The following is a 111,698-nucleotide window of genomic DNA, read 5'->3' on the forward strand; positions in this document are numbered from 1 at the left end:
CTTCGCCGGCAAGCCGGCTCCTACAAGGTGGGGTCAGTAGTCCTGGCGCTTGCGGAATGCCCAGCGCCCGGCGATCACGGTGAAGGTGGCCACCAGCGCTACCAGGATCCAGAAGCCCTCCGGGTCGCCGGAGAACGGAATGCCACCGACGTTCATGCCAAAGAAACCGGCGATGATGTTGATCGGCAACGCCAGCACCGTGACCACCGTCAGGGTGAACAGGGTGCGGTTGGTCTGTTCGTTGAGGTTGGCGGCGATCTCTTCCTGCAGCAGCTTGATCCGCTCCCCCAGGGCGGTGAGGTCGTTGATGATCAGGGCGAACTCTTCGGTGGACTTGCGCAGCTCCTTGACGTCTTCCTTTTGCAACCATTGCGGCGGGCGGTTGAGCAGGCGCAGCAGCGAGCCCGGCTCCAGGGCCAGCAGCCGTTGCAGGCGCACCAGCACCCGGCGCATGGCCCCCAGTTCGGCACGGTTGGTGGAGACCCGGGCTGCCAGCAACTGGTCCTCGATCTGATCCACGCTGAGGCTGGTCCGGCGCACGATCTGGGTCAGCACTTCGCCCTGGTCCCTTAGCAGGTGCACCAGCAGTTCCAGGGGCGAGCGAAAGCGTTCTCCGGCCTTGACCGAGGAGCGCAGCTTGTCCACCGAGTGCAGCGGCTGCAGGCGGGCGCTGACGATCAGGCGGCTGCGGGCGCAGACCCAGAGGGTGGAGATGTCCGAGGAAACCATGCTGCCGAAGTTGAACACCACGTCGTTGACCACCGCCAGCAGGGCCGAATCCACCTGTTCGATGCGGGTCGAGCGCGAGCCTTCGTGCAGGGCCTCGAAGAATTCGTCGGGCAATTGCAGGTGGGACTTCATCCAGCGCTCGCACGCGGCGTGAGCCAGGTTCAGGTGCAGCCAGAGGAACTCCTCGCTGTCCTCGGGGTGTTGCAGGGCTTGCAGGGCTTTGGCCGAGTCCAGTTCGCGGCCCCGTTCGCCGGGGCGGAAGCTGAAACCGTAGAGCAGGCCGAACAGATCGGAATCACGGTGACTCTGGTCGATGCTGTGGTTCATGGAGTCTCGCAGGAGGGACAGTGCCTGGCGCGGGTTTCTCAGGTTCACTTGAGCCCCATCATGGCAAGGCTTTTTGACATTTTTGTGACGTTTTGAAGTGCATGATGGAGCCCGTCATACCGATGGTCGGCGGCACTCAAGATTGTCTTGCGCAGGCCGATCACACTCCTACGCTGCACTCATTCGACCCCTCTCGAATGCGCCTTACAGGGATGTTCGGCACTACGCATGCCTTCATCGGGCCTGCTCTATCCCTGCCATGAGATCTCCTCGATGTTTTTGCAAAAATCCCTGAGAGCGCAAATCCTTGCCCTGCTGAGCGGTAGCCTGCTGGCGATGTTGTTGATCGCCCTGGCGAGTTTTCATTTGCTGTCCGGTGGCGTGCAGAGCTACCGCGAGCTGATTGAAGGTCCGCTGCGCAGTTCGCAGTTGATCGACGAGGCCAACCTGCAGTTCAAGAGCCAGGTACAGGAGTGGAAGAACGTATTGTTGCGGGGCAAGCAGCCCCAGGAGTTGAACAAGTACTGGCAGCAGTTCGAAGACCGCCAGCGCGATGTGCAGAGCATCCTCGGCCAGCTGGTGCAGACCCCCGGGCTGGACGCCTCCCTCAAGAGCCGGGTGCAGCGCCTGGCGGATGAGCACCGGCAGTTGGGTTCGGCCTACCAGAAGGGCCGCGATGCCTATGTGGCCGGCGGTGCCGATCCGAGTGCCGGCGATGCCGCGGTCAAGGGCGTGGACCGGGCCACCAGCGAGCAGATGAGCGAGCTGGTGACCGAGCTGCGCCAGCACGGCGACCGGCAGTCCGCCGAGATCAGTGCGGCGGCCGACCGCACGGTGTGGCTGGGTATTCTGGTGATGCTGGCGTCCGGTTTGCTGATCGGCCTGCTCAGCCTGTGGCTGGTCAATCGCAGCCTGGTGCAGCCGATCCGTCAGTTGATCGACTATGTCGCCCAGCTCAGCCGCGGCCAACTGGCCCAGCGGGTGGCCAGCGAGCGTCAGGATGAACTGGGCAAGCTGGCGATGGCCGCCAACACCCTGCGGGATTTCCTGGCCCAGACCTTCGCCAGCTTGCAGCGCAGTGCCTCGGACCTGGACAGTTCCAGCGGCGAGCTCAACTCCATCGCCACCCTGATGTCCCAGGGCACCAACGAGCAGTTCAACCGCACGGACCAGGTGGCCACGGCGATGAACGAGATGTCCGCCACCGCCCAGGAAGTGGCGCGCCACGCCGCCGACGCGGCCCGTGCCGCAGACGATGCCGACCAGTCGGCGCAGCAGGGCGAACAGGTGATGCAGCAGACCATCCACAGCATCACCCAGATGCGTGGCGAGATTGCCAACACCGCCACCGTGATCCGCCGGCTGGAGGCCGACAGCGGGCGCATCGGCAAGGTCCTGGAAGTGATCCAGGGCATTGCCGAACAGACCAACCTGCTGGCTCTCAACGCGGCCATCGAAGCGGCCCGGGCCGGTGAGGCCGGGCGCGGTTTTGCCGTGGTCGCCGATGAAGTGCGCAGCCTGGCGCAGCGCACCGCGGCCTCGATCACCGAGATCAACCAGATCATCCAGAGCGTGCAGACCGGGGCCGTGGATGCGGCCCAGGCCATCGAGAGTGGCCAGTCCCGCAGCGAGCAGAGCGTGCAGCAGGTGACCGAAGCCGGGGCCATGCTCGAGCGCATCACCGAAGCGGTGGAAGCGATTCGCGACATGAACCGGCAGATCGCGACCGCCGCCGAGGAGCAGACGTCGGTGGCCGAGGACATTTCCCGCAACCTCACCGAGATCACGTCCATCGCCAGTACCAATCTGGACAACGTGCAGCGCACCGAGGCGGCGAGCCGCAATCTGCACGGCCTGTCGGGGCAGTTGAGCGAGGTCACGGCGCGCTTGAGCGCCTGAGGCCGGCCGGGGTGTATCGGCCTGCTTACCAGGCCGATACACGATCACTCTCAAGTGGCCGGGGCGGGTGTCGATGACCGGGTATCTTCACACCCGACAGGACTCACACCATGGTCAGCATCACTTCCATCGCGATCAACCAGACCCAGGTCAGCCCGAGCAAGACCCGCATCGCCGGCAGTTCGGACAGCGACACTTCAGCGACCTCCACCGCCAGTACCACTGCTGCCAGCGACGCGACCAAGGCGCCGGCCACGGGTGCTGGCGTGGCCGGCGGCAGTTCCAGCAGCGATGATTCCAGCAGCGATTCGGTCAAGCAGTTGCGCAAGCAGATCGCTGAACTGCAAAAGCAATTGCAGGAGCAACAGCAGCAGTTGCAGGCCGCGCAGAGCCAGCAGGAAAGTGCCGATGCCAAGGCCGCGCAAGTAGCGGCAGCCCAGGCTCAGGTGGCCAGCACCAGCGCTTCGTTGCAGACCGCCACCGCGGCCTTGTTCCAGGCCCTGCAGCAATCCCAGAGCAGTACTTCAGGCTCCCTGGTCAGCACCAGTGCCTGACTGATCCGCACGCCCCAACGCACAAGGCCGCGCTCCCGAAGCGGGGCGCGGCCTTGTAGGGGCGGGGGGGTTACTTGTCTTGCTTGTTGCTCAGGACCTTGCCGGTCTTGGCATCCAGGTCCACGTCCCACTCGATGCCTTTGCTGTCGCGCAGTTCCACCTGGTAGACGTAGGCGCCAGTGGCGGTCTGCTCGAGCTCGGTGTCGGTGATGCTGGCGGCGGTGGTGCCCGGGTGCTGGGCGAGGGCGGCCTGGTTGAGTTTTTCCAGGTCCATGATGGCGCCGGACTTGAGCAGACCGGGGATCAGGTCCGGGCGCACATCGGCCTGGGCCAGGCCAGCGGTCAGGGTCAGGGCGGCGGCTGCGAACAGGGCGGAGAACTTGGTCATGGGTTGATTCCTTGGGGTGATGGGTTTCGATGGGCACAGGTTAGCCAACGCAACTTAATTCACCCTTAATTCAGGTCACTCTTTGCGTCGTTTGTTCAAGCCGCGCCCCGGCATCGGGTCGCAAGCTGCGGTTTTCCCTACAGGAGCTGCAGCAAATGAAACGAATGCTTGCATGGTTGTACGCACCCTTGGTGTTTGCCGGGTTCATCGGCGCCGGGGTGTGGTGGATGAGTGCTGGGCCGGCGTCTGCCAGCGGGTTGTTGGGGGTGTTCGGGGCTGCGCTGGGGGTGTCGTTCCTGGCGGAATGGTGCTTGCCCTATGAGCCTGGCTGGAACCGTTCCCAAGGCGACCGGCTGCGCGACAGCCTGCATGCCCTGGTCAATGAAAGCCTCAATGCGCTGGGGCTGCTGGCGTTGCCCGGGCTGGTGGCGCTGCTGGCCCATGATGGGCTCTGGCCCCGGGGCTGGCCGCTCTGGGGGCAGTTGCTGCTGGCCATCGTGATCGCTGATTGCGGCATTACCCTGGCCCACTACGCCAGCCACCGCCTGGCCTGGCTCTGGCGTTTGCATGCGGTGCATCACAGTGTGCAGCGCATGTACGGTTTCAATGGCTTGCTCAAGCATCCCCTGCACCAGTTGATCGAAGCTTCGGCCGGGCTGCTGCCGCTGGTGTTGCTGGGCATCCCGCTGACGGTGGCGCAGTTGCTGGCCCTGGCCATTGCCGTCCAGCTGCTGTTGCAGCATTCCAATGTCGACATGCGCCTGGGGCCTTTGCGCTGGATCTTCGCCTGGGCGCCGGTGCATCGCTTTCACCACATGAAGTACGGACGCGCCGGGGATGTGAACTTCGGGCTGTTCTTCAATCTCTGGGACTGGCTGCTGGGCACCGCGTTTTATCGCGATGACTATTGCATGCGCCAGGGCGACCTGGGGATTGGCAGCCGTGCCGACTACCCGGTGGATTACTGGCCGCAGTTGCTGGAGCCGTTCAAGGCACAGCGCTATGGGGCAGAACCCGTGGTGCCCGAGCAGTTGCGCCGGCGCGTCAGACCAGCAAGCGAGGCTTGAGGTGCTTGAGGGCCTGGCTGGCGGTGACGCCGAACAGGCTTTTCAGGGTGCGGGAGAAGTGCGCGCTGTCGGCGAACCCGGCGCCGTGTGCCGCGCCAGTGTGGGTCTGGCCCTCCAGCACCAGGGCCATGGCCAGGCGCAGGCGGCGCCAGAGCACCAGGCGCCTTACCGGCAGGCCGACGTCACGGGCGAACAGACGCTCCAGCTGGCTCAGGGATACATGGGCCCGGGCCGCCAGTTGCGCGGCGGCCACCTTGCCCTCCAGGGCGGCATCCACGGCGTGCAGTGCCCGCGCTACACGTGGGTCGGCAACGGGCTGGCGCGGGCAACGGCGCAGCGCCGCTTCCAGGCCGGGCAGTGAGGGTTCGGCGCCACTGACGCATGCTTGCAGGTCTTCGACGGCGATCAGCAGCGGCTCGGCGTACACCGTGAAGGCCTGCTCGGGAGCCTGAACGATGGCGTGGCGCTGCAAGGCCGGGATCAACAGGTAATGAGCACTCTGCAGCCCGCCCGCGAGCGCCACCGTGACCGGTTGCCCGGGGGCGATGATCAGCTGATGGGCATAGTGGGCATGGGGCTCGGTTGGCCCCATCGCCCCGTGGATCAGGCCGAAATCCCGGCCCAGCCAGAGCTCGCCGTGCCAGTGCGAAACCGCCATTCAGTAACCGCTGGCGTCCAGCAATTGCGCCACGCTGGCACTGGCCGGCCGCTTGAAGTACTTGAGCAGTTCGGCACTGCGGTTGGTGAAGATGCCATCGACCCCGGCATCCATGACCTTCTTGAAGTCCACCGGCTCGTCGATGGTGTAGACGTGCACCAGCAGGCCCTGGTCGTGGGTGTACTGGTTCATCCAGGGTTGCACCAGGTCCGAGTAGCTCTGCTCGCCACCGCCGGTCAGGGCCGCGGAAGGGCCGGTGCCGATGGCACCCTGGGCCTTGGCGAAATCCACCCAGCGTTTGAACTCGGCCTGGTCCTTGGGCTGCTGCCGGGCATAGAACGCGGCCTTGTCGGTTTCGCCGCTGCTGGCGAAGCTCTGGCCGGACGCGGGTTCGATACTGCCGGGCGCGACCCACAGCAACAGTACTTTCGGCACGTTGGGCATTGCCTGGTGCAGCAGTTCCAGGCTGTGCTTGTCGAAGGTCTGCAGCACCACCTTGCCCTTGCCCTGGCCCACCGCCAGTTCGCTTTTCGCCAGCTTGGAACCGGCCGGGCTCAGCCAGCCACGGTCCTGGAGTTTTTCCTTGAGGTCGTGCTCGATACCGGGGAACAGCTGGGGTTCCTTGGTCTCGATATACAGCCCGGGCTTGTGCTGCGCATTGCCCTGGGCGATGTCGATGATTTCATCCAGGGTGAGGATCTTCAGCCCGGCAAAGCCCGGCCGCGCCCGCTCCGGGTGGGCCTGGTTGAACCAGCTGCCGGCGTCGAGGGTTTTCAGTTCCGCCATGGTGAAGGCGTTGGCCGGGCTGTCCTTGCGTTCGGGGAATTTCTGCGCCACGTCGGTGGTGCGCTGCAGGTTGTTGTCGTGCAGGGCGAAGAGCACGCCATCCTTGCTGCGTTGCAGGTCCATTTCCAGGTAGTCGGCGCCCAGGTCCCGGGCCAGCGTGTAGGAAGCCGCGGTGGATTCGGGGGCATCGAAAGAGGCGCCGCGGTGGGCGATCACCGCTGGTTGTGGAATCCCCTGGCGAGCGGCCAGGGCGTCCGGGCCAGGCTGTTCAGAGGCCTGGGCCAGTCCGCAAGCGAGCATCAGGCCCAGCATCAGGGCACAAGGGGTGAAGGTCGCGGGCATGCTCGAAATCCTTTCGTGGGGGCGTGTGCAAGGGGATATCTTTTAACAACTCGATGACGCTTGTGCTATCTCCAGAGCGACATAAATCCCTCTCATTTGCATTTTTCAGCGCTTTTTTCCGGCGCTTTGCAGTACTCTTGGGCGCTGCAGTTTCCCCATCAGAGGGAGGCCCTGAAAACTCCGCTGTCCCTTGCCTCGCGTGTAGACCATTGATCACCTGTCCTGCGGGACTCTAGTGAGGTTTACCATGAGCATCACCTCCGAACTCATCTGTCAGGCTGCCGACCAGCTCAAGGGCTTTGTCGGCTTCAATCGCAAGACCGGTCGCTATATCGTGCGCTTCAGCGAAGACTCCTTTGGCATGGACGTGGCCGACGACGCCATAGTGCCGGCCCACGAGTTTGTCTGGGCGCCGGTGTCGGACCAGGCCATGAGCCTCAAGCGCGAGCAGATCCAACTGCTGCTGGATCAGAACATCGACGACCGGATCAATATCAGCGAGCCGCTGCGGGTATACATGCGCCGCAGCGACTTGCCGGAAATCCAGGCGGTGCGCAGCCTGCTGTCGACCACGCAGGGCTGATGCGTGCCCCCGAGCCGTCCCCCGGGCGGCTCGGGAATCCGTGCCTGAAGCGGGCTCAGCCTGGAAAGCCGTAAGCCCGTTGGACCTTGCTCACCCGGGTGCTGAACTGGCGATACCACTGTGCCCGACCGCGCTCGCGGATCGCGCTGTGTTCGGGGTGCTGCTTCCAGGCCAGGATCGCCGCTTCGCTGCTCCAGTACGACACGGTGATGCCGAAGCCGTCCTCACCTCGTGCCGATTCGACCCCGAGAAACCCCGGCTGCTGGCGCGCCAGTTCGAGCATGCGTTCGGCTGCCTGTTCATAGGCGGGGTCGGCCTCACCGCGCTGGGAACTGAAAATCACGGCGTAGTAGGGCGGTGCGGGAGTCCGGTCAGTCATGCTTGGCACTCCCGGCAGGCCGTGAGCAAGGCCCTGACCAGAGGCGGTGTGCGGTCCTGGAGGGCCGCGCGCTCGGGTTGGAACAGGGTGGCGACGAAGAACGGATGCTCGTCCAGTTCCAGGCTGCGCAGGTCGCCGGCGCTGTCATGGCCAGTGGGGATCAAGGTGCCGCTGAGCAGGGCGCCAGCGAAGTCCGGATTGACGCCATAGCGGCAGCGATAACCTTCCTCGATGCAGGTTGTGCCGTAGGCCCTGGCGATGCGGCTGTTGGCGCGCAACTGAATCGAGTCCCGGGCTTCCACCAGGGCGCAACTCAAGGGCGTGAGCAGCACGCGCTCGGCTTCGGGCGCGGTTTCACCGTGTTCAGCATCGGCCCAGCCCAGCACATTGCGGGCGTATTCCAGGACCGCGTGCTGAAAGCCGCCACAGGTACCGAGAAATGGCCGCTGCTGTTCACGCGCCACGCGGATCGCCAGCAGGGCACCCTCGATGTTGCGGTAGGGGCTGCCGGGGACACACCAGATACCGTGGAAGCCCTCCAGGTCTTTCTCCTGGTGCAGATCGGCGGTTGCCAGCCACTGGTATTCCATTGGGCCGGCACCCTCCTGCGCTGCCCGCTCCATGGCTAGGGGGATGGCCTGGTGTGCGGTGATCTGTGGGTCGTAATCCCCCACCAGGGCGATACGAATGGTCGGTGCTGGTACCTGTGGATGCATGGAACTCTCCGGTTGTGACCCTGACTTGTCGATGGCCTGGGCCCACTATAAATTGGCGCCTACGCAATCAATATTGGCGTTTACCCAAATGATCATTGCACCAGCGCACTATCAGTTGGACTATCCCGATCTCTCATTGATCCTGGCCCTGGTTCGCGGCGGCTCCCTGGCGCGTGCTGCGGCCCTGCTCAAGGTCGATGTCTCGACGGTGTTTCGCGCCGTGCGCCGGCTGGAGGCCGGGCTGGGCCAGCAGTTGTTCGACAAGAGCCGCGCCGGCTACTTGCCCACCAGCCTGGCCCAGGCCCTGGCGCAGCAGGCCGAACACGCGGAACAGGCCCTGGAAGCGGCGCGTATCGGCGTGGCCCGGGGCGGCGAAGTGGTCAGCGGCACGGTACGCCTGACTTGTACCGATTCGGTGTTGCAAGGCCTGTTGCTGCCGGCCCTGGCGCAGTTCATGGCGAACTACCCGGCACTGGTCATCGAGCTGTGCACGTCCAATGATTTCGCCAATCTCAACCGGCGTGATGCGGATATTGCCGTGCGCCTGACCGCCAGGCCTCCAGAGCACCTGGTGGGGCGCTGCCTGGGGGCGGTGTCCTACCGGGTATGCGCCAGCCCGGCCTATCGGCAACGGGTCGACTGCACTGATCTGTCGCGGCTGGCCTGGATCGCCCCGGACGATTTCCTGCCCGATCACCCCACCGTGGTCTGGCGTCGCCAGCAATGGCCCGGCGTACAGCCCAGTTACCGCTGCAACAGCATGCTTTCGGTTACCGAGCTGGTGCGCGCTGGCCTGGGCGTGGCCGCGCTGCCGGATTTCCTGGTGGGCAGCGCCGGGCTGGAAGCGTTGAGTGAACCCCTGGGCCAGGAAACCGCCCTGTGGCTGCTGACCCGCCCGGACTGTCGGGCCTTGCGTTCGGTGGTGACACTGTTCGACGAGTTGGCGCGACACCTGCGCTGGCCCTGAGGCCTTCAGGCCTTGGGTTGATCCTTGCGCACGAAATGCTCATGCATCTCACTGGTGAGATTCTCGATGCGCTCGGTCAGTTGCTTGGTCATTTCGGTCAGGCGGGTGTTCTGTTCCAGCAGCTCCATCAGTTGCGTGGTGGTCTGTGCGGCCTGGGCCTGGCGCTCGCTGTTGGCAACGGCCAGGGCTTCGCGGTGCTGCGCATCGGCATCCGCCTGGGCCTTGTCCCGCGCGGCCTGGCGGGTCTGTGCGAGGAGAATCAGCGGGGCGGCATAGGCCGATTGCAGGCTGAAGGCCAGGTTCAGCAGGATGAAGGGATAGACGTCGAAATGGGTGACGCCGGTCAGGTTCAGGGCCACCCAGACCAGCACCACCAGGGTTTGTGCGCCGAGGAAGGTCGGGGTGCCGAAGAACCGGGCGAAGGCTTCGGCCTTCAAGGCGAAGTTATCGGTGCCGAAGGTCGGCGCCAGGTGGGCATGGGCGCGATGAAAGCGCAGGTGGTCGATGACCGGAGTGGGTTTCTTCGGGGTGTCGCTGGAACTCATGATGGCCTCCGCCAGGCACTGGGACGTCAGGCCACTATAGCCTCCCGGGCCAGGCCCGACGTCGCTCTCGACGCCGGGAAAGCCTGCCCTCAGGGGGCGCCGCGTTCGTTGGCGAACATGCTCACGGCCTCTACCGCCTCGCTGGCACCGTCGCGAATCTGCAGGATCACCGTGCCCGCCTGATCCGCCAGTTGCACGCCCTTGGCCGCCCGCTCCCGGGTACCGTCCATGCTCTTGATGGCTTGCTGCGTTTCGTTCTGGATCATGTCGATCATGCTGGAGATTTCCGCCGTCGAGCCGCTGGTGCGCGCCGCCAATTGCCGGACTTCATCGGCCACCACGGCAAAACCACGGCCCTGGTCCCCGGCCCTGGCCGCTTCGATGGCGGCGTTCAGAGCCAGCAGGTTGGTCTGGTCGGCAATGGCGCGGATGGTGTTGACGATGGCGGTGATCTGCTCGGAGCGTTCGCCCAGGCGCGCGATCAGCGATGAAGATCCCTCGATGTTCTCGGCGATCTGGCGCATTTCGCTGGCGGCTTGCTGGATCACTCCGGTGCCTTGTTCGGCGACTTTTCGGGTCTGCACCGAGATGTGATAAGCCTGGCTCGCGCTCTGGGCATCCTGTTCGTGTTTTTCCACCTGCTGGGTGACGTCGGCGGCGTACTTGACCACTTTGCACAGGCGCCCGCTGGCGTCGTAGACCGGGTTGTAGTTGGCTTCCAGCCACAGCGTACGTCCGTGCCTGTCGATCCGCTCGAACTGACCGTTGAAGAACTCACCCCGGTTCAGGCGGTTCCAGAAGTCCTGGTAGGCGCTGCTGTTGATCAGCTCGGGTTTGCAGAACATGCGGTGATGCTTGCCCTTGATCTCGGCCAGGCTGTAGCCCATGCGGCTGAGGAAATTGCTGTTGGCACCGATGATGCTGCCGTCGAGGTTGAACTCGATCACCGCCATGGCCCGGTCGATGGCGTCCAGCTTGTTTCGCGCCTCCACCTCTTCCTGCACTCGGGCGGTGACATCCAGGGCGTACTTGACCACTTTGTACACTGCGCCGGATGCGTCGCGGATGGGGTTGTAGCTGGCTTCCAGCCACAGGCTCTGGCCGTTGCTGGCCACCCGTTCGAAGGTTCCGGATTCGAACTGGCCGCTTCTGAGGCGGTTCCACAATTGCTGGTAGTCGCTGCTGCGAACGTACTCCGGGGTGCAGAACAGGCGGTGCGGCTGGCCTGTCACCTGGTCTTCGCGATAGCCCAGGATCTGGAGAAAGTTGGCGTTGGCTCGCAGGACGTTGCCCTGCAGGTCGAATTCGATCACCGCCATGGAGCGATCGATGGCTTCCAGCAGTCGGGATTGTTCGGCAATGGTTTGCTGCAGGGAATCGATGGTCTTGTTGTGGCGGTTGAATAGCATGGTAGCTGGTGCTCTGTGGGAGAAACGTCGCGTCGATCCCTATTGAGTTCGCCGGTATGCCGAATGCTCCCCAGCGTTCGGCATTATCTGCTCAATGCCAGCGTTCCATGACTGACAGATAAATTCGCAGCGATGACGCGGGCGACGTTGCTGGCGTGCATCGTTGGCCGCATCAAGAGGAGACGTAGTGGCTGCGAATCGATTTAGTTGGATTGATGGGCTACGGCATTTGTCCCCGAATGGAGGTCCTGTGCGGTAGCGAAGTGGCGGCATTATGATGGCAATTGCCGGGATAAATCCAAATAAAGTTGTACAAAAATGTTTTTTACTTCTTTTTTGTATAAGTTTTTTGGGTTTTTATGCCATTTGTGTTTGCCGGGAATGAGCCTCGTCGTCATTGCTGGCAATTCGATTGCGACCACTGTTTTTCGCCAGGTACAGGGCCTTGTCGGCGGCGTTGAGCCAACTTGAAGGGTCCTGGAAATCGCGGTCGAAGGCGGCTAGGCCGATGCTCAGGCTGACTTTCAGTTCAGCCACTTGCGGATGCCGGTACTGGCTGAAGACCTGGCGCAGGCGTTCCATGACCTCCAGTGCCTGCTGGCGGTCCATGCGCGGCAGGATCACGCAGAACTCGTCACCGCCGTAGCGGCCGGCGAGGTCGTCGTGACGCAGGTTGCGCCGCAGTTCGTTGCTCAGATGGCGCAGCACCGTATCGCCGATGATGTGTCCGTAGGTGTCGTTGATCGCCTTGAAGTGGTCGATGTCGATCAGGGCGATGCTGGCATTGATCTGTTGCTGCTGGCACTTGTGGAACTTGATATGCAGCAGGTCTTTCCAGGAGCCGTGGTTGAGCAGACCGGTGAGGCTGTCGGTGCGGCTCAGGGCGCTCAGGGCGCGCTTGTGCTCGGACAGCTTGATCGCCAGCCGGTAGCAGACCATGCCCACGGCCAGCGGATAGAGCGTGAGCATCGGCAGGCAGGCATAGATCTGCAGCGGGCTGGTCCGGGTATTGAAGCTGGCGCCGAACAGCGACCAGGACAACAGGACCCCGATGCCCTGGGCCAGAGCGCCACGGATGAACAGACGCACCCCCCCGGCGGCCACATTGTTCATGGCCATCATCGACAGGATGGTGACGGCGGGCAGGGGATTGAACTGCATGGTGGCAGCCCAGAAACCGCCCAGCATCGAGTCGTACAGCAGGTTGCGACGTTCTGCCTGGTAGGGAAAGGCAGAGCGGGTGGAGAGTTGATAGGCCAGGTGAGGCCAGAGCAGGCCGTGGAACAGGAGCAGGGCCCAGATCCAACCGGGCAGTGCAAGGGGGTAGAGGGTGGCGAATACACTGATACCGCCGATACCCAGGCCGATGATCCTTGGCCGATAGATGCGCCGGGCAAATGACAGCCCCTTGCCGCGTTGGTTTTCCATAAATTCCTGCACCAGGTTCTGTACTGAAACACCTTGTGGTGTTTTTTCGGCTTAGCCGTTTATCGGATCAGTCTGGTGAATATTGTCATTTATTCCAGTGAGAATAATCAGTGTCCTTCCAAGCCATTTCACAGTGGAGGCGACCGCCGGCTGCGGTTCGGTGAGCATAAGTGCCCCGGGAACTCAGGCCTGGTAGTGGCCCAGGAACATGTCCAGCGCCGACTCGACGACCTGATTTTGCATGCCTGTTGCCAGTGGCGCCTGGCCCATGGTGATCTGCGGCCAGAAGGCGAAGCTCTTGAGCAGGCCGTGCATCTGGGTCGCGGCGAATTCCGGGTCTACCGGCTTGAGGCGACCATCGGCCAGAGCGCCGCGAATCCACAGGGTCAGGCCTTCTTCCCGTTCGCCAAGCCGCGCCACCATGTTCTGCGCCCGTTCCGGCGAGTGAATGGCTGCGGCGATGGCCACCCGGGCCAGATCGAGAAAGTTGTCGTCCGCCAGCAGTTGCAGCTTGGCCCGCACGACCTTTTCCAACTGCTCGCGCAGGGGCAGGTCGCTGCGGTAGATGATTTCCGATTGCGCGCTGATGCTGGCCCAGAGCTGGTGCAGGATCTCGGCGAACAGTTCCTCCTTGCTGGGGAAGTGGTTGTACACCGTGCGCTTGGACACCCCAGCCGTAGCGGCAATCTTGTCCATGCTGGTGATCTCGAAACCGCTGGTGCGAAATTCACTGATCGCCGCCTGGACGATGGCACTGCGTTTGAGGTCGGTGAGGCGCTTCGGGGCTGTCATAAGTTGGGTTCGGTCAGGGTGGTCGGTAAAAACACTCGGCAGTCTACTTCGTCTGTTTCCTGTTGCAATGTAGAAACTACACTGTGTAGTGTAGTTTGTCTTTAAAACGATGATTGGCGGCTGATGCTTGCGTGCCTTGGCCAGTAGATCGTCCCGCAATACCACGTCGCAACCTTGCTGCGTTCCATGGAGTCATTTCAATCATGGCCACTGTCTCGTCAAGCATCACCCGTGCTCCCCGCGAGGAAACCTCGCGCCAGGAGCAGGGGGCTTTTCGCAACCTTGCGCCGGTGCGTCGTGCCGGCTTTGGCAAGACCCTGCAGATCTTCTGGAACATGTTGTTCCACAAGCCGCGCAATACCCGCCCGGCCGGAGCCATTCCGGTGCAGCCGCTGACCCGCGAGCAGTTGCTGGCGGCGCCCGATCACAGCGTCTACCGCCTGGGGCATTCCACCGTGCTGCTGAAGATGCGCGGCAAGTTCTGGATCACCGATCCGGTGTTTGCCGAGCGCGCGTCACCCGTGCAATGGGCCGGGCCGAAGCGCTTTCACCAGCCGCCGATCAGCCTGGAGCAATTGCCCGATATCGAGGCGGTGATCCTGTCTCATGATCATTACGATCACCTTGATCACAAGACCGTGCTGGTCCTGGCGGACAAGACTCGGCATTTCCTCACCCCGCTGGGGGTGGGCGATACCTTGATCAAGTGGGGCGTGCCGGCGGCCAAGGTCCGGCAACTGGACTGGTGGCAGGGCTGTGAGGTCGCTGGCGTCCGTTTCGTTGCCACCCCATCGCAGCACTTTTCCGGGCGTGGTCTGTTCGATGGCAACCGGACCTTGTGGGCCTCCTGGGTGATGATCGATGGCCCCACGCGGATCTTCTTCAGCGGCGATACCGGTTATTTCGACGGTTTCAAGCGTATCGGCCAGCAGTACGGCCCATTCGACCTGACACTGATGGAAACCGGGGCCTACAACGTCGAATGGCCCCATGTGCACATGCAGCCCGAGCAGACTCTGCAGGCCCACATCGACCTGCAAGGTCGTTGGCTGCTACCGATCCACAACGGCACCTTCGACCTGGCGATGCACGCCTGGCACGAACCCTTCGACCGCATCCTGGCCCTGGCCTGGGAGCGCAGTACCAACATCACCACGCCGCAAATGGGCGAAGCCTTCAACCTGGCGCAGCCGCAGCGGGGAGCCGCCTGGTGGCTGGAGGTGGAAGGTGCACTGGAGCAGGCGGGCGTCGAATCCGCCTGACCCAGGCCTTCTTCGCCCGGGCGGCGGGTTATGAGGATGGTGACCATGGCATCCGCCGTTTGCGGCGCCATGAGGCTCGGATCAAAACCCTGGGCTGCCCGCCGGTTCGTCCGGGCTCGACCCCTCTGCCAGTACCGGCCTTGTGCGAGCACTTGCCCAGGCGGCTGGATCATTCGATCAGGGCGTAGTCGGGCCGCTCCATCGGGTTGGGAGTGGCTCCCTTGATGTTCATACCGCGGCCAGGGGTGAAGCCCGGGAAGAACACCAGGCCCTGGGCCTCAAGGCAGAACGCCAGGGCCAGGCGGGTTACGTCACGGACCTCGTAGCCCGCTTCGAAGCGCTGGATGGCTTGCACCGAGACCGCGGACTTGCGGGACAGCTGATCCATGTCCCAGCCCAGCATGTCCCGGGCCTGGGCACAGTGTTGCGGGGTGAATTGATAGAGAGCGATACGTTCCAGGGTGATTTTCATCGCGAGAGAGGCCATGGTTTTCTCCGGGAGGTTAGGCAGTGCGTTGGCTTTGTGCTGGATATTTGTACAGTTGTTTTGCGTCCGGATCAAACTCAATTTCTGCCACTGCGCCAGCCTTTGGTCACAAGGCTTTTCCAGGGGCTGGATGCTCTTGATTCAGGTAGGTGCTGGGGGATTGCCCCAGCACCCGACGGAACATGGTGGAGAACGCGCCAGGGCTGTCATAACCCAGGTCCAGGGCGATTCGGGTTACCGGCTCCGCGGCCGCCAGCCGGGCCAGGGCCTGGATCACGCAGGCCCGTTGCCGCCACTGCACGAAGCTCATATCGGTCTCCTGGCGAAACCAGCGATTGAAGGTACGCAGGCTGACATGCAGTCGGTCTGCCCAGTGCAGGGGGGATTGATGGACATCGGGCCGGGCGAGAAAAGCCCGGCACAGCTCCAGCAGTGGGCCGCCGGCCGGCAAGGGAATGTGCAGCGGCAGGCCAGGGCAACGCTGGATTTCGTGCAGCAGCAGGTTGATCAGCAGCCCGTCGCGCCTGTCCAGGTCGTATTCCAGGGGCATGTCCACTGCTTCCAGCAGTAGCTGGCGCAGCAGTGGCGAGATGCCGATGACCCGGCAGCCGCTGCTGTCCAGTGGCGCCGCGGCCGGCTCGATATACAGGCTGCGAGTGCTGACCCCAAGCATCAGCACCTCATGTTCCACCCCCGGTGGAATCCACACCGCCCGCTGCGGTGGCACCACCCAGTTGCCCTGATCGGTACTGACCTGCATCACTCCGGTGGCGCCATAGAGCAGTTGCGCCCGCCGATGCCGATGGCGCGGCAGGCGTTGCCCGTCTGGGTAGTCGGTGCCAATGGCGAGCACGGGGCGCGGGGTCTGATCCAGTTGGTCGATGGAGATATTGCGCATGCCGACACAGTCCCGTATTTGGCGTAAACGCAAACATTATTGGCCAATTTGCTGAAGCCGGCCAAGCGCTGGGGTTCTATCTTCCAGGGCGTCTACCTGAATGGAAACGCCTTGATGTTCTATCTACTGTTGGCACTTTTTGGTTGCATGACTGGCATCAGCGCCGTGCTGTTCGGCTTTGGTGGCGGGTTTGTGGTGGTGCCGCTGCTGTACTGGATGTTGCTCGGCAGCCAGGGCGCCGATTCGGCGGTGGGGCAGGCGGCGATGCATGTCGCGGTAGCCACTTCGACCTGCGTGATGATCGTCAACGCCCTGGTTGCCACCGGCAGGCACCAGCGCGCAGGCAATCTTGTCCGCCGCTATCTGTGGCCCCTGGGTGGCTATATCGGGCTGGGGGCGATAGTTGGCGCGGCGGGGGCCATGTGGGTGAGTGGCGAGGTGATCCGCTATGCCTTTATTGCCTACCTGGGCCTGACCATTGCCGACTGCCTGCTGCGCCGGGGGTTTCTTGAACAGTCGGTAGGGCAGAAAACCCGTGACCTGGGATCAGGCGAAACGCTCTTTGGCGGTGTAGGAATAGGCGTCATTGCTACCTTCCTCGGAGTGGGCGGCAGTGTCATGACAGTTCCCCTGCTACGTCGCTGCGGCCTGAGCATGACCCAGGCCACCTCCATGGCCAATCCGCTGAGTGTCCCCGTGGCGCTGGCGGGTACTGCGACCTATATGGCGCTGGCAGGCTATAGCCGCTTCGATCTGGGCCCCTGGTTTGTCGGTTACGTCGACCTGCTGGCGTTTTTTGTCCTCACCATCGGTTCGTTGCTGGGTATTCGTCTGGCCGCGCCCTGGATCGGCAGGATCCCTGACCGGGTACATGCGAGGGTTTACATCGGTCTGTTGTTTCTGGTGCTGCTGAGCATGTGCCTGAAGTGATAGAAGCGTCACGCTTGGCCGCTCGATTGTCCTGGGGCGCCGGTCCATAATTGCTTGTCGCTTACCCCAGGCCCAGGCGCTGCTGACGACGCTTGCGGCCTTTTCATGCAAGGGAGTTTCCATGTTCAACGGATTGATGCGCCAGATCCTCGGTGCCCTGTTGCTGTGTATCTACCTTCAGGGCCTGCAGGCCTCGCCCTCTCGACAGGTTCTCAGCGGCACTCTGGGCAAGATGCCGATTGTGCTGGAAATCAATACCGGCGATCCCAAGGACGTCACAGGACGATATTTCTATCAGAAGTATCACCATGATCTGGCACTCAACGGCACGCTTGTCGGGCAGGCGCTGGAGCTGCGGGAGGGAGGAGGCCGCCCTGACGATGAGCAGGCGGCCCTGCCCACCTTCAAGTTGCAGCAAACTGCCGATGGCTGGCAGGGGCAGTGGCAGGACTCCAAGGGCAAGACTCTCGATGTGCAGTTGTCCACGGCCAAGGCTGAGGCGCCCAAGCCGGATGCGTTGCCCTATCTGGCGCAGCTTTATCCGAATGATCTGTACGAATACCTGCGCCTGCAGGGCCTGGCCCTCAAGCAGGGCAAGCAGCAGAGCTTCATGGGTTACACCCTGCAATGGTGGAGCGAGCCAGGGTCGAAGCTGTCGATGTTCAAGGTGGTCGGCGGTTACCCGGAAGCTCAGCAACAGCGTCTCAATCAGTTGTTGATGGAGCGTCTGTGGCGCGAGGTGAGCGCCTACCACGAGTGCCTGCTGGGAGCCGGCTCCCAGGAGGGCGAATTCATGCAGACGGTAAAACCACAGTTCTTCTCACCGGCGGTACTGAGCGTGAATATCTCCACCAGCTATTCCTGCGGCGGTGCTCACCCGGACTTTGGCGACTCCCCCATGAATATCGACGTGAACAGTGGCCACCCGTTGTCACTGTCCGATGTGCTCTGGGTGGGGCAAGGCAAACCGCTATTGCACAGCGACCGCAATGGCAAAGGGGACACTCGTCTCACCGAAGCTGAGCGCACAGGCCTCTACGAATACACCCAGGAAAAACTGGCACCCTGGCTGGTCCAGCAGTTTCGCGCCTTGTACCCCGCCAAGATGCGCGAGCCGACCGACCCCGACGAGGGCTGCAACTACAGCGATGAGAGCGTCTGGGGCGATAACAGTTGGTACTTCACTCCCAAGGGGCTGTTCCTCAAGGCCTACTTTCCTCGGGTAGCGCGGGCCTGTGACGGGCCTGAGTGGGCGGTGTTGCCGTATGCGTTGGTCAGGAAGCACCCCGGGGCCGTCGCTCTGGAGCTGCCCAAGCATTGAAACCGAAGGAGGTTATTTTGCTTCCAGCCCCGGCGCCTCACGGATCACGAAGTGATCCAGGTTCTCGATATTGGCGCTGAAGACCCCGAAGGTCGACTCGGGGTCTTTCTTGCTCGGCACCTGCTTGAGTGCCGGCGTCACGCCATAGAAGAAACAGTACAGCTCCCGCTGGCTGTCGGCGGCGCCCTTGATCTCCTCGAGGAAGGCTTTGCGCTTGCGGTAGCTGTCGATCAGCTTCTTGCTCAGGTAGACATTGACCGAGTAGGGCTTCTTCTTGGTTTCGCCCTCGGCCTTGAACCAGACTTTCTGCTCGAAATCGATGCGATAGCTTTGGGTGTAGTCCTTGATCTCCTTGATCTTGCCCCAGTAGATAAGCCCCTTGTTGTCCAGCAGGTACTCGATCCTCTTGAAGAATGAGGCGTAGCTGGCCGTGTGTTCGCCGACCTTCAGCGGCATGCGCTTGAGCAGTTCCTTGTCGTCGATGTTCGACACAAAGCACTCCACCGGGTGGGCGAAGACGCTGGTCTTGTCCGGGGTAGTGTCGCGCCCGGGATGGGGCTTGTGCGAACTGGCCGTAGCGGCTGGCGGAGTGTCCCGTGGGGCATCCACTGCCGCTTGGGGGCTGGCCGGCTTGCGCACGTATTCACGGCGGCTTAAGAGCAGCTCCGAGGGGAAATGCTCCTCGCGTTCCTCTTCGGTCGCGGTGCCTTCCACGCTACCGGCGCTTTTGCTGACCCCATAAGGGCATCCTTCCATATGAAGCGTGGCGGGCAGGTTCTTGAAATGCGGCGTGCGGATGTAGTTGACGTTCTTGGCGTTGAAAGTGCCCAGTTGATTAGTGCTATCGAACGCTGCGCGGCATTCATCGTTGGGGCACTGGAAACTTTCCCTGGCCGAATCGAAGACCAGGGTTTCATCGAAATTCAGATCACGCACGTCATAGATCGACAACTTGTCGTCGAGGCTGATGCAGTACGCGGTATCGAATTTCATGGGCGCTTTGATCCTTAAGCGGAAGAGGGTTCTTTATAGCGGCAGGTCATGCAGCCTGCACGTACTTTGATGAACCAGTCCCTGTGTACATTGGTGCGGCCAATAAAAAAGCCCTGACCAGGTCAGGGCTTCTTGTTTGTGTCATTGATCCGGGAATCAATCCCAGCTCAAGGCGCCGCCAGTCTGATACTCGATCACGCGGGTCTCGAAGAAGTTCTTCTCTTTCTTCAAGTCCATGATCTCGCTCATCCATGGGAACGGGTTGGTGGTACCTGGGTACTCTTCCTTCAGGCCGATCTGCGACAGGCGACGGTTGGCGATGAACTTGAGGTAGTCCTCCATCATCGCGGCGTTCATGCCCAGTACACCGCGCGGCATGGTGTCGCGAGCGTATTCGATCTCCAGTTGGGTGCCCTGGAGGATCATCTGGGTCGCTTCTTCCTTCATCTCGGCATCCCACAGGTGCGGGTTTTCGATCTTGATCTGGTTGATCACGTCGATGCCGAAGTTCAGGTGCATGGATTCGTCGCGCAGGATGTACTGGAACTGCTCGGCGACACCGGTCATTTTGTTGCGACGGCCCATGGACAGGATCTGGGTGAAGCCGCAATAGAAGAAGATGCCTTCCAGAACGCAGTAGTAGGCGATCAGGTTGCGCAGCAGTTCCTTGTCGGTGTCGACGGTGCCGGTTTCGAACTTCGGATCGGAGATCGAACGGGTGTACTTCAGGCCCCAGGCGGCTTTCTTCGCGACCGATGGAATCTCGTGGTACATGTTGAAGATCTCGCCTTCATCCATGGCCAGCGATTCGATGCAGTACTGGTAGGCGTGGGTGTGGATCGCCTCTTCGAACGCCTGGCGCAGGATGTACTGGCGGCATTCCGGGTTGGTGATCAGGCGGTACACGGCCAGTACCAGGTTGTTGGCAACCAGGGAGTCGGCGGTGGAGAAGAAGCCCAGGTTGCGCATGACGATGCGACGCTCGTCGTCGGTCAGGCCTTCCGGGTTTTTCCACAGGGCGATGTCGGCGGTCATGTTGACCTCTTGCGGCATCCAGTGGTTGGCGCAGCCGTCGAGGTACTTCTGCCAGGCCCAGTCATACTTGAACGGCACCAGCTGGTTGAGGTCGGCGCGGCAGTTGATCATGCGCTTCTCGTCAACCGCGACACGGGCGGAAGAGCCTTCCAGCTCGGCCAGGCCTTCGGCGATGTCGAGCTGATCCAGAGACGCCTTGGCGCGGGCTACGGCAGCGGAGTCGCTGGCAGTCACGGCACGGGCTTCGAGAGCGGCGGCGCCACCGGCGCTGTCGAGGCGGTCCATGTTGGCTTCAGTAGCGTGGCCGGCGTTGGCGCCTTTGACCGCAACTTCACCTTCTTCTTTGTCGAATTCGTCCCAGCTCAGCATGACGTGTCGTCTCCTGCTCGAGGGCCAGATGCCCGTGTGAAAACAAAAGGGGTGGTTTTTCACACGGCACGCTGGCCGCGTTAAATCATTGGAAATCGTTTGTTGCAGCAGTGAACGCAGGCAATAAACAGAAATACGTGTCCGGGTGCCTGGTGACCGCTGTCGGGCGGAGCTTGGCGTGCCAGCTCCTGCGCAGGATTCAGCAGGTCGTTTTCATCCGGTAAGGGAATGTTGCAGGCCCGTTTTGAGGACGCATTATAAGGATATTTTCGGGGGCGTGGGGCGACCGATGGGCGCAGGCGAGCCCGAGAAGGGGGGGGACTTGGAGCAGAGCGCGGGTTTACAAGGCTTTGGCGGTTGAAGATTTTTTTTCACGCTTGAAAAAAACAGCCGGAAATGGCCAAAAAATAGCCAATTTTACTAGATGTTGTGTTTTTGCAAGCCTTTTTGAGGTTTTGAACACAACTCGAATCGCTCGGTCTTGCCTTGGGAAATCTCTTGGAGCAGGTCTTCAGGGGGTGGCCGGATTTCCTCCGTCGAAGCCGTCGCTGGAGTTGCTCGCAAGGTCGTGGCGGTGCCATGAGGAGGCCATCAACCTCAGGAGGAAAGGTGCGTGCGATTGCCGGGCTCGCACGTCGTCAGGCTGAGGCCTTTTACTGCCCATGGGTGGGTAGTCACCAGGCATCTGTGCCGCAAGAGGGATTTCTTGCGGCCGGCAGTCATCAAGGTATGTGCAATGAACTTTGCTATTAGCCGTTAGAGCAACCGTTGCCCATTACGCGATATTGAAGAATATGCCGCTGGCCGTGGGAGTCTTCATATTCCATGCGCGCTGGTACAACTTCGCATACTTCTGGAACTTCGCTCATGGAGATAACTTTGGCGATATCCAGATCAGTCGAGTAAGTGTATTCCTCTACCGGTACTTGCTGGTTGGCGACATCAGTCGGGATCTCATCAGCCATCGCGGTTACGCACAGACTGCTGAGGGCCAGAACTAATAAAGCTTTCATTTGCGTTTTACCTTTCTAAGGTCGTGTGAGGTCACGCAGCCTTTATGGGGCTGCGTGTGGAACTTGAGTAGAAGTTTGATTAACTGCCTTCGTGGGGGCTGCAACTTGGTTAATCAGATTGCCTGTTGGGCGAGGCAGATTTTAGGCGCGGGGGCCGCAGTCATATAGGCGTACTTTTGATAAACACCTTTGACAGTTTTTGTAACAATCGCCGAAAAAGGGCTGTTTGGCAGCTGGCTGGAACTTTTTTGGGTAGGGTGGATATCGCTGTAAGGCGCATTCTTGAAGGGGTTTGGCAAATGAAGGGGTATTTCGCAGGGGGTTGTTACTACCATCGTCGAATGGTTCTATAGACGCCCCCCGGCTACAACGGGGTCATACAAAAACAACTATGTCACCGAGGTAAGAAAGATGAGTGCGGCTTCTCTGTATCCCGTTCGTCCCGAGGTTTTGGCCAATACGCTGACTGACGAGGCGACCTACAAGGCCATGTACCAGCAGTCGGTCGTGAACCCGGACGGTTTCTGGCGCGAACAGGCCAAGCGTCTCGACTGGATCAAGCCTTTTACCACGGTGAAGCAGACCTCCTTCGACGATCACCATGTCGATATCAAGTGGTTCGCCGACGGCACCCTGAACGTCTCCTACAACTGCCTGGATCGCCATCTCGCCGAGCGCGGTGATCAGATCGCGATCATCTGGGAAGGCGACGATCCTTCCGAAAGCCGCAACATCACCTACCGCGAACTGCATGAGGAAGTCTGCAAGTTCGCCAACGCCCTGCGTGGCCAGGACGTGCACCGCGGCGACGTGGTGACTATCTATATGCCGATGATTCCCGAGGCGGTGGTGGCCATGCTGGCCTGTACCCGCATTGGCGCGATCCACTCGGTGGTGTTCGGCGGCTTCTCCCCTGAAGCCTTGGCCGGGCGCATCATCGACTGCCGCTCCAAGGTGGTGATCACTGCCGACGAGGGTATTCGTGCCGGCAAGAAAGTGCCGCTCAAGGCCAATGTCGACGATGCCCTGACCAACCCGGAAACCAGCAGCATTCAGAAGGTCATCGTGTGCAAGCGCACCGGTGGCAACATCAAGTGGAACCAGCACCGCGACATCTGGTACGAAGACTTGATGAAAGTCGCCGGCAGCGTCTGCGCGCCGAAAGAGATGGGCGCCGAAGAAGCGCTGTTCATCCTCTATACCTCCGGTTCCACCGGCAAGCCCAAGGGCGTGCAGCACACCACCGGCGGCTACCTGCTGTATGCGTCGCTGACCCATGAGCGGGTGTTCGACTACCGCCCGGGCGAAGTCTACTGGTGCACCGCCGACGTCGGCTGGGTCACCGGCCACACCTATATTGTCTACGGCCCGCTGGCCAACGGCGCCACCACCGTGCTGTTCGAGGGTGTGCCGAACTACCCGGATGTCACTCGGGTGGCGAAGATCGTCGACAAGCACAAGGTCAACATCCTCTACACCGCACCGACCGCAATCCGCGCCATGATGGCTTCGGGCACCGCTGCCTGCGAAGGCGCCGATGGCAGCAGCCTGCGCCTGCTGGGTTCGGTGGGCGAGCCGATCAACCCGGAAGCCTGGGACTGGTACTACAAGAACGTCGGTCAGTCCCGCTGCCCGATCGTCGACACCTGGTGGCAGACCGAAACCGGCGCCACCCTCATGAGCCCGCTGCCGGGGGCGCATGCCTTGAAGCCGGGTTCCGCAGCGCGTCCGTTCTTCGGCGTGGTGCCGGCCCTGGTGGATAACCTGGGCAACATCATCGAGGGCGCGGCCGAGGGCAACCTGGTGATTCTCGACTCGTGGCCAGGCCAGGCACGGACCCTGTACCGCGACCACGATCGTTTCGTCGATACCTACTTCAAGACGTTCCGTGGCATGTACTTCACCGGTGACGGCGCCCGTCGCGACGAGGATGGCTACTACTGGATCACCGGTCGGGTGGACGATGTGCTCAACGTCTCCGGGCACCGCATGGGTACCGCCGAAATCGAAAGTGCCATGGTTGCGCACCCGAAGGTCGCCGAAGCGGCGGTGGTGGGTGTGCCTCACGACATCAAGGGACAGGGCATCTACGTCTATGTGACCCTCAATGGTGGCGAAGAGCCGAACGAAGCCCTGCGCCTGGAATTGAAGAACTGGGTGCGCAAGGAAATCGGGCCGATCGCCTCGCCGGACGTCATCCAATGGGCGCCGGGCCTGCCGAAAACTCGTTCCGGGAAGATCATGCGGCGGATTCTGCGCAAGATCGCCACGGCGGAGTACGACGGTCTGGGCGATATCTCGACCCTGGCTGACCCGAGTGTGGTGCAGCACCTGATCGATACCCACAAGACCATGAACGTCGCCTGAGGCGGTTTTCGAGTCACCCAGCCCCGCCCGGCCCTGTGCCGGGCGGGGCTTTTTTGTGCGGTGGCGATGGGCCGCAAAGCCCTCTGCGGGGCTGTTGCAGGTGCCGGCTTGCCCGCGAAGAAGGGGCGAATAAATATCGGATTTATCCGTTCGGTGTATCCGAATGTTACCGGTACGGCCGAAGATGTAACCTTGCGCCTACTTTCGGGGCAATGGGAAACGCCGGGCCCCATTTCAGGGCCTTTTATACCCTTATAAAAAATAAGTCATCACGCTGCGCTTGCCGGAATAGAAGGCTTTGCCAATAATAGGCCCGCAATTTGCAGCATAGATCGGTTCCCCGTCTTTCGCTCTTGCATAGAATTGAAGAGCTGTCAATGCGCTGGCCAGGCATTCTCGATGCTTCTGTAATTTGTTGTCGCATTGAGGAAATATCGGCTTCCAGCCTGTCGTTAGAATGCCGGTCACTCGCTCGTCGTTGCCTGTGTGTGAGCCCCTTGCGGGCTGCCCGGGCCGCAGCGCCGCTATTTGCTGTTTCACCCATTCGCATATTGGGCTGTCGCTCACTCTGCCGTTTTCGCCCTTTACCGATGGAGTTCTAAGATGAAGAAACTCGTGCTTCTTGGCGCCCTGGCACTGTCCGTGCTCTCCCTGCCGACTTTTGCCGATGAAAAGCCCCTGAAAATTGGTATCGAAGCGGCTTACCCTCCGTTTGCCTCCAAGGCGCCGGACGGCAGCATCGTCGGTTTCGACTACGACATCGGCAACGCCCTGTGCGAAGAGATGAAGGTCAAGTGTGTCTGGGTCGAGCAAGAGTTCGACGGCCTGATCCCGGCACTGAAGGTTCGCAAGATCGACGCCATCCTCTCGTCCATGTCGATCACTGACGATCGCAAGAAATCCGTGGACTTCACCAACAAGTACTACAACACCCCGGCGCGTCTGGTGATGAAGGCCGGTACCCAGATCAGCGACGGCCTGGCCGAGCTCAAGGGCAAGAACATCGGCGTGCAGCGCGGTTCGATCCACGAGCGTTTCGCCCGTGAAGTGCTGGCTCCCCTGGGTGCGCAGATCAAGCCTTACGGCTCGCAGAACGAAATCTACCTGGATGTGGCCGCCGGTCGCCTCGACGGCACCGTGGCGGACGCTACCCTGTTGAATGACGGCTTCCTGAAAACCGACGCTGGCAAGGGCTTCGCCTTCGTCGGTCCGGCCTTCACCGACGTCAAATACTTCGGCGACGGCGTAGGGATCGCCGTGCGCAAGGGCGACAAGGCCGATCTGGACAAGATCAACGCCGCCATCGCTGCCATTCGTGAGAACGGCAAGTACAAGCAAATCCAGGACAAGTACTTCGACTTCGACATCTACGGCAAGTAAGACCGTCGAATCAGTCAGTCCGAGATGGCGCAAGCAGCAGAATCTCTGAAGTTTGCGCCATTTTTTCATCCCAATTTTCGAGGACCTGAATCATGTTGAAAGGCTACGGGGCTGTCATCCTCGATGGCGCTTGGCTGACGCTTCAGCTCGCCTTGTCGTCCATGGCCCTGGCCATTGTTCTGGGTCTGATCGGGGTTGCGCTGCGCCTCTCGCCGGTGCGCTGGCTGGCCTGGCTGGGCGACCTGTACTCCACGGTAATCCGCGGTATTCCCGACCTGGTGCTGATCCTGCTGATCTTCTACGGCGGCCAGGATCTGCTCAACCGGGTGGCGCCGCTGCTGGGTTATGACGATTACATCGACCTCAATCCGCTGGCGGCCGGTATCGGCACCCTGGGCTTCATCTTCGGTGCCTACCTCTCCGAAACCTTCCGTGGCGCCTTCATGGCGATCCCCAAGGGGCAGGCGGAAGCCGGCATGGCCTACGGCATGAGCAGCTTCCAGGTGTTCTTCCGGGTGATGGTGCCGCAGATGATTCGCCTGGCGATTCCCGGCTTCACCAACAACTGGCTGGTACTGACCAAGGCGACCGCGCTGATTTCCGTGGTGGGCCTGCAAGACATGATGTTCAAGGCCAAGCAGGCGGCGGATGCCACTCGCGAGCCATTCACCTTCTTCCTTGCAGTGGCGGCGATGTACCTGGTGATCACCAGTGTCTCGTTGCTGGCTCTGCGTTACCTTGAGAAGCGCTACTCGGTAGGCGTAAGGGCGGCTGATCTATGATCTTCGACTACAACGTCATCTATGAGGCCCTGCCGCTGTACTTCGGCGGCCTGCTGACCACCCTGAAACTGCTGGCGCTGTCGCTGTTCTTCGGTTTGCTGGTGGCGCTGCCCCTGGGGCTGATGCGGGTGTCCAAGCAGCCGCTGGTGAACATGACAGCCTGGCTCTACACCTATGTGATCCGCGGCACGCCGATGCTGGTGCAGCTGTTCCTGATCTACTACGGCCTGGCTCAGTTCGAAGCGGTGCGCGAGAGTTTCCTCTGGCCCTGGCTGTCCAGCGCGACCTTCTGCGCCTGCCTGGCCTTTGCCATCAACACCAGCGCCTACACCGCGGAAATCATCGCCGGCAGCCTCAAGGCCACGCCCAATGGCGAGATCGAGGCGGCCAAGGCCATGGGCATGTCGCGCTACAAGATGTACCGCCGCATTCTCTTGCCGTCGGCTCTGCGCCGGGCGCTGCCGCAGTACAGCAACGAAGTGATCATGATGCTGCAGACCACCAGTCTGGCGTCCATCGTGACCCTGATCGACATCACCGGCGCGGCGCGGACGGTCAACGCGCAGTACTACCTGCCGTTCGAGGCCTACATCACCGCCGGCGTGTTCTACCTGTGCCTGACCTTTATCCTGGTGCGCCTGTTCAAGCTGGCCGAAGGCCGCTGGCTGCGCTACCTGGCGCCGCGGAAGCACTGATATGGAACGCATCGATCATCCATTGCCCTGGAATCACCTGGGTAGCGAGCGGCATATCTCGGTGTTCCGTTTCGGCAGCGGCGAGCGCAAGGCCTATATCCAGGCCAGCCTGCATGCTGACGAGTTGCCGGGCATGCGTACTGCCTGGGAGCTGAAGAAGCGCCTCGGCGAACTGGAAGCCCAGGGGGCTCTCAACGGCGTCATCGAGCTGGTGCCGGTGGCCAACCCGCTGGGTCTGGGCCAGTTGCTGCAAGGCAATCACCAGGGGCGTTTCGAGGCCGGCAGCGGCAAGAACTTCAACCGTGATTTCGTCGAGTTGAGCGAGCCGGTCGGCCAGCGCCTGCAAGGGCGCCTGGGGGATGATCCGCACGCCAATGTGCGCCTGATTCGCCAGGCCATGGCCGAGGTGCTGGCTGAGCTACCGCCGGCGTCCAGCCAGTTGCAGGGCATGCAGCGGGTGCTCCTGAGCCATGCCTGCAGCGCTGATGTGGTGCTGGACCTGCATTGCGATGCCGAGGCGGCGCTGCACATGTATGCATTGCCGCAGCATTGGCCGCAGTGGCGCTCCCTGGCCGCGCACCTGGATGTGAAGGTCGGCCTGCTGGCGGAAGATTCCGGTGGCAGTTCGTTCGACGAAGCCTGTTCGTTGCCCTGGTTGCGCCTGTCGCGGCAGTTCCCTGAAGCGCAGATCCCCTTGGCTTGCCTGGCAACCACCCTTGAGCTGGGCGGCCAGGCCGACACCGGGCGGCCTCAGGCCCAAGCGCACGCCGAAGGCATCCTGGCGTTTCTTGCCGAGCAGGGGTTGATTGCCGGTGACTGGCCGGCCCCCGGGCGCGAAGCCTGCGAGGCCATGCCTTTCGAAGGCACCCAGCTGCTGTATGCGCCGCACCCCGGCGTGGTGAGCTTTCTGCGTCCGGCCGGTAGCTGGGTGGAGGCGGGCGAGCCGGTTTTTGAAGTGATTGATCCCCTATCCGATCGGGTCAGCACGGTGTGTGCTGGCACCAGCGGCGTGCTGTTCGCCGTTGAGCGGCTGCGTTATGCCCAACCCGGTTTCTGGCTGGCCAAGGTGGCGGGGCGCGAAGCGCTGCGTCACGGGCGCTTGCTCAACGACTGACTGTTTTTGTGAGAACCGACCGCATGTACAAACTTGAAGTCCAAGACCTGCATAAGCGCTATGGCAGTCACGAAGTGCTCAAGGGCGTGTCCCTGAAGGCCGCAGCTGGCGATGTAATCAGCATCATCGGCTCCAGTGGCTCGGGCAAGAGTACATTCCTGCGCTGCATCAACCTGCTGGAGCAGCCCCATGCGGGCAAGATCCTGCTGAACAACGAAGAGCTGAAGCTGGTAGCCAACAAGGACGGCGCCTTGAAGGCCGCCGATCCCAAGCAGCTGCAGCGCATGCGCTCGCGCCTGTCGATGGTGTTCCAGCATTTCAACCTGTGGTCGCACATGACCGCGATTGAAAACATCATGGAAGCGCCGGTGCATGTGCTGGGTGTGTCCAAGGCCGAGGCTCGCGAGAAGGCCGAGCACTACCTGGCCAAGGTCGGTGTGGCGCACCGCAAGGATGCCTATCCGGGGCACATGTCCGGTGGCGAGCAGCAACGGGTGGCGATTGCCCGGGCCCTGGCGATGGAACCGGAAGTCATGCTGTTCGACGAGCCGACCTCGGCCCTGGACCCGGAACTGGTGGGCGACGTCCTGAAGGTCATGCAGGCCCTGGCCCAGGAAGGCCGGACCATGGTGGTGGTGACCCACGAAATGGGCTTTGCCCGTGAGGTGTCCAACCAGCTGGTGTTCCTGCACAAGGGTGTGGTGGAAGAGAGCGGCAACCCGCGTGAAGTGTTGGTGAACCCGCAATCAGAACGTTTGCAACAATTCCTCTCGGGCAGCCTCAAGTAATAGCTGCCGTTGTGCACCAAATTAGGTCATGCTGCGCACCGCGCGCCAGATGGTCTAACTTGGTGCTGCCGCCCTTGGCTTCTCACCTTGTTTTCGTTTCGGACTGCCCGCCATGACTGCCCATCGAATTGGTTTCCTGATTTGGCCCAGCACTAAAGCCTTGACGCTGGCGCTGGCTGAGGAGGCCTTGCGTGTTGCCCAGCGGGTGCACCCGGAAGTGGTCTATGAGCTGGCTTTCCTGCAGGCCGAAACCCCGGCCGAAGGCGCCTGGCAACTGCCGGGCGAGCCTTGGGCGGGCAAGCTGGAAGGTTGTCAGAAACTGTTCCTGCTGGCGGACGAGCCGCCGGCGCCGATGAGTTCCGGCTTGAGCAGTGCCCTCAAGCAGCTGGTGCGTGCCGGCTGTGTGATTGGTGGGTTGTCAGCCGGGGTTTACCCCTTGGCACAACTGGGGTTGCTCGATGGTTATCGGGCAGCGGTGCACTGGCGCTGGCAGGATGATTTCGCCGAGCGTTTTCCCAAGGTCATCGCCACCAGCCATCTGTTCGACTGGGACCGTGATCGCCTGACCGCGTGCGGTGGCATGTCGGTGCTGGACTTGCTGCTGGCGGTGCTGGCCCGGGATCATGGCGCCGAGCTGGCCGGTGCGGTGTCCGAGGAACTGGTGGTGGAGCGCATTCGTGAAGGCGGCGAGCGCCAGCGTATCCCGCTGCAAAATCGCCTGGGCTCCAGCCATCCGAAGCTGACCCAGGCAGTGCTGCTGATGGAGGCCAATATCGAGGAGCCGCTGACCACCGACGAGATTGCCCAGCACGTCTGTGTTTCCCGTCGTCAGTTGGAGCGGATCTTCAAGCAGTACCTGAACCGCGTGCCCAGCCAGTATTACCTGGAGCTGCGCCTAAACAAGGCCCGGCAGATGCTGATGCAGACCAGCAAGTCGATCATTCAGATCGGCCTGTCCTGTGGTTTCTCTTCCGGCCCGCACTTCTCCAGCGCTTACCGCAACTTCTTTGGCGCCACCCCGCGTGAAGATCGCAATCAGCGGCGCAGCAGCAGCCCGTTCGAACTCTCCTCCGTGCCTTCCGAGCGCGGTTGACCCCGTATTGTAGGAGCCGGCTTGCCGGCGAATCCCACAGGCAACCCGCTCGCCCGCAAAATCCCGTTCGACGTCCTCTTGTCGTAACGTCGATAACCTTTTCGAGATTTGGGGCTGCCCGCCTCGTAACTACCTGGGTAATTACCTTGGGCAAATTGCCCGGCAAATCTGCCGCTGAGGCTGTGCGCAGTTTAAACTGCGCCTTTGCGACGCTATTTGTCGCATTGCCATAAACCCGCTTAAAACCTGGGTTGGCGCTATAAGAAGTTGTCGCTTGGCGACAAGGCCGGGCACAAAACTGTCCTTACAATCCCTCCATCGCTCGCCAGTTTCAGGCGGGTGTTCCTCTTCAGGAGACTCCGATGTCCGTTGAGCAAGCTCCGGTGCAACGCGCCGATTTCGACCAGGTGATGGTTCCCAACTACGCACCTGCGGCCTTCATTCCTGTGCGTGGCGCGGGGTCCCGAGTATGGGATCAGTCGGGTCGGGAACTGATCGACTTCGCCGGCGGCATCGCGGTCAACGTACTGGGCCACGCCCATCCGGCCCTGGTAGGCGCACTGACCGAGCAAGCGGGCAAGCTGTGGCATGTGTCCAACGTCTTCACCAACGAGCCGGCCCTGCGCCTGGCCCACAAGCTGATCGACGCCACCTTCGCCGAGCGCGTGTTCTTCTGCAACTCCGGCGCAGAAGCCAACGAGGCCGCCTTCAAGCTGGCCCGTCGCGTGGCTCACGATCGTTTCGGCGCCGAGAAGTACGAAATCATCGCGGCCCTGAACAGCTTCCACGGCCGTACCCTATTCACCGTGAACGTGGGTGGCCAGTCCAAGTATTCCGATGGCTTCGGTCCGAAGATCACCGGCATCACCCATGTGCCGTACAACGATCTGGCCGCCCTGAAAGCCGCGGTTTCCGACAAGACCTGCGCCGTGGTGCTGGAGCCGATCCAGGGCGAGGGCGGCGTGCTGCCGGCCGAGCTGGCCTACCTGCAAGGCGCCCGCGAGCTGTGCGACCAGCACAACGCGCTGCTGGTGTTCGACGAAGTGCAGACCGGCATGGGCCGCAGCGGCGAGCTGTTCGCCTATCAGCATTACGGCGTGACCCCGGACATCCTCACCAGCGCCAAGAGCCTGGGCGGCGGTTTCCCGATCGCGGCGATGCTGACCACCGAAGCGCTGGCCAAGCACCTGGTAGTCGGCACCCACGGCACCACCTACGGCGGCAATCCGCTGGCGTGTGCGGTGGCCGAGGCGGTGATCGACGTGATCAACACCCCACAGGTGCTCAATGGTGTGAAAGCCAAGCACGACCGCTTCAAGACCCGTCTGTTGCAGATCGGCGAGAAGTACGGCCTGTTCACTGAAGTCCGCGGCCTGGGCCTGTTGCTCGGCTGCGTGCTCAGCGAGGCCTGGAAGGGCAAGGCCAAGGACGTGTTCAACGCGGCCGAGAAAGAAGGCCTGATGATCCTGCAAGCCGGCCCTGACGTGGTGCGCTTCGCGCCGAGCCTGGTGGTCGAGGATGCCGATATCGACCAGGGCCTGGACCGCTTCGAGCGCGCCGTGGCGAAATTGACTCAAGCCTGATCCAGGGCGGCGGTGCTTCTCGGCGCCGGCCTTTGCGGCCGGCGTCGAGCCTAATTCCTGTGCCGGGCTATCCCGGCATTTTTTTCCCTGAGTCGGACGGTTTCCGACCTGTTTTAGAGTAAGGAGTGACACCATGCTGGTGATGCGCCCCGCGCAAATGGCTGATCTGGGCGAGGTACAGCGTCTGGCTGCAGACAGCCCGATTGGTGTCACCTCCTTGCCGGATGATGTGGATCGCCTGAGCGACAAGATCGCCGCAAGCGAGGCTTCGTTCGCCGCTGAAGTGAGCTTCAACGGTGAAGAGAGCTACTTCTTCGTCCTGGAAGACAGCGACAGCGGCAAGCTGGTGGGCTGCTCGGCGATTGTCGCCTCCGCCGGCTACTCCGAGCCGTTCTACAGCTTTCGCAACGAAACCTTCGTCCACGCTTCCCGCGAGCTGAAGATCCACAACAAGATCCACGTCCTGTCCCAGTGCCACGACCTCACCGGCAACAGCCTGCTGACCAGTTTCTACGTGGTGCCGGAGCTGGTGGGCTCGGCCTGGTCGGAGCTCAACTCCCGCGGCCGCCTGTTGTTCGTCGCCAGCCACCCGGAGCGCTTCGCCGATTCGGTGGTGACCGAGATCGTCGGCTACAGCGATGAGCATGGCGACTCGCCGTTCTGGGATGCCATCGGGCGCAACTTCTTCGACCTCAACTACGCCGAGGCCGAGCGCCTGTGCGGCCTGAAAAGCCGGACCTTCCTCGCCGAGCTGATGCCCCATTACCCGATCTACGTGCCGCTGCTGCCGGATGCGGCCCAGGAAGCCATGGGCCAGGTGCACCCGCGGGCACAGATCACCTTCGACATCCTGATGCGCGAAGGTTTTGAAACCGATCACTACATCGACATCTTCGACGGTGGCCCGACCTTGCATGCGCGGGTCTCGGGTATCCGCTCGATTGCCCAGAGCCGCGTGGTGCCGGTGAAGATCGGTGAAGCAGCCAAGGGCGGCGGCCGCCAGTACCTGGTCTCCAACGGCCAGTTGCAGGATTACCGCGCCGTGTTGCTGGAGCTGGATTACGCCCCGGGCAAACCGGTGACCCTGGACCTGCAAGCCGCCGAAGCCCTGGGCGTCGGCGAAGGCGCCAGCGTGCGCCTGGTGGCGGTTTAACGCCTGCTTTCACTACCTGGAAAGCAAGCCTAGAAGCAGCGAGTTTCGCGCAGGCCGCCAGCGGCCTGCGTCTGAGGAGATAGCATGATCGTTCGTCCCGTACGCAGCAGCGATTTACCCGCGCTGATCGACCTGGCCCGCAGCACCGGCACTGGCCTCACCACCTTGCCGGCCAACGAAGAGCGCCTGACCCACCGGGTCGGCTGGGCGGAAAAGACCTTTCGCGGTGAAGCCGAGCGCGGCGATGCGGACTACCTGTTCGTGCTGGAAGACGACAACGGCCGGGTGGTGGGCATTTCCGCCATCGCCGGCGCCGTCGGCCTGCGCGAGCCCTGGTACAACTTCCGGGTCGGCCTGACGGTCAGCGCCTCCCAGGAGCTGAACATCTACCGCGAGATCCCCACGCTGTTCCTGGCCAATGACCTGACCGGCAACTCCGAGCTGTGCTCGCTGTTCCTGCATGCCGATTACCGCACCGGCCTCAACGGCCGCATGCTGGCCAAGGCGCGGATGCTGTTCATCGCCGAGTTCCCGCAGCTGTTCGGCAACAAGATCATTGCCGAGATGAGGGGCATGTCCGACGAGAATGGCCGCTCGCCGTTCTGGGAAAGCCTGGGCCGGCACTTCTTCAAGATGGAGTTCAGCCAGGCCGACTACCTGACCGGCGTCGGCAACAAGGCCTTCATCGCCGAGCTGATGCCCAAGTTCCCGCTCTATACCTGTTTCCTGTCCGAAGATGCGCGCAACGTCATCGCCAAGGTCCACACCGACACCGAGCCGGCGCTGGCCATGCTCAAGAGCGAAGGCTTCAGCTACCAGGGCTATGTCGACATCTTCGACGCCGGCCCGGCGGTGGAGTGCGAGACCAGCAAGATCCGCGCAGTGCGTGACAGCCAGGCGCTGGTGCTGGCCATCGGCACCCCGGGCGACGACGCCACGCCGTTCCTGATCCACAACCGCAAGCGCGAGGACTGCCGCATCACCGCGGCACCGGCGCGCTTTGCCGCCGGCACCCTGGTGGTCGATCCCCTGACCGCCAAGCGCCTGCAACTCAACGCCGGCGACCAGGTCCGCGCGGTTCCGCTGTCTGCTTCTCGGGAGTCGAAATAATGAGCACGCTGTACATTGCCGGCCAATGGCTGGCCGGTCAGGGCGAGGCCTTCACCTCGGTCAATCCGGTGACCCAGGCGGTCATCTGGTCGGGTAACGGTGCCACTGCCGCACAAGTGGAGAGCGCCGTGCAGGCTGCCCGCCAGGCGTTTCCGGCCTGGGCCAAGCGTTCCCTGGAAGAGCGCATCAGCGTGCTCGAAGCCTTTGCCGCCAGCCTGAAGAGCCGTGCCGACGAACTGGCCCGCTGCATTGGCGAGGAAACCGGCAAGCCGCTGTGGGAAGCTGCCACCGAAGTCACCAGCATGGTCAACAAGATCGCCATCTCGGTGCAGAGCTACCGCGAACGTACCGGCGAGAAGAGCGGCCCGCTGGGCGACGCCACCGCCGTGCTGCGGCACAAGCCCCACGGTGTGGTGGCGGTGTTCGGGCCCTACAACTTCCCTGGCCACCTGCCTAACGGGCACATCGTTCCCGCTTTGCTGGCCGGTAACAGCGTGCTGTTCAAACCCAGCGAGCTGACGCCGAAAGTCGCCGAGCTGACGGTGCAGTGCTGGATCGAAGCCGGCCTGCCGGCCGGTGTGCTGAACCTGCTGCAAGGCGCTCGGGAAACCGGCATTGCCCTGGCGGCCAATCCGGGTATCGATGGGTTGTTCTTCACCGGTTCCAGCCGTACCGGTAATCACCTGCACCAGCAGTTCGCCGGGCGCCCGGACAAGATCCTGGCCCTGGAAATGGGCGGCAACAATCCCCTGGTGGTGGAGCAGGTCGCCGACCTGGACGCTGCGGTGTACACCATCATCCAATCGGCCTTTATCTCGGCTGGCCAGCGTTGCACCTGCGCGCGGCGCTTGCTGGTGCCGCAAGGCGCCTGGGGTGACACGTTGCTGGCGCGCCTGGTGGCGGTCAGCGCAACCATCGAGGTCGGCGCGTTTGACCAGCAGCCTGCGCCGTTCATGGGCTCGGTGATCTCCCTGGGCGCCGCCCGCGCACTGATGGATGCACAGCAGCAGCTGTTGGCCAACGGCGCCGTAGCCTTGCTGGAAATGACCCAGCCCCAGGCTCAGGCCGCCTTGCTGACCCCGGGCATCCTGGACGTTAGCGCCGTGGCCGAGCGCCCTGATGAGGAGCTGTTCGGGCCGTTGCTGCAAGTGATCCGCTACGCTGATTTCGATGACGCGATCGCCGAGGCCAACAACACTCAGTACGGCCTGGCGGCCGGTCTGTTGTCGGACTCCGCCGAGCGCTACCAGCAGTTCTGGCTGGAAAGTCGAGCAGGTATCGTCAACTGGAACAAGCAGTTGACCGGCGCCGCCAGCAGCGCGCCATTCGGTGGCGTGGGGGCCTCGGGTAACCATCGGGCCAGTGCCTATTACGCGGCGGACTACTGCGCGTACCCGGTGGCCTCCCTGGAAACCCCGAGCCTGGTGCTGCCGAGCGCGTTGACGCCGGGTGTGCGCCTGTCCTGATTGGCGTGGCCTTTTCGCCGGCAAGCCGGCTTCTGCAGATCTGTGCAGGAGCCGACTTGCCGGCGAACGAGCGCACCGCGTTCGCCATGTGTAGATATCGATTGCCTATAACAAACAGATTCGTGGAGCCTCGCTGATGAAATCCTATGAAGTCAATTTTGACGGGCTAGTGGGGCCGACCCATAACTACGGCGGCCTGTCCTACGGCAACGTTGCCTCCCAGAGCAACAGCCAGCAGGGCTCCAATCCCAGGGAAGCGGCGCTGCAAGGCCTGGCGAAAATGAAAGCGCTGATGGAAATGGGCTTTCAGCAAGGCGTGCTCGCCCCGCAAGAGCGCCCGGACGTGGCCGCCCTGCGCAACCTGGGTTTTGCCGGAACAGACGCCCAAGTCATCCAGCAGGCCGCCAAGCAGGCGATGCCATTGCTGGTCGCCAGTTGCTCGGCATCGAGCATGTGGGTGGCCAACGCCGCCACGGTCAGCCCCAGTGCCGACACCGCCGATGGCCGTGTGCACTTCACTGCCGCCAACCTCAACTGCAAATACCATCGCAGCATCGAGCACCCCACCACCAGCCGCGTGCTGGGGGCCATGTTCGCCGACCAGAAGCACTTCGCCCATCACGCGGCCCTGCCGGCGGTAGCGCAGTTCGGCGACGAAGGCGCCGCCAACCACACGCGCTTCTGCCGTGACTATGGGCAGGCCGGCGTGGAGTTCTTCGTCTTCGGTCGCAGTGCTTTCGATACTCGCTACCCGGCACCGCAGAAGTACCCGGCGCGCCAGACCCTGGAAGCTTCCCAGGCCGTCGCCAGGTTGCATGGCCTGAGCGAGGAAGGGGTGGTCTATGCCCAGCAGAACCCTTCGGTGATCGACCAGGGCGTGTTCCACAACGACGTGATCGCGGTGGGCAATGGCGAGGTGTTGTTCTATCACGAGGACGCCTTCCTCGAGACCGATAAGATGCTCGCCGAGTTGCAGGGCAAGCTGGGCAAGCGCGGCGGCAACTTCCAGTCGATCTGCGTGCCGCGTTCGCAGGTGACGGTGGAAGATGCCGTGCGCTCCTACCTGTTCAACAGCCAGTTGCTGTCACGCGCCGACGGCTCGATGCTGCTGATTGTGCCCGAGGAATGCCGCGGCAACGAGCGGGTCTGGCAGTACCTGCAAAGCCTCACCAGCTCTGGCGGGCTGATTCGTGAAGTGAAGGTCTTCGACCTCAAGCAGAGCATGCAGAACGGCGGTGGCCCGGCGTGCCTGCGCTTGCGCGTGGCGCTCAAGGAAACCGAGCTGGCGGCGGTCAATCCTGGGGTTATCATGACCGCGCCGTTGTACGACACCCTGACCCAATGGGTCGACAAGCACTATCGCGACCGCCTGAGCGAAAGCGACCTGGCGGACCCGCAACTGCTGCTTGAGTGCCGGACGGCACTGGATGAACTGACGCAAATCCTTAAACTGGGCGCGGTTTATCCCTTCCAGATCAATTGAAAGCCAGCGCCCGGCGATCCCGGGCGCGCAGCTTTACCCCAGATGAGAACCGACCCATGAGCGATACCCTGCAGCTGATCCTTGAAGACACCGACGGCACTCAGCTGGAAACGTCCTGCACCCGCTTCGCCGTGCTGTGGCAGGGCAAGGAAGTGTGGATCCAGCAGGACGGCCGCGGCCAGCTGCTGATCGGCGTGGATGTGGAAGAAGGTGATGCGGAATACGCCAGCCTGCTGCTGCGCCCGCTGGCGACCAACCTGGTCAGCCTGCAACTGGAAATGGAGCCGGCCGATGCCGGTGACGATGATCACGTGCACGGCCCTGACTGCGGCCACGCCCACTAAGGAAGTCCGCTCTATGCTCGCCCTCGGCAAACTGCTTGAACTGACCCTCGCCGGCCGTGAACCGGCGGAGAAGACTCAACTGACTGTCGACGGCGTGCGCATGCGCTGGCTGAGCGAGGGGGCGCTGGAAGTGCGGCCGCCCGAGGCTCGCGATAATGGCCTGGACCTGCTGCTGTCAGCGGGAATCCATGGCAACGAGACGGCTCCCATCGAGCTGCTCGACCGCTTGTTGCATGACATCGCCCGGGGCGATCTGAAGCCCCGCGCACGTATCCTGTTCCTGTTCGGCAACCCCGAGGCCATGCGCCGCGGCGAGCGTTTTGTCGAACAGGACGTCAACCGGCTATTCAATGGCCGGCATGAATCGAGCAGTGGTTTCGAAGCCCTGCGCGCTTGTGAACTGGAGCGATTGGCGGCGAGCTTCTTCAGCCAGCCCGATCGCCAGCGCCTGCACTACGACCTGCACACGGCAATCCGCGGCTCGAAGATCGAGCAGTTTGCCCTGTACCCATGGAAGGACGGACGTCAGCATTCACGCCGTGAGCTGGCCCGCCTGCGGGCTGCCGGTATGGAAGCGGTGCTGTTGCAGAACAAGCCCTCCATCGTCTTCAGTGCCTACACCTACGATCAGCTGGGGGCCGAGTCCTTCACCCTGGAGTTGGGCAAGGCACGGCCATTCGGGCAGAACCAGGGGGTCAATGTCGAACGCCTGGAAACCCGGCTCAAGCAGATCATCGACGGTAGCGAACCACCTGCGGAGCAGGACAGCCTCGACGGGTTGCAGTTGTTCAGCGTGGCTCGGGAAGTCATCAAGCACAGCGACAGCTTCCACCTGCATCTGCCGGCAGACATCGAGAACTTTTCCGAACTGGAAGTGGGTTACCTGCTGGCCGAGGATATCGCCCAGACCCGCTGGGTCATCGAGGAGACGGGGGCACGGATCATTTTCCCCAATCCCAAGGTGAAGAACGGTTTGCGCGCAGGGATTCTGATTGTGCCGGCCACGGCCGACGGCCTAGCCTGAGGTTCGCCGGCAAGCCGGGCCCCCGCAGGAGCCGGCTCGCCGGCGATACCGCTACCGCTTAAACCGCTACCGCACGCTGCTCGTTACGGCGCAGGGCGCGGACCTTCTGCAGGGTGTCGGCACAGGTTCTCGCCGCTTCCTGGCCTTTGTGCACGAAGTGCTCGAAGAAGAACTTCTGATGCTCTTCACCCGCATGGAAATGATGCGGGGTCAGCACCACCGAGAAGACCGGTACTTCGGTTTCCAGTTGCACCTGCATCAGGCCGCTGATGACCGACTGGGCGACGAACTCGTGACGGTAGATGCCACCGTCCACCACCAGGCCGGCAGCAACGATCCCGGTATAACGACCGGATTTGGCCAGCAGTTTGGCGTGCAGCGGGATTTCGAAGGCGCCGCCGACTTCGAAGAAGTCGATATCGGATTCCTGATAGCCCTGGGCGAGCATTTCAGTGACGAAGCCCTGACGGCTCTGATCGACGATTTCCTTGTGCCAGCAGGCCTGGATAAAGGCGACGCGCTCGTTGGGGTGGTGTTTGCTTTTGCTATCGATTGCAGTGGGTTGCATCTGTTCTGACTCCTGTTTGTGTGAAAAACAGGGCATATATGAATCGAATGGGATTTAAGGGTGCGCGCAGAACGGTCGTGGATTTCCCACGAACTGCCCGGCAACGGCCCTTTGGCGCCAATCCCGTTCTCTCTTCATCCGGACTATGACCGTCGGCCCCGGAATCACACCGGGTCTGCTGACCTTGTCGTCACCTGTGGCCAAGCCACCAGTCTCGCCAAGCGCTCGCGGGCTATGCGCATTGCACGCAATTACCGCCGGTGGGGAATTGCACCCCGCCCTGAGAACGTTTGCCCGCAATTTTTCGCGGGCGGTGAGTTTTTAACACAGATCCTCGCGAGACGCATCGCACCTTTTGGATAATTCTCATCGGATTTTTCAACGCCAGACTCAGGCTTTTCTACAGTTGTTGCTTGATTATTGCCGGCCATGGCCGCAGTTTCGTTTCGAAAGGGAGTTCCCCCTGTTCAAGAGCGGACCTTGCAGGTCCCACAGCCGAGGCCAGATGTGATGAGCGTGATCGATCTTCGTAGTGACACCGTGACCCAGCCGACCCCTGGCATGCTCGATGCCATGGCCAGTGCGCCCACCGGGGATGATGTGTACGGCGAAGATCCGACAGTCAATCGGTTGGAAGGTGAATTGGCGCGGCGCCTGGGTTTTGCTGCGGCGCTGTTCGTGCCCTCGGGCACCATGAGCAACCTGCTGGCCTTGATGGCTCACTGTGAGCGGGGCGACGAGTACATCGTCGGGCAACAGGCCCATACCTATAAATATGAAGGCGGGGGCGCGGCGGTACTCGGCTCTATCCAGCCCCAGCCACTGGAATTGCAGGCTGACGGTTCGCTGGACCTTGTCCAGGTGGCTGCGGCCATCAAGCCCGATGACTTTCATTTTGCCCGCACCCGCCTGCTGGCCCTGGAAAACACCATGCAGGGCAAGGTGCTGCCCTTGGCCTACCTGGCCCAGGCGCGGGCCTTTACCCGGGAACACGGGCTGGCCCTGCATCTGGATGGCGCGCGGCTGTACAACGCAGCGGTCAAGCTGGGGGTGGATGCACGGGTGATTGCCGAGCATTTCGATTCGGTGTCGGTGTGCCTGTCCAAAGGTCTAGGTGCGCCGGTGGGCTCGGTGCTGTGTGGCTCGGTGGAACTGATCGCCAAGGCCCGGCGCCTGCGCAAGATGGTCGGTGGCGGCATGCGCCAGGCAGGCGGTTTGGCGGCAGCGGGGCTGTATGCCCTGGACCATCAGGTACAGCGTCTGGCCGACGACCACGCCCATGCACAATTGCTGGCCGATGGCCTGCGGCGGGTGGGCTACAGTGTCGAGCCGGTGCAGACCAACATGGTGTATGTAGAGATGGGGGATCGGGCCGAGGCGCTCAAGGCGTTCGCCGCCGAGCGCGGGATCAAGCTCAGCGCCGCATCACGGTTGCGTCTGGTCACTCATCTGGACGTCAGCGCCGGGCAAATCGAGCACGTGCTGAGCACTTTTGCCGAGTTTTCCCGTAACTGACAGTGTTCTCCGTCCAATTGACTGTTTGTATCGTACAAACACGCTGTACCTAGTGATTAACGCCGATATAATGCGGCCCTTTGCCGTCGTTTCGTCTGTTGACGTTGCGCACAGGCCTTTGGCCGCAGTCTCCGTGGAAGAACCTAATGAAAAGCGCAGAAATCCGTGAAGCCTTCCTCCGCTTCTTCGAAGAGCAAGGCCACACCCGTGTAGCCTCCAGCTCCTTGATCCCAGGCAACGACCCCACCCTGCTGTTCACCAACGCGGGGATGAACCAGTTCAAGGATTGCTTCCTGGGGCAGGAAAAGCGCGCCTATACCCGCGCTGTCAGCAGCCAGAAGTGCGTCCGCGCCGGCGGCAAGCACAACGACCTGGAAAACGTCGGTTATACCGCTCGTCACCACACCTTCTTCGAAATGCTGGGCAACTTCAGCTTCGGTGACTACTTCAAGCGTGATGCGATCACCTTCGCCTGGACCTTCCTGACCTCCGACAAGTGGCTCAACCTGCCCAAGGAAAAGCTCTGGGTCACGGTGTATGCCACCGACGACGAGGCCTACGACATCTGGACCAAGGAAGTCGGCGTACCCGCCGAGCGCATGGTGCGTATCGGCGACAACAAGGGTGCGCCTTACGCGTCCGACAACTTCTGGACCATGGGCGATACCGGCCCGTGCGGCCCTTGCACCGAGATTTTCTACGATCACGGCGCCGATATCTGGGGCGGCCCGCCCGGCTCGCCGGAAGAGGACGGCGACCGTTACATCGAAATCTGGAACAACGTGTTCATGCAGTTCAACCGCACCGCCGATGGCGTGTTGCACCCGCTGCCCGCGCCGTCGGTGGACACCGGCATGGGCCTGGAGCGGATCAGCGCGGTGCTGCAGCACGTGCACTCGAACTATGAGATAGACCTGTTCCAGAGCTTGCTGGATGCGGCAGCCAAGGCCATCGGCTGCACCAACGATGCCCAGGCTTCGCTGAAAGTGGTGGCGGACCATATTCGTTCCTGCGGCTTCCTGATTGCCGACGGCGTACTGCCGTCCAACGAAGGCCGTGGCTATGTGCTGCGCCGGATCATTCGCCGCGCTTGCCGTCACGGCAACAAACTGGGCGCCAAGGGCAGCTTCTTCTATCAGATCGTTGCCGCCCTGGTTGCCGAGATGGGCGAAGCCTTCCCGGAGCTGAAGTCCCAGCAGGCGCACATCGAGCGTGTGCTCAAAGCCGAAGAAGAGCAGTTCGCCAAGACCCTGGAGCAGGGCTTGAAGATCCTCGAGCAGGACCTGGCCGAGCTCAAGGGCTCGGTGGTGCCGGGCGACGTGGTGTTCAAGCTGTACGACACCTACGGTTTCCCGATGGACCTGACTGGCGATATCGCCCGCGAGCGCAACCTGACTCTCGACGAGGAAGGCTTCGAGCGCGAAATGGAAGCCCAGCGTGTGCGTGCCCGCTCCGCCAGTTCTTTCGGCATGGACTACAACAGCCTGGTCAAGGTCGACGTGGCCACCGAGTTCACCGGTTACCACGCCACCAGCGGTTCGGCGAAAGTGGTTGCTCTTTATAAGGAAGGGCAATCGGTCGACGTGCTGAGCGAAGGCGAAGAGGGTGTGGTGATTCTTGACCAGACCCCGTTCTATGCCGAATCCGGCGGCCAGATCGGTGACTGCGGTTATCTTCAGGCTGGCAACGCGCGTTTCGACGTGCGCGACACCACCAAGACCGGCGGTGCCTTCCTGCACCATGGCGTGCTGGCCAAGGGTAGCCTGACTGTTGGTGCGCCGGTTGAAACCCAGGTCGACGCGCAAGTGCGCCACGCGACCTCGCTGAACCACTCGGCCACCCACTTGCTGCACGCTGCGCTGCGCCAGGTATTGGGCGAACACGTACAGCAGAAGGGCTCGCTGGTGGACAGCCAGCGCCTGCGTTTCGACTTCAGCCACTTCGAGGCGATCAAGCCCGAGCAGATCAAGGCGCTGGAAGACATCGTCAACGCCGAGATTCGCAAGAACACCCCGGTGGAAACCGAAGAAACTGATATCGATACCGCCAAGAAGAAGGGCGCCATGGCGCTGTTCGGCGAGAAGTACGGCGACAGCGTGCGCGTACTGAGCATGGGCGGCGACTTCTCGGTAGAGCTGTGTGGCGGTATCCACGCCAATCGTACCGGCGATATCGGCTTGCTGAAAATCACCAGCGAAGGCGGTGTGGCTTCCGGCGTGCGTCGTATCGAGGCAGTGACTGGTGCTGCGGCCCTGGCGTACCTGAATGCGGCGGAAGAACAACTCAAGGAAGCGGCGACCCTGGTCAAGGGCAGCCGCGACAACCTGATCGACAAGCTGTCAGCAGTGCTGGAACGCAACCGCTTGCTGGAGAAGCAACTCGAGCAGTTGCAGGCCAAGGCTGCAAGCGCCGCGGGCGATGATCTGTCCGCTCAGGCGGCAGACGTCAAGGGCGTGAAAGTGCTGGCTGCGCGTCTTGACGGCCAGGACGGCAAGGCGCTGCTGGCGCTGGTGGATCAGTTGAAAAACAAACTCGGCCGCGCAGTGATCCTGCTCGGCAGTGTCCATGAGGAAAAGGTCGTACTGGTTGCCGGTGTAACCAAGGACCTGACTGGCCAACTCAAAGCCGGTGATTTGATGAAGCAAGCCGCTGCGGCAGTGGGCGGGAAGGGCGGTGGTCGTCCAGACATGGCGCAGGGCGGCGGTGTTGATGCCGCTGCACTGGATGCCGCGCTGGCCCTGACCGTGCCATTTGTCGAGCAGGGTATTTAAGGCGCCGAGCCGGGCCCGTCGTCTAGTGGCGGGTCCTTGCGCTGTGCAGTTTGATTGTTTAACGGGCGCCCCTTTACGGGCTGAGGCGGCTTAGAAAATGGCTTTGATCGTACAGAAATTTGGAGGCACTTCGGTCGGCTCTGTCGAGCGGATCGAGCAGGTCGCCGACAAGGTGAAGAAGTTCCGCGAAGCCGGCGATGACCTGGTGATCGTGCTGTCGGCGATGAGTGGCGAAACCAACCGCCTGATCGATCTGGCCAAGCAGATCAGTGGCGAAGCCAAACCGGTTCCCCGTGAGCTGGATGTGATCGTCTCCACCGGCGAGCAAGTGACTATCGCGTTGCTGGCCATGGCGTTGATCAAGCGCGGTGTTCCGGCGGTGTCCTATACCGGTAACCAGGTGCGCATCCTCACCGACAGCGCTCACAATAAAGCGCGAATCCTGCAGATTGATGATCAGAAGATTCGTGGCGATCTGAAAGCCGGTCGTGTGGTAGTGGTTGCCGGTTTCCAGGGCGTTGACGAGCACGGCAACATCACCACCCTGGGTCGTGGTGGTTCCGACACCACCGGTGTGGCGCTGGCGGCGGCTCTGAAGGCCGATGAGTGCCAGATCTATACCGATGTGGACGGCGTCTACACCACCGATCCGCGGGTTGTGCCCAAGGCTCAGCGCCTGGACAAGATCACCTTCGAAGAGATGCTGGAAATGGCCAGTCTCGGTTCCAAGGTGCTGCAGATCCGTGCGGTCGAGTTTGCTGGCAAGTACAACGTTCCGCTGCGCGTTCTGCACAGCTTTCAGGAGGGTCCGGGCACCCTCATTACTATTGATGAAGAGGAATCCATGGAACAGCCGATCATTTCCGGCATCGCTTTCAACCGCGATGAAGCCAAGCTGACTATCCGTGGCGTGCCAGACAACCCTGGCGTGGCCTTCAAGATCCTTGGCCCGATCAGCGCGGCGAACATTGAAGTCGACATGATCGTGCAGAACGTTTCGCACGATAACACCACCGACTTCACCTTCACCGTGCACCGCAATGACTACCTGGCGGCCCAGACCGTGCTGGAAAACACCGCACGTGAAATCGGTGCCCGCGAAGTGGTAGGCGACACAGACATCGCCAAGGTATCGATCGTTGGTGTCGGCATGCGCTCCCACGCGGGCGTTGCCAGCCGCATGTTCGAGGCCCTGGCTAAAGAGAGCATCAACATCCAGATGATCTCCACTTCTGAAATCAAGGTTTCGGTGGTGATCGAGGAGAAGTACCTGGAGTTGGCGGTACGTGCGCTGCATACCGCTTTCGAGCTCGACGCTCCGGCCCGACAGGGCGAGTGATGCGTGTTTGAAAGGGCGCGGTCTGACCGCGCCCTTTGTGTTTTTGATCGGCACGGGAGAAAACTGTTCTTTTGCCCGTGCTAGTCAATACTTAGGCGTGTAGGACTGCAGCCGACCCGGTTGTAGGCCAACACCCTTTTTTTTGCAGACTGTAGTCCCTGAAAATGTAATGCGTGAGGAGAAAGGTATGCTGATTCTGACTCGTCGGTGCGCAGAAAGCCTGATCATTGGTGATGGCGAGATCACTGTGACCGTGCTCGGCGTCAAAGGTAATCAAGTGCGTATTGGTGTCAACGCCCCCAAAGAAGTGGCGGTTCACCGTGAGGAAATTTACCTGCGGATTAAGAAAGAGAAGGACGAAGAACCAAGCCATTAATTTTTATCGTTTTTTTTGTTTGCAAACGGGGAGAAAGCTGGTTAATATACGCCCCGTGTTGCGGAGAGCTGGCCGAGTGGCCGAAGGCGCTCCCCTGCTAAGGGAGTACACCTCAAAAGGGTGTCGGGGGTTCGAATCCCCCGTTCTCCGCCATTATTTGCTTAGTACGTTGTAATCTGGCTTCTTCTGTAAGTTGTTGAAATTACTAGAAAAAGTGCTTTACAAAAAGATTTAACGGCCTATAATGCGCGGCAACAAATGCACTCGTAGCTCAGCTGGATAGAGTACTCGGCTACGAACCGAGCGGTCACAGGTTCGAATCCTGTCGAGTGCACCATTTAAGAGTTAGTTACAGTTATGTAGTTAACTTGGCTTCAACCAGTTGTGGTCTGGTCTAAAAACACAAAATGCACTCGTAGCTCAGCTGGATAGAGTACTCGGCTACGAACCGAGCGGTCACAGGTTCGAATCCTGTCGAGTGCACCATACATCAGGAAGCCCGCATCGAAAGATGCGGGCTTTTTGCTTTCTGCCTTTTTATCCTCCTTTATCTCTTTTGCCCTCCTGGGCTGGAACGGCTTTGCCCGGCGGAAGTCGAATGCAATGCCTGTGAGTCTGTCTCTCCGACTTTTTTCCTGTGCTGTGTGTTTTCTTTTTCTGTCGAGGCGTCGCAGTCTCATAGATTCGGACGTTGCTCAGCTTTATGCCGCAAGCGCTTGTTCTTGCCGCGATTTTTTAACGTTTAAAACCGTCAAGCGGTGTATGATTGCGCCCGTCAGCCCCGCCGGGGCTTGTGGAATACCTCCATGGACTTACCCAGTAGTTACTCAGTATCCCGTTTTAACAATCATGAACTGACTGATTGATCCTTCCGGCGTGCTCCTCTGCTGGGAGTGGAGTTCGCCTATGACCGAAGTAGAAGTAAAGAAAACGCAGGAAAGCCTGCAAGACCGCCTGGCTCAAGTCGTCGAGCTGCTGCAGCGCCAGCGGGTAGTTGAAGACCTGACGCACCGTCAGGAAGGCCATCATCATGACCGGGTCGAGAACCTGGTCCATCGGCAGAACCTCGTCGAGTTGCAACGCAAGCTCGATGATCTGCACTCTGCTGACGTTGCCTACATCCTTGAAGCCTTGCCTCTGGAAGAGCGTCTGACCGTCTGGCAGTTGGTCAAGGCCGAGCGTGACGGCGACATCCTCCTCGAAGTATCCGATTCCGTACGTGAAACCCTGATCGCCGACATGGACGATCACGAGCTCCTGGCTGCCGCCAAGGAGATGGACGCTGACGAACTTGCTGACCTGGCCCCCGAGCTGCCGCGAGACGTCGTCCATGAGCTGATGGAGGCTCTCGACGGCCAGCAGCGTGAGCGCGTTCGCTCCGCGCTGTCCTATGATGAGGAGCAGGTCGGTGCGCTGATGGACTTCGAGATGGTGACCATCCGCGAGGATGTCAGCCTGGAAGTGGTCCTGCGTTATCTGCGTCGTCTGAAAGAATTGCCAAGCCACACCGACAAACTGTTCGTGGTGGACTACGACGGCGTGCTCAAAGGGGTGCTGCCGATCAAGCGTCTGCTGGTCAATGACCCGGACAAGCAGGTCGCCGAGGTCATGGCCAGTGATCCGGTGAGTTTTCATCCGGATGAAGATGCCTACGACGCGGCTCAGGCGTTTGAGCGTTATGACCTGATTTCGGCCCCTGTGGTCGACAAGAACGACAAGTTGATCGGTCGTTTGACCATCGACGAAATGGTCGACCTGATTCGTGAGGAAAGTGAGACCGAAGTCCTCAACATGGCCGGTCTGCGGGAAGAGGAAGACATCTTCGCCTCGGTCTGGAAATCCCTGCGCAACCGTTGGGCCTGGCTGGCGATCAATCTGATTACCGCGTTTGTCGCGTCCCGGGTGATTGGGCTGTTCGAGGGCTCGATTGAAAAGCTGGTGGCGTTGGCGGCCCTGATGCCCATCGTTGCGGGTATCGGTGGCAACTCGGGTAATCAGACTATCACCATGATTGTCCGGGCAATGGCCCTGGACCAGGTGAGCACTGGCAACACCTCGCGCTTGATGCGTAAAGAGCTGGCCGTAGCCCTGATCAATGGCCTGGTCTGGGGTGGGGTGATCGGTGTCGTGGCGTACATGCTCTACGGGAGCTGGTCGCTGGGGGTGGTCATGACTGCTGCCATGACCTTGAACCTGCTGCTGGCGGCGCTGATGGGAGTTCTGATCCCCATGACCCTGGCGCGCCTGGGGCGTGATCCGGCGATGGGCGCTAGCGTGATGATCACCGCCATGACTGACAGTGGCGGCTTTTTCATCTTTCTCGGCCTGGCGACCATTTTCCTGCTTTGAGCCGTTCTTCCCTGTTGGTTACCGACGAAGCGCCTAAATGGCGCTTCGCTGCTTTTGGCGGGGCAAAAAAAAGCCAGCGACTAGGCTGGCTTGAGCTTGCGAGATGCAATCAGGTGGCGTCTGCGGCCATTTCAGCGTCATGGGCGATCAGCGAAACCAAAGCGTTTTGCTGGCGATGTGAGAGTTGGCGGAAACGTTGAAGCAGTTCGCGCTCATGCAAGGACAGTTCGGGGCTGTCCAGGCGCATGCTCAGCTCTTCACCCAAGGCGCCTTCCTGAATAAGACTCTGTTCCAGGCGCGCGATGATTTCGGAGTTCATGCTGCGGTGATGATTGCGAGCCACCTCGGCAATGCGTTCACGCATCCCGTCGGGTAGACGTACGACGAACTTGTCAGCCGTACGGCTGGAATAAATTGCCTGTTTCAATGGGCGCATATATTTAACCGGTTAGTTCAGGGGGAGCGGTTCTCGGAATTGGCCGCGGGCTGTCTTTTAGGACAAGCCTGAATGCCAAATGTTCAACCTGAATTGTTAAGAGGCCCGCATCATGCCTCAAAATTGCCAGATCCTTGGCGTCAATTCTGTGACAAATATTGAACTGGATAAAGGCGTTATGCCAGCACCAATTATCAGAAATGCGGACTGGTTTGAAAAGTTCGTCGGGTCCGCGTTGCTGGCCGCATTCTCCCATCCTGCGGGAGTGTCAGTGCACCGACGAAGGTGCATGCTATGCGGGTGAAAGTGTAATCCCTACCTGTCAGAGGATAGTGGCAAATGGCCGATTTACTAGTTGTGCTCTGCGGAGCAGCCACCCATGCCGGGTAGGTTGATCTACTTGATGGGGCCTTCAGGGGCCGGCAAGGATAGCCTGATTGATGCGGCCCGGCAGCCTTTAAGTGCGTTGGGCTGTGAAGTGGCAAGAAGGGTGATCACGCGCTCTGCCGAGTCGGTGGGAGAGGAGGCGATTGAGGTCACCGCCGAGGAGTTCGCGGGACGAGTAGGCCGGGGGGATTTCGCTTTGTTCTGGCAGGCCAATGGCCTGGGTTATGGGATTCCCGTGGTGATCGATAGCTGGTTGGCGCAGGGGCGCAATGTCCTGGTCAACGGGTCCAGAGGCTATCTGTCCAGGGCGCGAGCTCGGTATCCCGATCTGATTCCGATAGTTCTGACGGTTGATAACGAAGTATTACGCCGTCGCTTGCTGCGTCGGGCCAGGGAAAGCCTGCCGGAGATAGAAGAGCGCCTGCAGCGTAATGAACAGTTTGCCCATGCCGGCTGGCTGGATGAGGAGGGAGTGGTTCGCCTGGATAATTCTGCCGAATTGCAGGTTACCTTGAGGCGCCTCTTAGGCATATTGCAAGAGCACGGTATCAGCGCAATACAGGGTCGAACTTGATCTTGCGGCCAGCCAGCAGTGCCAGCAGGAACAGGCCGAACAGTGAGCCGCTGATGATCAGTGGCGCGCTGCCCAGAGGTTCTTCAGGCAGGAACACAGCGGCAATGGCGCTGAGTAGCGTCAGAACAAGCAGGCTTTTGGCGGCGGTGGACATAAATGGCTCCTGTAGTCTCGGTCTCAAAATACCCAGCGTTCAGTGGGTGCGGCGGCTGGCTGTTGCGAGGCTTTTCCCTGGGTAACCCGGGTCACTGAGCCAGGCTCAATCTGGGTGTTCATGACTGCCAGCTGGGGTGCCAGGCGTTGCTGGTAATGGGCGAAGGATGTCCCGCCAGGGGCAGCGTCATCTGCAGGTTGAAAGTGAAAGGCCGCCAATACGGCGATGGCAATCGCATTCAAGAGCAACAGAGCGCTATTCATGGGCGGCATCTCCTCAGTGTTTATCCACTGATTAAGCAGCCTGCGTGCCAAGAGTTTACCTGGCGATAAAGTCTTTAAAAACAATATGTTGAGCTGATTTTTAAAGTCTCTTGAATTGCATTTTGCAATGATGGCTTTTTGCAGTGATGCAATTTGCACGACGCGGTATCGAAGCCGCGGGGCGAGCCTGATGCTTCCTGCAAAAAGCCCTATGGATCACATGACAAATGCAGCCTTGGCCGTTAACATGCACGCCGTCCTCCGCGCCGTGCCGCAATGGCGCTCGCTGTTTTGTCTCAGTAGCTCAATTGGATAGAGCATCCCCCTCCTAAGGGGAAGGTTGGCAGTTCGAACCTGCCCTGGGACACCATATAATTCGTATCTTTCTGGGCTGATCCCTGCGCGGTTGATCTGTTCTTGGACCCCGGAGCGAAAGAATAAAGAAAAGCCCCGCCGGGCGATCCTCCGGCGGGGCTTTTTTGATTTCTTCTATGCGAGGGGCACGTTAAATAACGCTCCCTTTTTCTTGTATTGGTGCCAGCCGGACCAGCGTGGGGCTACGTGCTTGTGCACAGGGCCACAGTGAGTGTTTTTGATGGCCTGCAAGGATTCACGTTGTTTTGCTGATCTGGCTGCTTGTCGCCAGGGCCAGAAATATCAATCCGCTACCGGACAGAGCGCCGGCAATCCCTTCCAGTCGACGCTTGCCCACACTCCGCTGCCGGGTGCCAGCAACTGGCTCAGCTTCGCTTCATTGAATGAAGTTCCCAGCGAATCGGCCCTGAATGCGGCTATCCATTGCTGGCGGCCCAGCATGAAGGCCTTGCCGAAGTCTTCCCAATCGTTGAAGCAGTCCTGGGCCCGCTGGGCGTTGAGCAGCATGATACGCCACCCTGTTTCAGGTTCGAGCCAGCTCATCAACATGGCGCAACGGACAAAAAATGCGCTGCGCACGCAGGCGAAGGCCATGGCTGCTCGCGGGTCGTCACTGGGATTCAGGCTATGCAGGTCAATACGAAACCACTGGCGCTCCAGGGTGCCATTGAGATGGGCGCAGACTTCGTCGTCGGTGGCGTTGCTGCGAAAACCGATCTGGTGCAGCAACGAGGCCCGCAGGGTGCTTTTCGCCTGATCCATGAAGTGGGTGGTATCGGGGTCGTAGAAACCGGTCATTCCGGTGGCATCGACCATGGGTTGTGCCAGTGTCAGTGCCCAACGCTTACGTGGTGTGAATACCACCAGGGATGTTCCCGACGGGCGGCGAAAGTGACGCCAGCCCAGCCAGGCGCCGAATAGCACGACAATTACCGTCATCATCTGCGTATTACCTGCTTCTGTTTTGCCATGTGCTGATTTCTTCGGCCAGGGATGGGGACATATCTGACCAGGGCACGCCTTCGGTCCGATACTGCGGGTCCTCGGCCTGACGTGGTGGCAAGGGGGTTTTCTTGAAGATGTGGCGGGTGGCGTACTTGACGGTCGGCGCCTGGGGCGCGACCTCCAGCAGCAGGTCGGACTGGCGTGCCGCGACCAGCCACTCGACCATGGCCGAAGGGGCTTCCAGCCGTCGGAACAACTGTGGGTAACGGGCTACCAGACGGGTCTGGGTTTGAGGATCACTGACTTCTTCGATACGCAGCCAACCCGCCTCGGTACGCACTATGCCGATGGCAATGCAGTCGGCCGGGGTCTGTTGGTCGGTACCCAGGGTGTTGAGAAAGCGCAGCAGGTCGTGGAAATAACGTTCGACGGGCGGGCGGTTCTGCTTGCCTTTGACCTGCTCCACCGTCAGTGCACCGTCGTCCTGGATGATCAGGCTGACGGTGATGTGGGGTTGGCCTTGAGCATCGCGCAGGCTGAACACGCGCATGCCCTGTTGTTCCACCGCTTCGGCGTAACGCTCGCCGTAGCCGCCGGTCAGGGCCCGACGGTCGGCGAACTGCCCGAGGCAATGGCGCATCACGTAGCTTTCAAAAGCCATCTCGGCCCGCAACAGCGGGCTTTGCGGGCGCAGTTCGACCCAGGTGTGCTCGGCACAGGTAAGGGTCACGGTCAGGGCTTGGGCAGAGCTCTGGCGCCATCCCTGATCGACCCGGGCCGCCATTTGTGCATGCTCCCTTTCCCACAATGCCAGCGCTTGCGGGCAAGTGATGCGATCCAGCTTGCCCTCAAGAGCCGTGCCTTTGCGTGAGGTCAGGAACTCCACCAGTTGGGCTTCCTGGTGCAGCAGCTGCGGCTCCTGCGGGTCGATCCAGACCAGGGGCGCCAGGGCTTTGGCGGGGTCTTCGGATTGCGCCTTGGCAGCGCGCTCGAAATAGCCGTTCACCCAGGCCGGCACCGAGTCGCTACCCAGGGCCGTACAGGCGTCATCCAGGGACTGGATGCGTCGTGCCGGTTCGAAGTTGCCTACCAGATGGCGATAGAAGTGGTTCAACAGCCAACCCTGCACTGCTTGCTCGTCCCTGCGCTGCTGGCTGCGCTGGGTGATACCGCGTTTCTGTTCATCGGCATTGAGCAGGTTGCGCGGGGCGTAGCTGGGGCTGCGCTTGTCGGCGCTTACTTCCATATCTGCCACCAGTTTTTCTTGCCGGCCGGTTGAGCCGGGGCTTGCAGCTCGCTCAGGATTTGCTCGATCCGGGCACGGCACCGGATGTCGTAATCGTCGTCCGGGGCACACAGGGCCAGGGTGCGTGCGCAGTAGTCAATGGCTTCGGCGGCCCGCCCCCGGGCCTTGAGGAAGTCCACCGAGGCGGACATGACCGAGACTTCGTTCAAGGACAGTACCGCCGGCTGGTAACGCTGCCAGAGGCTGTCGGCGTTGTCCGGATGGGCATGGGCCAGGTAGCGTGCGACCTGGATCCGGGCAAACAGCGCCGAGCTGTCCAGTTGCTGATCGCTGACGCCTTGCTCTTCCTGCCACTTGAGCAGGCGTTCGAGCCAGATGAGGATCTCATTGTCGCGATCGAGCTTGTACAGGGCGTACGCCACCGAGGCTACGTATTCATCCGGGTTGTGGCGGCTGTAGCCGAACTCGGCCGAATAATGCCAAAGCTGTTCCGCGGCATCGATAATGCCGGGCAGATCCTCCAGGCTGATACGCGCACTGAGCAGCCCGTTGTAGTGTTCGGCGAATGGGCTGGCGGCGATGCCCCTTGTATGCAGTTCGATGGCGTCTTCGTAGCGAATCGGGTTGTAGTAGCGGTAGTTGATCGCCAGGTTGTTGCAGAGCATGGAATACAGGTGCGCGCAGGCATCGTAGGGGTGGCCGCTGCCGCTGGCGAAATAGCGCTCCATATGGGCCTGGCCCTGCTCGTAGGCATCTCTCTGGGCTTCGCGCAGCAACGCATAGGCCTGGTCCCGGGCGTCCGGGGGCAATTTGTCGGCTTCTGCTTCGGCCAGGTCTTCAATGCCCAGTGCGTAGTTGTAGGCGTGCTTGCCGCAGGACAGGACGGGCTTGGGCGCTTTGAGTGCCTCGATAATCCCCTGGCTGTTGATCCGAGCGGCAAACAGCGAAAACGCACTGCGGTTGTCTTGCATGCGGCCCGCCTGGATGGCGGTTTGCAGCAGGCTGACTTCAGTGGCCGCATCGATCAGGCCGTGCTCAGCGTCATGCACGGCTGCCAGGCGGGTGATCCAGGGGTGATCGGGCGCACGACGCACCGCTTCTGCACGAGCTTCGGTATACAGCGCGTCGCCAGCTTGCAGGTCCTCCATGGCCAGGGAGAGGGCGGCCAGCAGTGGCGTGGTGGCAGACTCGCTGGTTTCGATACTTGGCAGTGCTTGCAGGAAGCTCTGCAGCACTTCCTCGGTGATACAGGCACGCATCACGCAAATCGGCCACCAGGCACTGCGCTCATCAGGGTCCTGCAGGCGATCGAGTACCAGGCGGGCGGTGGCTGGCCATAGCTCGGTTTGCCGGTCATAGACATCGATGAATGCGCGAAATCCGGCTTCGTCGATGCGGCCAGCTTCCATCAGCCAGGGCAATTCGTATTCGATAAAGTTGTTGCCCCCGTCGGAATCCAGGCTCAGGGCTGCGGCATTGCAGATCTTCAGGGCGCCGGCCAGGTCGCCCTGGGCGTGCAGGGCGCGGGCCGCCAAGCGTGCAGTGCGCACTTCCCATTCGCGGCGCTGGGGCAGGGAGCGGCCAGCGGTCAGTTGCGCGATGGGTTGCTCGAACAGTGCCAGGCGCAGCGGAATGATCTCGATCAGCGAGTTGCCCAACCACAGCCAGTCGCCTTCATCGATATCCTGGTCCGGGCCGGCGGTACGTACGGCGTTGACCGCCTCCAGGGCTGCACTACGGGCCTCTTCATTGCGGTCGTGGTAGGCCAGGACTCGGGCGCGGCGCTGATACTGATCGGCGGCATCCCAGGCACGCAGGGCCGCGCGGGCAGGGTTGCCCAAGGTCAGGGCGTAGCGCACTTCGATGGTTTTCAGTGCTATTTCACAACTAGCGCGTTCCAGATCGTCGAAGATCCGATAGCGGCGGTAATGCTCGACATTGAAATCCAGGGTTTGCGTGGCCATCTGTTCGAGCTGTCCGAGCACTTCGATCAGGGTTGGCTCGTCATCGAGGTAGTTGGCGACCCGCAGGCGCAGGATAGCCAGGTTCATCATCAGCTCGGCGCGGGCCGGCTCTGGGGCGGCTTGTACAAGAGCGTCGCCATCCCGATCGATGACGGCCCGGGCTGCCGCTGAATCACCGGCCTGCATCCACAGGGTGTGCAGGCGGTCGATGGACGCCAGGGAGTCGGCCTGCAGCGGTTGTGCCTGCAACTGAGCCAGCAGGGCATCGGTTTCCTGTTCTTGCTGTTGCGCCTCCAGGCGGTCCATGAACTGTTCCAGTTCAATGCCGGTTATCGCACTGCTGTTATGCGCCATCGTTAACTCCATTTGATAATGACCTGCGCATCACGTGATGCACTGCCTGGCAGACCGGCACTTCCTCGTCGTTGGTACCTCCGTGGGGTGTCATGCCGATCCTTCGACACCCGGGTCGCAAGCCTGAGGCGCTTGCGACTGATGGACCCTTTATTGCGCGGCAGACCCTCTGCGATGCAGGGGCATTTCCGGCAAGAAACGATCGAGGCTGTGAGGCGCAGCACGCTATCAGGTGATGTTTCAGAATCCAAGGTTTGAGCGTGCAAACGGGCCTCTTTTACGGCTGAGTACACGGGCTGGTCGAGACTTGTGTAATCCGCGGTGAAATGCCGCCCGTCGGCTATAAGGGAATGCGTAATCCGGCCGATAACCTCAGTGGACAATTGTGTTCCCAAGTGGCGGCCTGGATCACAGGCCGACCGGAAAGTGCTTGATAGCCCGTGGCCAGCAGCTATTATCTGCGCGCCAAAAACAGGCTGCGAAGCCGGGTGGGTCCTGCTGTCTTTGGATTGATCTTCTTACTTGCCTGGAATCTTCGATGCTGGCGTACCACCAAAAGAGCTTTTTGATCGTCGATGATTTCTCGGACTTCCGCAGTTCGGTGCGTTCGATGCTGCGTGAGCTGGGCGTCAAGGATGTAGACACCGCCGACACTGGCGAGCAGGCCCTGCGCATGTGCGCGCAGAAGCGCTACGACTTCATCCTCCAGGACTATCACCTGGGCGACGGCAAGAAAAACGGCCAGCAGGTGCTCGAAGACCTGATGCTGGAAAAGCTCATCAGCCATGAGAGCGTGTTCCTCATGGTCACCGCCGAGAGCAGCCAGGCCATGGTGCTCAGTGCCCTGGAGCATGAGCCCGATGCCTACCTGACCAAGCCTTTCAACCGCTCCGGTCTGGCCCAGCGCCTGGAGCGCCTGCAGCAGCGCAAGACGTTGCTCAAACCCATTCTCCAGGCCCTTGACCGGGGCAAGCCGGTGGAGGTGCTCAACGCCTGCATCGCCCTGTGCAAGCAGGACCCGCGTTATGCGCCGTTGTGCCTGCGCTACCGCGCCGATGCCCTGCGCGACATGCATCAGAACGAGGCCCTGGAGCGCCTGTACAACAGCATCCTGGCGGACCGGCCACTGCCCTGGGCCTACGTCGGGCTGGGGCGCCTGCTGTTCAAGCGCGGGCAGGTTGGCGAGGCCAAGGCGGTTTATGAAAAGGCCTTGAAGGCCTTTCCGATGATGCCGGGCCTCTACGACGGGCTGGCAGAGGTGCTGGTAGCCGAAGGCGATACCCAGCGGGCCCAGAACGTGCTGGAAGAGGCGGTGCGCCTTTCTCCCCTGGCCGTGCGGCGCCAGGCATTGCTGGGCAAGCTGGCCATGGCCAACGAAGACTTTGACAGCGCCTCCCGGGCCTATCGCCAGGCGGTGTCCCAGGGCGCGCAGTCGCGTTTCAAGGACCCGGAAAGCAACCTCGGGCTGGCCCATGCCCTGATCAGCAAGGGCAGTGAGAGGGGCCTGGACACGCGCACCCGGCTGGAAATCAACCAGACCCTGAGTGCCGTGGCCAAGGAGAATCCCACTGACCCGGGCCTGCAGATTCGCGCGCGGCTGATGAAGGCCACGAGCCTGTTGCTCAATGATGCCGAGACCGCGGAAAAACTCACCGAGCAGGCGCTGCTGCGCCTGGACGGCATGGAGCAGTTCATGAGCCCCGAAGCGGCGCTGCTGGTGGCCAAGCAACTGCAGATGCTGGGGCAGGCCAGTGCCGGTGCTTCGATGCTCAAGAACTGTGCGGAGATCTATGGTGATGATCCGAAGGTCATGCAGAACATCGCCAAGCTGACCGACGACCCGACTATCCTCAGTTCTTCCAATGCCGCCGCCGATATCAACCGTCAGGGCGTGCGCAGCTACAAGGGCGGCAACCTCGCGGAAGCGCGGGAGTTGTTCCGCAAGGCCCTGGCCATGCAACCGAAGAACATCAGTATTGCCCTGAACATGGCCCAGTCGCTGCTGCACGGCGCCGACGCCAATCCGGACGCGGCACTCCTGGAAGAATGCCGGGCGTGCCTTAAATTGGTGGGCATGATGCCCGATACCGACGCGCGTTATCCGCGCTATCAGAAGCTGCGAAGCAAGGCGTTTGGCCAATGATCGAAAAGCAACAGGCGCTCGACTTTTCCACGGTGATCGCCTCCACCGTACATGACATGAAGAACTCCCTGGCCATGCTGATGCAGGCTCACGCCCAGTGGCTGGCGCGCTTGCCCGAGCAGCAGAATGCGCCAGAGCAGGGGGTGATCGACTATCAGTTCGCCCACCTCAACGGCATGCTGGTGCAACTGCTGGGGCTGTACAAGCTGGGGATCAACCAGCTGCCGTTGCAGCCGGCCTACCACGAACTGGATGACTTCATCGAAGCGCAACTGGTGAGCCACCAGGACGTGTTCAAGAGCCGTGGTATTTCCGCCGCCTATGAAGTCGATCCGCTGAGCCCCCTGGGGTTCTTCGATCGTGAGCTGATCGCCTCGGTATTGGCCAATTGCATCAACAATTCCATTCGCCATGCGCGTCATGCCCTGCTGATCAGCGTCAGTGATGAGGAAGGGCAGGTGGTGCTGTCCATCAACGACGATGGCGAAGGCTATCCCCAAGGGATGATCGAGCGTCAGGCCGACTATGTGCAGGGCATCAATCAAAGCAGCGGCAGCACCGGGCTGGGCCTGTACTTTGCTGGGCGCATTGCCGAATTGCATCAGCGCAATGGCGTGTGCGGCCACACTCGGATCAGCAACGGCGGCCCATTGGGCGGCGGGTTGTTCAAGCTCTACTTGCCCTGAGCCGCGAGTGGTTGAAGGTGTGCCTCGCCCAGTTGCCGCCCGGCCAGGGCCAGGCATTCCAGAAAGGTTGCCAGTGCGACCTTGGGTTCCTGGCCCTGGCGGGTGATGCAGTGAAAGTGCGAGCGGTAGGCCAGGCGCTCGGGTAGCAAGGCGCGCAGTTGGCCCTTGGCTACCCAGGCCGCCGCGTAGTGGCTGGGCAGGTAACCCAGGTAGGTGCCGGAGAAAATCAGCGTGGCGATGGCCTCCATGGCGTAGGCGCTGACGCTCTGGTTGAAGTGCAGGTCATGGGGGCGCTGGTGCTCCGCCATGTAGCCCCGGCTCACATAGTCGGCGGCGCAGATATCTTCCAGGGTCAGTGTTTCGTCGGTGCGCGGGAACAGCGGATGGCTGCTGGCACAGTAGAGGTTCTGTTCCTCCTCGAACAGGTGCTGATAGTGCAACCCCGACAGTTGATGGTGGAAAGCGCCGATGGCCAGGTGCAGGCGTTCATCGAGCACGGCCTGTTCCAATTCGTCGGGGCGCATCAGGTGCAGGTTCGGCCGTACCTGGGGCAGGCGCCGGCGCAGATGGCCCAGGGCCAGGGACAGGGGGGCATAGGGCAGGCTGATCAGGCTGTCGACACTGCCGATCTGCAACTGCTCGCGGGTGATGGGGCCGAGGCGGTTGGCGTGCTGGCGAAAGCGCTCGATGTCGGCGAACAGCAACTGTGCTGCCTCGAACAGCTCCTGGCCCTGATCGGTCAGCTGAAATCCGCTGCTGCCGCGCCTGCACAGGGAGTAGCCCAGGCGCTCCTCAAGGTCCCGGACCACCACGCTCAGTCGCGACAGGCTGGTGTTAAGCCGTGCCTGGGCTGCGGTGAACCCGCCGGCATCAACGATGGCGCAGAACACCCGCAGCATCCGCAAATCAATATCGGCAAGGCTTCCCAGCATGGGCGCTCCCTCAAGTTGGCGTAGGCGACGTGCCGAGCCTACTCCCTTGTCCTGATTGATGGACACCATGGACCTGTAACAAGGCTGGAGGCCTGCTTGCCCCGCCAGTGGGGGCAGGGCCGGGGATTTTACTCGCGCCTGCTTGAAATCCTGAACGGGTGGTGCGTATTTTGTACGGGTCGCCGTTCGCGGCTCGTATAACAACAAGGATTGAGTCATGACAACCGATGGCCACAGTTCACTCGCCGAGCGATTGACGGGCATTGATGAGATCGAATGTGTCACCGCGGATCTGAATGGCGTGCCGCGGGGCAAGGTAATGACCGCCGAGGGGTTCCTCGAAGGGCGGCGCTTGCAGATGGCGCGGGGGGTGCTGCTGCAATGCATCATGGGCGGTTATCCGCCAGCACGTTTCTACGGCAGCGACGACGGCGACCTGGCGCTCAATGCCGACCCCCGGCAGATCCACCGCCTGCCCTGGAGCGAAACGCCCAGAGCGCTGGCCATCTGTGACGCCGATGAGCTCAGCGGCGAGAGTTCGCGGCTCTCCACTCGTGGGCAGCTCAAGCAGGTAATCGCCCGTTATGCCGCCCTGGGCCTGGCGCCGGTGGTGGCCACCGAGCTCGAGTTCTTCGTGTTCGCGGCCAATGACGATCCAGCGCAGCCCTTCCGGCCGCCGGTCGGCCTGGATGGGCGCCGGGAGGAAGGCTATTCGGCGTTCAGCGTGAGTTCCAACAATGGTCTGCGGCCATTCTTCAAGGAGGTCTACGAAGGCATGGCCGCCCTGGGCCTGCCCCGCGATACCTTCATGCACGAGATGGGCGTCAGCCAGTTCGAAATCAACCTGTTGCACGGTGACCCGCTGTTGTTGGCGGACCAGACCTTCCTGTTCAAGCACCTGCTCAAGGAGGTGGCGCTCAAGCACGGCCTGATCGTGGTCTGCATGGCCAAGCCCTTGGCTCACACGCCGGGCAGCTCGATGCATATACACCAGAGCCTGGTGGAGATGGGTAACGGCCGTAACGTTTTCAGTGACGACGCCGGGCAACCTACGGCGATGTTCCGGCATTTCATTGGCGGCCTGCAGGCCGGCCTCGCCGACTTCACCGCCTTGTTCGCCCCCAATGTGAACTCCTATCAGCGCTTGTGTCATCCTTACGCTTCGCCGAACAATGCGTGCTGGTCCCACGACAACCGGGCCGCAGGCCTGCGGATTCCGGCCAGTTCACCGGTGGCGCGACGGGTGGAAAATCGTCTGCCGGGGGCGGACGCCAATCCTTATCTGGCGATCGCCGCGAGCCTGGCAGCAGGTTTGCATGGCATCGAGAACGAGTTGGAGCCAACCGCTGCCATCCAGGGTGAGTTCGAAGTGCCGGACAATCTTTCGTTGCCCTGTACCTTGCATGCGGCCCTGGAGCGTCTGAAACGTAGCCAGTTGGCCAGGGAACTGTTCGGCAACGAGTTCATCGAAGGCTACATCGCTTCGAAGACCATGGAGTTGACCAGTTTCTTTGATGAAATTACTCCCTGGGAGCGGCGTGTGTTAGCGGCCCAGGCATAACCGAACCGTCGCTGGTCGGGCCCCGGTTTGCCGGGGCTCGATACCTCATTCAAGGAGCCGCTCGGAACGCCGATGCGCCAAATCTGGAAATCCTTTCGAGCGCTTTATTTCGCGTCGCTGATGATGCTGATCGGCTCTGGCCTGCTCAGCACTTATCTGGCCCTGCGCCTGGCCGCCGATCATGTCGACGGGCTATGGGTGGGGGCCTTGATGGCGGCCAACTATTTCGGCCTGGTTTTGGGGGGCAAGCTGGGGCACCGACTGATTGCCCGGGTCGGGCATATCCGTGCCTACGCCACCTGTGCCGGGATTGTCGGCGCGGCGGTGCTGGGCCACGGCCTGGTGGACTGGTTGCCGGCCTGGTTGGTGCTGCGGATGATCGTGGGCCTGGGGATGATGTGCCAGTACATGGTCATCGAAAGCTGGCTCAATGAGCAGGCCGACGCCAAGCAGCGCGGGCTGGTGTTCAGCGGCTACATGATTGCCTCTTACCTGGGCCTGGTGCTGGGGCAGTTGATACTGGTCATGCACCCGGCCCTGGGCCTGGAGCTGCTGATGCTGGTGGCGCTGTGCTTTGCCCTGTGCCTGGTGCCGGTGGCCATGACCCGGCGCATTCACCCGGCACCCTTGCGCCCTGCACCCATGGAGCCGCGCTTCTTTATCAAGCGTGTACCGCAATCGCTGAGCACGGTACTGGGTTCGGGGCTGATCGTCGGTTCGTTCTACGGTCTGGCGCCACTCTATGCCTCGCAACAGGGCTTGAGCACCGAGCAGGTGGGTCTGTTCATGGGTAGCTGCATTTTCGCCGGGCTGGTGGTGCAGTGGCCGCTGGGCTGGCTGTCCGACCGCTATGACCGGGCGCTGCTGATCCGCTGTTTTGCCTTGTTCCTGGCGGTGGTGGCCTTGCCCCTGGCGATCCTGCCTTCGGTGCCGCTGGAGGTCCTGTTTGTTCTGGGCTTCCTGTGTTCCCTGGTGCAGTTCTGTCTCTATCCACTGGCGGTGGCGTTCTCCAATGACCATGTGGAAGGGGATCGACGGGTCTCGCTGACGGCGATGCTGCTGGTGACCTATGGCGTGGGTGCGAGTATTGGTCCGTTGGCGGCAGGGGTGCTGATGAAGTTGTTCGGTAGCCAAATGCTCTACGCCTTCTTCAGTTTCTTTGCCCTGGTGCTGGTCTGGCGGATTCGGCCGAAGGCCGTGACCAATCTGCATCAGGTCGATGATGCGCCACTGCATCACGTGGCGATGCCGGACAGCATGTCCAGTTCACCGTTGGTGGCGGCTCTGGACCCGCGGGTTGACGAACAGGTGGTTCAGGACCAGATGCAGAGCGCGCCCGCGCCGGAAGCTGCGCCTGATGAGTCTGTACCGGATACTCCGCAGGCTGCGGACGAACCGCCTGCCGAGGAATGCGCCCGGGAACACCTCAGCGGGGCCAGGCCTTAGGCGCAAAAAAAACGGGCAGTTGCCGCAAGGCACTGCCCGTTTTCATTGATGCCTTTGAATCAGATGTCGTCTTTATCGAAGCGCCGAGCTTCGCGCTGCAGTTGATAGACGAAGCGTTCGACCTGGCGCTGTACCAGGCCGCTCATGTTGTGGAAGCGTACGCCGGCAAAGGTGGTGTCGATGCGTTCTTCGTGGTGCAGGTAACGCAGTTCCACCGGGGCCGTCATGCTGCCGAAGGGCAGGGCGGCGATAAAGCGCTCGTAAACCTGGCCCAGTTGCAGGCGTGAGGAAATATCGCCGTCGAAACGCAATTTGCAGCCGGTGGCGGAAATGTCCAGCAGCTTGCCGCTGAGGGGCGATTTGAGTTTCTCGCCGCTCAGTTCGATGTCTACCAGTTGTGCCAGCTTGAGGGCGGCACGAAAGGCGTTGCGGCGCTGGTGGTAGACCACTTCGTCCGGCAGGGTGGTGCGGTAGCAGCGGCCGCCGTTGGATTCGTCGAGGGTGGGCAAGCCGTTGCTTTCCCAGGCGATGCGTACGCCTTCATGAAAGCCTTCAACGCGAAACGGTTCGCCTGCGAGCAGGAAGCGTTCACCGTCGCGGGGGATCATTTCGTCGAGGGCGATCATGTTGCTATCGCGGTCCACTTCCACCAGATAGCTTTGGAAGCGCTGGCTACGCTCGTGGAAAGTGATGATCAGCGGGTCATGGCTCTCTTGCAGCAACCGCAGGTTGGAAGAGATCTCCAACGCAGTGGTGAGCACCTTGGGTGGCTGCGGAGTATCTTCCGCATTTGAGGCGTTGAACACGGTTCATCAATCTCCAGACAAAATACAACTACACGCAGGAGCCAGCATTTTGCCAGCATGTTTCACGGCTTGGTAGCGCGCGCTCATTTTTTGGGTTTAAGCCTGACTGAGTGGGCGTGGCTTCGCAAGCATTGAGGTAGAGCCGCGGGCGTCGTATAGGGCAGGAGGTTCGCCACCATTGAGGATTTTCAGCTGGTTGGCGGTGGTGGCCTGTTGGATCTGGATCGAGCGACCATTGAGCTCGTTGGCAGCTTGGCACTCGGCAAGCAATTGGGTCAGGACATTGCTCTGTTCGAGCAATTGCGCGCCCAGGCTGGAGTGGCTGGCCAGTTGCTCGAGCCCCTCGCGGTTGGTCGGCAGGTTCAGGCTGGCAAGAATTTGCGTGCGCTTACGGCCATGCTGTTCCAGCAAGATGACCAAGGCTTGCTTCTGCGCCAGGATATCTTCCAGCAGCGGCATGTCGCGGCCGTGGAGGGCGATAGACTCGGCGCGTAGCAGCTCCAGCAAGTGTTGCGCTGGAGCAAGGTCATCGTTGATCAATTGCAGTAGGTTGGTGTCGTGCATGGCTGGCCTTGGGGATTAAGCGTCCAAAAGCCTGGCGCAAGCCTGGGGCTAGCGCTGGGCTTCGAAGTTAAGCAGTTTGCTGGCTACGCGGTTGCTGTCGACCTTATAGCTGCCATCGGCAATCGCTTGCTTCAACTCGGCCACCCGGGCTTTGTCGACGGCAGGCTGATCACGCAGCTTGTCAGTGACTTTCTGCAACTGTTGAGCCTCATTGCTCAGGTGTACCGATTCCCCGCTTTTGCTGGTCTCGGCGGCGGTTGTCAGCGGCGTGGATTTGCCGGCATCACCGGTTTCCTTGCTGGTGCTGGTACGCGTACTGCCTGTCAGTGAAGGGGAGCTGTTTAAACGGCTGAAGTCGATGACCATGATGAAGTAAACCTCTGGGTATTTGGACGCTTGCCATGTTTTCGGCCATACCCTGAAAAACTTTAGGCTCGATTGTCGACAAACCAGGTCAGGTATCTGCGACCCTTTATCGGCCACAGTTTAGGGAACGCACGGCTTGAGCGCCAGCTATCTACATGGCCACTTCCACTTGCCCTGGCGCCGTGATGCGGGCCTTGATCACCCGTTGCGAATTGAGGTTCTTGACCCGGATCTGTTCGCTCATGCCGCCGTTGGACAGCGCCTCGCCCGGCATCCGTACATTCAACGTGCCGCTGCGTGCCGATATCACCACTTGATCGCCCTTGCGCACGACTTCCGCCTGCTCCAGATGGGCCAGGGTAACGAGCTGGTCGGCGACCATTGGTCGGACAAGTTTCTGACCAATGGCTTGGTCCACTGAGGTGAGGTAGCCCTGATTGTTCTGGCTGATGTCCCGTTCGCGCAGCACCACGTCTTCCGGTTCGATGATGCCGGCGCGCTTGAGCGGGCGTGCAGTGGTGACCACCTCGCGAAACAGCTTGACCTGCGCCGGCACGAATACCGTCCATGGCGAGGCGCCTTCGCAGCGCACTTTGACGGTGACCCGCCCCAGCGGTTGGGCCGGGCTTTCCAGGTTGGCTGTCAATTCCTTGTCGCAATTGGGCATGCGCATGCGCGGGTCCAGCTGGTTGACCTGGATTTCATAGCGACCTTCCGTTTGACTGGTGGCCAGGTAGTCTTCTACCGTGAATTCAAGAAACCCTTGAGTGACGCCGATAAGAAGATCAGGCAGGGTGACCGAATCAGCAACGGCAGGGTTGCCGGGGTTTAAAATGCACAGAGCCGACAGCCCGCACAGCAAAGTGCGGTAGCGGGATGTCAGGCGTCGGAAAAATGTCGTTTTGGCGTTCATAACAGTTAAAAAGCAAGCGCCGTGCCGTTTAGCAATGAGCGTGCGTCGGATCTTAAAGCTTTGGGGAGTCTGGGCATGGCTGGTGTAATGGATTCGGTGAACCAGCGCACGCAATTGGTTGGGCAGAATCGACTAGAGTTGTTGCTGTTCCGTCTGGACGGTGGGCAGCTCTACGGGATCAACGTATTCAAGGTTCGCGAGGTGCTGCAATGCCCTAAGCTGACCCTGATGCCCAAATCCAGTCCTGTGGTGTGCGGTGTCGCGAATATACGAGGGGCAACCATTCCGATCCTGGATCTGGCAATGGCTACGGGTTCTGGTGGCCTGCAGGACCAGAGCAATCCGTTCGTCATCATCACTGAGTACAACACCAAGACCCAGGGTTTCCTGGTGCGCTCGGTGGAGCGCATCGTCAACATGAACTGGGAAGAGATCCATCCGCCGCCCAAGGGGACCGGACGCGATCACTACCTGACGGCGGTCACTCGGGTGGACAACCAGTTGGTGGAAATCATCGACGTGGAGAAGATCCTGGCGGAAGTCGCGCCGACCTCGGAGGCGATCTCGGCAGGAGTGGTGGATGTCGAAACCCAGCACAAGGCTGTTTCCCTGCGGGTGCTGACCGTCGATGACTCGTCGGTGGCACGCAAGCAGGTCACCCGTTGCCTGCAAACCGTAGGTGTCGAGGTAGTGGCATTGAATGATGGCCGGCAAGCGCTGGATTACTTGCGCAAACTGGTGGACGAGGGCAAGAAGCCGGAAGAGGAATTCCTCATGATGATTTCCGACATCGAGATGCCCGAAATGGACGGTTACACCCTCACGGCCGAGATACGTAATGATCCACGCATGCAAAAGCTGCATATCATCCTGCATACTTCGTTGTCAGGGGTGTTCAATCAGGCGATGGTGAAGAAGGTCGGTGCCGATGACTTCCTTGCCAAGTTCCGCCCTGATGACCTGGCATCCCGGGTAGTCGACCGGATCAAAGCAGCAGATCACAGCTAAGGGCACTCGCCCTGGCGGACATAAGATTTAAGAGGCGGCAGCATTGTCTACGGGTAATTTGGATTTTGAACAGTTCCGGGTCTTCCTGGAAAAAGCCTGTGGTATTTTGCTCGGGGAAAATAAGCAATATCTAGTCTCGAGCCGTCTCAACAAACTGATGGAGCAGCAAGGGATAAAAACCTTGGGTGAGCTGGTCCAGCGGATTCAGACCCAGCCCCGCAGTGGTTTGCGCGAGATGGTCGTGGATGCCATGACGACCAACGAAACCTTGTGGTTTCGCGACACCTACCCTTTCGAGGTGTTGAAGAACAAGGTGCTTCCCGAAGCCATCAAGGCCAGCCCCAACCAACGCTTGCGCATCTGGTCGGCGGCCTGTTCGTCGGGGCAGGAGCCCTACTCGCTGTCGATGTCCATCGATGAGTTCGAGCGTAGCAACATGGGGCAGTTGAAGATGGGGGTGCAGATCGTTGCCACTGATCTGTCCGGGACCATGCTCAACAACTGCAAGACCGGTGAATATGACAGCCTGGCAATTGGACGTGGCCTGTCGGCCGAGCGCCTGCAGCGTTACTTCGACCCCAAGGGGCCGGGGCGCTGGGTGGTCAAGGCGCCGATCAAGAGCCGCGTGGAGTTCCGCTCGTTCAACCTGCTGGACAGCTACGCCAGTCTCGGCAAGTTCGACATCGTGTTCTGTCGCAATGTGTTGATCTACTTCTCGGCGGAGGTCAAGAAGGACATCCTGATGCGCATTCACAGCACCCTGAAGCCTGGCGGCTACCTGTTCCTGGGGGCTTCCGAAGCCCTCAATGGGCTGCCGGATCATTATCAGATGGTGCAATGCAGTCCGGGCATCATCTACCAGGCCAAGTAGCCAGCAGATCGTCGTACCGAAAAAGGAGGCCATTGGGCCTCCTTTTTTGTGCCTGCAATTATCTGACGCGCCGGCTGAAAACGGCAGGGTGGTTGCCGCTTTGCCGGTGTTTCGCGGAAATCCGTTGCCGCTTTTCTGGCATTGCCGCCTTGCCGTCGCCGGCAAACCCTTGAAATACGGGGTTTGATGACTTGGCACGCAGCTTGCTATATCCGAGTTACGAAAAATCAGGTCACCCAAAGGTTTCCGCCATGAGCATCAGCTTCGATAAAGCGCTCGGTATCCACGAACAGGCCCTTGGCTTTCGCGCCAAGCGTGCCGAAGTTCTGGCCAACAACATCGCCAACGCCGATACCCCGAACTACAAGGCTCGGGACCTGGACTTCTCTGCCGTGCTTGCCGAGCAGAATCAGAAGGCCCAGAACGGTACCTTCGCGTTGAACATGACCAACAACCGGCATATCGAAGCCCAGGGCTTGAGCAGTGGTGATGAATCGCTGCTGTATCGCACCCCGATGCAACCTTCGATCGACCAGAACACCGTGGACGCCCAGCTGGAGCAATCGAGCTACGCGCAGAACTCGGTGGATTTCCAGGCCAGCTTCACGCTGCTCAACAGCAAATTCAAAGGGCTGGTAGCAGCCCTGCGCGGAGAGTAATCCATGTCCCTCGCCAGTGTTTTCAATATTGCCGGTAGTGGCATGAGCGCCCAGACCACCCGTCTGAACACCGTCGCCAGTAACATCGCCAACGCCGAGAGCGTCTCGTCGAGCATCGACCAGACCTACCGCGCTCGTCACCCGGTGTTTGCCACCATGTTCCAGGGTGCGCAAAGCGGCGGCAGCGACTCGCTGTTCCAGAACCAGGACGCTGCCGGCCAGGGCGTGCAGGTACTGGGTGTGGTCGAAGACCAGAGCAACCTCGAAGCTCGTTACGAGCCGAACCATCCCGCCGCTGATGCCAAGGGTTATGTCTACTACCCCAACGTCAACGTGGTGGAAGAAATGGCCGACATGATTTCTGCCAGTCGTTCGTTCCAGACCAACGCTGAAATGATGAACACCGCCAAAACCATGATGCAGAAGGTCCTGACCCTGGGTCAGTGATAAGGGGCGAAGACCATGAGCGTTACTGATACCACCAACGCCCCATCCCTCAAGGATATCCTGGCGAATTCGTCGAAAACGACGAGCAATACCAGCGCCGACGGCCTGGCCGCGGCGACCAACAGCGCCACCGGCAAACAGAGCCTGGGCAAGGACGCATTCCTCAAGCTGCTGGTAACCCAGCTGAACAACCAGAACCCGCTGGATCCGCAGGACAACAGTGCTTTCGTTGCCCAGTTGGCGCAGTTCTCCACCCTGGAAGGCATCACCACCCTCAACTCCTCGGTGAATGCGATCACGGGTAACTACAAGTCTTCCCAGGCCTTGCAGGCTTCGTCCCTGGTGGGGCGCTCGGTCATCGTGCAGACCGGCACTACCCAGGTCGACACCAGCAAGAGCATGACCGGCTCGGTCACCGTGCCATCCAGCGTGAACTCGGTCACCGTGACCGTCACCGACAAGGACGGCAATACCGTCAAGACCATCGACATGGGCAGCCAGAAGGCCGGCAACGCCAGCTTTGTCTGGGATGGCACCAAGACTGACGGCACCAAGGCGGATCCGGGCAACTACACCTTCAAGGCCAGCACCACCATCGATGGCAAGGGCACTGATCTGATCACCTACCTGCCGGCCACGGTCAATAGCGTGACCATCAGCCAGACCGGCGGCGAGTTGATGTTGAACCTCGCCGGCATGAGCAGCCCGATTGCCCTGTCCAAAGTACAAACCATTGGTATCTAGAGCCGACTAACCGGCACAAGGAGTGGAATATGTCTTTCAATATCGGCCTTAGCGGTCTCTACGCTGCCAACAAACAGCTGGACGTTACCGGCAACAACATCGCCAACGTCGCTACCACCGGCTTCAAATCCTCCCGTGCGGAGTTCGCCGACGTCTATTCGGCCACCAAGCTGGGCAGCGGCACCCAGGTGATTGGTAACGGTGTGCGCCTGGCCAACGTTTCCCAGCAGTTCACCAACGGTGATATCAACAACACCGGTAATGTGCTGGACATGGGCATCCAGGGCCAGGGCTTCTTCGTGCTGAGCACCAACGGCTCCCTGACCTACACCCGTGCCGGTACCTTCAAGACCGACAAGGAAGGCTACATCACCAACAGTGACGGCACTGCCCGCCTGCAAGGTTATGCGGTCGATGCCAACGGCAAGATCATCAACGGTGTGCTGACCGACCTGCGGATCGATACTTCGAACCTGGCGCCAAAGCCAACCGACTCGATCTCCTCGACGATCAACCTGAACTCCGATTCGACGCCGATCGATGTGGGTGCGACCACTCCGGCCTATGTGTTCAATCCGACCGACAACACCACCTACACCAAGCAGTTCAGCACGCCTGTGTATGACACCCAGGGCAACAAGCACGTCATGGATCAGTACATGATCAAGACGCCGAACGCCAATGAGTGGCAAACCTACACGCTGATTGATGGTCGCAACCCGGACGGTACTGCATTCACCATGGCCAACCAGTCGCCGATCACCATGAAGTTCGACTCGTCGGGCAAGCTCAGCAGCATGACCCCGCCAACTGCGCCTGGGACCACGCCGTATACCATTACCGGTAACAGCATTGTCATGTCGGCTGCGGCCTGGACCCCGGGTACCGTCACTAACGGCGTGTTCACTCCCAATGGCGCCAAGCCTGCACCTAACGGTGTCAGCATCGACATGACCAAAACCGGTTCGGTGTTTGGCGAAAGCACCCGCTCGGTGATCGCGCAGAACGGCTACTCCACTGGCCAGATCAGCAGCCTGACCATCGATGGCACCGGTGTGATGCTGGCCAACTTCAGCAACGAGCAGACCAAGCCGATCGGTCAGATCTCCCTGGCCAGCTTCACCAACGAGCAGGGCCTGCAGCCGGTAGGCGGCACTCAGTGGAAAGAGACCTACTCGTCCGGTATTCCAGGTTATGACGCGCCGAAGACTGGCACCCTGGGGGCGATTCAGTCCAACTCCCTGGAAGAGTCCAACGTCAACCTGACCAACGAACTGGTAAACCTGATCAAGGCCCAGAGCAACTATCAGGCGAACGCCAAGACCATCTCCACCCAGAGCACCATCATGCAGACCATCATCCAGATGACCTGATGCTGGTTGGCTGAAACGCTTTACGAAAAGCCCCTCCTCGAGGGGCTTTTTTGTGCCTGTTCGATAGTGCTGTTCGCTCTGCAAGAACCGCTGCCGCAGGGGCTGGCTTGCCAGCGAAGGCGCTCTCGGTGCAGTGCAAGGCTTCGGGCCTCTTCGCTGGCAAGCAGGCTCCTGCAGCTTTGTTGCGGGCAAAAGAAAACCCCCGATAAACCGGAGGTCTATCGGGGGTTGGGGCAGGTGCCCGCAGGCACCTGTCGGCTCAGCTTATTGGCAAGCTTCGCAATCCGGCTCGTCGATGGCGCAAGCCTTAGGTACAGGAGCTGGGCCGGCTGGAGCCGCGAGGACCGAGTCGTCACCGTGGTTGCCGCCGCTGGAAACAGCGTTCAGCTTGCCGGTGTTGATGGTGGACTTCTCGGTGCTGGTGGCGGCCAGGGCGCGGAGGTAGTAGGTGGTTTTCAGGCCACGGTACCAAGCCATGCGGTAGGTCACGTCCAGCTTCTTGCCCGAAGCGCCGGCGATGTACAGGTTCAGCGACTGAGCCTGGTCGATCCACTTCTGGCGACGGCTGGCGGCGTCGACGATCCACTTGGTTTCCACTTCGAAGGCAGTCGCGTAGAGCTCCTTGAGCTCCTGCGGGATGCGCTCGATCTGCTGTACCGAACCGTCGTAGTACTTCAGGTCGTTGATCATGACCGAGTCCCACAGACCGCGAGCCTTCAGGTCGCGAACCAGGTACGGGTTGATCACGGTGAATTCGCCCGACAGGTTGGATTTCACATAGAGGTTCTGATAGGTCGGTTCGATCGACTGCGACACGCCGGTGATGTTGGCGATGGTGGCGGTCGGTGCGATGGCCATGATGTTGGAGTTACGAATGCCTTTCTGTACACGGGCGCGAACCGGTGCCCAGTCCAGGGATTCGTTGAGGTCCACATCGATGTACTTCTGGCCACGGGCTTCGATCAGGATCTGTTGCGAATCCAGCGGCAGGATGCCCTTGGACCACAGCGAACCCTGGAAGGTCTCGTAGGCGCCGCGCTCGTCGGCCAGGTCGCAGGAAGCCTGGATTGCGTAGTAGCTGACCGCTTCCATGGACTTGTCGGCGAACTCGACGGCTGCGTCGGAACCGTAGGCGATGTGCTGCAGGTACAGCGCATCCTGGAAGCCCATGATGCCCAGGCCGACCGGACGGTGCTTGAAGTTGGAGTTCTTCGCTTGCGGCACCGAGTAGTAGTTGATGTCGATCACGTTGTCGAGCATGCGCACGGCAGTGTTCACGGTGCGTTGCAGCTTGGCGGTATCCAGCTTGCCGTCGACGATGTGGTTCGGCAGGTTGATCGAGCCCAGGTTGCAGACTGCGATCTCGTCCTTGTTGGTGTTCAGGGTGATCTCGGTGCACAGGTTCGAGCTGTGGACCACGCCCACGTGCTGCTGCGGGCTGCGCAGGTTGCACGGGTCCTTGAAGGTCAGCCATGGGTGGCCGGTCTCGAAGAGCATGGACAGCATCTTGCGCCACAGGTCTTTGGCCTGGACGGTCTTGAACAGCTTGATCTTGTTGTACTCGGTCAGGGCTTCGTAGTACTCGTAGCGCTCTTCGAAGGCCTTGCCGGTCAGGTCGTGCAGATCAGGCACTTCCGATGGCGAGAACAGGGTCCACTTGCCGTCGTCGAAGACGCGCTTCATGAACAGGTCGGGGATCCAGTTGGCGGTGTTCATGTCGTGGGTACGACGGCGGTCATCACCGGTGTTCTTGCGCAGCTCGATGAACTCTTCGATGTCCATGTGCCAGGTTTCCAGGTAGGCACAGACAGCGCCCTTGCGCTTGCCACCCTGGTTCACGGCCACCGCGGTGTCATTGACCACTTTCAGGAAAGGCACGACGCCCTGGGATTTGCCATTGGTGCCCTTGATATAGGAGCCCAGTGCGCGTACCGGAGTCCAGTCGTTGCCCAGGCCGCCGGCGAATTTCGACAGCATGGCGTTGTCGTGGATGGCGCCGTAGATGCCCGACAGGTCGTCCGGAACGGTGGTCAGGTAGCAGCTCGACAGCTGTGGACGCAGGGTGCCGGCGTTGAACAGGGTCGGGGTCGAAGCCATGTAGTCGAAGGACGACAACAGGTTGTAGAACTCGATGGCGCGGTCTTCACGCTGTTTCTCTTCGATTGCCAGGCCCATGGCCACGCGCATGAAGAAGATCTGTGGCAGTTCGAAACGCACGCCATCCTTGTGGATGAAGTAGCGGTCGTACAGGGTCTGCAGGCCCAGGTAGGTGAACTGCTGGTCGCGCTCGTGGTTGATCGCCTTGCCGAGTTTTTCCAGATCGAACTCGGCCAGTACCGGGTTCAGCAATTCGAACTCGATACCCTTGGCGACGTAGGCCGGCAGCGCCTTGGCGTACAGCTCGGCCATTTCGTGGTGGGTGGCGCTTTCGGCTACTTCGAGGAAGCCCAGGCCTTCGGCACGCAGGGTGTCCATCAGCAGGCGGGCAGTCACGAACGAGTAGTTCGGCTCGCGCTCGACCAGGGTGCGGGCAGTCATCACCAGGGCGGTGTTGACGTCTTTGAGTGCCACGCCGTCGTAGAGGTTCTTCAGGGTTTCGCGCTGGATCAGGTCGCCGTCGACTTCTTCCAGGCCTTCGCAGGCTTCGCTGACGATGGTGTTCAGGCGGCCCATGTCCAGGGGCGCGAAGCTGCCATCGGTGCGGGTGATGCGGATCGAAGGGTGGGCTTGTACCGGCTCTTCGCTGGTGGAGCGGGTAGCCCGTTCCTTGGCGCGGGAGTCACGGTAGATCACGTAGTCGCGGGCGACTTTCTGCTCGCCGGCGCGCATCAGGGCCAGTTCGACCTGGTCCTGGATCTCTTCGATGTGGATGGTGCCGCCCGAAGGCATGCGACGCTTGAAGGTTGCGGTGACCTGTTCGGTCAGGCGCGCCACGGTGTCGTGGATTCGCGACGAGGCAGCGGCGGTGCCGCCTTCAACTGCGAGGAACGCTTTGGTGATCGCGACGGTGATCTTGTCATCGGTATAAGGAACGACAGTGCCGTTACGCTTGATCACGCGCAATTGGCCAGGTGCGGTAGCAGACAGATCCTGAGTGGAATCGGCGGCCTGCGGCGCATTGGCCTGCGAGTTCTCGCGAGTTGTGTCGGTTTGCATGGGTGTCTCCACGTTCTCTATGTTTGTTTGGGCACCGTTTGGGTGCCCACCGTTCCGTCCTGAAGCACTACAGCCGGCAGAGGCCGGGCATAACGACTTCGGGACAGTTCAGGAAGGGGGCTATAGGCGCCGCTTCCATGCCGAAGTCATGGGTGCCGAGCCGGGGCTCGGCACCTTATTCCTGGTGGGTGACAGTCTTGTTGCTGCAACACCCGTACCGCTTTCTCCTGGACAGGGTGGAAAACGATGCCATCCGCACGCGCGGTCTTGGTCTTCTGAAACAGCGATTGGTTCCACCAAACGGGGCAAGAAAAGGGCTTGAGTTTCTTGGCTGAATTGTGTTTGGTTTTTTGCGCAAAACCCTAGATATAGGGATTTTTAGCCGCCGGGCTACAAGATAATGCGTTTGGGGGGCTGATTGCAACGTACTGCCTGTGGATAAGGTTGTGCGTAAATTGTGTATGGACTGGGTAAAACTCACGCAGCCCGCAGTCCCAGTGGATGGAACCGTTTGTCACTGTTTTTTACCGTCGAAAATTGCCTTGGGCGGATTTTTGCGGGCGCGAACCCTATCACAAAAAAACGCCCTGACCGAGTCGTTTTAGCCGCTTGTGTCGGCGCCTGTGCCGGTTGCTACAATCGGCAGCGATCGGCTGGGGTTTCCCGGCCTTTCCCATGGCAAACCAGCCACCTTTCCCAGAGCGTGTTATCCGCCTTTTTCATGACAGAAAGACGGGGGCTTTCCTGCTCAAGGTGGACTGGCAATAGAACAAGAAGAGGTCGTGCGTGGAACAGGAAGCCTGGCAGGTACTGATTGTCGAGGATGACCAGCGTCTGGCTGAGTTGACCCGTGAATATCTCGAAAGCAATGGCCTGCAGGTGGCGATCGAGGGCAACGGTGCCCGGGCCGCGGCCAGGATCATTGCCGAGCAGCCGGATCTGGTGATCCTCGACCTGATGCTGCCCGGTGAAGACGGCCTGAGCATCTGCCGCAAGGTTCGGGATCGTTATGACGGAGTGATCCTCATGCTCACCGCCCGTACCGATGACATGGACCAGATCATGGGCCTGGACCTGGGTGCCGATGACTATGTCTGCAAGCCGGTGCGCCCGCGGTTGCTGCTGGCGCGCATCCAGGCCCTGCTGCGCCGTAGCGAAGCGCCGGAGCCGGCGGTGGAGAAAACCCGCCGCCTGCAGTTCGGCCCGCTGGTGGTGGACAATGCCCTGCGCGAGGCCTGGCTGAGCGATGCCGGGATCGAATTGACCAGTGCCGAGTTCGACCTGCTGTGGCTGCTGGTGGCCAATGCCGGGCGGATCCTGTCCCGGGAAGAAATCTTCACCGCCCTGCGCGGCATCGGCTATGACGGCCAGGACCGCTCCATCGATGTGCGGATCTCGCGCATCCGCCCGAAGATCGGTGACGATCCGGAGCACCCGCGGCTGATCAAGACCATTCGCAGCAAGGGTTACCTGTTCGTCCCCGAAGCCGCCGCCGACATGCGCTCGTGAACTCGATCTTCCTGCGGATCTACGGCGGTATGTGCGCCGCGCTGATCCTCGTGGCGTTGCTTGGGGTCCTGGCCCTGCATCTGTTGAACCAGGTGCGCAGCGAGCAGTACCGCGAGCGGCTGGCCCACGGCACTTTTTCGCTGATGGCGGACAACCTGCAGCCGATGAGCGAGATCGAGCGTCGCCGGGCGCTGGCGGTGTGGGAGCGCTTGCTGGGCATTCCCCTGAGTCTCAAGACCTTCAGCCAGACCGACCTGGACAGTAGCCAGCGCGGTCGGGTGCTGCGCGGCCAGGCGCTGGTGGAGCAGACCGGCCCCTTCGCCGCCCGGGTCTATCGCCTGGTCAGCGAGAAGGAACAGCTGCTGCTCAGTGCCGAGGTCCAGCAGATCAGCGAGCAGTTGGCCCGGGCCACTATCTACCTGCTGGCGGATGAGCTGGTGCGTTATCCGGTGGCAGAGCAACCCCAGCGCCTGGCTGCACTCAAGGAAGCCAAGGGGTTCGGCTTCGATATGCAGTTGTCGACTCTGGACGCCGCCGACATGGACGAGGATCAGCGGCGCCGGGTGGCGGAGGGCGACACGGTGATGGCCCTGGGCAAGGGTGGCGATTCGATCCGGGTCTTCGCCGGCCTGGTGGGCACGCCCTGGGTGCTGGAGATCGGCCCGCTGTATCAGATGAATCCCTATCCGCCGCAATGGCTGGTGCTGATTGCCGTGCTGGGCCTGAGCCTGATCGGCCTGATCGTCTATCTATTGGTGCGCCAGCTGGAGCGGCGCCTCAGCGGCCTGGAGTCGGCGGCCACGCGGATCGCCAAGGGCAGCCTGGAAACCCGCGTGCCGGCCCGTGGCGCGGACTCGGTGGGGCGCCTGGCGGCGGCCTTCAATGGCATGGCCGAGCACTTGCAGCGCCTGCTGGCGATTCAGCGCGAGCTGGTACGTGCGGTGTCCCATGAGTTGCGCACACCCGTGGCGCGGCTGCGTTTCGGCCTGGAGATGATTGCTTCGGCGAGCACCGATCAGGCCCGGCAGAAGTACCTGGACGGCATGGACAACGACATTCAGGACCTCGACCGGCTGGTGGACGAAATGCTGACCTACGCCCGTCTGGAGCAGGGCTCGCCGGCCCTGAATTTCCAGCGTATCGACCTGGATGCGCTGATCAACCAGGTGATCAGCGAACTGGCGCCGTTGCGGGCCAATCTCAAGGTCCGGCGTGGCCTGTGCCTGTCTGCCGCCGAGTGTGACGGTGCGTGGGTCGAGGCCGAGCCGCGCTACCTGCACCGGGCCTTGCAGAACCTGGTGGGCAACGCCATGCGTCATGCCGAGTCCCAGGTGACGGTCAGCTATCAGGTAGGGCAGTTGCGCTGCCGGGTGGATGTGGAAGATGACGGTCCCGGCGTACCGGAACATGCCTGGGAAAAGATCTTCACCCCATTCCTGCGCCTGGATGACAGCCGCACCCGGGCTTCCGGCGGGCATGGGCTGGGGCTGTCGATTGTGCGGCGGATCATCCATTGGCACGAGGGCCGCGCCCTGATCAGCAAGAGCAAGAACCTGGGCGGTGCCTGCTTCAGCCTGAGCTGGCCACGGCATCAGGAACCCCGCTGAGGGCGGCCCCGGTTCAGGCCTTGATGGCCACCAGGCTCAGCAGATGATCGTCTTGCACGGCGAACTGCCCTTGCAGTTCGCGGCCGTGCTGCCATTCCTCGGACAGATCGGTCAGCAGGCGCATCCGCACCGGCCCTTCGGCAGACCATTCCAGGACTTCGGCGTGTTCGAAATAGAAGCGTTTGTGCACCAGCGGGTACAGGGCCTTGAACAGGCTTTCCTTGATCGAGAAGGTCAGGGTTACCGCCAGTGCATGCAGCTCGGCCGGCAACTGGTCGCGGCGCTGCAGTTCGGCCGGGGTCAGGATCTGCTCCGCCAGTTTGGCCGCACGTTCTGCACTGAGCAGGTGTTCCAGGTCCATTCCCAGGCCACGCCAGTGTTGCTTGTCGGCGACGATGGCCGCGGCGCGTCCGCTGCTGTGGGTGATCGAACCGCAGATGTGTTCGGGCCAGATTGGCGCTCGGTCATCGCCAATGGGCGGTACCCAGTCCAGTCGTTGCAGTTGCTGCAAGGCGGCTCGGGCACACAGGCGTCCAGCGAGAAATTCGGCCTGACGCTTGGCCACCGAACGCTGGATGCTCGGTGGTGCCTCAATGCCGCTGCGCTGAAAATCATCCGCGGCAAGTTGCCCGGGATCGAACCGGGTACTCAGCCAGAGGGCTTGGGGCAGGACGTTCGGCAGCGGCCAGGCAGCGTCCAGAGGGGTGCAGCAAGCGGGGAGGGAGGGGAGAGCATTCATGGCCGCTAGTGTGCCGGGTTGCTGCGTTTGAGGGTAGTCGGGTGAAGCGCAAAGGGTTGCCGCAGCGCACTGACGGCAACCCAGGTACGGCGGCTAGCCAAACAGTTTTTTGAAGAATGCCTGCATGTCGGCCCAGGAACGCTCATCGGCGGCCTTGTTGTAGCCGATGTCCGGCCCGCCGTGTTCGCCATGGCTCAGGCGGTCGGCATCGGGGTTGCTGAAGCCATGCTTGGCTCCCTCCAGGCTGACGAAGCGGTAGTCGGCGCCGGCCTTGTCCATTTCCGCTTTGAAGGTGGTGACGTTGTCCGCCGTCACCATGCTGTCCTGGGCCCCATGTTCCACCAGGATCTTGGCCTTGACGCTGCCGGGGGTAGCCGGTGTGGCGGTGGCCAGGGCACCGTGGAAACTCACCACGCCGGCCAGGGGCAGGCCCTGGCGCGCGGCGTCCAGGACAATCTTGCCGCCAAAGCAGTAGCCGATGGCGGCGAGTTTCTGCGGATCGGTCTGCGGTTGCTGTCTCAACAGCTCAAGGCCGGCGTTGAAACGTGCACTGGCAGCGGCACTGTCCTTCAGCGCGGCCTGCATGAAGGCCATGGCGTCCGCCGGGTGTTCGGTGTGCTTGCCCTGGCCGTACATGTCGATGGCCAGGGCACTGTAGCCAAGGGCGGCAAGGTCCCGGGCCCGGCGCTTGGCGTAGTCGTTGAGGCCCCACCATTCATGCACCACCACGATGCCCGGGCGCGGGCCCTGTAGGGCGTCGTCGTAGGCGTAGTAGCCGATCAACTGAGTGCCGTCGGTGCTGCGATAGGGAATTTCCTGAGTCTTGATGGCGGCCTGGCTGAGGCTGCCGAGGGTTAACAGGACCAATGCGACGAGCATGCGCATGAGGGGAACTCCGGTTGAAAAGGTGTCAGCACAGCCTAGTCGATCTGGTTCAGGCGAGGTTAAGGGTGTGTTCAGGGGGAGTTCAGGGCGGGCTGTTTACTCTAGCCCCGTACCCAAAAAGCCATTAGCGCAAAGGAAACTTCCTATGACTTCATTGAAAAAACTGTTCCTGGCCTTTACCGTCTTCGGCGCCAGCGCCGCTGCCCAAGCCGCTGACAGCAACTTCGTTGGGTTGTCCTTTGGCCAGACCAGCGACAAGATCAACAAGTCCAGCCAGCTCAACAGCAACCTGGGCCACCCGAACGCCGATGGCGTGATCGGCAAGGACAACACCTGGGGCATACGCGCCGGTCAACAGAATGACCAGGGTCGTTACTACGCTACCTACGATTATGTGTCTGGCTCCCACAACGGCATTAAACTGCGCCAGCAGAACCTGCTGGGCAGCTACGATATGTTCCTGCCGGTGACCAGCAGCACCAAACTCTTTGGCGGCGGCACGGCTGGCCTGACCAAGCTGACTCAGGAGTCTCCGGGCTTCAGCCGTGACAGCGACATTGGTTACGCGGTGGGCGTACAGGCCGGCGTCCTGCAACAGGTTTCACAGAACACCTCGGTGGAGCTCGGCTACCGTTACCTGCGCAGCAATGCCGGGACCGAGATGAGCGAGCGCGGTGGCAGCAAGCAGGGTTCGCTGAGCCTTACCAGCAGCGCCCAGACCTACCTGTCGGCCAACTACGCTTTCTGATAAGCGGCCTGGCCTGGACCGCGCCGGATCGTGCCTTGGGCACGGTCCGGCGTTGGCGCATTAATCATCAGGGCGCAGGGGCGCCCCTGGAGATGTCGAATTTTGCCTGGGAGAGCGTTATGAAGTTGCTGGTCGTCGAAGATGAGGCGCTGTTGCGTCATCATTTGCAAACCCGCCTCACCGACAGCGGTCATGTCGTCGAGTCCGTGGCCAACGCCGAGGAGGCGCTGTATCAGACCGAGCAGTTCAACCACGATCTGGCGGTGATCGACCTGGGCCTGCCCGGCATGGGCGGGCTGGACCTGATCCGCCAGTTGCGCAACCGTGGCAAGACGTTCCCGATCCTCATCCTCACGGCCCGTGGCAACTGGCAGGACAAGGTCGAGGGCCTGGCGGCCGGTGCGGACGACTATGTGGTCAAGCCATTCCAGTTCGAAGAGCTGGATGCGCGCCTGAATGCGCTGCTGCGGCGCTCCAGTGGCTTCACCCAGTCCACCATCATTGCCGGGCCGCTGCTGCTGGACCTGAATCGCAAGCAGGCCTCCCTGGATGAGCAGCCCCTGGCCCTGACGGCCTATGAGTACCGGATTCTCGAATACCTGATGCGTCATCATCAGCAAGTGGTGGCCAAGGACCGGCTCATGGAGCAGTTGTACCCGGACGACGACGAGCGCGATCCGAATGTCATCGAAGTGCTGGTGGGCCGCTTGCGGCGCAAGCTTGAGGGGCCGTCGGGCTTCAAGCCGATCGATACGGTGCGTGGCCTGGGCTACCTGTTCAACGAGCGTTGCCGATGATTCGATCGCTGCGCCTGCGCCTGATGCTGGCCGCCACGACCCTGGCGGTGCTGTTCATGCTGGCCCTGCTGCCAGCCATGCAGGGGGCGTTCAGCCTGGCGTTGCAGGACTCTATCGAGCAGCGCCTGGCTTCCGATGTCACCACCCTGATCAGTGCGGCGCGGATCGAGAACAACCGCCTGCAGATGCCGGCGCAATTGCCCGACGAGCGCTTCAACCTCGCCGACAGCCGCCTGCTGGGCTACATCTACGATCGCGAAGGGCACCTGGTCTGGCGCTCGCGGGCGACCCAGGAAGAGAACATCAACTACCGGCCGCGGTACGACGGGCGTGGCAATGAGTTCGCCAGGATCCGCGAAGCCAACGGCCAGGAGTTCTTTGTCTACGACGTCGAGATCAAGCTGCTGGGGGGCAAGAGCGCGGCCTTCAGTATCGTCGCGCTGCAGCCGGTGCGTGAGTACCAGCAAACCCTGGAAGGCGTTCGGGAAAACCTCTACCTGGGGTTCGGCGCGGCCTTGCTGGTGCTCCTGGCACTGCTCTGGCTCGGCCTGACCTGGGGTTTGCAAGCCTTGCGACGCTTGAGTCAGGAGCTGGACCAGATCGAAAGCGGCACCCGCCAGAGCCTTAGTGAGGAGCACCCGCGCGAGCTGTTGCGCCTGACGGGCTCGTTGAACCGCCTGCTGCAAAGCGAGCGTGAGCAGCGCAGCCGCTATCGTGACTCCCTGGATGACCTGGCCCACAGCCTGAAAACCCCGTTGACGGTGTTGCAGGGCGTGAGCGAGGACATGGCGCAACGGCCCCAGGATCGTGAGCAGGCCTGGGTGCTGCAGGCGCAGATCGAGCGCATGAGCCAGCAGATCAGTTACCAGTTGCAGCGCGCCAGCCTGCGCAAGAGCGGCCTGGTGCGCCACCAGGTGCGGCTGCGGCCGGTGCTGCAAAGCCTCTGCGACACCCTGGACAAGGTCTATCGCGACAAGCAGGTACGGGTGTCCTTCGACTTGCCGGAACGCTGCTACCTGCCGATCGAGCACGGCGCGTTGCTGGAGTTGCTCGGCAACCTGCTGGAGAACGCTTATCGCCTGTGCCTGAGCTCAGTGCGCATCAGCGTGCGCGAGACCCTGGAAGGCTCCGAGTTGTGTGTGGAAGACGACGGCCCCGGCGTGCCACCCGATCAGCGGGCGCGGATTCTGCAGCGCGGTGAGCGACTGGATCGCCAGCACCCGGGGCAGGGCATCGGCCTGGCGGTGGTCAAGGACATCATCGAGAGCTACGGCGCGCAACTGACCCTGGGGGATTCGGCCCTGGGGGGGGCGGCCTTCCGGATTCACTTTCCGGCCCTGTAGCGGGGCTACTGTTCCCGGGCGCGGTAGGCGCCCGGGGTCAGGCCGGTCCATTTCTTGAACGCCCGGTGAAAGGCCGAGGGCTCGGAAAAGCCCAGTTGTTCGGCGATCTGTTGCAATGACAGGTCGGCCCGGCCGAGGTGGTAGATGGCAATGTCGCGGCGCAGCTCATCCTTCAGCTCCTGAAAGCTCGAACCTTCTTCGCGTAGATGCCGGCGCAGGGTCTGCGGGCTGACGTGCAGGTGCTGGGCGACGCTTTCCAGGTCGGGCCAGTGCTCGCGGTCGCGACTGAGCAGGCGGCGCAGCTGGCTGCTGAGGCTGTCGCCTTCATCCGGGCGCGACAACAGGTCGGCGGGAGAGCGTTCGAGAAAGTGCTTGAGGGTGCGTTCGTCCTGCAGCAGCGGCATGCCCAGGTAGCGACTGTGGAACAGCAGGCTGCTGCGCTCCTGGGTGAATTGCAGCGGGCAAGGGAAAAGCAGGTCGTATTCCGCGCCGTGATCGGGCTTGGGGTAGCTGAAGCAGGCCTGCTCCAGGCGGATGCGCTGGCCGATCAACCAACTGCCGAGGCGATGCCAGATCACCAGCAGGCTCTCGCTGAGAAAGTGCTCGGGATCCCATAGCTCGGAATCATCCAGGCTCAGCCGGGCCATTTCTCCTTCACGCGTCAGACTCAGACGCGGGGCTTCCGGAAACAGGCTATAAAATAATAAGCCGCGATTGAGTGCTTTTTCCAAGGTACGGCAGTGGATCAGTGCGTGGCACATCATGGCGAAGGTCCCGCGCTTGCTGGGGCCATGGCCGAACCCGAGGTACTCGTCATCCAGCTCCAGCCACAGTTGCTGCAACAGACGGGTGAATTGCTCGGGGGCGATACGGGCCTTGGGCTGGTTCAGCAGTTCGGGGCTGATGCCCAACTGATGCAGCAGGGGCGCGTAGTCATAGCCTTGCCGGCGTGCTCCGCCCAGGGCGGCACGGGCAAAGTGGCTGGCGATGGTGCGTTCGCGCATGCAGGCAGGTCCGTCCATTGAGTGGCGGATCTTAGCCAGCCCCCAGGAAGGGAACAAGGCGGATATCCGCCAAATTGTAGGACGAGAGAGGGTGAGTGGGCGGAAATCCGCCAGCTTCAGCCTGCGCAACGGATGCAAGGATCAGCCCGCACCCCTGATGTCTAAAGGCCTGCAAGGCTTTTTCACAAGGTGGCACGGGCTTTGCGATAGAGCCGGAAGATCTGCCAGCACGCAGCTCGACACAACAAATCCCTCCAGCGCAGGAGGGTTCGCACTTTAGGCACCGCATGCATCGACGGAAAGTGCATGCCGGGGCTCTTGAGGAAACTTGCAATGACGACTCGTCAGCCACTGTACAAATCCCTGTATTTCCAGGTGATCGTTGCCATCGCCATCGGCATCCTGCTCGGCCACTTCTACCCTCAGACCGGCGTGGCTCTCAAGCCCCTGGGTGACGGCTTCATCAAACTGATCAAGATGGTCATCGCTCCGATCATTTTCTGTACCGTGGTGAGTGGTATCGCCGGCATGCAGAACATGAAGTCGGTGGGCAAGACCGGCGGCTATGCGCTGCTGTACTTCGAAATCGTCTCCACCATCGCCCTGCTGATCGGCCTGATCGTGGTCAACGTGGTGCAGCCGGGGGCCGGCATGCACATCGACGCTTCGACCCTGGACGCCTCGAAAGTTGCAGCCTACGTGACTGCCGGTAATGACCAGAGCATCGTCGGCTTCATCCTCAACATCATCCCGGCCACCATCGTCGGCGCCTTCGCCAATGGCGATATCCTGCAGGTGCTGATGTTCTCCGTGGTGTTCGGTTTCGCCCTGCATCGCCTGGGTGCCTACGGCAAGCCGGTGCTGGATTTCATCGACCGTTTCGCCCATGTGATGTTCAACATCATCAACATGATCATGAAGCTCGCGCCCCTGGGTGCGCTGGGCGCCATGGCGTTCACCATTGGTGCCTACGGTGTGGGTTCCCTGGTGCAGCTGGGCCAACTGATGATCTGCTTCTACATCACCTGCGTGGTGTTCGTGCTGGTGGTCCTGGGGGCAATCTGCCGCGCCCACGGCTTCAGCGTGATCAAGCTGATCCGCTACATCCGTGAAGAACTGCTGATCGTGCTGGGAACTTCCTCCTCGGAATCGGCCCTGCCGCGCATGCTGATCAAGATGGAACGCCTGGGCGCCAAGAAGTCGGTGGTCGGCCTGGTGATCCCTACTGGTTATTCGTTCAACCTCGACGGTACTTCGATCTACCTGACCATGGCTGCGGTGTTCATTGCCCAGGCCACTGATACCCACATGGACATCACTCACCAGATCACCCTGCTGCTGGTGCTGCTGCTGTCTTCCAAAGGCGCTGCCGGTGTGACGGGCAGTGGCTTCATCGTCCTGGCCGCGACCCTGTCGGCCGTGGGTCACCTGCCGGTGGCCGGCCTGGCGCTGATCCTGGGTATCGACCGCTTCATGTCCGAAGCTCGCGCCCTGACCAACCTGGTGGGCAACGCCGTGGCTACCGTAGTGGTTGCCAAGTGGGTCAAGGAGCTGGACGAAGACAAGCTGCAATCCGAGCTGGCTTCCGGTGGCCGGCCGATTACCGACACCCGTGAAACCGATGACCTGGGTGTGGCCGAAGGCCCGGCACCGAGCATCAAGTAAGCCTTGAGCTATATAAGGAACCCGCTTCGGCGGGTTTTTTATTGCCTGGCGATTGAGCGCAACGGTCAGCCGGGCTGACTGTTGCGGTGATTGTTGCGGGCGTCGCGGCTGCCTACTCTGTGGGCTGCCGATCAAGAGGAGAGGGCTATGCAAGGGCCGTTGGCGTCACTCAAGGTACTGGATTTCTCCACCCTGCTGCCGGGGCCCTTCGCCTCGTTGCTGCTGGCGGACATGGGCGCCGAGGTCCTGCGCATCGAGTCGCCGACCCGCATGGATCTGTTGCGGGTGTTGCCGCCCCACGATGCCGGGGTTTCCGCCAGCCACGCTTATCTCAACCGCAACAAGCGCAGCCTGGCCCTGGACCTCAAGCGTCCCGAAGCGCTGGAGGTGGTGCGGCAACTGGTGCAGGACTACGACATTGTTCTCGAACAGTTCCGCCCGGGCGTGATGGAGCGCCTGGGGCTGGGTTACCAGGCCTTGAAGGCGATCAACCCGCGGCTGATCTACGTCTCCATTACCGGCTATGGCCAGACCGGCCCCTACCGGGACCGCGCCGGGCATGACATCAACTACCTGGCCCTGGCCGGGCTGGCCAGCCAGACCGGCCGCCGCGATCAGGGACCATTACCCCTGGGCATCCAGGCCGCGGATATCGCCGGGGGCTCGCTGCATGGGGTGATCGGCCTGTTGGCAGCGGTGATCGCGCGCCAGCACAGCGGCCAGGGACAGTACCTGGACGTGAGCATGACCGACTGCGTGTTCAGCCTGAACGCCATGGCCGGTGCCGGCTACCTGGCCTGTGGGGTCGAGCCCGGAATGGAGCAGCAGGTGCTCAATGGTGGCAGCTTTTATGACTACTACCGCAGCCGGGACGGGCGCTGGCTGTCGGTGGGCAGTCTGGAACCGGTGTTCATGCAGCAGTTGTGTCAGGCCCTGGGCCGCCCGGAACTGGCGGCCCAGGGCCTGTCTCCCTTGCCCGAACAGCAACAGGCACTGAAGCAGGCCTTGCAGGTCGAATTCGAGAAACACGATTTCGCCGAGTTGTGCCAGCTGTTCGCTGGTTTCGATGCCTGCGTCGAGCCGGTGCTGAGCCTGGGCGAGGCCCTGGAACATCCGCAGTTGCAGGCCAGGCAACTGGTCAGCCAGGTGCCCCGTGAAGACGGCAGCCGGCAGGCGCAGATGGCCTGCCCGTTGAAGTTTTCCGAGGGGCTGCCAGAGCCGCGGCATATTGGCGCCAGGTTGGGGGCGCATTCCGATCAGGTGCTGGAGGAACTGGGCTACAGCGCCGAGCGCATCGAGGCACTGCGGCGCGAGCGGGTCATCGCGTAGCTGCGGGTTTGCCGAGGCAGTGCCTTAAAACTGTCACTCGACCCTGGTTTCCCCGCTGTAGACCAGGGTTTGCCGACAACGCCGGCACAGATAGCGACGCCCCTGGGCCACCAGTTTGTGGCGTTGGGCGGAGAACGGGAAATCGCTCTCGGCGCAGGGGCAGCGGTAGATATAGCGGGTCACGCTGCGACGCTTGACGTCGTAGGTATGACAACGATTGGGCGGCAGTTCGTACACCCCGCGCATGATCAGTTGCCACTCTTCACCGTGGGGCTGGATACGTTCGCCAAACAGTTGGTGGGCGATCAGGTGTGCCACTTCGTGGGCCACGGTCTGCTTGAGGAAGTCCTCGGTGTTTTCCCGGTACAGCTGCGGGTTGAAGCGCAGCAGGTTCTCGTGCAAATGGGCGACACCGGCTTTCTGGCCACGCAACTTGAGGCTGACCACCGGGCGTTTGAAAGGACGTTTGAAAAAGGATTCAGCGAGTTGGAAACAATCTTCGACGCGGGTATTGAGTTGCTCGGGCATGCTTAACGGCTCTCCAGAGGGAGTGAGTATGCCGCAAACAGGGGGGATTCCGAATCGCCCAGGCGCCGAATGGTCATCCATCCCGCGCCCATAAGAAGGCCGCCTTGCGGCGGCCTGTGCTGGCAGACAGAGGATTATTATTGGTGCGGCGTCAGTTGGTGTACACGGGGCCGACGCCCAGGCCCCAGACAATCACGGTGAAGGCCATGATCGCGACCAGTACCACCAGGCCTACTGCCAGCACCGAGCTGGAAAACAGGAACCCCTCGTCCGACGGGATATTCATGAAGGTCGGCAGCCCGACATACAGCAGGTAGACCGTGTAGCAGATGGCGGCAGTGCCGACGATCATGCCCAGCCACATGTGCGGGTACAGCGCCGCCAGGCCACCGACGAACAGCGGTGTGGCGGTGTAGGTGGCAAAGGCCACGCAACGTGCCAGGCTCGGGCTGGCGTCATAGGTCCGGGCCATCCAGTGGATGAACGCGCCCATCACCGCCACGCCGCCGAGCATGGCCAGGTACGACATGATGGTCATCCACAGGGCGCTTTCCATGGTCAACATCACCGGCGCGCGATTGCCGATGACCCAGCCGACCAGGGTGGTGCCGATAAAAGCCGAAATGGCGGGGATTGCCGCGAGGATCAGTGTATGGGTGAGGTACATGTGGCTGATGCTTTCCTCGGCATCGCCACGGATGTCTCGCCATTCCTGATCGGGGTGGGTGAAGAGTCCTACGACATGATGAATCATGGTCAGTCACTCCTTTATTGTTGCCATCGCCCCCCAACGGAGCGCTTACAGCCAAGTGGCACAGTCAGTATAGGTCTATATGTGCATGCGACCTTATGTCGCAGTATAGGGAGGAGTTTTCCGCAGATGTGCGCACCTTTAGAGCAAATTGCGCTGTAAACCCCCGGGCTAATCGCTGCTGCATCTGTCATTGCAGCCCCGGCACCGCTGCTCTGCGGCGCTTTCACGGGGCTGGGGTTTTTGCGTAAAATGTCCGGCTTTTCGTCACATACCTCGCGGATTTCAAGAGCCATGGGCACTCTTACGGTCAACCAGAACAAACTGCAGAAACGTCTTCGCCGCCAGGCGGGCGAGGCGGTCGCCGATTTCAACATGATCGAAGAGGGCGACAAGGTCATGGTCTGCCTGTCCGGCGGCAAGGACAGCTACACCATGCTCGACGTGCTGCTGCACCTGCAGAAGGTGGCGCCGATCAAGTTCGAGATCGTCGCGGTGAACATGGACCAGAAACAGCCAGGCTTTCCCGAGCACGTGCTGCCGGCCTACCTCAAGGAGCTGGGGATCGAGTACCACATTGTCGAGAAGGACACCTATTCGGTGGTCAAGGAGCTGATCCCGGAAGGCAAGACCACCTGCTCGCTATGCTCGCGCCTGCGTCGCGGCACCCTGTACACCTTCGCCGACGAAATCGGCGCCACCAAGATGGCCTTGGGTCACCACCGCGACGATATCGTCGAGACCTTCTTCCTCAACATGTTCTACAACGGTTCGCTCAAGGCCATGCCGCCCAAGCTGCTGGCCGATGACGGGCGCAACGTGGTAATCCGCCCGCTGGCCTATTGCAGCGAGAAGGACATCCAGGCCTATTCCGACCTCAAGCAGTTCCCGATCATCCCGTGCAACCTCTGCGGTTCCCAGGAGAACCTGCAACGCCAGGTGGTCAAGGAGATGCTTCAGGAATGGGAGCGCAAGACTCCAGGGCGTACCGAAAGCATCTTCCGCGGCCTGCAGAACGTGATCCCCTCGCAACTGGCGGACCGCAATCTGTTCGACTTCGCCAGCCTGCGCATCGACGACAGCGCCGCGCCGCGTTTCGTCAATGTGGTGAACCTCTGATCCGATCCTGGTGAATCCGTGATGCGCTTGCGCAGCCCGGTCATTCAGCTCCCCGGGATGCGGGGAATGAAGGCCACGCTGCCTTGCGCCGGTTTCTTGGCCAGGCGCTCACCGTTGGTCGGGGTGGTGCGGACCAGTTGATGATCCTCGCCCAGATACCCCAGCATCAGCGGTTCATCGTGCTTCTGCTGGACGAAGATCAGGGTGCGCTGCGGGTCCCAGTGCTGGCCACTGGTCTTGTCCAGCCAGGCCATGAAGTCCGCGCTGCTGCCGTTACGCGGGAAATCCGCAGTTTCTGCCACGTAGTAGAAGGGTGCGCCCTGGTTCTGCAGGTACATCGGCAGTTTGTTATCGATTTCCACCATGACCATCCGCCATTGATTCCAGGGAGCGATCCGGCTCGCGGCAGCCCGGGTATCGGCGCTGAACTGCATCACCCCCCCGCCGCTGTTGCTCCAGGGGTAGGCAACCCCCAGCACCAGCAGCATGACCAGGGCCGCACAGGAGAAGCCGAGGGGCCAGCCACGGGAAACGGGTTTGCCGGCGGCCTGGCGTAGCTGCAGCCGACGGTTGAGCCACCAGGCACCGAGCAACTGAGCGAAGGGCACCAGGGGCAGAACGTAATAGCTGCGCCGGCTGCCACTGGCGGTGAAGAACAGGAACAGCAGCCCCAGGGCCCACACCAGCCAGCGTTCATCGGGTTGCAACTGGCGCCAGTGCCGGGCCGCCAGCCATAGGCCGAGGATCCAGCAGGGCGCCCAGGGCAAGGTATAGGCCGGCAGGTAGATCAGGTAGGTGTAGATCGGCCCGACATGGTCGAAGGGGTTGAAGAAACGCACCACATTCTCGCGAAACACCAGGCTCAGGCCGCTTTCCCCGTAGCTGGGAGCGCCGTACAGGTGCGAGAGAACGAAGGGCACCATGTAGAACAGCGCGGCGATGCTCAAGGCCAGCAACAGGCGCAGGTTCAGGTGGCGTTTCCAGCGCCCCTGGCTCAGCAGGTGTGGCAACAGGATCAGCCCCGGCAGGACGAAGCCGATCAGCCCCTTGAGCAGCGAGGTCGCCGCCAGTATCAGGAAGAACACCGTATAGCGGCCCAGGCGGGTATCTTCCGGGCCGCGCCAGTACCACCACACTGCAGCCAATACGCCACAGACGGTCAGGATGTCGGCCGTGGCCACCCGCGCCCAGAAGGCGAAATAGAAGGTGGTGGCCAGCATCCAGCCGGCGATCAGCCCAGTGCCTTTGTGGAACAGCCGCTCGCCGATCAGGTAAACCAGCCAGATGCTCAGCCATGCGGCGATCACCGAGGACAGGCGCAGCGACCAGTGCCCCAGGCCCCCCATCAGCCAGGCGCTGGCGGTAATCAGCCAGTAGGAGGGCAGGGGCTTGTCGTAGTAGGGAGCGCCCTTGAGGTAAGGGTCGAAATAGTCGCCACTCTGCAACATCTGCAAGGCGATGTTGGCCCAGCGGGTCTCCGGCCCCCAGAGTTCACGGGAGCCCAGGCCCAGCAGCAGGATCAAGGCAGACACGCCGAGCAGCAGGGCTAGGGCCCCGCGTTCGCTGCGAAACAGATTCATAGATGGATTTCCAGAGCGGCGGTGGGAAAAGTCGCAGCCATCCAGGGCATCGAAGCGTGAAGAAAAGCCAGCGCCAACCGTGGTCGGCGCTGTCGTTACAAGGGTACCCAGGGTCAGGGTTGGCTTTGTGGCAGGATCAGGACCAGCATATTGCCTTCCTCATAGCGCTTGCCTCCGGGCGGCAGCAGCGCCACTTCCTCGCTTTCCACCACGTCCTTGACCCGCATCACCACACCCACCGAACCCTGTTTGCGGGCCTCGCTGACCCACTGCCCGACCTCGGCCATGCTTACCTTGCGCTGCGCCGAATCAGCATAAGCCAGGCCATATTTCAATTCGCCCTCGGTGTTGTACAGCGTCACCTCCGGGCGTTGCAGGCGCCAGGCCAGGGCCGAGGCGGCGCCCAGGTCATTGCTCAGCAGCGTCTTGGTCTGCCTGAGCTCCTCGATATGTTCCTTGATGAACTGGTCCGGCATCTGGTTATGCACGATGAACCCCGGCATGCCCGCCGGCAGCAGGGCCACCAGCAACCAGATGCCCAGGGCCGGGGCCGCCCAGTACTGCAGCGGACGGGCGGCCGGCAGCAGGTTGGCGATGATCCAGCCCATCAGCATGATGAACACCAGGGACAGGCTGAGCATCTCGTTGTGGCCGTAGACCGGCCGGGTGAGCTGGATGTACAGCAGGGCCACCATGGCCGCCACGCCGATCAGCAGGTTGAGCAGGCTGTTGATGCGGATGCTCCGGCCCTGGCTGGCGTTGATACGGTCGATCAGGGCGCTGCCCATGAGCACGGCCAGCGGCAGCAGGCACGGCATGATGTAGGTTGGCAGCTTGCCGCGGCTCAGGCTGAAGAACGCCAGGGGCAGCAGGAACCACAGCAGCAGGAATCCGGTCGGAGCCTGGCGCTTGTCTTTCCAGGCTTGCATGAATGTGCCCGGCAACAGGGCTGCCCAGGGCAGGCTGGAGGCCACCAGCAGCGGCAGGTAGAACCACCAGGGGCGGGTATGTTGGGCGTTGTCGGCGGCGAAGCGGCGAATGTGCTCGTGCCAGAAGAAGAAGCGCCAGAAGTCGGGCTCGTGGGCGTGGATGCTCAGTACCCAGGGCAGGCTGATGCCGATCGCTACCAGCACGGCCACCAGCCCGTAGCGCAGCAGTTCGCCCAGACGGCGTTGCCAGATCATGTAGGGCAGGGCGATGAGTACCGGCAACAGCCAGGCCAGGAAACCCTTGGTCATGAAGCCCATGCCACAGGCGACGCCCAGCCCGGCCCATGCCAGCAGGCGTTCGCGGGTGGTTCGGCCGTCCAGGGCGAACCACAGGGCTACCAGACTCAGGTTGACCCACAAGGTGAACTGCGGATCAAGGTTGGAGTATCCGGCTTGGCCGGCAATCAGGCCGAAGCTCATATAAAGCAGGGCGGCGGCGAAGCTCTTGCGCGGGTCGTTCCACATGCGGCGGGTGATCAGGTAGGCCAGCAGTACGCTCAGGCCGGTGCTCAGGGCCGAGGCAATGCGCACGCCGAACAGGTTGTCGCCAAAGACCGCCTGGCCGATGGCGATCAACCAATAGCCGGCGATGGGCTTCTCGAAGTAGCGGATGCCCATGAAGTGTGGCGCCACCCAGTCGCCACTGAGCAGCATTTCCTGGCTGATCTGGGCGTAGCGGGTCTCGTCGGGAATCCACAGGCCGTGGCTGGTCAGAGGTAGCAGGTAGAACAGGCCGAAGGCCACGAGCAACAGAGGAAGTGCCCAGCGCTGGAGAGTGCTGGTTGTACTTGCGCCGAGGGTAAAGCCGGACGGCGGGGCGCTTGTTCCATAAGCGGGGGGCGGCGAAGTGCGGTGCATTTGTATCCTCGAAGTCATTGGCCGATAGCGATTTCGTTATTTGCTGGGGGTTGCTGACAAAGCGTCAATTTTGTCGACCTGCTGGCTTTTCCAAGTTCGCGAAGTTTCAGCGGGCAGCATTCATTTGTTTGAGAATTTTTTTATAAATGCGGCTGTCCGTTTCTTATTAGTACAGAAACTTGTTAAGTCAATTAATTAGCCGGCAAGTGTGTCGCTTCCCCTAATAAAGTCTGTTGGCATGTTGTTAAAAATAGTTACAAGTTACTCAAGGGGTTGATCAAGTACGTGCTGCCAGCTGCCCGCATCCAGGGTTCCCAGTACTTGCATGTGGCCTTGCGGATCCAGGGTGATAAACAGCGAGCTGGTGTATTCGCTGGCCAGGGCGTGCGGGTAGCCCAGCTGGCGTTCCAGGCTGCTGATGCAGTCGCTGTGGGTTATCAGGATCAGATTGCGCTTGAGTGACTTGTGCGCCTTGATCGTCTGCTGGAAATGCTCGTCACAGGTGGCCAGCCAGTCCTGGGTCTGCGCCGCACCGTTGAACATGAATTCCGTCGTTTGCCGGGTGCGGGTTGCGGGGCTGCTGATGACATCGGTGGCGGCCATGCCCAGGGTGCGAAAGGCTCGTCCCAGGTCGCTGGCGCTGTGGCTTCCGAGCTGGGTAATGCCATCGGCGGGCCCCAGGCAGGGGTTGGCGGAGCGGTCACAACGCTCGGCATGGCGGACCAGGACTATCACTTCGCCCCCTTGCCAGTGACGGTAGATGTTGGCCTGCTGCATCTGGTTGCCGACCCCCAGGTCGCGAGGCGTGATGGGCCACAGGACAAAGCCGCTGACCAGGATTGCCAGGGCTGCCGCACAGACGCCACCGACGATTCGCCAGGTTCGGGGGGGCTTGTTGCCAGTGCCGGATTCAGCGGTGTTGAGCACGTGGTGTACCTGAGTAGGTTTTTGCCGAGTGTTGGGTATTCGGGTTGGAACTGGTGCGTTGAAGACGAACGACATGCAGTCACTGGAACCCGCACTGCAACTGGGGCCAATTTAGGTCGGGCCAGGTGGGCGAAGAGTGAAAGCAATGTGAAAAAAACGAATGGGCGACGGCAGTTCTTTTAAAACCGGACAGCCTTTGTTCAGGTTGTTGGCCCGAACGCTGCTTTGTTATCCGGTTATGCACGTCAGATGGCTTCGGGAGGTTATTCCCGGAGTTTCGTTTTTATCGTTGAGGCAAGTGCGAGGCGAACTTTATCCGATAAAAAACAGCGGATGAAAAATCCTCGCGTTTAGTTCAGCTTATTGTCAGCTTGGGCTGGAGGGCGGGCATGAGAAGGGAGGTTTTCCTGCCCGTTGTTTCGGGCAGGAAGTGATGCCGGGGAGCGGGCGGCTCAGTGATTGACGGTGTAGGCCAGCATTGCCGACAGCTGGCACAGTGGCCGGCCGCTCTCCTGCTGCCATTGGTTGAATACTTCCTGCACCAGGGCCTGGTCGCGTTTGCTGCTGGGCACCTTGTCGATGATGTTCTGGGCATTGAGGGCCGCGACCACGTCCCAGGTGGGGATAAAGGTGTCCTTGCCCACCATGCGCAGGAAGCGCGGGGCAGACAGCCCGCCCATCTGGTTGCCATGTTTGGCCAGGTACTGCCAGAGCCCGGTGATGTCCTGCACCGGCCAGTCGGCGATGAAGGCGCCAAAGCTGCCGTGCTGCTTTTGCACATCGAGGATCATCTGCGCGTTGCGCGGCACGCTCTTGAGCTTGCCCAAGTGGCGGATGATCCGCGTGTCCTGCATCAGCCGCTCCAGGTGCTCGGCGCCCATCAGCACCACCTTGTCCGGATCGAAGCCGAAAAACACCTGCTCGAACGCCGGCCATTTGGCGTCCACCAGGCTGTGTTTGAGGCCGGCGCGGAAAACCCGCAGGGCCAGGGTCGAGAGGTAGCGGTCGGCGCTCAATGCGCGCAGGTAATCGTCGCTGGCCGGGGTGGGCAACTGGGCTTCCAGGGCTGCAGCGGAACCGAAGCGGTTGAGACAGTATTCATTCAGCCATTTGTAATCGTGCATGCCTGCTCCGGGACGGTCGGGAGGGTCGGAAAGTCTGTTGACCAAGGTTGGGGCCTTTGGCGGCATTACAAGTTCCCCGGGGGCCGGGGAACCTGGAGCGGATTCAGGCCGGGCTGGCGCCTTCGCCCGCGAGCCGGCGATCAAGCTGGAAGCGCCAGCGCACGTAGAGCAGCGCCGAAGTGAACACGGCCAGGCTGGCGAACATCTCCAGCAGGCCGAACATTTGGCGGTTCGGGTCGTAGGCCGCCAGGGCGCCCTTGATGAAGTACAGGTTGACCACGAAGCACATCCACGAATGGCCACGGGCACTGCCGCTGAGCATGCCGGGGGCCATCAGCAGCAGCGGCACCAGCTCGATCAGCAGGATGACCCAGGGGCGGGCACCGTGCAGATCGGCCACCAGCAGGTAATACCCGCAAAGCAGCCCCACCAGGCCGAAGAAGCAGACCAGGCTGAGGATTCGCATCAGGCGGACCCGGGGCTCCAGCCATTCCACCGGGGGCAGGATCTTCGGCTTCTTAGCCACGGCCGTTCTCCAGTCGCAGGGCGGTTTTCGCCAGACGCAGGCCCAGGGCCCGGCACAGTGCAATCTCGTGTTCGTCCAGTGGGCTCTTGCCATCTGCTCCGGCATGGTGGCTGGCGCCATACGGGGTGCCGCCACCGCGGGTTTCCAGCAGGGCCGACTCGCTGTAGGGCAGGCCGGTGATCAGCATGCCGTGATGCAGCAATGGCAGCATCATCGATAGCAGGGTGGCTTCCTGGCCGCCATGCAGGCTGGCGGTCGAGGTGAACACGCCGGCAGGCTTGCCCACCAGGGCACCGGTCAGCCAGAGGTTGCTGGTACCGTCGAGAAAATACTTCAGCGGCGCTGCCATGTTGCCGAAGCGGGTCGGGCTGCCCAGGGCCAGGCCTGAGCAGTGCTTCAGATCGTCGAGGCTGGCGTACAGGGCGCCGCTGTCGGGGATGTCCGGGGTGACCGCCTCGCATTCCGCGGAGATCGCCGGGACAGTGCGCAGACGAGCCTCCAGGCCGGCCTGCTCGACGCCGCGGGCGATCTGCCGGGCCATCTCGTTGGTCGAGCCGTTGCGGCTGTAGTACAGGACCAGGATATAGGGCGCGCTCAAGGCAGGATCTCCAGCACGTTCTCCGGCGGCCGGCCAATGATGGCCTTGTCGCCGGCTTCGAGAATCGGCCGCTCCATGAGTTTCGGGTGCTGGGCAATGGCGGCGACCAGTTGCTCTTCGCTGAGGCTCGGGTCGGCCAGGTTGAGGGTCTTGTACTCGTCCTCGCCGGTGCGCAATAGCTGGCGCGCGCTGAGGCCGAGCTTGGCCAGAAGGCTGCGCAACTGGGCGGCATCCAGTGGGGTTTCCAGGTAGCGGACCACGGTCGGGGCCAGGCCGCGTTGTTCCAGAAGTTCCAGCGCACCGCGGGATTTCGAGCAGCGCGGGTTGTGATAAAGCGTCAGATCGGTCATGTGCGGGTCGCATCTTGCGTAAGGTGGCGGCTATTCTACCCGCGCGACGGGCACTCCTGAACCTTGGGAGTCGTTAGGTCGCAGCGACCCTGGGTCGACGGTTATTTTTCAAGACATCTTTCAAGACAGGAAACAGCGCATGGCAAGGCAATTGGCGGCGGTATTGGCGATCATCACAACCCTGCTGCTGGGCGGTTGTGGCAATGACTACGGGGTCGACCAGTATGGCCAGAAAGTCGCCGCCGAGCGTATCGACAAGCAGTGGCTGGTGCTCAACTACTGGGCCGAGTGGTGCGGGCCTTGCCGTACCGAGATCCCGGAACTCAACGCCCTGAACGAGCAGCTCAAGGGGCAGTCGGCATCGGTGATGGGGGTCAACTTCGACAATGTGCAGGGTGAAGAGCTAAAGAGCGCCAGCGAGAAGCTGGGGATCAAGTTCACCGTGCTGGCACGGAACCCCGCGGAGCTCTTCGATCTGCCACGCAGCGAGGCGCTGCCGGTGACCTACATCATCGACGACAAGGGCAAGGTACGTGAGCAGATGATGGGCGAGCAGACTGCAGCCGGTGTGCTGGCGAAACTGCAGGCCTTGCGCGGGCATTGAGGGCGCGAGGATCTGGAGCCGCTGCCGCGCAGTGCGAGCGCCCCCAAGTGACGCAGGGGGCCTGAAACTCGCCAGAGATTCATCCAGGAACATCCTGGAGTCCCGTTCGCAGCCTCGCGGGCTCGGCAGCGGCTAGCGCACTATCAGCCTTCTTCCAGCCACCAGCGCAACGGCTTGCCCTCGGCAGGCCAGAACCGCACCTGCTCGATCGGCGAGATGTCCCAGCGCTCAACGGTTTCCAGCGCCTGAAGGAAGCGCCGCTCCTGCTCCATCAACGCCGGTGCACAGAGTTTGCGGGTGCTGCCGACCTTGCCGAAGCTGAGTTTTTCGCCGTCCAGGGTGTAGGGCGCGAACCAGTGGTTGCAGCCGCCATTGCCATAGGCCCGACCGTCCTCGCCGAGGGTGATGGTCAGGTGGCTGTAATCGATCAGCGGACGCTCGCCAATCCATTCCAGGACGTAACTGCGGTCCTGCTGCAGCTTCAGCGGTTCGGCGGCGCAGCCCAGCAGGCCGGCCCCCAGCGCCGCAGCCAGCATCAGGCGTTTCATTGGCCGGCCTGCTGGCATTTCGGGCAGCGGTGATGCTCACCCTCGCTACGCCAGCCGAGCTCGGCAATGCGCGCGCTGGCGGCAGGCTTCTGGGCCTTGCTGCCCAGCTTGGCATCCACTGCGAACTCGAAGTCCAGGGTGGCGTCGCAGCTGTCGCAATTGACCTGCCACTGGTGGATCGCCAGTTCGCCGAATACCGGGCCACGCGCCACGGCGACCCACTGGCCGACGGGGTTGATCAAGTGGCGCACGGTGTCCACGGTCAGGCGCATGGAGAGGTCCTTGCTGCCCTTGAGGGTGACCAGAAGCACGTCGTCGGTACGGATCGAGCCACCGTTGCCGGTGACTTGATAGCGGCCGGGCACCAGGGCACGGCATTCGATCAGGGTGTGTTGCGGGTTCATCAGGTTGTAGCGGAAATCGTGTTCGACCATGGGTCCTCCAAATCTGCCGCGTATGCTAGCACGGGCCCCTGCGGCGCAGGTTGCAGGCAGGTGACCTTCGATCAGCCCGTGGCGCGGATTTCAGCCGTGGACCCGGTTCTGCGGCTGGCCAGCTGCCCAGCTGGCGATGTTGTGCAAGGTGGTCTCGGCGATGGCCGCCAGGGCTTCGCGGGTCAGGAACGCCTGGTGCGCAGTGACTATGACGTTGGGAAAGGTCAGCAGCCGCGCCAGCACGTCATCCTGCAGGGGTAGATCGGAGCGGTCCTCGAAGAACAATTGCGCCTCTTCTTCATAGACATCCAGCCCCAGGTAGCCCAGTTGGCCGCTCTTGAGCGCCTCGATCAGCGCCGGGGTGTCCACCAGGCCGCCACGCCCGGTGTTGATCAGCATTGCTCCCGGTTGCATGTGGGCCAGGCTCTGCTGGTTGATCAGGTAACGGCTGTCCTCGGTCAACGGGCAGTGCAGGCTGATGATCTGTGATTGGGCCAGCAGCTCGGGCAGGTCCAGGTAACGGGCACCGAGGGCTTCTACGGCGGGATTGGGGAAGGGGTCGTACGCCAGCAGCTGGCAGCCGAAGCCGGCCATGATCCGGGCGAAGGTGGCGCCGATCTGGCCGGTGCCGACAATGCCCACGGTCTTGCCCACCAGGTCGAAGCCGGTCAGGCCGTGCAGGGTGAAGTCGCCTTCGCGGGTGCGGTTGTAGGCCCGGTGCAGGCGGCGGTTGAGCGCCAGGATCAGGGCCACGGCATGTTCGGCGACCGCATGGGGGGAATAGGCCGGGACCCGTACCACATCCAGCCCCAGGCGCTGGGCCGCGCTCAGGTCGACGTGGTTGTAACCGGCCGAGCGCAGAGCGATCAGGCGGGTGCCACCGGCAGCCAGTTGTTCCAGTACCGGGGCACTGAGGTCGTCGTTGATAAAGGCACAGACCACTTCATGGCGTTCAGCCAGGGCGGCGGTATCCAGGCTCAGGCGTGCGGCCTGGAATTGCAGTTCGATGCCTGCTGGCAGTTGAGCGCCGAGGAAACTCTCGCGGTCGTAGTTCTGGCTGCTGAAAAGAATCGTACGCATGGCTGCATCCTTGTTCGGGGCGCCCAGCATGGCGGCTGGGCGCCGGGCAGGTCTTGCCCTGGGTCAGGCGTTGGTCCGCGCTTCGGCAGCCAGGCGGCCGATGGCGTGGTCCAGTTCATCCAGGGCGGCAAAGGCTTTGGCATCTTCCTGCTTGAGTAGGGTCTCGCTGCGCTGGCAGGCGGCGCGCAATTGCGGCACGCCGCAGTAGCGGGTGGCACCGTGCAGGCGGTGGACCCGTTCGATCAGGGCGTTCTGGTCATTGGCGGCCCGCGCTGCCTTGATGGCTTCGCGGTCGGCGTCCAGGGACGCCAGCAACATGGCCAGCATGTCCGCCGCCAGATCGGCCTTGCCGGCGGCCAGGCGCAGGCCTTCGTCCTGATCCAGTACCTGCAGTTCCAGCCCCAGTTCCGGGCGCTCGCTGGCCCGCTCCGGGCCCTGGTTGCGCAGGGCCAGGCCGGTCCATTTCAGCACCACCTGGGCCAGTTGGCGCTCACTGATGGGCTTGGTCAGGTAGTCGTCCATGCCGCTTTGCAGCAGGGCGCGCTTCTCGTTGGCCATGGCGTGGGCGGTAAGGGCGACGATGGGCAGCGGCGTACCGTGTCGCTCGCTTTCCCACTGGCGGATCGCCTCGGTACTCTGCCGGCCGTCCATGCCGGGCATCTGCACGTCCATCATTACCAGGTCGAAGGGTTCGGTCTGGATCGCGTTCAGCGCGGCGTAACCGTTGTCCACCGCCAGCACCTTGGCGCCCATGTCCTCCAGCAGGGTCTGGATCAGCAGCAGATTGGCCGGGTTGTCATCGACACACAGCACTCGCGGCGCGCGGCTGGAAAGGGTTTCCTCCGGTTCGCTGCGAGCCCGGCGCGGGGTCACCAGGTCGGACAGGGCCCGGCGCAGCTTGCGGGTGCACGCGGGCTTGGCCTGCAGCTGGCTGTGAGGGTTAGGCACTGACAGATGGAACAGTGTCTGTTCGGTGGTCGGGCACAGTACCAGGACCTTGCAGCCCAGGTGTTCGAGGTCCCAGATATGCTGGCTCAGGCGTTCAGGCGACATGTCGTTGGTGGTGATGCCCAATACCGCCAGGTCGATGGCCTGTTCGCTCTGGTGCACGCCGGTAATGCCGTTGGTCAGGGCCTCCAGGGTATTGAACGGGGTCACCTCCAGGCCGCAGTCCTCCAACTGGTGTTGCAAGGCCTGGCGCGCCAGTTCGTGGTTTTCCAATACCGCCACGCGCCGCCCCAGCAGCGGCGGGCCGGGCAGGTCCTCGGCGTCGTCGCGGGTTTTCGGCAGGTTGAGGCTGATCCAGAACTCCGAACCTTCGCCCGGGGTGCTGTCGACACCGATCTCGCCGCCCATCTGTTCGATCAGGCGCTTGGAAATCACCAGCCCAAGCCCCGTGCCGCCGGGTTGCCGCGACAGCGAGTTGTCAGCCTGGCTGAAGGCCTGGAACAGGGCGCGCACATCCTGGTTCGACAGGCCGATACCGGTGTCCTGGATGCTGATGCGCAGTTGCACGCTGTCTTCGTGTTCTTCTTCCAGCATGGCCCGGGCGACGATAGTGCCTTCGCGGGTGAACTTGATGGCGTTGCTCACCAGGTTGGTAAGAATCTGCTTGAGCCGCAGCGGGTCGCCCACCAGCGACAGCGGCGTATCGCGATAGACCAGGCTCACCAGTTCCAGCTGCTTGGCGTGGGCGGCTGGGGCGAGGATGGTCAGGGTGTCTTGCAGCAAGTCCCGCAGGTTGAACGGGATGCTGTCGAGCACCAGTTTGCCGGCTTCGATTTTCGAGAAGTCGAGGATCTCGTTGATGATGCCCAACAGGCTGTCGGCGGATTTCTCGATGGTGCCCAGGTAGTCCAGTTGGCGTGGTGTCAGCTCGCTTTTCTGCAACAGGTGGGTGAAACCGAGAATGCCGTTGAGCGGTGTACGGATTTCATGGCTCATGTTGGCCAGAAATTCCGACTTGATCCGGCTGGCCTCCAGGGCCTCCTTGCGCGCCAGGTCCAGCTCGATGTTCTGGATCTCGATGGTTTCCAGGTTCTGGCGCACGTCTTCGGTGGCCTGGTCGATGCTGTGCTGCAATTCTTCCTGGGCATTCTGCAGGGTGCTGGCCATGCGGTTGATGCCCGAGGCCAGCTCATCCAGCTCCTGGCTGCCCAGGGGTGGCAGGCGGGTTTCCAGGTTGCCGTCCTTGAGTTGCGCCACGGCCTGCTTGATCTGGGTCAGCGGGTTGTTGATGGTGCGGCCCATGCGCACTGCCAGTAGGGCGGTGCCGGCCAGCCCGGCGGCAATCAACAGCAGGCTGGCGAACAGGCTGCGGTAGCCGCGCAGCAGCATGCCACTGTGGGACAGCTCCAGTTCCACCCAGCCCAGCAGGCGGTCGGACTCATCGGGAATCAGGTCGCCGGCCAGGTTGCGGTGCCGGCCGAAGACCGGCAGTTGATAGCGGGTCGCGTCGCTGCCGGAGCGTTGCATCATGTGGCTGCTGTTACCGGCGGGAGGCGGGTTGAGCATGCTGGGGCCGGCATGGGCCAGCAGGCTGCGATCCGGGGCAAGGAGCGATACGGCGCGCACGTCTTGCTGTTCCAGCGCCTGGGTGGCAATGCGCTCGAGCATCTGGGTGTTGTGGTTGCCCATGGCCGGGGCCACCAGGGAGGCCAGTTGTTCCGCGATCATCTCGCCACGCTGCAGGAGCTGGGTCTGCAGGTCCGAGAGCTGCATCCAGGTGAAGTAGCCGCCCAGCACCAAAGCCATCAGGCTGGTTGGCAACAAGGTCAGCAACAGTACGCGGCCTTTGATTCCCAGTTTCTTGAGCACGCAACTCTCCTGCTTCCACGCTGTTTTGAAAGGTCTACGGGCACGTCCGTGATGCGCCACCTGCGCAGTGTAACGATTTGCCGGGGGCTGATCTTGGCAAATTGCGCTAGGGCGGCCGTCGCCTGAAATGCCTGAAGCCCGGCTGCGACCAAGGCACTGGTTGCCGCGATCCGGGCAATCTTGAATAATCGCCCAACTGAGAATCACTTGCAGAAGTCAATGACTCCCGTATCTGTTGAGCCGCCACGTATTCTGACCATTGAAGATGACCCGGTGCTGGGTGCCTACGTGCGCGAGCAACTGGAGCATTGTGGCTTTGCCGTGACCTGGTGCCAGAACGGCCTGGAAGGGCTGGGCATTGCCCGGCGCCGACCTTTCGATGTGGTGCTGCTGGATATCCTGTTGCCCGGAATGGATGGCCTGGAAGTGCTCACGCACTTTCGCCAGAGCCATTCCACGCCGGTGCTGCTGATGTCCGCCCTGGGAGCGGAAGCCGACCGAATCAGCGGTTTCCGCCTGGGGGCCGACGATTACCTGCCCAAGCCATTCAGCATGGCCGAGCTGCGTGTGCGCATCGAGGCCATCCTGCGCCGGGTCGCCCTGGACCGGCGACCGACGCCGCCGGTACCCGTCAGCCTGGCCCAGAGCCTGCGCTTCGACGATGAGCGCAGCGACGTGTTCTTTGCCGAGCAATGGGCCGGCCTGACCCGCAGTGAATACCGCCTGCTGGATACCTTGCACCGCAATGGCGACGAGGTGTTGAGCAAGGCCTTCCTTTATCAGCATGTACTGCAACGCGGTTATGCGGCCCACGACCGCAGCCTGGACATGCATGTCAGCCAGATCCGCCGCAAGCTCAAGGCGCTGGGCTACAGCGAGCGTGAGCTGCGAACCGTGTGGGGCAAGGGTTATGTGCTGAGCGCCTTAGATGAACTGGTCTGATCTGCCGGGGCGGCATTCGCTGTTCTGGAAGCTGGCGTGCCTGTTGGTAGCTTTCTGCCTGTTGATGATCTGGCTGAGCTGGTCCTGGGGGCGTTATGTGGAGCAGAAGAACCTCTACCTCTCCGATGAGGCCAGAGCCACCTTGGGCAGCTACGCCCGCGAGGCCGAGCAGGCCTGGAAGGGCGGCCAGAGTGCCGGTGTCGATGCCTGGATCCAGCAGATCGCCAGCCGCGAGAAAACCTGGATCGGCGTGATTGGCAGTGACCTGCAATCCCTGAGCAGCTACCCGTTGACGCCGGCGGAGGCCCAGCGCCTGACGTTCCTGCGCGGTGCCGACTGGCCGGTGAGCCGGCATGCCCGGGGCCTGCCGTGGCTGAAAGTACCCTTTCCCGAGGATCCGTCCCTGGGCAGCCTGGTGATCGAGTTGCCACAACGTTTCATGCCGGGGCGCTACCGGGTGTTCTGGCAGGTGATCACCAATGGGGTGATTCCCGGGCTGTTTACCTTGTTGCTGTGTGTCGGCCTGTATCGCTTGCTGGTAGTGCCGCTGAACCAGTTGCGCGAGCAAGCCAACGCCTGGCGGGCGGAGCAGTTGAACGTGCGGCTGTCCAGTGAAACCACTCAGCGTCGGGACGAGCTGGGCGAACTGGGACGGGCGTTCGATCAGATGTCCGAACGTCTGCAGAGTACCGTGGCGGTGCAGCAGCAGTTGTTGCGGGACCTGTCCCACGAGTTGCGCACCCCTCTGAGCCGCCTGCGCGTGGCCTGCGATGGCGAGCGTGATCTTGCCGCGCTGCGCGAACGCTTGGCGCGGGAGGTCGACGGCATGCAGCGCCTGGTGGAGGACAGCCTGCAACTGGCCTGGCTGGACACCGAGCGTGCGCCACTGCCGCAAGAGCAGATCCAGGTCCAGGCGTTGTGGGAGATGCTCAGCGAAAATGCCTGCTTCGAGAGTGGCTGGTCCGCGCAGCAGCTGCGTTGCGAGCTGGAGGCCGATTGCTGGGTTCGCGGGCACCTCAATACCCTGGCCCAGGCCCTGGAAAACATCCTGCGCAACGCTATTCGGCATTCTCCGGCCGGAGCACGGGTCAGCCTCGGAGGCCAGCGCGACGGCAAGTACTGGCACCTGTGGCTGGATGACGAAGGGCCGGGGGTGGCTGAAGAGGATCTGGAAAGGATCTTCGCCCCCTTCACTCGTCTGGATGGGTCGCGACCGGGGGATGGCGGTTTCGGCCTGGGCCTGAGCATCGCCCGCAATGCCGTAGGGCGTCAGGGTGGGCAGTTGTGGGCGCAGAACCTGGCTCAGGGCTTGCGCATCCACGTGCGCCTGCTGGCGGCCTGAGGCTTGCCCTGGGCTGCCTTATTCCAATAAGCCATAAGGCTCGCACTTTGCGTGATATGGCGCTCGGTCGTTTGCCGGTATGATAGGCGCCCCCGCAGTCTGGATTGCGAATACGCCATGACCTTGCAGTACCCAACCATCGCCGATTGCGTCGGCAACACCCCCCTGGTCCGCCTGCAGCGCCTGCCCGGCGCCACCAGCAATACCCTGCTGCTAAAGCTCGAGGGCAACAACCCGGCGGGTTCGGTCAAGGACCGTCCGGCACTGTCGATGATCACCCGCGCCGAGTTGCGCGGGCAGATCCAGGCCGGCGATACCCTGATCGAAGCGACCTCGGGCAATACCGGCATCGCCCTGGCCATGGCTGCAGCGATCAAGGGCTACAAGATGATCCTGATCATGCCCGACAACTCCAGCGCCGAGCGCAAGGCGGCGATGACCGCCTACGGCGCCGAGTTGATTCTGGTCAGCCAAGAAGAAGGCATGGAAGGCGCCCGTGACCTGGCCGAGCGGATGCAGGCCGAAGGCCGCGGCAAGGTGCTCGACCAGTTCGCCAACGGCGACAACCCTGAGGCCCACTACAGCGGCACCGGCCCGGAAATCTGGCGCCAGACCCAGGGCAGCATTACCCACTTCATCAGCTCGATGGGCACCACCGGCACCATCATGGGCACCTCGCGTTACCTGAAGGAGCAGAACCCGGCGGTGCAGATCGTCGGTCTGCAGCCGATGGAAGGCTCGGCCATTCCCGGCATTCGCCGCTGGCCCGAGCAATACCTGCCGAAGATCTACCAGGCCAGTCGGGTCGACCGGATCGTCGACATGGCCCAGAGCGAGGCCGAAGACGTGACTCGGCGCCTGGCCCGTGAAGAAGGGATCTTCTGTGGCGTCTCTTCCGGCGGTGCGGTGGCAGCGATGCTGCGCCTGTCCCGGGAAGTGGAAAACGCGGTCATGGTCGCGATCATCTGCGACCGTGGCGATCGTTACCTGTCGACCGGCATTTTCGATGCGCCCAATTGATGGCTAAGCACGATAGAGGCCTGCGCTTCCAGCCGGCGGGCGGTAGCCGGGCGCCACAGATTCCGGTGGGCAAGAAACAGCGTTTGACGATTCAGCGTCTGGCCAACGACGGCCGTGGCATTGCCTTTGTCGAAGGGCGTACCTGGTTTGTCAGCGGTGCCCTGGCCGGTGAAGAAGTCGAAGCTCGGGTGTTGGGCAGCCACGGCAAAGTGGTGGAGGCCCGTGCCGAGCGCATCTTCAACGCCAGTGATTTGCGTCGCCCGGCGGCCTGTGCCCATGCCGGGCGTTGCGGCGGTTGCAGTGTCCAGCATTTGCCCCATGACGAGCAGCTTGCCCTGAAACAGCGCATGCTCGCCGAGCAGTTGTCCAAGGTCGCGGGTGTCGAGCCCGAGGCCTGGGCCGCCCCCTTGAGCGGTCCCGAGTTCGGCTATCGGCGCCGCGCCCGGGTGGCGGTGCGCTGGGACGCCAAGGGCAAGCAACTTGAGGTGGGTTTTCGCGCTGCCGGTAGCCAGGACATTGTCGCCATCGACGATTGCCCGGTGCTGGTACAGGCCTTGCAACCTGTCATGAACCGTTTGCCCGCCATGCTGCGACGCTTGAGCAAGCCTCAGGCACTGGGGCATGTGGAGTTGTTCAGCGGTTCGGCCCTGGCGGTGCTGTTGCGCCACATGGCGCCGTTGTCCGACAGCGACCTGACGATCCTCAAGGACTTCTGCGATTTCCATCAGGCGCAATTGTGGCTGCACGGTGAAGGCGAGCCGCAACCCTTTGATCCATCGCAGGCTCTGGGCTACCGCCTGGAGACCTGGGACCTGCACCTGGCGTATCGGCCGGGTGACTTCATCCAGGTCAATGCGGGAGTCAATGAAGCGATGGTCGCCCAGGCCCTGGAGTGGCTGGCGCCGCAAGCTGATGAGCGGGTGCTGGACCTGTTTTGCGGCCTGGGCAACTTCGCCTTGCCGTTGGCCCGACAGGTGCGGGAAGTGGTGGCGGTAGAGGGCGTGGCGACCATGGTGGCGCGCGCCGCGGAGAATGCCGCCAGCAACAATTTGCATAACACGCGCTTTTTTCAAGCCGATTTATCCCAACCTCTGAGCGCTGCCGAGTGGGCTGATGAAGGCTTTTCTGCGGTACTCTTGGACCCACCCCGCGACGGTGCTTTCGAGGTGGTCCGCCAGTTGGCGACCCTGGGTGCCAAGCGGTTGGTGTACGTGTCATGCAATCCGGCAACTTTGGCTCGTGACACGGTCGAACTGATCAAGCAGGGCTATAGATTAAAACGTGCCGGGATCCTCGATATGTTTCCTCAGACGGCGCATGTCGAGGCCATGGCGTTATTTGAAGCGAGCTAGGATGGCTTGTCTAATCCGACTGGTCTTTCGGGAGTGGCGCGCTGGCCCTGCGAGCCGCACCCGAGCGTTGAAGGTCAGCGATTTGACGCATTGAATGTGCGTCGTAGGGAAGGTAAAGCAAGATGGTACAGGTGAGAGCGCACCAGCCGATCAACACCGACGGCAGTATCAATCTCGAGGCATGGCTCGATCATACGGTCAGCGTCGACATGGCACTGGACCGTGAAGCCTTGAAAGAAGCCTGCGAGTTCGCCCGCGAGGCGGAACTGCAGCACATAGCAACGAAGAATCTCAGCCCCGAGGACGTGTCGAGTTTCAGCACGGGCCTGGAGATCGCCGAGATCCTCGCCGATCTTAAGCTGGATCAGGACTCCCTGGTTGCCGCGGTGCTCTACCGGGGTGTCCGCGAGGGCCAGATCCAGTTGCCGGCGGTCAGCCAGCGGTTTGGTCCGGTGGTCACCAAGCTGATCGATGGCGTCTTGCGCATGGCGGCCATTACCGCCAGCCTCAGCCCCCGCCAGTCCCTGGTGCTGGGCACCCAGGCCCAGGTGGAAAACCTGCGCAAGATGCTGGTGGCCATGGTAGATGACGTGCGGGTTGCACTGATCAAGCTGGCCGAGCGTACCTGTGCGATTCGAGCGGTAAAAAGCGCCGACGAAGAGAAGCGCAACCGGGTTGCCCGGGAAGTCTTCGACATCTACGCACCCCTGGCTCACCGCCTGGGTATCGGGCATATCAAGTGGGAGCTGGAAGACCTGTCCTTCCGTTACCTGGAGCCCGAGCAGTACAAGCAGATCGCCAAGCTGCTGCATGAGCGGCGCCTGGATCGCGAGCGTTTCATCAGCGACGTGATGAACCAGCTGCAGAACGAACTGAAGGCCACCGGGGTCAACGCCGACATCAGTGGGCGGGCCAAGCACATCTATTCCATCTGGCGCAAAATGCAGCGCAAGGGCCTGGAGTTCAGCCAGATCTACGACGTGCGCGCGGTGCGGGTGCTGGTGCCGGAAATGCGCGATTGCTACACCGCGCTGGGCATCGTGCATACCCTGTGGCGGCACATCCCCAAAGAGTTCGACGACTACATCGCCAACCCCAAGGAGAACGGCTACCGCTCGTTGCACACGGCGGTGATCGGCCCTGAGGGCAAGGTGCTGGAAGTGCAGATCCGTACCCACGCCATGCACGAAGAGGCGGAGCTGGGGGTTTGCGCGCACTGGAAGTACAAGGGCACCGACGTCAAGTCCGGCTCCAACCATTACGAAGAGAAAATCTCCTGGTTGCGCCAGGTGCTCGAATGGCACGAGGAACTGGGGGATATCGGCGGTCTGGCCGAACAGCTGCGGGTGGATATCGAACCGGACCGGGTGTACATCTTCACCCCCGACGGTCACGCCATCGACCTGCCCAAGGGCGCCACGCCGCTGGATTTCGCCTACCGGGTGCACACCGAGATCGGCCACAACTGCCGGGGCGCGAAGATCAACGGGCGCATCGTGCCGCTCAATTACAGCCTGCAGACCGGCGAGCAGGTGGAGATCATCACCAGCAAGCACGGCACGCCGAGCCGCGACTGGCTGAACCCGAACCTGGGCTATGTCACCACGTCCCGGGCGCGGGCGAAGATCGTCCACTGGTTCAAGCTCCAGGCCCGCGATCAGAACGTCGCCGCCGGCAAGACCCTGCTGGAACGCGAACTGAGCCGACTCGGCCTGCCACAGGTGGATTTCGACAAGCTGGCCGAGAAGGCCAACATGAAGATCGCCGAGGACATGTTCGCCGCCCTGGGCGCGGGGGACCTGCGCCTGGCGCAACTGGTCAACCTGGCCCAGCAATTGGTGGAGCCGGAGCGGGGCAACGAGCAACTGGAGTTGATTCCGCGCAAGGCTGCCGGCTACAAGCCGGGCAAGCGTGGCGACATCCAGATCCAGGGCGTGGGCAACCTGATGACCCAGATGGCCGGCTGCTGCCAGCCATTGCCGGGGGATGCGATCGTCGGCTACATCACCCAGGGCCGCGGCGTGAGCATTCACCGCCAGGACTGCGCCTCGGTGCTGCAACTGGCCGGGCGCGAGCCGGAGCGGATCATCCAGGTCAGCTGGGGGCCGGTGCCGGTGCTGACCTATCCGGTGGATATCATCATCCGCGCCTACGACCGTTCCGGCCTGCTGCGTGATGTGTCCCAGGTGCTGCTCAACGAGCGGATCAACGTGCTGGCGGTCAACACCCGCTCGAACAAGGAGGACAACACCGCGTTGATGTCCCTGACTATCGAGATCCCGGGGCTGGACGCGTTGGGTCGCCTGTTGGGGCGGATTTCCCAGTTGCCAAACATCATCGAGACCCGGCGCAACCGGACCCCCTGATGCCTGTATGAAATGGATGAACTGATGTACAGCCTTGAAGACCTGCTCCACCTCATGGCGCGCCTGCGCGACCCGCAGTACGGCTGCCCGTGGGACATCAAGCAGAACTACGCCAGCATCGTCCCCCATACCCTGGAAGAGGCCTATGAAGTGGCCGACGCCATCGAGCGCGGCGACTTCGACCACTTGCAGGGCGAGCTGGGGGACCTGCTGTTCCAGGTGGTGTACTACAGCCAGCTGGCCCGGGAGGAGGGGCGTTTCGAGTTCGACGCGGTGGTGGACGGCATCACGCGCAAGCTGATCCGCCGGCATCCCCATGTATTTCCCACCGGGGACCTGTACGCGCCGCTGGACATCCCGCGGCTCGATGAAGACCAGGTCAAGGAGCACTGGGAGCAGATCAAGGCCGAGGAGCGCGCGGAGAAGTCCGAGGCTCCCCAGCAGTTGTCCCTGCTCGATGATGTGCCGGTGGCCTTGCCGGCCTTGTCCCGCGCCGCCAAGTTGCAAAAGCGTGCGGCCCAGGTCGGTTTCGACTGGCCCGAAGCCCTGCCGGTGGTGGACAAGGTTCGTGAAGAACTGGATGAAGTGCTGGAAGCCATGGCCGACAACGATGCGGCGGCGATCACCGATGAAATCGGCGACTTGCTGTTTGTCGTGGTCAACCTGGCCCGGCACCTCAAGGTCGACCCGGAAACTGCCCTGCGCGGTGCCAACGCCAAGTTCGACCGACGCTTCCGATTTATCGAGCAGGCATTGCGCGACACTGCCCGTCCCATGGAAGATTGCACCCTCGAAGAGTTGGATGCCCTGTGGGGCGAAGCCAAACGTCAGGAAAAGAATTTGCCCAGCTGCGGCTGAGGCCGTTGCCTAAGTGAGTAAGCACCATGAGCCTTTCCCTTCGCGACCAGTTGCTCAAAGCAGGGCTGGTCAACCAAAAGCAGGCCAAGCAGGTCAGCAAAGACAAGCAGAAGCAGCAGCGCCTGGCCCACAAAGGCCAGATCGAACTCGATGACTCCCAGCAGCGTGCGGCCCAGGAAGCCATGGCCGAGAAGGTCAAGCGCGACCAGGAGCTCAACCGTCAGCAACAGGAAAAGGCCGAGCAGAAAGCCCGCGCGGCGCAGGTCAAGCAACTGATCGAAGTGTCGCGGCTGCCCAAGCTGAACACCGAGGACTACTACAACTTCGTCGACGACAAGAAGGTCAAGCGCCTGTCGGTGAATACCCTCATGCGCAACAAGCTGAGCAGCGGCTCCCTGGCCATCGTCCACCATGGCGGCGGCTACGAGGTGATTCCGCGGGAAGCCGCGCTGAAGATCCAGGAGCGCGACCCGCGCCGTATCGTGCAGCTCAATACGCCCACCGAGGCGCCGGATGAAGATGATCCGTACGCGGCCTACCAGATCCCCGACGATCTGATGTGGTAAGCCTTGAATAACGACAAACCCCGCTCATGGCGGGGTTTGTCGTTTGTGGGGGAGGCCGTTGATCCGCGTGGAGATCCCGGCACTCCGGCACTGAGGTCGAGTCAGGAGCTCTGGGGCGCGCGGTTCTGCTCGAGTTTTTCCAATTCAGCCTTGTAGCTGTGGGCGTCGCTCTCGGAGTGGAACATGCCCACCAGCATGTCTTGTTGATGTACATCCCAGATCCGTACACCCGCGGCTACGCCTTCATGGGACATATGTGAATCGTCGCGTTCAGTTACTTTTACAGTCATCTGCTAGCTCCAATCTCTGTTGATCTGCAGCAAGGCGTGTGCAGGACTCTGTTATATATTTTGTTAGCTTGCTAAGTAAATTGCCTGGCGCTGCAACAAACCTTTGCAGAATCGAAGAAAATCCTGCAGCCCGCGTAAACCGTGACATTTCGCCGCAGGGCGTACCGCTTCATGACAAAAGTTTCATCTTCGAGGGCTTGTGCCGGGGCTTGCTGTGCGGGCGGGGAGCCAAATCCCGGGCAAAAAAAAGCCCCGCTTTCGCGAGGCTTCGTGACTGCTGCGGCTCAGCTGCCTTTGACCGTCTTGCCGTCAACGGTGCCGTTGAGGAGCATGATGTTGTACTCCTTGCCGTCGGTTTCCACCTGTTGCAGGCGCACCAGCAGGTAATCCCAGTCCTTGGCGAACCACATCACGGTGATGCGTTTGCTCTGTGTCGGGTCGCGAACGCGCTCGACCTTGATCGCATCGATCTGGCCAGCCTTGGTGTCAACCTTCTCCGAGCCCAGGACACGGAAGTCATAGGTGTCGACTTCACCGCCGTCGACCACTTGATAGCTCATGGTCTTCTTGCCGGCTGCCACATCGTGCTGCAGGGCCAGCTGGTAGGTGGATTTATCCACCATGCCGGTGTTCAGCGGCAGCTTGACCGCATCACCACGGTCGGTGCCGGTGACCATCTTGGCTTTCCAGTCGAAATCCAGGTCGGCTTTCTTGGCTTTGCCCAGACCACCACGCTCGAAGCGATAGGACTGGGGCACCAGGGTGTCCTTGTCCAGGGTCAGGGTGCTTTCCTCGCTCAGGCTGGCGATCATCATCGATGCCTTGAAGCTGAGTTTCCACGCACCATTGGCGGTTTTTTCCAGGCTGCGTTCAGCAGTGCCGCTCATGGGCAGTTGCTTCCAGTCGGCGGTGTAGCTGGCGGAGAACGGGTGAAGGTCTGCCGCCTGCACAGCCGGCAGGGCGAACAGAGCGCAAGCGAAGAGCAGGGCGCGACGCATAAAATCTCCTAGGTTCGAATCAAATAGCCGCTGGCGGCCAGTAATTGACCATCCAGTAAAGCACCCTGATCGCCGAGCGTCAGCCGACCTTCGGCAAACCAGCGTACGGCCATGGGGTAAATCCGGTGTTCCTGGACGTGCACTCGCTGCGCCAGGCTCTGCGGCGAGTCGTGCAACTCTACCGGGATCACAGCCTGTACGACCAGAGGGCCGCCATCGAGTTCCTCGGTGACGAAGTGCACGCTGCAGCCATGCTCCGTATCTCCGGCCTCCAGCGCCCGCTGATGAGTGTGTAACCCTTTGTATTTCGGGAGCAGCGAGGGGTGGATATTCAGCAGCCGGCCCTGGTAGTGGCGGACGAACCCGGCGCTGAGAATACGCATGAATCCGGCCAGGACCACCAGTTTGGGTTGGAAGGTATCGATCAGCTCGATCAGCCCCTGATCGAAGGCCTCCCGGCCTTCGAAGGCGGTGTGATCGAGGAAGCGGGTAGCGATACCCGCGTCCTTGGCGCGCTGCAGGCCATAGGCGTCAGCGCGGTTGGAGATCACGGCGGCGATGCGCACCGGGCTGTCGCCGGTGTGCACGCTGTCGATCAAGGCTTGCAGGTTACTGCCGGTGCCGGACAACAGCACCACAACATCACAGGTCGGCGACATCCGCTCTTGCATCAGTGAGCCTTGAGGTTCTTCAGCTCGACCTGGGCCGCGCCTTCGGCTGCGGTGGCGATCTGGCCGATGACCCATGGCTGCTCGCCCGCCTCGCGCAGGACCTTCAGGGCGTTCTCGACCTGATCCTGGGCCACGCAGATGACCATGCCCACGCCGCAGTTCAGCACGCGGTGCATTTCGTGCTCGTCGACGTTGCCTTTTTCCTGCAGCCAGTCGAAGACCGCCGGGCGCTGCCAGCTCGCCACGTCGACCACGGCCTGGGCGCCTTTTGGCAGCACACGCGGGATGTTGTCCAGCAGGCCGCCACCGGTGATGTGGGCCATGGCCTTGACCGCGCCGGTGTCCTTGATCAGCTTCAGCAGTGGCTTGACGTAGATGCGGGTCGGCGCCATCAGCAGGTCGGTCAGTGGTTTGCCGTCCAGCTGGATGCTTTCGATGTCGGCGCCGGAGACTTCGATGATCTTGCGGATCAGCGAGTAGCCATTGGAGTGCGGGCCGGAGGAGGGCAGGGCCAGCAGGGCATCGCCGGCGGCAACTTTCGAGCCGTCGATGATCTCGGCCTTTTCCACCACGCCTACGCAGAAGCCGGCCAGGTCGTAGTCTTCGCCTTCGTACATACCGGGCATTTCAGCGGTTTCGCCGCCCACCAGGGAGCAGCCGGACAGCTCGCAGCCAGCGCCGATGCCGGTTACCACTTGGGCTGCGGTATCGACGTTGAGCTTGCCGGTGGCGTAGTAGTCGAGAAAGAACAGCGGTTCGGCGCCGCAGACCACCAGGTCGTTGACGCACATGGCCACCAGGTCGATGCCGATGCTGTCGTGCTTGTTCAGGTTCAGGGCCAGGCGCAGCTTGGTGCCGACGCCGTCAGTGCCGGAGACCAGCACCGGTTGCTTGTAGCCGGCCGGGATTTCGCAGAGGGCGCCGAAACCGCCCAGGCCGCCCATGACTTCCGGGCGCGCAGTGCGCTTGGCGACGCTCTTGATGCGTTCGACCAATGCTTCACCGGCGTCGATGTCTACACCGGCGTCTTTGTAGCTCAGGGAGGGTTGCTTGCTCATGATCCAGGCCTTTAGGGGGGATTCAGGGGTATCGACCGAACCAGTGAGACTGCCGGAAACACAGGAAAAGCGTTTCTGGGTGCCCAGCTGATGCCGGTCTGCGAAGGCGCGCGATTTTATCAGGCTTGAGGGGCAGCGGCCATCCTCGGGCCGACGGGGAGAGGCATATCCTGTTAAAAAAACCGCGATTGGTCGTGTTGGTGCTCCTGCCCATGCCTGTATAAGGTATAGCGCTCAAGTGGCTATCGTTATGACAGCGCGAAAACTATCGGGCGCCGGGTGAATGTTTTGCCCAGGCTTGTGGTCACAGCCTTGCTCGCCGCGGTTCAAGTGCGCTGTTTCAATCGTTTTCTGTCGTCGGGAATCTTCCATGCGTCTGGGTAAATTTCTGTTTGTGGGCTGTTTGTCATTGGTCAGCCTGGCGAGTCATGCCGAAACCCTCAATGGCCTGTATCAAGTGCGTGAGCCTGTGAGCAGCCAGTCGCCCGAAGAGCGCGACCAGGCCACGCAGCGGGCCCTGGAAACCCTGGTGCTGCGCCTCACTGGCGACGCCAAGGCCGCCCAGGGACCAGGGCTGGCGGCGATCCGCAAGGACCCGCAGCAGATCATCAGTCAGTACGGCTACGACGCCGGCCCGCCGGAAAGCCTGCAGGTGGATTTCGATCCGGTCACCACCGATCGCGCCCTGCGTCAGGCCGGGCTATCGCTCTGGGGCAACAACCGGCCGTCGATCATCGGCTGGTGGCTGAGTGATTCCACCGAAGGCTCGAGCCTGGTGGGTGATGGCCAGGCCAGCGCGGCGCCCTTGCGGCGTGCGGCTCAACATCGTGGCTTGCCCCTGCGCCTGCCGCTGGGGGATCTGAACGAGCAGATCGTCGCCACGGCGCCGAATCTTGAAGGTTCCGATCCGGCGCCGCTGCGTGAAGCCTCCGAGCGTTACGGTGCTGATGCGTTGCTGGCGGTACATGCCCGGGAAGAAGGTGGCCAATGGCAAGCCAAGTGGCGGCTGTGGCTGGGCGATCAGAAGGAGCAGGGCACTGTCCAGGGCGCCGATACCGCGGCCCTGGCCGATGGGGTGTTGCTGGCGGTGAGCCAGCGTCTGGCGCCCCGTTTCGTCACTCGTCCTGGTGCTTCCAGCGAGCAGTTGCTGGAAGTGCAGGGCATGACTCTGGAGCATTACGCGGCCCTTGGGCACTTGCTGGAGCCTTTTGGTGCGCAGTTGCAGAGCGTTGACGGTGATCGGATCGTCTATCGCGTCAACGGCAGTGCGGAGCAGCTGCGGGCGCAACTGTCGCTGGCCAAGCTGCAAGAGATTCCGGCGGGTGAAGCGCCTGCGCCGCAAGCTCCTGTACAAGGCGCTGAAGGGACCGCCCCGGTGGCGCCGCAGGCCCAACTGCGTTTTCGTTGGTAGCAGATTGTTTCCTTCTATATAGAAGCTGGAGAGGTATATGGCTGATACGCGTCGTTGGGTCTGGTTGGGTGTCGTGCTCCTGGCCTGCGGGTTCGTCTACCTGCTGCACCCGATCCTCAGTCCGTTCCTGGTGGCGCTGTTGCTGGCCTACCTGTTCGATCCGCTGGTGGACCGGCTGGAGCAATGGGGGTTGTCGCGGACCTGGGGCGTGGTGGCGGTATTCGCCCTGTTCACCCTGATCGTCATGACCCTGCTGCTGGTGCTGGTGCCCATGCTGGCCAAGCAGTTGGTGCGGCTCTATGAACTGGCGCCGCAGATGCTCGATTGGGTCCAGCACAGCGCCATGCCCTGGGTGCAGTCCAAGCTCGGTCTGGCGGACGGCTTCTGGAAGTTCGACAAGGTCAAGGCGGCCATCAGCGAGCACATGGGCCAGACCACCGATATCGTCGGCGTGGTGCTGAGCCAGGCAACGGCTTCGGGCCTGGCGCTGATTGGCTGGCTGGCCAATCTGGTGCTGATCCCGGTGGTCAGCTTCTATCTGCTGCGGGACTGGGACTTGATGATGGCCAAGATCCGCAGCCTGTTGCCACGCAGCCGCGAAGAGCAGGTGGTGTCTCTGGCCGGGGAGTGCCATGAAGTGCTGGGGGCTTTTGTTCGCGGGCAATTGCTGGTGATGCTGGCTCTCGGGGTGATCTACGCCGCGGGCCTGATGCTGGTGGGGCTGGAGCTGGGGCTGTTGATCGGTCTGATTGCCGGTCTGGCGGCAATCGTGCCGTATATGGGCTTTGTCATCGGCATTGGCGCGGCGCTGATTG

At 61.8% G+C, this 111,698-nt stretch carries 104 protein-coding genes, 4 tRNA genes, 2 pseudogenes and 1 riboswitch (1 of these 111 running past the window's edge); of the genes and pseudogenes, 61 read left to right on the top strand and 49 right to left on the bottom strand.

Features of this window, described 5'->3' with window-relative positions:
- Window positions 1-33: 33 nt before the first annotated feature.
- Window positions 34-1,056 carry a transporter gene (locus F6S12_RS00005; protein ID WP_011062801.1) on the bottom strand — a complete coding sequence of 341 codons (1,023 nt, stop codon included), beginning with the start codon at window positions 1,054-1,056 and terminating at the stop codon, window positions 34-36.
- 855 nt (window positions 1,057-1,911) lie between these two features.
- Between F6S12_RS00005 and F6S12_RS33665 the strand changes: the two are divergent.
- The 3 genes and pseudogenes from F6S12_RS33665 to F6S12_RS00015 all read left to right on the top strand — a co-directional run.
- Window positions 1,912-2,022: pseudogene (locus F6S12_RS33665) on the top strand (hypothetical protein); the annotation flags it as partial.
- A gap of 228 nt (window positions 2,023-2,250) precedes the next feature.
- Window positions 2,251-2,955 (top strand): methyl-accepting chemotaxis protein, encoded by a 705-nt coding sequence (locus F6S12_RS33670; RefSeq protein WP_370508325.1) that lies wholly within the window; start codon window positions 2,251-2,253, stop codon window positions 2,953-2,955.
- A 110-nt stretch (window positions 2,956-3,065) separates the two neighbouring features.
- The gene (locus F6S12_RS00015) at window positions 3,066-3,509 is read left to right on the top strand and encodes a hypothetical protein (protein ID WP_315868643.1); all 444 of its coding nucleotides are present in this window, start codon (window positions 3,066-3,068) and stop codon (window positions 3,507-3,509) included.
- A 70-nt stretch (window positions 3,510-3,579) separates the two neighbouring features.
- On the opposite strand, the gene F6S12_RS00020 is transcribed toward F6S12_RS00015, so the two are convergent.
- Window positions 3,580-3,897, bottom strand: a complete 318-nt coding sequence (locus F6S12_RS00020) for a PepSY domain-containing protein (protein WP_011062798.1) — start codon at window positions 3,895-3,897, stop codon at window positions 3,580-3,582.
- Between the two features lie 155 nt (window positions 3,898-4,052).
- On the opposite strand from F6S12_RS00020, the gene F6S12_RS00025 reads away from it, so the two are divergent.
- Complete coding sequence (locus tag F6S12_RS00025) at window positions 4,053-4,964, top strand: sterol desaturase family protein (protein ID WP_315868644.1); 912 nt, start codon at window positions 4,053-4,055, stop codon at window positions 4,962-4,964.
- Here the strand turns inward: F6S12_RS00025 and F6S12_RS00030 are convergent.
- Window positions 4,942-5,622 (bottom strand): helix-turn-helix domain-containing protein, encoded by a 681-nt coding sequence (locus F6S12_RS00030; RefSeq protein WP_065365397.1) that lies wholly within the window; start codon window positions 5,620-5,622, stop codon window positions 4,942-4,944. The genes F6S12_RS00025 and F6S12_RS00030 overlap by 23 nt on opposite strands.
- Window positions 5,623-6,750: a glycerophosphodiester phosphodiesterase gene (locus F6S12_RS00035; RefSeq protein ID WP_019093601.1), complete on the bottom strand. Its 1,128-nt coding sequence runs from the start codon at window positions 6,748-6,750 to the stop codon at window positions 5,623-5,625.
- Between the two features lie 247 nt (window positions 6,751-6,997).
- Here F6S12_RS00035 and F6S12_RS00040 point away from each other — a divergent pair, with 247 nt between their 5' ends.
- The gene (locus tag F6S12_RS00040; protein ID WP_011062794.1) at window positions 6,998-7,333 is read left to right on the top strand and encodes a DUF2025 family protein; all 336 of its coding nucleotides are present in this window, start codon (window positions 6,998-7,000) and stop codon (window positions 7,331-7,333) included.
- 55 nt (window positions 7,334-7,388) lie between these two features.
- Here the strand turns inward: F6S12_RS00040 and F6S12_RS00045 are convergent, their stop codons facing one another.
- Window positions 7,389-7,712 (bottom strand): antibiotic biosynthesis monooxygenase family protein, encoded by a 324-nt coding sequence (locus F6S12_RS00045; protein WP_011062793.1) that lies wholly within the window; start codon window positions 7,710-7,712, stop codon window positions 7,389-7,391.
- On the bottom strand, window positions 7,709-8,428 hold the full coding sequence (locus tag F6S12_RS00050; RefSeq protein ID WP_315868645.1) for a CTP synthase: 720 nt from the start codon (window positions 8,426-8,428) through the stop codon (window positions 7,709-7,711). Before F6S12_RS00050 ends, F6S12_RS00045 begins: the two co-directional genes overlap by 4 nt.
- Window positions 8,429-8,516: 88 nt before the next feature.
- Between F6S12_RS00050 and F6S12_RS00055 the strand changes: the two genes are divergently transcribed.
- Window positions 8,517-9,395: a LysR family transcriptional regulator gene (locus tag F6S12_RS00055; RefSeq protein WP_011062791.1), complete on the top strand. Its 879-nt coding sequence runs from the start codon at window positions 8,517-8,519 to the stop codon at window positions 9,393-9,395.
- A 5-nt stretch (window positions 9,396-9,400) separates the two neighbouring features.
- On the opposite strand, the gene F6S12_RS00060 is transcribed toward F6S12_RS00055, so the two are convergent.
- From F6S12_RS00060 to F6S12_RS00075, 5 genes and pseudogenes are all read right to left on the bottom strand, one after another.
- Window positions 9,401-9,940 carry a DUF1003 domain-containing protein gene (locus F6S12_RS00060; protein ID WP_041119556.1) on the bottom strand — a complete coding sequence of 180 codons (540 nt, stop codon included), beginning with the start codon at window positions 9,938-9,940 and terminating at the stop codon, window positions 9,401-9,403.
- Between the two features lie 89 nt (window positions 9,941-10,029).
- A complete protein-coding gene (locus tag F6S12_RS33675) occupies window positions 10,030-10,578 on the bottom strand; it encodes a methyl-accepting chemotaxis protein (RefSeq protein WP_370508327.1) in 549 nt (182 codons plus the stop codon).
- Window positions 10,576-11,349, bottom strand: a pseudogene (locus tag F6S12_RS33680) (PAS domain-containing protein); the annotation flags it as partial. The pseudogene F6S12_RS33680 and the gene F6S12_RS33675, both read right to left, overlap by 3 nt.
- A gap of 357 nt (window positions 11,350-11,706) precedes the next feature.
- Window positions 11,707-12,777 (bottom strand): diguanylate cyclase, encoded by a 1,071-nt coding sequence (locus F6S12_RS00070; RefSeq protein WP_315868646.1) that lies wholly within the window; start codon window positions 12,775-12,777, stop codon window positions 11,707-11,709.
- Window positions 12,778-12,960: 183 nt separating this feature from the next.
- A complete protein-coding gene (locus F6S12_RS00075) occupies window positions 12,961-13,569 on the bottom strand; it encodes a TetR/AcrR family transcriptional regulator (protein ID WP_011062787.1) in 609 nt (202 codons plus the stop codon).
- Window positions 13,570-13,772: 203 nt separating this feature from the next.
- Between F6S12_RS00075 and F6S12_RS00080 the strand changes: the two genes are divergently transcribed.
- A complete protein-coding gene (locus F6S12_RS00080; RefSeq protein WP_182999990.1) occupies window positions 13,773-14,831 on the top strand; it encodes an MBL fold metallo-hydrolase in 1,059 nt (352 codons plus the stop codon).
- Between the two features lie 169 nt (window positions 14,832-15,000).
- Here the strand turns inward: F6S12_RS00080 and F6S12_RS00085 are convergent, their stop codons facing one another.
- Together F6S12_RS00085 and F6S12_RS00090 are read right to left on the bottom strand one after the other, a co-directional pair.
- On the bottom strand, window positions 15,001-15,318 hold the full coding sequence (locus F6S12_RS00085; protein ID WP_315868647.1) for a helix-turn-helix transcriptional regulator: 318 nt from the start codon (window positions 15,316-15,318) through the stop codon (window positions 15,001-15,003).
- Between the two features lie 106 nt (window positions 15,319-15,424).
- Window positions 15,425-16,216, bottom strand: coding sequence for a helix-turn-helix transcriptional regulator (locus F6S12_RS00090; protein WP_315868648.1), 792 nt, complete (start codon window positions 16,214-16,216; stop codon window positions 15,425-15,427).
- A gap of 114 nt (window positions 16,217-16,330) precedes the next feature.
- Between F6S12_RS00090 and F6S12_RS00095 the strand changes: the two genes are divergently transcribed.
- Together F6S12_RS00095 and F6S12_RS00100 are read left to right on the top strand one after the other, a co-directional pair.
- Window positions 16,331-17,146 (top strand): sulfite exporter TauE/SafE family protein, encoded by an 816-nt coding sequence (locus F6S12_RS00095; protein WP_315868649.1) that lies wholly within the window; start codon window positions 16,331-16,333, stop codon window positions 17,144-17,146.
- 121 nt (window positions 17,147-17,267) lie between these two features.
- On the top strand, window positions 17,268-18,467 hold the full coding sequence (locus F6S12_RS00100) for a hypothetical protein (protein ID WP_182999988.1): 1,200 nt from the start codon (window positions 17,268-17,270) through the stop codon (window positions 18,465-18,467).
- Window positions 18,468-18,479: 12 nt separating this feature from the next.
- Here the strand turns inward: F6S12_RS00100 and F6S12_RS00105 are convergent, their stop codons facing one another.
- The 3 genes from F6S12_RS00105 to F6S12_RS00115 form a co-directional block, all read right to left on the bottom strand.
- On the bottom strand, window positions 18,480-19,460 hold the full coding sequence (locus F6S12_RS00105; RefSeq protein ID WP_315868650.1) for a hypothetical protein: 981 nt from the start codon (window positions 19,458-19,460) through the stop codon (window positions 18,480-18,482).
- Window positions 19,461-19,616: 156 nt separating this feature from the next.
- A complete protein-coding gene (locus tag F6S12_RS00110; protein ID WP_011062780.1) occupies window positions 19,617-20,864 on the bottom strand; it encodes a ribonucleotide-diphosphate reductase subunit beta in 1,248 nt (415 codons plus the stop codon).
- A 749-nt stretch (window positions 20,865-21,613) separates the two neighbouring features.
- Window positions 21,614-21,877, bottom strand: a complete 264-nt coding sequence (locus F6S12_RS00115) for a DUF2790 domain-containing protein (RefSeq protein ID WP_011062779.1) — start codon at window positions 21,875-21,877, stop codon at window positions 21,614-21,616.
- Window positions 21,878-22,288: 411 nt separating this feature from the next.
- On the opposite strand from F6S12_RS00115, the gene acs reads away from it, so the two are divergent.
- The 14 genes from acs (at window position 22,289) to astE (ending at window position 38,259) form a co-directional block, all read left to right on the top strand.
- Window positions 22,289-24,244 (top strand): acetate--CoA ligase, encoded by a 1,956-nt coding sequence (gene acs, locus F6S12_RS00120; protein ID WP_011062778.1) that lies wholly within the window; start codon window positions 22,289-22,291, stop codon window positions 24,242-24,244.
- Between the two features lie 603 nt (window positions 24,245-24,847).
- Complete coding sequence (locus F6S12_RS00125; RefSeq protein ID WP_011062777.1) at window positions 24,848-25,624, top strand: ABC transporter substrate-binding protein; 777 nt, start codon at window positions 24,848-24,850, stop codon at window positions 25,622-25,624.
- A gap of 92 nt (window positions 25,625-25,716) precedes the next feature.
- Window positions 25,717-26,406 (top strand): ABC transporter permease, encoded by a 690-nt coding sequence (locus F6S12_RS00130; RefSeq protein WP_011062776.1) that lies wholly within the window; start codon window positions 25,717-25,719, stop codon window positions 26,404-26,406.
- Window positions 26,403-27,101 (top strand): ABC transporter permease, encoded by a 699-nt coding sequence (locus F6S12_RS00135; protein WP_011062775.1) that lies wholly within the window; start codon window positions 26,403-26,405, stop codon window positions 27,099-27,101. The genes F6S12_RS00130 and F6S12_RS00135 overlap by 4 nt, the downstream gene beginning before the upstream one ends.
- Before the next feature lies 1 nt (window position 27,102).
- Entirely contained in the window at window positions 27,103-28,215 is a 1,113-nt protein-coding gene (locus F6S12_RS00140) for a succinylglutamate desuccinylase/aspartoacylase family protein (protein WP_041119542.1), read from the top strand.
- A gap of 23 nt (window positions 28,216-28,238) precedes the next feature.
- Window positions 28,239-29,003 carry an ABC transporter ATP-binding protein gene (locus F6S12_RS00145; protein ID WP_011062773.1) on the top strand — a complete coding sequence of 255 codons (765 nt, stop codon included), beginning with the start codon at window positions 28,239-28,241 and terminating at the stop codon, window positions 29,001-29,003.
- A gap of 112 nt (window positions 29,004-29,115) precedes the next feature.
- Window positions 29,116-30,096 (top strand): transcriptional regulator ArgR, encoded by a 981-nt coding sequence (argR, locus tag F6S12_RS00150; RefSeq protein WP_220223129.1) that lies wholly within the window; start codon window positions 29,116-29,118, stop codon window positions 30,094-30,096.
- 362 nt (window positions 30,097-30,458) lie between these two features.
- Window positions 30,459-31,679, top strand: coding sequence for an aspartate aminotransferase family protein (locus tag F6S12_RS00155; protein ID WP_011062771.1), 1,221 nt, complete (start codon window positions 30,459-30,461; stop codon window positions 31,677-31,679).
- Between the two features lie 133 nt (window positions 31,680-31,812).
- The gene (gene aruF, locus F6S12_RS00160) at window positions 31,813-32,832 is read left to right on the top strand and encodes an arginine/ornithine succinyltransferase subunit alpha (protein WP_015636680.1); all 1,020 of its coding nucleotides are present in this window, start codon (window positions 31,813-31,815) and stop codon (window positions 32,830-32,832) included.
- 84 nt (window positions 32,833-32,916) lie between these two features.
- On the top strand, window positions 32,917-33,942 hold the full coding sequence (astA, locus tag F6S12_RS00165) for an arginine N-succinyltransferase (RefSeq protein ID WP_015636679.1): 1,026 nt from the start codon (window positions 32,917-32,919) through the stop codon (window positions 33,940-33,942).
- Window positions 33,939-35,408: a succinylglutamate-semialdehyde dehydrogenase gene (gene astD, locus F6S12_RS00170; protein WP_172621772.1), complete on the top strand. Its 1,470-nt coding sequence runs from the start codon at window positions 33,939-33,941 to the stop codon at window positions 35,406-35,408. Before astA ends, astD begins: the two co-directional genes overlap by 4 nt.
- Window positions 35,409-35,544: 136 nt before the next feature.
- Complete coding sequence (gene astB / locus F6S12_RS00175) at window positions 35,545-36,891, top strand: N-succinylarginine dihydrolase (RefSeq protein WP_161466149.1); 1,347 nt, start codon at window positions 35,545-35,547, stop codon at window positions 36,889-36,891.
- A 56-nt stretch (window positions 36,892-36,947) separates the two neighbouring features.
- The gene (locus F6S12_RS00180; protein WP_011062766.1) at window positions 36,948-37,235 is read left to right on the top strand and encodes a hypothetical protein; all 288 of its coding nucleotides are present in this window, start codon (window positions 36,948-36,950) and stop codon (window positions 37,233-37,235) included.
- Between the two features lie 13 nt (window positions 37,236-37,248).
- Complete coding sequence (astE, locus tag F6S12_RS00185) at window positions 37,249-38,259, top strand: succinylglutamate desuccinylase (protein WP_011062765.1); 1,011 nt, start codon at window positions 37,249-37,251, stop codon at window positions 38,257-38,259.
- A gap of 58 nt (window positions 38,260-38,317) precedes the next feature.
- On the opposite strand, the gene F6S12_RS00190 is transcribed toward astE, so the two are convergent.
- Window positions 38,318-38,827 (bottom strand): 6,7-dimethyl-8-ribityllumazine synthase, encoded by a 510-nt coding sequence (locus F6S12_RS00190; protein ID WP_011062764.1) that lies wholly within the window; start codon window positions 38,825-38,827, stop codon window positions 38,318-38,320.
- A 121-nt stretch (window positions 38,828-38,948) separates the two neighbouring features.
- Window positions 38,949-39,119: riboswitch (FMN riboswitch) on the bottom strand.
- A 218-nt stretch (window positions 39,120-39,337) separates the two neighbouring features.
- On the opposite strand from F6S12_RS00190, the gene ltaE reads away from it, so the two are divergent.
- From ltaE to mgtE, 8 genes are all read left to right on the top strand, one after another.
- Window positions 39,338-40,342, top strand: coding sequence for a low-specificity L-threonine aldolase (gene ltaE, locus F6S12_RS00195; protein WP_011062763.1), 1,005 nt, complete (start codon window positions 39,338-39,340; stop codon window positions 40,340-40,342).
- A 146-nt stretch (window positions 40,343-40,488) separates the two neighbouring features.
- Window positions 40,489-43,113: an alanine--tRNA ligase gene (gene alaS, locus F6S12_RS00200; RefSeq protein WP_041752492.1), complete on the top strand. Its 2,625-nt coding sequence runs from the start codon at window positions 40,489-40,491 to the stop codon at window positions 43,111-43,113.
- 97 nt (window positions 43,114-43,210) lie between these two features.
- On the top strand, window positions 43,211-44,452 hold the full coding sequence (locus F6S12_RS00205; RefSeq protein WP_011062761.1) for an aspartate kinase: 1,242 nt from the start codon (window positions 43,211-43,213) through the stop codon (window positions 44,450-44,452).
- A 187-nt stretch (window positions 44,453-44,639) separates the two neighbouring features.
- Window positions 44,640-44,828, top strand: coding sequence for a carbon storage regulator CsrA (gene csrA / locus F6S12_RS00210; RefSeq protein WP_002554426.1), 189 nt, complete (start codon window positions 44,640-44,642; stop codon window positions 44,826-44,828).
- Between the two features lie 62 nt (window positions 44,829-44,890).
- Window positions 44,891-44,981: transfer RNA gene (locus tag F6S12_RS00215), tRNA-Ser, on the top strand.
- A 107-nt stretch (window positions 44,982-45,088) separates the two neighbouring features.
- A tRNA-Arg gene (locus tag F6S12_RS00220) sits at window positions 45,089-45,165 on the top strand.
- Between the two features lie 72 nt (window positions 45,166-45,237).
- Window positions 45,238-45,314, top strand: a tRNA-Arg gene (locus F6S12_RS00225).
- A 420-nt stretch (window positions 45,315-45,734) separates the two neighbouring features.
- Window positions 45,735-47,177 carry a magnesium transporter gene (gene mgtE / locus F6S12_RS00230; RefSeq protein WP_011062760.1) on the top strand — a complete coding sequence of 481 codons (1,443 nt, stop codon included), beginning with the start codon at window positions 45,735-45,737 and terminating at the stop codon, window positions 47,175-47,177.
- 109 nt (window positions 47,178-47,286) lie between these two features.
- Here mgtE and F6S12_RS00235 read toward each other — a convergent pair whose 3' ends face one another.
- The gene (locus F6S12_RS00235) at window positions 47,287-47,613 is read right to left on the bottom strand and encodes an Arc family DNA-binding protein (RefSeq protein ID WP_003204761.1); all 327 of its coding nucleotides are present in this window, start codon (window positions 47,611-47,613) and stop codon (window positions 47,287-47,289) included.
- A 379-nt stretch (window positions 47,614-47,992) separates the two neighbouring features.
- On the opposite strand from F6S12_RS00235, the gene phnN reads away from it, so the two are divergent.
- The gene (gene phnN / locus F6S12_RS00240) at window positions 47,993-48,574 is read left to right on the top strand and encodes a phosphonate metabolism protein/1,5-bisphosphokinase (PRPP-forming) PhnN (RefSeq protein WP_015636675.1); all 582 of its coding nucleotides are present in this window, start codon (window positions 47,993-47,995) and stop codon (window positions 48,572-48,574) included.
- On the opposite strand, the gene F6S12_RS00245 is transcribed toward phnN, so the two are convergent.
- Both F6S12_RS00245 and F6S12_RS00250 read right to left on the bottom strand, forming a co-directional pair.
- Entirely contained in the window at window positions 48,549-48,728 is a 180-nt protein-coding gene (locus tag F6S12_RS00245) for a PA3371 family protein (protein ID WP_041119533.1), read from the bottom strand. The two genes, phnN and F6S12_RS00245, sit on opposite strands and share 26 nt — an antisense overlap.
- A 23-nt stretch (window positions 48,729-48,751) precedes the next feature.
- Complete coding sequence (locus tag F6S12_RS00250) at window positions 48,752-49,150, bottom strand: hypothetical protein (RefSeq protein WP_230493578.1); 399 nt, start codon at window positions 49,148-49,150, stop codon at window positions 48,752-48,754.
- A 134-nt stretch (window positions 49,151-49,284) separates the two neighbouring features.
- Between F6S12_RS00250 and F6S12_RS00255 the strand changes: the two genes are divergently transcribed.
- A tRNA-Arg gene (locus F6S12_RS00255) sits at window positions 49,285-49,361 on the top strand.
- 287 nt (window positions 49,362-49,648) lie between these two features.
- Here the strand turns inward: F6S12_RS00255 and F6S12_RS00260 are convergent.
- From F6S12_RS00260 to F6S12_RS00270, 3 genes are read right to left on the bottom strand one after another with little or no spacing between them, the layout of a single operon-like run.
- Complete coding sequence (locus F6S12_RS00260; RefSeq protein WP_041119529.1) at window positions 49,649-50,308, bottom strand: DUF1266 domain-containing protein; 660 nt, start codon at window positions 50,306-50,308, stop codon at window positions 49,649-49,651.
- 7 nt (window positions 50,309-50,315) lie between these two features.
- The gene (locus F6S12_RS00265) at window positions 50,316-51,557 is read right to left on the bottom strand and encodes a hypothetical protein (RefSeq protein ID WP_053159805.1); all 1,242 of its coding nucleotides are present in this window, start codon (window positions 51,555-51,557) and stop codon (window positions 50,316-50,318) included.
- Window positions 51,548-53,875 carry a hypothetical protein gene (locus F6S12_RS00270; RefSeq protein WP_161466146.1) on the bottom strand — a complete coding sequence of 776 codons (2,328 nt, stop codon included), beginning with the start codon at window positions 53,873-53,875 and terminating at the stop codon, window positions 51,548-51,550. Before F6S12_RS00270 ends, F6S12_RS00265 begins: the two co-directional genes overlap by 10 nt.
- 538 nt (window positions 53,876-54,413) lie before the next feature.
- Between F6S12_RS00270 and F6S12_RS00275 the strand changes: the two genes are divergently transcribed.
- Window positions 54,414-56,018, top strand: a complete 1,605-nt coding sequence (locus tag F6S12_RS00275; RefSeq protein WP_015636670.1) for a tetratricopeptide repeat-containing response regulator — start codon at window positions 54,414-54,416, stop codon at window positions 56,016-56,018.
- Window positions 56,015-56,704 (top strand): sensor histidine kinase, encoded by a 690-nt coding sequence (locus tag F6S12_RS00280; protein ID WP_011062753.1) that lies wholly within the window; start codon window positions 56,015-56,017, stop codon window positions 56,702-56,704. The genes F6S12_RS00275 and F6S12_RS00280 overlap by 4 nt, the downstream gene beginning before the upstream one ends.
- Here F6S12_RS00280 and F6S12_RS00285 read toward each other — a convergent pair.
- On the bottom strand, window positions 56,692-57,636 hold the full coding sequence (locus F6S12_RS00285) for a LysR family transcriptional regulator (RefSeq protein ID WP_161466145.1): 945 nt from the start codon (window positions 57,634-57,636) through the stop codon (window positions 56,692-56,694). The two genes, F6S12_RS00280 and F6S12_RS00285, sit on opposite strands and share 13 nt — an antisense overlap.
- Before the next feature lie 319 nt (window positions 57,637-57,955).
- Here F6S12_RS00285 and F6S12_RS00290 point away from each other — a divergent pair, with 319 nt between their 5' ends.
- Both F6S12_RS00290 and F6S12_RS00295 read left to right on the top strand, forming a co-directional pair.
- On the top strand, window positions 57,956-59,197 hold the full coding sequence (locus F6S12_RS00290) for a glutamine synthetase family protein (protein WP_169892267.1): 1,242 nt from the start codon (window positions 57,956-57,958) through the stop codon (window positions 59,195-59,197).
- A gap of 72 nt (window positions 59,198-59,269) precedes the next feature.
- Complete coding sequence (locus F6S12_RS00295; protein ID WP_011062750.1) at window positions 59,270-60,643, top strand: MFS transporter; 1,374 nt, start codon at window positions 59,270-59,272, stop codon at window positions 60,641-60,643.
- Window positions 60,644-60,702: 59 nt separating this feature from the next.
- Here F6S12_RS00295 and F6S12_RS00300 read toward each other — a convergent pair whose 3' ends face one another.
- The 4 genes from F6S12_RS00300 to flgA all read right to left on the bottom strand — a co-directional run bounded on the left by F6S12_RS00300 (window position 60,703) and on the right by flgA (window position 63,292).
- Window positions 60,703-61,449 (bottom strand): flagellar brake protein, encoded by a 747-nt coding sequence (locus tag F6S12_RS00300; RefSeq protein ID WP_123431321.1) that lies wholly within the window; start codon window positions 61,447-61,449, stop codon window positions 60,703-60,705.
- Window positions 61,450-61,545: 96 nt separating this feature from the next.
- Window positions 61,546-62,013: a flagella synthesis protein FlgN gene (locus F6S12_RS00305; protein WP_011062748.1), complete on the bottom strand. Its 468-nt coding sequence runs from the start codon at window positions 62,011-62,013 to the stop codon at window positions 61,546-61,548.
- Between the two features lie 48 nt (window positions 62,014-62,061).
- Window positions 62,062-62,379, bottom strand: coding sequence for a flagellar biosynthesis anti-sigma factor FlgM (gene flgM, locus F6S12_RS00310; RefSeq protein WP_011062747.1), 318 nt, complete (start codon window positions 62,377-62,379; stop codon window positions 62,062-62,064).
- Between the two features lie 151 nt (window positions 62,380-62,530).
- Complete coding sequence (gene flgA, locus F6S12_RS00315) at window positions 62,531-63,292, bottom strand: flagellar basal body P-ring formation chaperone FlgA (protein ID WP_011062746.1); 762 nt, start codon at window positions 63,290-63,292, stop codon at window positions 62,531-62,533.
- Between the two features lie 75 nt (window positions 63,293-63,367).
- On the opposite strand from flgA, the gene F6S12_RS00320 reads away from it, so the two are divergent.
- The 6 genes from F6S12_RS00320 (at window position 63,368) to flgE (ending at window position 68,394) form a co-directional block, all read left to right on the top strand.
- Window positions 63,368-64,300, top strand: coding sequence for a chemotaxis protein CheV (locus tag F6S12_RS00320; protein ID WP_011062745.1), 933 nt, complete (start codon window positions 63,368-63,370; stop codon window positions 64,298-64,300).
- Window positions 64,301-64,343: 43 nt separating this feature from the next.
- Window positions 64,344-65,171, top strand: a complete 828-nt coding sequence (cheR, locus tag F6S12_RS00325; RefSeq protein WP_011062744.1) for a protein-glutamate O-methyltransferase CheR — start codon at window positions 64,344-64,346, stop codon at window positions 65,169-65,171.
- A 251-nt stretch (window positions 65,172-65,422) separates the two neighbouring features.
- Window positions 65,423-65,830, top strand: coding sequence for a flagellar basal body rod protein FlgB (gene flgB / locus F6S12_RS00330; RefSeq protein WP_011062743.1), 408 nt, complete (start codon window positions 65,423-65,425; stop codon window positions 65,828-65,830).
- Window positions 65,831-65,833: 3 nt separating this feature from the next.
- Window positions 65,834-66,277, top strand: a complete 444-nt coding sequence (flgC, locus tag F6S12_RS00335; RefSeq protein WP_011062742.1) for a flagellar basal body rod protein FlgC — start codon at window positions 65,834-65,836, stop codon at window positions 66,275-66,277.
- A 15-nt stretch (window positions 66,278-66,292) separates the two neighbouring features.
- A complete protein-coding gene (gene flgD / locus F6S12_RS00340) occupies window positions 66,293-67,021 on the top strand; it encodes a flagellar hook assembly protein FlgD (protein WP_011062741.1) in 729 nt (242 codons plus the stop codon).
- Between the two features lie 29 nt (window positions 67,022-67,050).
- Window positions 67,051-68,394 (top strand): flagellar hook protein FlgE, encoded by a 1,344-nt coding sequence (gene flgE / locus F6S12_RS00345; protein ID WP_077934636.1) that lies wholly within the window; start codon window positions 67,051-67,053, stop codon window positions 68,392-68,394.
- Between the two features lie 264 nt (window positions 68,395-68,658).
- Here flgE and F6S12_RS00350 read toward each other — a convergent pair whose 3' ends face one another.
- Window positions 68,659-71,550, bottom strand: a complete 2,892-nt coding sequence (locus F6S12_RS00350) for a ribonucleoside-diphosphate reductase subunit alpha (RefSeq protein WP_011062739.1) — start codon at window positions 71,548-71,550, stop codon at window positions 68,659-68,661.
- A 786-nt stretch (window positions 71,551-72,336) separates the two neighbouring features.
- On the opposite strand from F6S12_RS00350, the gene F6S12_RS00355 reads away from it, so the two are divergent.
- Complete coding sequence (locus F6S12_RS00355) at window positions 72,337-73,059, top strand: response regulator (protein ID WP_011062738.1); 723 nt, start codon at window positions 72,337-72,339, stop codon at window positions 73,057-73,059.
- Window positions 73,056-74,666, top strand: coding sequence for an ATP-binding protein (locus F6S12_RS00360; RefSeq protein WP_011062737.1), 1,611 nt, complete (start codon window positions 73,056-73,058; stop codon window positions 74,664-74,666). Before F6S12_RS00355 ends, F6S12_RS00360 begins: the two co-directional genes overlap by 4 nt.
- 13 nt (window positions 74,667-74,679) lie before the next feature.
- Here F6S12_RS00360 and F6S12_RS00365 read toward each other — a convergent pair whose 3' ends face one another.
- Both F6S12_RS00365 and F6S12_RS00370 read right to left on the bottom strand, forming a co-directional pair.
- Window positions 74,680-75,405 (bottom strand): 4'-phosphopantetheinyl transferase, encoded by a 726-nt coding sequence (locus F6S12_RS00365; RefSeq protein ID WP_169892114.1) that lies wholly within the window; start codon window positions 75,403-75,405, stop codon window positions 74,680-74,682.
- Between the two features lie 93 nt (window positions 75,406-75,498).
- Window positions 75,499-76,290 carry a dienelactone hydrolase family protein gene (locus F6S12_RS00370; RefSeq protein WP_053159795.1) on the bottom strand — a complete coding sequence of 264 codons (792 nt, stop codon included), beginning with the start codon at window positions 76,288-76,290 and terminating at the stop codon, window positions 75,499-75,501.
- 145 nt (window positions 76,291-76,435) lie between these two features.
- On the opposite strand from F6S12_RS00370, the gene F6S12_RS00375 reads away from it, so the two are divergent.
- The 3 genes from F6S12_RS00375 to F6S12_RS00385 all read left to right on the top strand — a co-directional run bounded on the left by F6S12_RS00375 (window position 76,436) and on the right by F6S12_RS00385 (window position 79,178).
- Window positions 76,436-77,038 carry an outer membrane beta-barrel protein gene (locus F6S12_RS00375; RefSeq protein WP_015636661.1) on the top strand — a complete coding sequence of 201 codons (603 nt, stop codon included), beginning with the start codon at window positions 76,436-76,438 and terminating at the stop codon, window positions 77,036-77,038.
- 119 nt (window positions 77,039-77,157) lie between these two features.
- A complete protein-coding gene (locus F6S12_RS00380) occupies window positions 77,158-77,835 on the top strand; it encodes a response regulator (RefSeq protein ID WP_011062733.1) in 678 nt (225 codons plus the stop codon).
- Window positions 77,832-79,178 (top strand): ATP-binding protein, encoded by a 1,347-nt coding sequence (locus tag F6S12_RS00385; protein ID WP_011062732.1) that lies wholly within the window; start codon window positions 77,832-77,834, stop codon window positions 79,176-79,178. The genes F6S12_RS00380 and F6S12_RS00385 overlap by 4 nt, the downstream gene beginning before the upstream one ends.
- 5 nt (window positions 79,179-79,183) lie before the next feature.
- Here the strand turns inward: F6S12_RS00385 and F6S12_RS00390 are convergent, their stop codons facing one another.
- On the bottom strand, window positions 79,184-80,182 hold the full coding sequence (locus F6S12_RS00390) for an AraC family transcriptional regulator (RefSeq protein ID WP_161466140.1): 999 nt from the start codon (window positions 80,180-80,182) through the stop codon (window positions 79,184-79,186).
- 333 nt (window positions 80,183-80,515) lie between these two features.
- Between F6S12_RS00390 and F6S12_RS00395 the strand changes: the two genes are divergently transcribed.
- A complete protein-coding gene (locus F6S12_RS00395) occupies window positions 80,516-81,847 on the top strand; it encodes a dicarboxylate/amino acid:cation symporter (protein ID WP_011062730.1) in 1,332 nt (443 codons plus the stop codon).
- Between the two features lie 147 nt (window positions 81,848-81,994).
- A complete protein-coding gene (locus tag F6S12_RS00400; protein ID WP_019094596.1) occupies window positions 81,995-83,176 on the top strand; it encodes a CaiB/BaiF CoA transferase family protein in 1,182 nt (393 codons plus the stop codon).
- A gap of 33 nt (window positions 83,177-83,209) precedes the next feature.
- On the opposite strand, the gene F6S12_RS00405 is transcribed toward F6S12_RS00400, so the two are convergent.
- On the bottom strand, window positions 83,210-83,704 hold the full coding sequence (locus tag F6S12_RS00405; RefSeq protein ID WP_011062728.1) for a SprT family zinc-dependent metalloprotease: 495 nt from the start codon (window positions 83,702-83,704) through the stop codon (window positions 83,210-83,212).
- A gap of 151 nt (window positions 83,705-83,855) precedes the next feature.
- Entirely contained in the window at window positions 83,856-84,458 is a 603-nt protein-coding gene (locus F6S12_RS00410) for a Yip1 family protein (RefSeq protein ID WP_315868651.1), read from the bottom strand.
- A 291-nt stretch (window positions 84,459-84,749) separates the two neighbouring features.
- Between F6S12_RS00410 and ttcA the strand changes: the two genes are divergently transcribed.
- The gene (gene ttcA / locus F6S12_RS00415) at window positions 84,750-85,574 is read left to right on the top strand and encodes a tRNA 2-thiocytidine(32) synthetase TtcA (protein ID WP_019094595.1); all 825 of its coding nucleotides are present in this window, start codon (window positions 84,750-84,752) and stop codon (window positions 85,572-85,574) included.
- 44 nt (window positions 85,575-85,618) lie between these two features.
- Here the strand turns inward: ttcA and F6S12_RS00420 are convergent, their stop codons facing one another.
- From F6S12_RS00420 to arsC, 7 genes are all read right to left on the bottom strand, one after another.
- The gene (locus F6S12_RS00420; protein WP_315868652.1) at window positions 85,619-87,154 is read right to left on the bottom strand and encodes an ArnT family glycosyltransferase; all 1,536 of its coding nucleotides are present in this window, start codon (window positions 87,152-87,154) and stop codon (window positions 85,619-85,621) included.
- A 113-nt stretch (window positions 87,155-87,267) separates the two neighbouring features.
- Window positions 87,268-89,019: a lipid IV(A) 4-amino-4-deoxy-L-arabinosyltransferase gene (gene arnT / locus F6S12_RS00425; protein ID WP_194237613.1), complete on the bottom strand. Its 1,752-nt coding sequence runs from the start codon at window positions 89,017-89,019 to the stop codon at window positions 87,268-87,270.
- 243 nt (window positions 89,020-89,262) lie between these two features.
- The gene (locus F6S12_RS00430; RefSeq protein WP_053159789.1) at window positions 89,263-89,928 is read right to left on the bottom strand and encodes a histidine phosphatase family protein; all 666 of its coding nucleotides are present in this window, start codon (window positions 89,926-89,928) and stop codon (window positions 89,263-89,265) included.
- 452 nt (window positions 89,929-90,380) lie between these two features.
- On the bottom strand, window positions 90,381-91,052 hold the full coding sequence (locus F6S12_RS00435) for a DNA-3-methyladenine glycosylase I (protein WP_011062722.1): 672 nt from the start codon (window positions 91,050-91,052) through the stop codon (window positions 90,381-90,383).
- A gap of 103 nt (window positions 91,053-91,155) precedes the next feature.
- The gene (locus tag F6S12_RS00440) at window positions 91,156-91,578 is read right to left on the bottom strand and encodes a DUF2069 domain-containing protein (RefSeq protein ID WP_041752482.1); all 423 of its coding nucleotides are present in this window, start codon (window positions 91,576-91,578) and stop codon (window positions 91,156-91,158) included.
- Window positions 91,571-92,176 carry an NAD(P)H:quinone oxidoreductase gene (wrbA, locus tag F6S12_RS00445; protein WP_041752480.1) on the bottom strand — a complete coding sequence of 202 codons (606 nt, stop codon included), beginning with the start codon at window positions 92,174-92,176 and terminating at the stop codon, window positions 91,571-91,573. The genes F6S12_RS00440 and wrbA overlap by 8 nt, the downstream gene beginning before the upstream one ends.
- Complete coding sequence (arsC, locus tag F6S12_RS00450; RefSeq protein WP_041119496.1) at window positions 92,173-92,526, bottom strand: arsenate reductase (glutaredoxin); 354 nt, start codon at window positions 92,524-92,526, stop codon at window positions 92,173-92,175. The genes wrbA and arsC overlap by 4 nt, the downstream gene beginning before the upstream one ends.
- A gap of 139 nt (window positions 92,527-92,665) precedes the next feature.
- Here arsC and F6S12_RS00455 point away from each other — a divergent pair, with 139 nt between their 5' ends.
- Window positions 92,666-93,130 carry a TlpA disulfide reductase family protein gene (locus F6S12_RS00455; protein WP_011062718.1) on the top strand — a complete coding sequence of 155 codons (465 nt, stop codon included), beginning with the start codon at window positions 92,666-92,668 and terminating at the stop codon, window positions 93,128-93,130.
- A 143-nt stretch (window positions 93,131-93,273) separates the two neighbouring features.
- Here F6S12_RS00455 and F6S12_RS00460 read toward each other — a convergent pair whose 3' ends face one another.
- The 4 genes from F6S12_RS00460 to F6S12_RS00475 form a co-directional block, all read right to left on the bottom strand.
- Window positions 93,274-93,678, bottom strand: a complete 405-nt coding sequence (locus tag F6S12_RS00460) for an META domain-containing protein (protein ID WP_011062717.1) — start codon at window positions 93,676-93,678, stop codon at window positions 93,274-93,276.
- Complete coding sequence (locus F6S12_RS00465; RefSeq protein ID WP_011062716.1) at window positions 93,675-94,112, bottom strand: hypothetical protein; 438 nt, start codon at window positions 94,110-94,112, stop codon at window positions 93,675-93,677. The genes F6S12_RS00460 and F6S12_RS00465 overlap by 4 nt, the downstream gene beginning before the upstream one ends.
- Window positions 94,113-94,202: 90 nt before the next feature.
- The gene (locus F6S12_RS00470; RefSeq protein WP_011062715.1) at window positions 94,203-95,192 is read right to left on the bottom strand and encodes a 2-hydroxyacid dehydrogenase; all 990 of its coding nucleotides are present in this window, start codon (window positions 95,190-95,192) and stop codon (window positions 94,203-94,205) included.
- Window positions 95,193-95,255: 63 nt separating this feature from the next.
- Window positions 95,256-98,009 carry a response regulator gene (locus F6S12_RS00475; protein ID WP_011062714.1) on the bottom strand — a complete coding sequence of 918 codons (2,754 nt, stop codon included), beginning with the start codon at window positions 98,007-98,009 and terminating at the stop codon, window positions 95,256-95,258.
- 219 nt (window positions 98,010-98,228) lie between these two features.
- Between F6S12_RS00475 and F6S12_RS00480 the strand changes: the two genes are divergently transcribed.
- The 7 genes from F6S12_RS00480 (at window position 98,229) to F6S12_RS00510 (ending at window position 106,455) form a co-directional block, all read left to right on the top strand.
- The gene (locus tag F6S12_RS00480; RefSeq protein WP_053153268.1) at window positions 98,229-98,951 is read left to right on the top strand and encodes a response regulator transcription factor; all 723 of its coding nucleotides are present in this window, start codon (window positions 98,229-98,231) and stop codon (window positions 98,949-98,951) included.
- Window positions 98,938-100,293 carry a sensor histidine kinase gene (locus F6S12_RS00485; RefSeq protein WP_011062712.1) on the top strand — a complete coding sequence of 452 codons (1,356 nt, stop codon included), beginning with the start codon at window positions 98,938-98,940 and terminating at the stop codon, window positions 100,291-100,293. Before F6S12_RS00480 ends, F6S12_RS00485 begins: the two co-directional genes overlap by 14 nt.
- 117 nt (window positions 100,294-100,410) lie before the next feature.
- Window positions 100,411-101,313 carry a cysteine synthase CysM gene (cysM, locus tag F6S12_RS00490; protein WP_011062711.1) on the top strand — a complete coding sequence of 301 codons (903 nt, stop codon included), beginning with the start codon at window positions 100,411-100,413 and terminating at the stop codon, window positions 101,311-101,313.
- A complete protein-coding gene (gene rlmD / locus F6S12_RS00495) occupies window positions 101,313-102,665 on the top strand; it encodes a 23S rRNA (uracil(1939)-C(5))-methyltransferase RlmD (RefSeq protein ID WP_015636648.1) in 1,353 nt (450 codons plus the stop codon). The genes cysM and rlmD overlap by 1 nt, the downstream gene beginning before the upstream one ends.
- A 122-nt stretch (window positions 102,666-102,787) precedes the next feature.
- Complete coding sequence (gene relA, locus F6S12_RS00500) at window positions 102,788-105,031, top strand: GTP diphosphokinase (protein ID WP_011062709.1); 2,244 nt, start codon at window positions 102,788-102,790, stop codon at window positions 105,029-105,031.
- Between the two features lie 24 nt (window positions 105,032-105,055).
- Window positions 105,056-105,889: a nucleoside triphosphate pyrophosphohydrolase gene (mazG, locus tag F6S12_RS00505; protein WP_315868653.1), complete on the top strand. Its 834-nt coding sequence runs from the start codon at window positions 105,056-105,058 to the stop codon at window positions 105,887-105,889.
- A gap of 26 nt (window positions 105,890-105,915) precedes the next feature.
- The gene (locus tag F6S12_RS00510) at window positions 105,916-106,455 is read left to right on the top strand and encodes a DUF2058 domain-containing protein (protein ID WP_011062707.1); all 540 of its coding nucleotides are present in this window, start codon (window positions 105,916-105,918) and stop codon (window positions 106,453-106,455) included.
- A 101-nt stretch (window positions 106,456-106,556) separates the two neighbouring features.
- Here the strand turns inward: F6S12_RS00510 and F6S12_RS00515 are convergent, their stop codons facing one another.
- The 4 genes from F6S12_RS00515 to purM all read right to left on the bottom strand — a co-directional run bounded on the left by F6S12_RS00515 (window position 106,557) and on the right by purM (window position 109,472).
- Window positions 106,557-106,745, bottom strand: coding sequence for a hypothetical protein (locus F6S12_RS00515; RefSeq protein ID WP_011062706.1), 189 nt, complete (start codon window positions 106,743-106,745; stop codon window positions 106,557-106,559).
- Between the two features lie 284 nt (window positions 106,746-107,029).
- Window positions 107,030-107,743: a DUF3108 domain-containing protein gene (locus tag F6S12_RS00520; RefSeq protein WP_011062705.1), complete on the bottom strand. Its 714-nt coding sequence runs from the start codon at window positions 107,741-107,743 to the stop codon at window positions 107,030-107,032.
- An 8-nt stretch (window positions 107,744-107,751) separates the two neighbouring features.
- Window positions 107,752-108,402, bottom strand: coding sequence for a phosphoribosylglycinamide formyltransferase (gene purN, locus F6S12_RS00525; RefSeq protein ID WP_011062704.1), 651 nt, complete (start codon window positions 108,400-108,402; stop codon window positions 107,752-107,754).
- An 11-nt stretch (window positions 108,403-108,413) separates the two neighbouring features.
- The gene (purM, locus tag F6S12_RS00530) at window positions 108,414-109,472 is read right to left on the bottom strand and encodes a phosphoribosylformylglycinamidine cyclo-ligase (RefSeq protein ID WP_011062703.1); all 1,059 of its coding nucleotides are present in this window, start codon (window positions 109,470-109,472) and stop codon (window positions 108,414-108,416) included.
- Between the two features lie 370 nt (window positions 109,473-109,842).
- Between purM and F6S12_RS00535 the strand changes: the two genes are divergently transcribed.
- Window positions 109,843-110,883: a DUF2066 domain-containing protein gene (locus F6S12_RS00535; RefSeq protein ID WP_315868654.1), complete on the top strand. Its 1,041-nt coding sequence runs from the start codon at window positions 109,843-109,845 to the stop codon at window positions 110,881-110,883.
- A 37-nt stretch (window positions 110,884-110,920) separates the two neighbouring features.
- Window positions 110,921-111,698 carry the 5' portion of an AI-2E family transporter gene (locus F6S12_RS00540; RefSeq protein WP_011062701.1) on the top strand. 296 nt of this gene lie beyond the right edge of the window, so only the first 778 of its 1,074 coding nucleotides appear in the window; it begins with the start codon at window positions 110,921-110,923; its stop codon lies off the right edge, out of view.

This window comes from Pseudomonas sp. JV245A (genome assembly GCF_032424515.1).
GTDB classification, from domain to species: domain Bacteria; phylum Pseudomonadota; class Gammaproteobacteria; order Pseudomonadales; family Pseudomonadaceae; genus Aquipseudomonas; species Aquipseudomonas protegens.

Excerpts from the sequence above, each read along its gene's own strand:
- F6S12_RS00080 (WP_182999990.1), top strand. The coding sequence starts at position 13,773 with ATGGCCACTGTCTCGTCAAGCATCACCCGTGCTCCCCGCGAGGAAACC.
- F6S12_RS00420 (WP_315868652.1), bottom strand. The coding sequence starts at position 87,154 with ATGAATCTGTTTCGCAGCGAACGCGGGGCCCTAGCCCTGCTGCTCGGC.
- flgA (WP_011062746.1), bottom strand. The coding sequence starts at position 63,292 with ATGAACGCCAAAACGACATTTTTCCGACGCCTGACATCCCGCTACCGC.
- F6S12_RS00015 (WP_315868643.1), top strand. The coding sequence starts at position 3,066 with ATGGTCAGCATCACTTCCATCGCGATCAACCAGACCCAGGTCAGCCCG.
- F6S12_RS00455 (WP_011062718.1), top strand. The coding sequence starts at position 92,666 with ATGGCAAGGCAATTGGCGGCGGTATTGGCGATCATCACAACCCTGCTG.
- astE (WP_011062765.1), top strand. The coding sequence starts at position 37,249 with ATGCTCGCCCTCGGCAAACTGCTTGAACTGACCCTCGCCGGCCGTGAA.
- F6S12_RS00410 (WP_315868651.1), bottom strand. The coding sequence starts at position 84,458 with ATGATTCATCATGTCGTAGGACTCTTCACCCACCCCGATCAGGAATGG.
- F6S12_RS00380 (WP_011062733.1), top strand. The coding sequence starts at position 77,158 with ATGAAGTTGCTGGTCGTCGAAGATGAGGCGCTGTTGCGTCATCATTTG.
- F6S12_RS00115 (WP_011062779.1), bottom strand. The coding sequence starts at position 21,877 with ATGAAAGCTTTATTAGTTCTGGCCCTCAGCAGTCTGTGCGTAACCGCG.
- F6S12_RS00265 (WP_053159805.1), bottom strand. The coding sequence starts at position 51,557 with ATGGAAGTAAGCGCCGACAAGCGCAGCCCCAGCTACGCCCCGCGCAAC.
- F6S12_RS00020 (WP_011062798.1), bottom strand. The coding sequence starts at position 3,897 with ATGACCAAGTTCTCCGCCCTGTTCGCAGCCGCCGCCCTGACCCTGACC.
- astB (WP_161466149.1), top strand. The coding sequence starts at position 35,545 with ATGAAATCCTATGAAGTCAATTTTGACGGGCTAGTGGGGCCGACCCAT.
- F6S12_RS00070 (WP_315868646.1), bottom strand. The coding sequence starts at position 12,777 with ATGGAAAACCAACGCGGCAAGGGGCTGTCATTTGCCCGGCGCATCTAT.
- F6S12_RS00005 (WP_011062801.1), bottom strand. The coding sequence starts at position 1,056 with ATGAACCACAGCATCGACCAGAGTCACCGTGATTCCGATCTGTTCGGC.
- F6S12_RS00060 (WP_041119556.1), bottom strand. The coding sequence starts at position 9,940 with ATGAGTTCCAGCGACACCCCGAAGAAACCCACTCCGGTCATCGACCAC.
- F6S12_RS00125 (WP_011062777.1), top strand. The coding sequence starts at position 24,848 with ATGAAGAAACTCGTGCTTCTTGGCGCCCTGGCACTGTCCGTGCTCTCC.
- F6S12_RS00400 (WP_019094596.1), top strand. The coding sequence starts at position 81,995 with ATGCAAGGGCCGTTGGCGTCACTCAAGGTACTGGATTTCTCCACCCTG.
- F6S12_RS00390 (WP_161466140.1), bottom strand. The coding sequence starts at position 80,182 with ATGCGCGAACGCACCATCGCCAGCCACTTTGCCCGTGCCGCCCTGGGC.
- F6S12_RS00245 (WP_041119533.1), bottom strand. The coding sequence starts at position 48,728 with ATGTCCACCGCCGCCAAAAGCCTGCTTGTTCTGACGCTACTCAGCGCC.
- F6S12_RS00520 (WP_011062705.1), bottom strand. The coding sequence starts at position 107,743 with ATGCGTCGCGCCCTGCTCTTCGCTTGCGCTCTGTTCGCCCTGCCGGCT.
- F6S12_RS00260 (WP_041119529.1), bottom strand. The coding sequence starts at position 50,308 with ATGATGACGGTAATTGTCGTGCTATTCGGCGCCTGGCTGGGCTGGCGT.
- F6S12_RS00465 (WP_011062716.1), bottom strand. The coding sequence starts at position 94,112 with ATGGTCGAACACGATTTCCGCTACAACCTGATGAACCCGCAACACACC.
- F6S12_RS00305 (WP_011062748.1), bottom strand. The coding sequence starts at position 62,013 with ATGCACGACACCAACCTACTGCAATTGATCAACGATGACCTTGCTCCA.
- alaS (WP_041752492.1), top strand. The coding sequence starts at position 40,489 with ATGAAAAGCGCAGAAATCCGTGAAGCCTTCCTCCGCTTCTTCGAAGAG.
- F6S12_RS00105 (WP_315868650.1), bottom strand. The coding sequence starts at position 19,460 with ATGAAATTCGATACCGCGTACTGCATCAGCCTCGACGACAAGTTGTCG.
- F6S12_RS00085 (WP_315868647.1), bottom strand. The coding sequence starts at position 15,318 with ATGGCCTCTCTCGCGATGAAAATCACCCTGGAACGTATCGCTCTCTAT.
- F6S12_RS00025 (WP_315868644.1), top strand. The coding sequence starts at position 4,053 with ATGAAACGAATGCTTGCATGGTTGTACGCACCCTTGGTGTTTGCCGGG.
- purM (WP_011062703.1), bottom strand. The coding sequence starts at position 109,472 with ATGAGCAAGCAACCCTCCCTGAGCTACAAAGACGCCGGTGTAGACATC.
- F6S12_RS00145 (WP_011062773.1), top strand. The coding sequence starts at position 28,239 with ATGTACAAACTTGAAGTCCAAGACCTGCATAAGCGCTATGGCAGTCAC.
- F6S12_RS00510 (WP_011062707.1), top strand. The coding sequence starts at position 105,916 with ATGAGCCTTTCCCTTCGCGACCAGTTGCTCAAAGCAGGGCTGGTCAAC.
- F6S12_RS00460 (WP_011062717.1), bottom strand. The coding sequence starts at position 93,678 with ATGAAACGCCTGATGCTGGCTGCGGCGCTGGGGGCCGGCCTGCTGGGC.
- F6S12_RS00050 (WP_315868645.1), bottom strand. The coding sequence starts at position 8,428 with ATGCATCCACAGGTACCAGCACCGACCATTCGTATCGCCCTGGTGGGG.
- F6S12_RS00370 (WP_053159795.1), bottom strand. The coding sequence starts at position 76,290 with ATGCGCATGCTCGTCGCATTGGTCCTGTTAACCCTCGGCAGCCTCAGC.
- phnN (WP_015636675.1), top strand. The coding sequence starts at position 47,993 with ATGCCGGGTAGGTTGATCTACTTGATGGGGCCTTCAGGGGCCGGCAAG.
- flgB (WP_011062743.1), top strand. The coding sequence starts at position 65,423 with ATGAGCATCAGCTTCGATAAAGCGCTCGGTATCCACGAACAGGCCCTT.
- F6S12_RS00320 (WP_011062745.1), top strand. The coding sequence starts at position 63,368 with ATGGCTGGTGTAATGGATTCGGTGAACCAGCGCACGCAATTGGTTGGG.
- F6S12_RS00470 (WP_011062715.1), bottom strand. The coding sequence starts at position 95,192 with ATGCGTACGATTCTTTTCAGCAGCCAGAACTACGACCGCGAGAGTTTC.
- F6S12_RS00485 (WP_011062712.1), top strand. The coding sequence starts at position 98,938 with ATGAACTGGTCTGATCTGCCGGGGCGGCATTCGCTGTTCTGGAAGCTG.
- F6S12_RS00275 (WP_015636670.1), top strand. The coding sequence starts at position 54,414 with ATGCTGGCGTACCACCAAAAGAGCTTTTTGATCGTCGATGATTTCTCG.
- F6S12_RS00135 (WP_011062775.1), top strand. The coding sequence starts at position 26,403 with ATGATCTTCGACTACAACGTCATCTATGAGGCCCTGCCGCTGTACTTC.
- relA (WP_011062709.1), top strand. The coding sequence starts at position 102,788 with ATGGTACAGGTGAGAGCGCACCAGCCGATCAACACCGACGGCAGTATC.
- F6S12_RS00535 (WP_315868654.1), top strand. The coding sequence starts at position 109,843 with ATGCGTCTGGGTAAATTTCTGTTTGTGGGCTGTTTGTCATTGGTCAGC.
- ttcA (WP_019094595.1), top strand. The coding sequence starts at position 84,750 with ATGGGCACTCTTACGGTCAACCAGAACAAACTGCAGAAACGTCTTCGC.
- F6S12_RS00295 (WP_011062750.1), top strand. The coding sequence starts at position 59,270 with ATGCGCCAAATCTGGAAATCCTTTCGAGCGCTTTATTTCGCGTCGCTG.
- F6S12_RS00180 (WP_011062766.1), top strand. The coding sequence starts at position 36,948 with ATGAGCGATACCCTGCAGCTGATCCTTGAAGACACCGACGGCACTCAG.
- ltaE (WP_011062763.1), top strand. The coding sequence starts at position 39,338 with ATGAGCGTGATCGATCTTCGTAGTGACACCGTGACCCAGCCGACCCCT.
- acs (WP_011062778.1), top strand. The coding sequence starts at position 22,289 with ATGAGTGCGGCTTCTCTGTATCCCGTTCGTCCCGAGGTTTTGGCCAAT.
- F6S12_RS00270 (WP_161466146.1), bottom strand. The coding sequence starts at position 53,875 with ATGGCGCATAACAGCAGTGCGATAACCGGCATTGAACTGGAACAGTTC.
- F6S12_RS00040 (WP_011062794.1), top strand. The coding sequence starts at position 6,998 with ATGAGCATCACCTCCGAACTCATCTGTCAGGCTGCCGACCAGCTCAAG.
- arsC (WP_041119496.1), bottom strand. The coding sequence starts at position 92,526 with ATGACCGATCTGACGCTTTATCACAACCCGCGCTGCTCGAAATCCCGC.
- F6S12_RS00045 (WP_011062793.1), bottom strand. The coding sequence starts at position 7,712 with ATGACTGACCGGACTCCCGCACCGCCCTACTACGCCGTGATTTTCAGT.
- F6S12_RS00515 (WP_011062706.1), bottom strand. The coding sequence starts at position 106,745 with ATGACTGTAAAAGTAACTGAACGCGACGATTCACATATGTCCCATGAA.
- F6S12_RS00395 (WP_011062730.1), top strand. The coding sequence starts at position 80,516 with ATGACGACTCGTCAGCCACTGTACAAATCCCTGTATTTCCAGGTGATC.
- F6S12_RS00365 (WP_169892114.1), bottom strand. The coding sequence starts at position 75,405 with ATGAATGCTCTCCCCTCCCTCCCCGCTTGCTGCACCCCTCTGGACGCT.
- F6S12_RS00235 (WP_003204761.1), bottom strand. The coding sequence starts at position 47,613 with ATGCGCCCATTGAAACAGGCAATTTATTCCAGCCGTACGGCTGACAAG.
- F6S12_RS00405 (WP_011062728.1), bottom strand. The coding sequence starts at position 83,704 with ATGCCCGAGCAACTCAATACCCGCGTCGAAGATTGTTTCCAACTCGCT.
- mgtE (WP_011062760.1), top strand. The coding sequence starts at position 45,735 with ATGACCGAAGTAGAAGTAAAGAAAACGCAGGAAAGCCTGCAAGACCGC.
- F6S12_RS00205 (WP_011062761.1), top strand. The coding sequence starts at position 43,211 with ATGGCTTTGATCGTACAGAAATTTGGAGGCACTTCGGTCGGCTCTGTC.
- F6S12_RS00055 (WP_011062791.1), top strand. The coding sequence starts at position 8,517 with ATGATCATTGCACCAGCGCACTATCAGTTGGACTATCCCGATCTCTCA.
- F6S12_RS33670 (WP_370508325.1), top strand. The coding sequence starts at position 2,251 with ATGTCCGCCACCGCCCAGGAAGTGGCGCGCCACGCCGCCGACGCGGCC.
- csrA (WP_002554426.1), top strand. The coding sequence starts at position 44,640 with ATGCTGATTCTGACTCGTCGGTGCGCAGAAAGCCTGATCATTGGTGAT.
- F6S12_RS00385 (WP_011062732.1), top strand. The coding sequence starts at position 77,832 with ATGATTCGATCGCTGCGCCTGCGCCTGATGCTGGCCGCCACGACCCTG.
- F6S12_RS00030 (WP_065365397.1), bottom strand. The coding sequence starts at position 5,622 with ATGGCGGTTTCGCACTGGCACGGCGAGCTCTGGCTGGGCCGGGATTTC.
- F6S12_RS00290 (WP_169892267.1), top strand. The coding sequence starts at position 57,956 with ATGACCGCCGAGGGGTTCCTCGAAGGGCGGCGCTTGCAGATGGCGCGG.
- aruF (WP_015636680.1), top strand. The coding sequence starts at position 31,813 with ATGCTGGTGATGCGCCCCGCGCAAATGGCTGATCTGGGCGAGGTACAG.
- F6S12_RS00155 (WP_011062771.1), top strand. The coding sequence starts at position 30,459 with ATGTCCGTTGAGCAAGCTCCGGTGCAACGCGCCGATTTCGACCAGGTG.
- F6S12_RS00035 (WP_019093601.1), bottom strand. The coding sequence starts at position 6,750 with ATGCCCGCGACCTTCACCCCTTGTGCCCTGATGCTGGGCCTGATGCTC.
- F6S12_RS00350 (WP_011062739.1), bottom strand. The coding sequence starts at position 71,550 with ATGCAAACCGACACAACTCGCGAGAACTCGCAGGCCAATGCGCCGCAG.
- F6S12_RS00480 (WP_053153268.1), top strand. The coding sequence starts at position 98,229 with ATGACTCCCGTATCTGTTGAGCCGCCACGTATTCTGACCATTGAAGAT.
- astA (WP_015636679.1), top strand. The coding sequence starts at position 32,917 with ATGATCGTTCGTCCCGTACGCAGCAGCGATTTACCCGCGCTGATCGAC.
- F6S12_RS00095 (WP_315868649.1), top strand. The coding sequence starts at position 16,331 with ATGTTCTATCTACTGTTGGCACTTTTTGGTTGCATGACTGGCATCAGC.
- F6S12_RS00375 (WP_015636661.1), top strand. The coding sequence starts at position 76,436 with ATGACTTCATTGAAAAAACTGTTCCTGGCCTTTACCGTCTTCGGCGCC.
- F6S12_RS00110 (WP_011062780.1), bottom strand. The coding sequence starts at position 20,864 with ATGCTGAGCTGGGACGAATTCGACAAAGAAGAAGGTGAAGTTGCGGTC.
- arnT (WP_194237613.1), bottom strand. The coding sequence starts at position 89,019 with ATGACTTCGAGGATACAAATGCACCGCACTTCGCCGCCCCCCGCTTAT.
- flgM (WP_011062747.1), bottom strand. The coding sequence starts at position 62,379 with ATGGTCATCGACTTCAGCCGTTTAAACAGCTCCCCTTCACTGACAGGC.
- F6S12_RS00100 (WP_182999988.1), top strand. The coding sequence starts at position 17,268 with ATGTTCAACGGATTGATGCGCCAGATCCTCGGTGCCCTGTTGCTGTGT.
- F6S12_RS00285 (WP_161466145.1), bottom strand. The coding sequence starts at position 57,636 with ATGCTGGGAAGCCTTGCCGATATTGATTTGCGGATGCTGCGGGTGTTC.
- F6S12_RS00435 (WP_011062722.1), bottom strand. The coding sequence starts at position 91,052 with ATGCACGATTACAAATGGCTGAATGAATACTGTCTCAACCGCTTCGGT.
- argR (WP_220223129.1), top strand. The coding sequence starts at position 29,116 with ATGACTGCCCATCGAATTGGTTTCCTGATTTGGCCCAGCACTAAAGCC.
- flgC (WP_011062742.1), top strand. The coding sequence starts at position 65,834 with ATGTCCCTCGCCAGTGTTTTCAATATTGCCGGTAGTGGCATGAGCGCC.
- F6S12_RS00090 (WP_315868648.1), bottom strand. The coding sequence starts at position 16,216 with ATGCGCAATATCTCCATCGACCAACTGGATCAGACCCCGCGCCCCGTG.
- F6S12_RS00130 (WP_011062776.1), top strand. The coding sequence starts at position 25,717 with ATGTTGAAAGGCTACGGGGCTGTCATCCTCGATGGCGCTTGGCTGACG.
- cysM (WP_011062711.1), top strand. The coding sequence starts at position 100,411 with ATGACCTTGCAGTACCCAACCATCGCCGATTGCGTCGGCAACACCCCC.
- F6S12_RS00140 (WP_041119542.1), top strand. The coding sequence starts at position 27,103 with ATGGAACGCATCGATCATCCATTGCCCTGGAATCACCTGGGTAGCGAG.
- flgE (WP_077934636.1), top strand. The coding sequence starts at position 67,051 with ATGTCTTTCAATATCGGCCTTAGCGGTCTCTACGCTGCCAACAAACAG.
- F6S12_RS00280 (WP_011062753.1), top strand. The coding sequence starts at position 56,015 with ATGATCGAAAAGCAACAGGCGCTCGACTTTTCCACGGTGATCGCCTCC.
- F6S12_RS00075 (WP_011062787.1), bottom strand. The coding sequence starts at position 13,569 with ATGACAGCCCCGAAGCGCCTCACCGACCTCAAACGCAGTGCCATCGTC.
- purN (WP_011062704.1), bottom strand. The coding sequence starts at position 108,402 with ATGTCGCCGACCTGTGATGTTGTGGTGCTGTTGTCCGGCACCGGCAGT.
- mazG (WP_315868653.1), top strand. The coding sequence starts at position 105,056 with ATGTACAGCCTTGAAGACCTGCTCCACCTCATGGCGCGCCTGCGCGAC.
- F6S12_RS00190 (WP_011062764.1), bottom strand. The coding sequence starts at position 38,827 with ATGCAACCCACTGCAATCGATAGCAAAAGCAAACACCACCCCAACGAG.
- flgD (WP_011062741.1), top strand. The coding sequence starts at position 66,293 with ATGAGCGTTACTGATACCACCAACGCCCCATCCCTCAAGGATATCCTG.
- rlmD (WP_015636648.1), top strand. The coding sequence starts at position 101,313 with ATGGCTAAGCACGATAGAGGCCTGCGCTTCCAGCCGGCGGGCGGTAGC.